The organism is Chryseobacterium sp. GW821-FHT04C04 (assembly GCF_059420365.1).
The window spans coordinates 51,136-166,478 of sequence record NZ_JBWKTO010000005.1; the positions used below are offsets into that span (position 1 = coordinate 51,136).

General features: G+C 36.3%; 104 protein-coding genes (1 of these 104 running past the window's edge). 46 read left to right on the forward strand and 58 right to left on the reverse strand.

Annotated features, from left to right (window positions below):
• Nucleotides 1-368: 368 nt before the first annotated feature.
• From AC07UM_RS17150 to AC07UM_RS17175, 6 genes are all read left to right on the forward strand, one after another.
• Nucleotides 369-1,379: a phosphotransferase gene (locus tag AC07UM_RS17150; protein WP_494681281.1), complete on the forward strand. Its 1,011-nt coding sequence runs from the start codon at nt 369-371 to the stop codon at nt 1,377-1,379.
• Nucleotides 1,380-1,470: 91 nt separating this feature from the next.
• Complete coding sequence (locus tag AC07UM_RS17155) at nt 1,471-1,671, forward strand: hypothetical protein (protein ID WP_494681282.1); 201 nt, start codon at nt 1,471-1,473, stop codon at nt 1,669-1,671.
• Between the two features lie 279 nt (nt 1,672-1,950).
• Nucleotides 1,951-2,421, forward strand: a complete 471-nt coding sequence (locus tag AC07UM_RS17160; protein ID WP_494681283.1) for a hypothetical protein — start codon at nt 1,951-1,953, stop codon at nt 2,419-2,421.
• 80 nt (nt 2,422-2,501) lie between these two features.
• Nucleotides 2,502-2,945 (forward strand): hypothetical protein, encoded by a 444-nt coding sequence (locus AC07UM_RS17165; RefSeq protein WP_494681284.1) that lies wholly within the window; start codon nt 2,502-2,504, stop codon nt 2,943-2,945.
• A 50-nt stretch (nt 2,946-2,995) separates the two neighbouring features.
• Entirely contained in the window at nt 2,996-3,181 is a 186-nt protein-coding gene (locus tag AC07UM_RS17170) for a hypothetical protein (protein ID WP_494681285.1), read from the forward strand.
• 315 nt (nt 3,182-3,496) lie between these two features.
• Entirely contained in the window at nt 3,497-3,643 is a 147-nt protein-coding gene (locus AC07UM_RS17175) for a hypothetical protein (protein ID WP_494681286.1), read from the forward strand.
• Between the two features lie 92 nt (nt 3,644-3,735).
• Here the strand turns inward: AC07UM_RS17175 and AC07UM_RS17180 are convergent, their stop codons facing one another.
• From AC07UM_RS17180 to AC07UM_RS17190, 3 genes are all read right to left on the reverse strand, one after another.
• Entirely contained in the window at nt 3,736-4,284 is a 549-nt protein-coding gene (locus AC07UM_RS17180; protein WP_494681287.1) for a MaoC family dehydratase, read from the reverse strand.
• A 211-nt stretch (nt 4,285-4,495) separates the two neighbouring features.
• The gene (locus AC07UM_RS17185; RefSeq protein WP_114821793.1) at nt 4,496-4,690 is read right to left on the reverse strand and encodes a cold-shock protein; all 195 of its coding nucleotides are present in this window, start codon (nt 4,688-4,690) and stop codon (nt 4,496-4,498) included.
• Between the two features lie 126 nt (nt 4,691-4,816).
• The gene (locus AC07UM_RS17190) at nt 4,817-5,512 is read right to left on the reverse strand and encodes a DEAD/DEAH box helicase (RefSeq protein ID WP_494681288.1); all 696 of its coding nucleotides are present in this window, start codon (nt 5,510-5,512) and stop codon (nt 4,817-4,819) included.
• A 477-nt stretch (nt 5,513-5,989) separates the two neighbouring features.
• Here AC07UM_RS17190 and AC07UM_RS17195 point away from each other — a divergent pair, with 477 nt between their 5' ends.
• The 5 genes from AC07UM_RS17195 to AC07UM_RS17215 all read left to right on the forward strand — a co-directional run bounded on the left by AC07UM_RS17195 (nt 5,990) and on the right by AC07UM_RS17215 (nt 10,409).
• A complete protein-coding gene (locus tag AC07UM_RS17195; RefSeq protein WP_494681289.1) occupies nt 5,990-6,934 on the forward strand; it encodes a beta-1,6-N-acetylglucosaminyltransferase in 945 nt (314 codons plus the stop codon).
• A gap of 227 nt (nt 6,935-7,161) precedes the next feature.
• Nucleotides 7,162-8,247 carry an NADH:flavin oxidoreductase gene (locus tag AC07UM_RS17200; RefSeq protein ID WP_494681290.1) on the forward strand — a complete coding sequence of 362 codons (1,086 nt, stop codon included), beginning with the start codon at nt 7,162-7,164 and terminating at the stop codon, nt 8,245-8,247.
• Between the two features lie 187 nt (nt 8,248-8,434).
• Nucleotides 8,435-8,800, forward strand: a complete 366-nt coding sequence (locus AC07UM_RS17205; protein ID WP_494681291.1) for a DsrE family protein — start codon at nt 8,435-8,437, stop codon at nt 8,798-8,800.
• 244 nt (nt 8,801-9,044) lie between these two features.
• On the forward strand, nt 9,045-9,929 hold the full coding sequence (locus AC07UM_RS17210) for a helix-turn-helix domain-containing protein (protein ID WP_494681292.1): 885 nt from the start codon (nt 9,045-9,047) through the stop codon (nt 9,927-9,929).
• Nucleotides 9,930-9,941: 12 nt separating this feature from the next.
• Nucleotides 9,942-10,409, forward strand: coding sequence for a nucleoside deaminase (locus tag AC07UM_RS17215; protein WP_494681293.1), 468 nt, complete (start codon nt 9,942-9,944; stop codon nt 10,407-10,409).
• Between the two features lie 127 nt (nt 10,410-10,536).
• Here AC07UM_RS17215 and AC07UM_RS17220 read toward each other — a convergent pair whose 3' ends face one another.
• From AC07UM_RS17220 to AC07UM_RS17235, 4 genes are all read right to left on the reverse strand, one after another.
• Entirely contained in the window at nt 10,537-10,704 is a 168-nt protein-coding gene (locus tag AC07UM_RS17220; protein WP_494681294.1) for a hypothetical protein, read from the reverse strand.
• Between the two features lie 249 nt (nt 10,705-10,953).
• On the reverse strand, nt 10,954-11,121 hold the full coding sequence (locus AC07UM_RS17225; protein ID WP_185147223.1) for a bacteriocin-like protein: 168 nt from the start codon (nt 11,119-11,121) through the stop codon (nt 10,954-10,956).
• Nucleotides 11,122-11,841: 720 nt separating this feature from the next.
• Nucleotides 11,842-12,255 (reverse strand): hypothetical protein, encoded by a 414-nt coding sequence (locus tag AC07UM_RS17230; RefSeq protein WP_494681295.1) that lies wholly within the window; start codon nt 12,253-12,255, stop codon nt 11,842-11,844.
• A gap of 2 nt (nt 12,256-12,257) precedes the next feature.
• Nucleotides 12,258-12,644 (reverse strand): DUF6864 domain-containing function, encoded by a 387-nt coding sequence (locus tag AC07UM_RS17235; RefSeq protein ID WP_494681296.1) that lies wholly within the window; start codon nt 12,642-12,644, stop codon nt 12,258-12,260.
• A 1,121-nt stretch (nt 12,645-13,765) separates the two neighbouring features.
• Between AC07UM_RS17235 and AC07UM_RS17240 the strand changes: the two genes are divergently transcribed.
• Nucleotides 13,766-14,677, forward strand: a complete 912-nt coding sequence (locus AC07UM_RS17240; RefSeq protein ID WP_494681297.1) for a sce7725 family protein — start codon at nt 13,766-13,768, stop codon at nt 14,675-14,677.
• 62 nt (nt 14,678-14,739) lie between these two features.
• Here AC07UM_RS17240 and AC07UM_RS17245 read toward each other — a convergent pair whose 3' ends face one another.
• From AC07UM_RS17245 to AC07UM_RS17310, 14 genes are all read right to left on the reverse strand, one after another.
• Nucleotides 14,740-15,624: a sce7726 family protein gene (locus tag AC07UM_RS17245; RefSeq protein ID WP_494681298.1), complete on the reverse strand. Its 885-nt coding sequence runs from the start codon at nt 15,622-15,624 to the stop codon at nt 14,740-14,742.
• A gap of 65 nt (nt 15,625-15,689) precedes the next feature.
• A complete protein-coding gene (locus AC07UM_RS17250) occupies nt 15,690-16,130 on the reverse strand; it encodes a lysozyme (protein ID WP_494681299.1) in 441 nt (146 codons plus the stop codon).
• Nucleotides 16,127-16,693: a hypothetical protein gene (locus AC07UM_RS17255; RefSeq protein WP_494681300.1), complete on the reverse strand. Its 567-nt coding sequence runs from the start codon at nt 16,691-16,693 to the stop codon at nt 16,127-16,129. Before AC07UM_RS17255 ends, AC07UM_RS17250 begins: the two co-directional genes overlap by 4 nt.
• A gap of 42 nt (nt 16,694-16,735) precedes the next feature.
• Nucleotides 16,736-18,052, reverse strand: coding sequence for an ATP-binding protein (locus AC07UM_RS17260; RefSeq protein WP_494681301.1), 1,317 nt, complete (start codon nt 18,050-18,052; stop codon nt 16,736-16,738).
• A gap of 646 nt (nt 18,053-18,698) precedes the next feature.
• Nucleotides 18,699-19,436 carry a hypothetical protein gene (locus AC07UM_RS17265; protein WP_494681302.1) on the reverse strand — a complete coding sequence of 246 codons (738 nt, stop codon included), beginning with the start codon at nt 19,434-19,436 and terminating at the stop codon, nt 18,699-18,701.
• Nucleotides 19,437-20,149: 713 nt separating this feature from the next.
• Nucleotides 20,150-21,007, reverse strand: a complete 858-nt coding sequence (locus AC07UM_RS17270) for a hypothetical protein (RefSeq protein ID WP_494681303.1) — start codon at nt 21,005-21,007, stop codon at nt 20,150-20,152.
• 211 nt (nt 21,008-21,218) lie between these two features.
• On the reverse strand, nt 21,219-22,079 hold the full coding sequence (locus AC07UM_RS17275; RefSeq protein ID WP_494681304.1) for a hypothetical protein: 861 nt from the start codon (nt 22,077-22,079) through the stop codon (nt 21,219-21,221).
• 211 nt (nt 22,080-22,290) lie between these two features.
• On the reverse strand, nt 22,291-23,151 hold the full coding sequence (locus AC07UM_RS17280) for a hypothetical protein (protein WP_494681305.1): 861 nt from the start codon (nt 23,149-23,151) through the stop codon (nt 22,291-22,293).
• A 149-nt stretch (nt 23,152-23,300) separates the two neighbouring features.
• Complete coding sequence (locus AC07UM_RS17285) at nt 23,301-24,179, reverse strand: hypothetical protein (protein ID WP_494681306.1); 879 nt, start codon at nt 24,177-24,179, stop codon at nt 23,301-23,303.
• 418 nt (nt 24,180-24,597) lie between these two features.
• Nucleotides 24,598-25,005, reverse strand: coding sequence for a 5-fold beta-flower protein (locus AC07UM_RS17290; RefSeq protein ID WP_494681307.1), 408 nt, complete (start codon nt 25,003-25,005; stop codon nt 24,598-24,600).
• A gap of 179 nt (nt 25,006-25,184) precedes the next feature.
• Nucleotides 25,185-25,829 carry a hypothetical protein gene (locus AC07UM_RS17295; protein WP_494681308.1) on the reverse strand — a complete coding sequence of 215 codons (645 nt, stop codon included), beginning with the start codon at nt 25,827-25,829 and terminating at the stop codon, nt 25,185-25,187.
• Between the two features lie 6 nt (nt 25,830-25,835).
• On the reverse strand, nt 25,836-29,954 hold the full coding sequence (locus tag AC07UM_RS17300; protein ID WP_494681309.1) for a phage tail protein: 4,119 nt from the start codon (nt 29,952-29,954) through the stop codon (nt 25,836-25,838).
• A 319-nt stretch (nt 29,955-30,273) separates the two neighbouring features.
• Complete coding sequence (locus AC07UM_RS17305) at nt 30,274-30,651, reverse strand: hypothetical protein (protein ID WP_494681310.1); 378 nt, start codon at nt 30,649-30,651, stop codon at nt 30,274-30,276.
• Nucleotides 30,652-30,710: 59 nt separating this feature from the next.
• On the reverse strand, nt 30,711-30,878 hold the full coding sequence (locus AC07UM_RS17310) for a hypothetical protein (RefSeq protein ID WP_494681311.1): 168 nt from the start codon (nt 30,876-30,878) through the stop codon (nt 30,711-30,713).
• Between the two features lie 1,446 nt (nt 30,879-32,324).
• Between AC07UM_RS17310 and AC07UM_RS17315 the strand changes: the two genes are divergently transcribed.
• Complete coding sequence (locus AC07UM_RS17315) at nt 32,325-32,990, forward strand: S24 family peptidase (protein ID WP_494681312.1); 666 nt, start codon at nt 32,325-32,327, stop codon at nt 32,988-32,990.
• A 75-nt stretch (nt 32,991-33,065) separates the two neighbouring features.
• Here AC07UM_RS17315 and AC07UM_RS17320 read toward each other — a convergent pair whose 3' ends face one another.
• From AC07UM_RS17320 to AC07UM_RS17400, 17 genes are all read right to left on the reverse strand, one after another.
• Nucleotides 33,066-33,992 carry a hypothetical protein gene (locus tag AC07UM_RS17320; RefSeq protein ID WP_494681313.1) on the reverse strand — a complete coding sequence of 309 codons (927 nt, stop codon included), beginning with the start codon at nt 33,990-33,992 and terminating at the stop codon, nt 33,066-33,068.
• Nucleotides 33,993-34,142: 150 nt separating this feature from the next.
• Nucleotides 34,143-37,811, reverse strand: coding sequence for a PKD domain-containing protein (locus AC07UM_RS17325; RefSeq protein ID WP_494681314.1), 3,669 nt, complete (start codon nt 37,809-37,811; stop codon nt 34,143-34,145).
• A 78-nt stretch (nt 37,812-37,889) separates the two neighbouring features.
• Nucleotides 37,890-40,805, reverse strand: a complete 2,916-nt coding sequence (locus AC07UM_RS17330; protein WP_494681315.1) for a PKD domain-containing protein — start codon at nt 40,803-40,805, stop codon at nt 37,890-37,892.
• The gene (locus AC07UM_RS17335; RefSeq protein WP_494681316.1) at nt 40,805-43,660 is read right to left on the reverse strand and encodes a baseplate wedge protein; all 2,856 of its coding nucleotides are present in this window, start codon (nt 43,658-43,660) and stop codon (nt 40,805-40,807) included. Before AC07UM_RS17335 ends, AC07UM_RS17330 begins: the two co-directional genes overlap by 1 nt.
• A gap of 24 nt (nt 43,661-43,684) precedes the next feature.
• On the reverse strand, nt 43,685-46,735 hold the full coding sequence (locus AC07UM_RS17340) for a baseplate J/gp47 family protein (protein WP_494681317.1): 3,051 nt from the start codon (nt 46,733-46,735) through the stop codon (nt 43,685-43,687).
• 89 nt (nt 46,736-46,824) lie between these two features.
• Nucleotides 46,825-47,235 (reverse strand): GPW/gp25 family protein, encoded by a 411-nt coding sequence (locus AC07UM_RS17345; protein ID WP_047378134.1) that lies wholly within the window; start codon nt 47,233-47,235, stop codon nt 46,825-46,827.
• 155 nt (nt 47,236-47,390) lie between these two features.
• On the reverse strand, nt 47,391-47,681 hold the full coding sequence (locus AC07UM_RS17350) for a PAAR domain-containing protein (RefSeq protein WP_494681318.1): 291 nt from the start codon (nt 47,679-47,681) through the stop codon (nt 47,391-47,393).
• Between the two features lie 5 nt (nt 47,682-47,686).
• On the reverse strand, nt 47,687-49,432 hold the full coding sequence (gene vgrG / locus AC07UM_RS17355) for a type VI secretion system tip protein VgrG (protein ID WP_494681319.1): 1,746 nt from the start codon (nt 49,430-49,432) through the stop codon (nt 47,687-47,689).
• A 1-nt stretch (nt 49,433) separates the two neighbouring features.
• Nucleotides 49,434-50,153 (reverse strand): CIS tube protein, encoded by a 720-nt coding sequence (locus AC07UM_RS17360; protein WP_494681320.1) that lies wholly within the window; start codon nt 50,151-50,153, stop codon nt 49,434-49,436.
• Nucleotides 50,153-50,314, reverse strand: a complete 162-nt coding sequence (locus AC07UM_RS17365) for a DUF5908 family protein (protein WP_185097854.1) — start codon at nt 50,312-50,314, stop codon at nt 50,153-50,155. The genes AC07UM_RS17360 and AC07UM_RS17365 overlap by 1 nt, the downstream gene beginning before the upstream one ends.
• Nucleotides 50,315-50,515: 201 nt before the next feature.
• A complete protein-coding gene (locus AC07UM_RS17370; protein ID WP_047388278.1) occupies nt 50,516-50,983 on the reverse strand; it encodes a phage tail protein in 468 nt (155 codons plus the stop codon).
• Between the two features lie 2 nt (nt 50,984-50,985).
• Complete coding sequence (locus AC07UM_RS17375; protein ID WP_047378138.1) at nt 50,986-51,417, reverse strand: phage tail protein; 432 nt, start codon at nt 51,415-51,417, stop codon at nt 50,986-50,988.
• A 34-nt stretch (nt 51,418-51,451) separates the two neighbouring features.
• Complete coding sequence (locus tag AC07UM_RS17380) at nt 51,452-52,825, reverse strand: phage tail sheath family protein (protein ID WP_494681321.1); 1,374 nt, start codon at nt 52,823-52,825, stop codon at nt 51,452-51,454.
• 22 nt (nt 52,826-52,847) lie between these two features.
• On the reverse strand, nt 52,848-53,279 hold the full coding sequence (locus AC07UM_RS17385; protein ID WP_047378138.1) for a phage tail protein: 432 nt from the start codon (nt 53,277-53,279) through the stop codon (nt 52,848-52,850).
• A 36-nt stretch (nt 53,280-53,315) separates the two neighbouring features.
• Nucleotides 53,316-55,037, reverse strand: coding sequence for a phage tail sheath family protein (locus AC07UM_RS17390; protein WP_494681322.1), 1,722 nt, complete (start codon nt 55,035-55,037; stop codon nt 53,316-53,318).
• A gap of 86 nt (nt 55,038-55,123) precedes the next feature.
• Nucleotides 55,124-56,842 carry a phage tail sheath family protein gene (locus AC07UM_RS17395; protein WP_494681323.1) on the reverse strand — a complete coding sequence of 573 codons (1,719 nt, stop codon included), beginning with the start codon at nt 56,840-56,842 and terminating at the stop codon, nt 55,124-55,126.
• A 53-nt stretch (nt 56,843-56,895) separates the two neighbouring features.
• On the reverse strand, nt 56,896-57,480 hold the full coding sequence (locus AC07UM_RS17400) for a Pvc16 family protein (RefSeq protein ID WP_494681324.1): 585 nt from the start codon (nt 57,478-57,480) through the stop codon (nt 56,896-56,898).
• A gap of 574 nt (nt 57,481-58,054) precedes the next feature.
• On the opposite strand from AC07UM_RS17400, the gene AC07UM_RS17405 reads away from it, so the two are divergent.
• The 9 genes from AC07UM_RS17405 to AC07UM_RS17445 all read left to right on the forward strand — a co-directional run bounded on the left by AC07UM_RS17405 (nt 58,055) and on the right by AC07UM_RS17445 (nt 67,120).
• A complete protein-coding gene (locus tag AC07UM_RS17405; RefSeq protein WP_494681325.1) occupies nt 58,055-58,375 on the forward strand; it encodes a hypothetical protein in 321 nt (106 codons plus the stop codon).
• A gap of 46 nt (nt 58,376-58,421) precedes the next feature.
• The gene (locus AC07UM_RS17410; RefSeq protein ID WP_494681326.1) at nt 58,422-59,864 is read left to right on the forward strand and encodes a contractile injection system tape measure protein; all 1,443 of its coding nucleotides are present in this window, start codon (nt 58,422-58,424) and stop codon (nt 59,862-59,864) included.
• A 107-nt stretch (nt 59,865-59,971) separates the two neighbouring features.
• The gene (locus tag AC07UM_RS17415) at nt 59,972-61,423 is read left to right on the forward strand and encodes an ATP-binding protein (protein WP_494681327.1); all 1,452 of its coding nucleotides are present in this window, start codon (nt 59,972-59,974) and stop codon (nt 61,421-61,423) included.
• A gap of 36 nt (nt 61,424-61,459) precedes the next feature.
• A complete protein-coding gene (locus AC07UM_RS17420; RefSeq protein WP_494681328.1) occupies nt 61,460-64,459 on the forward strand; it encodes a peptidoglycan-binding domain-containing protein in 3,000 nt (999 codons plus the stop codon).
• 8 nt (nt 64,460-64,467) lie between these two features.
• Nucleotides 64,468-65,037: a hypothetical protein gene (locus AC07UM_RS17425; protein ID WP_494681329.1), complete on the forward strand. Its 570-nt coding sequence runs from the start codon at nt 64,468-64,470 to the stop codon at nt 65,035-65,037.
• Nucleotides 65,038-65,238: 201 nt separating this feature from the next.
• The gene (locus AC07UM_RS17430; RefSeq protein WP_494681330.1) at nt 65,239-65,871 is read left to right on the forward strand and encodes a hypothetical protein; all 633 of its coding nucleotides are present in this window, start codon (nt 65,239-65,241) and stop codon (nt 65,869-65,871) included.
• Nucleotides 65,872-65,935: 64 nt separating this feature from the next.
• The gene (locus tag AC07UM_RS17435) at nt 65,936-66,172 is read left to right on the forward strand and encodes a hypothetical protein (RefSeq protein ID WP_494681331.1); all 237 of its coding nucleotides are present in this window, start codon (nt 65,936-65,938) and stop codon (nt 66,170-66,172) included.
• A gap of 140 nt (nt 66,173-66,312) precedes the next feature.
• Nucleotides 66,313-66,714 (forward strand): hypothetical protein, encoded by a 402-nt coding sequence (locus tag AC07UM_RS17440; protein ID WP_494681332.1) that lies wholly within the window; start codon nt 66,313-66,315, stop codon nt 66,712-66,714.
• Nucleotides 66,715-66,775: 61 nt separating this feature from the next.
• Entirely contained in the window at nt 66,776-67,120 is a 345-nt protein-coding gene (locus AC07UM_RS17445; RefSeq protein WP_494681333.1) for a hypothetical protein, read from the forward strand.
• A 257-nt stretch (nt 67,121-67,377) separates the two neighbouring features.
• Here the strand turns inward: AC07UM_RS17445 and AC07UM_RS17450 are convergent, their stop codons facing one another.
• Complete coding sequence (locus AC07UM_RS17450) at nt 67,378-67,869, reverse strand: S41 family peptidase (RefSeq protein ID WP_494681334.1); 492 nt, start codon at nt 67,867-67,869, stop codon at nt 67,378-67,380.
• A 213-nt stretch (nt 67,870-68,082) separates the two neighbouring features.
• Here AC07UM_RS17450 and AC07UM_RS17455 point away from each other — a divergent pair, with 213 nt between their 5' ends.
• Entirely contained in the window at nt 68,083-68,568 is a 486-nt protein-coding gene (locus AC07UM_RS17455) for a hypothetical protein (RefSeq protein ID WP_494681335.1), read from the forward strand.
• 55 nt (nt 68,569-68,623) lie between these two features.
• On the opposite strand, the gene AC07UM_RS17460 is transcribed toward AC07UM_RS17455, so the two are convergent.
• The 5 genes from AC07UM_RS17460 to AC07UM_RS17480 form a co-directional block, all read right to left on the reverse strand.
• Entirely contained in the window at nt 68,624-69,427 is an 804-nt protein-coding gene (locus AC07UM_RS17460) for an SDR family oxidoreductase (RefSeq protein ID WP_494681336.1), read from the reverse strand.
• Between the two features lie 77 nt (nt 69,428-69,504).
• Nucleotides 69,505-70,062, reverse strand: a complete 558-nt coding sequence (locus AC07UM_RS17465) for a Crp/Fnr family transcriptional regulator (RefSeq protein WP_124533230.1) — start codon at nt 70,060-70,062, stop codon at nt 69,505-69,507.
• A 99-nt stretch (nt 70,063-70,161) separates the two neighbouring features.
• Nucleotides 70,162-70,998 (reverse strand): SDR family NAD(P)-dependent oxidoreductase, encoded by an 837-nt coding sequence (locus tag AC07UM_RS17470; RefSeq protein ID WP_494681337.1) that lies wholly within the window; start codon nt 70,996-70,998, stop codon nt 70,162-70,164.
• A 75-nt stretch (nt 70,999-71,073) separates the two neighbouring features.
• The gene (locus AC07UM_RS17475; protein WP_494681338.1) at nt 71,074-71,979 is read right to left on the reverse strand and encodes a helix-turn-helix domain-containing protein; all 906 of its coding nucleotides are present in this window, start codon (nt 71,977-71,979) and stop codon (nt 71,074-71,076) included.
• Between the two features lie 40 nt (nt 71,980-72,019).
• Complete coding sequence (locus AC07UM_RS17480; RefSeq protein ID WP_494681339.1) at nt 72,020-72,883, reverse strand: LysR family transcriptional regulator; 864 nt, start codon at nt 72,881-72,883, stop codon at nt 72,020-72,022.
• Between the two features lie 94 nt (nt 72,884-72,977).
• On the opposite strand from AC07UM_RS17480, the gene AC07UM_RS17485 reads away from it, so the two are divergent.
• The 7 genes from AC07UM_RS17485 to AC07UM_RS17515 all read left to right on the forward strand — a co-directional run bounded on the left by AC07UM_RS17485 (nt 72,978) and on the right by AC07UM_RS17515 (nt 79,114).
• Nucleotides 72,978-73,949 (forward strand): alpha/beta fold hydrolase, encoded by a 972-nt coding sequence (locus AC07UM_RS17485; protein WP_494681340.1) that lies wholly within the window; start codon nt 72,978-72,980, stop codon nt 73,947-73,949.
• 49 nt (nt 73,950-73,998) lie between these two features.
• Nucleotides 73,999-74,961 (forward strand): zinc-binding dehydrogenase, encoded by a 963-nt coding sequence (locus AC07UM_RS17490; RefSeq protein ID WP_494681341.1) that lies wholly within the window; start codon nt 73,999-74,001, stop codon nt 74,959-74,961.
• Between the two features lie 228 nt (nt 74,962-75,189).
• On the forward strand, nt 75,190-75,690 hold the full coding sequence (locus AC07UM_RS17495; protein ID WP_494681342.1) for a hypothetical protein: 501 nt from the start codon (nt 75,190-75,192) through the stop codon (nt 75,688-75,690).
• On the forward strand, nt 75,687-76,505 hold the full coding sequence (locus AC07UM_RS17500; protein WP_494681343.1) for a helix-turn-helix domain-containing protein: 819 nt from the start codon (nt 75,687-75,689) through the stop codon (nt 76,503-76,505). Before AC07UM_RS17495 ends, AC07UM_RS17500 begins: the two co-directional genes overlap by 4 nt.
• 6 nt (nt 76,506-76,511) lie before the next feature.
• The gene (locus AC07UM_RS17505; RefSeq protein ID WP_494681344.1) at nt 76,512-77,354 is read left to right on the forward strand and encodes an SDR family oxidoreductase; all 843 of its coding nucleotides are present in this window, start codon (nt 76,512-76,514) and stop codon (nt 77,352-77,354) included.
• 4 nt (nt 77,355-77,358) lie between these two features.
• The gene (locus tag AC07UM_RS17510; RefSeq protein ID WP_494681345.1) at nt 77,359-77,805 is read left to right on the forward strand and encodes a nuclear transport factor 2 family protein; all 447 of its coding nucleotides are present in this window, start codon (nt 77,359-77,361) and stop codon (nt 77,803-77,805) included.
• 97 nt (nt 77,806-77,902) lie between these two features.
• Nucleotides 77,903-79,114 carry a winged helix-turn-helix domain-containing protein gene (locus AC07UM_RS17515; RefSeq protein ID WP_494681346.1) on the forward strand — a complete coding sequence of 404 codons (1,212 nt, stop codon included), beginning with the start codon at nt 77,903-77,905 and terminating at the stop codon, nt 79,112-79,114.
• Nucleotides 79,115-79,193: 79 nt separating this feature from the next.
• Here AC07UM_RS17515 and AC07UM_RS17520 read toward each other — a convergent pair whose 3' ends face one another.
• From AC07UM_RS17520 to AC07UM_RS17550, 7 genes are all read right to left on the reverse strand, one after another.
• Complete coding sequence (locus AC07UM_RS17520) at nt 79,194-80,702, reverse strand: amidohydrolase family protein (protein ID WP_494681347.1); 1,509 nt, start codon at nt 80,700-80,702, stop codon at nt 79,194-79,196.
• Between the two features lie 128 nt (nt 80,703-80,830).
• Nucleotides 80,831-81,505 carry a DNA-3-methyladenine glycosylase family protein gene (locus AC07UM_RS17525; RefSeq protein ID WP_494681348.1) on the reverse strand — a complete coding sequence of 225 codons (675 nt, stop codon included), beginning with the start codon at nt 81,503-81,505 and terminating at the stop codon, nt 80,831-80,833.
• Between the two features lie 14 nt (nt 81,506-81,519).
• Entirely contained in the window at nt 81,520-82,032 is a 513-nt protein-coding gene (locus AC07UM_RS17530; protein ID WP_494681349.1) for a methylated-DNA--[protein]-cysteine S-methyltransferase, read from the reverse strand.
• The gene (locus AC07UM_RS17535; RefSeq protein WP_494681350.1) at nt 82,032-83,444 is read right to left on the reverse strand and encodes an MFS transporter; all 1,413 of its coding nucleotides are present in this window, start codon (nt 83,442-83,444) and stop codon (nt 82,032-82,034) included. Before AC07UM_RS17535 ends, AC07UM_RS17530 begins: the two co-directional genes overlap by 1 nt.
• 1 nt (nt 83,445) lies before the next feature.
• On the reverse strand, nt 83,446-84,009 hold the full coding sequence (locus tag AC07UM_RS17540) for a TetR/AcrR family transcriptional regulator (RefSeq protein ID WP_494681351.1): 564 nt from the start codon (nt 84,007-84,009) through the stop codon (nt 83,446-83,448).
• A gap of 169 nt (nt 84,010-84,178) precedes the next feature.
• Nucleotides 84,179-85,099 carry an AraC family transcriptional regulator gene (locus AC07UM_RS17545; protein ID WP_494681352.1) on the reverse strand — a complete coding sequence of 307 codons (921 nt, stop codon included), beginning with the start codon at nt 85,097-85,099 and terminating at the stop codon, nt 84,179-84,181.
• 210 nt (nt 85,100-85,309) lie between these two features.
• Nucleotides 85,310-86,221 carry an SDR family oxidoreductase gene (locus AC07UM_RS17550; protein WP_494681353.1) on the reverse strand — a complete coding sequence of 304 codons (912 nt, stop codon included), beginning with the start codon at nt 86,219-86,221 and terminating at the stop codon, nt 85,310-85,312.
• 193 nt (nt 86,222-86,414) lie between these two features.
• Here AC07UM_RS17550 and AC07UM_RS17555 point away from each other — a divergent pair, with 193 nt between their 5' ends.
• The 7 genes from AC07UM_RS17555 to AC07UM_RS17585 all read left to right on the forward strand — a co-directional run bounded on the left by AC07UM_RS17555 (nt 86,415) and on the right by AC07UM_RS17585 (nt 98,056).
• On the forward strand, nt 86,415-86,873 hold the full coding sequence (locus AC07UM_RS17555) for a hypothetical protein (RefSeq protein WP_494681354.1): 459 nt from the start codon (nt 86,415-86,417) through the stop codon (nt 86,871-86,873).
• Nucleotides 86,874-86,978: 105 nt separating this feature from the next.
• Nucleotides 86,979-88,064, forward strand: a complete 1,086-nt coding sequence (locus AC07UM_RS17560; protein WP_494681355.1) for an efflux RND transporter periplasmic adaptor subunit — start codon at nt 86,979-86,981, stop codon at nt 88,062-88,064.
• 15 nt (nt 88,065-88,079) lie between these two features.
• Nucleotides 88,080-91,241, forward strand: coding sequence for an efflux RND transporter permease subunit (locus tag AC07UM_RS17565; RefSeq protein ID WP_494681356.1), 3,162 nt, complete (start codon nt 88,080-88,082; stop codon nt 91,239-91,241).
• A complete protein-coding gene (locus AC07UM_RS17570; RefSeq protein WP_494681357.1) occupies nt 91,234-92,703 on the forward strand; it encodes a TolC family protein in 1,470 nt (489 codons plus the stop codon). Before AC07UM_RS17565 ends, AC07UM_RS17570 begins: the two co-directional genes overlap by 8 nt.
• Nucleotides 92,704-93,279: 576 nt before the next feature.
• Complete coding sequence (locus AC07UM_RS17575; RefSeq protein ID WP_494681358.1) at nt 93,280-93,432, forward strand: hypothetical protein; 153 nt, start codon at nt 93,280-93,282, stop codon at nt 93,430-93,432.
• A gap of 196 nt (nt 93,433-93,628) precedes the next feature.
• Nucleotides 93,629-96,583: a SusC/RagA family TonB-linked outer membrane protein gene (locus tag AC07UM_RS17580; RefSeq protein ID WP_494681359.1), complete on the forward strand. Its 2,955-nt coding sequence runs from the start codon at nt 93,629-93,631 to the stop codon at nt 96,581-96,583.
• A gap of 9 nt (nt 96,584-96,592) precedes the next feature.
• Nucleotides 96,593-98,056 carry a RagB/SusD family nutrient uptake outer membrane protein gene (locus AC07UM_RS17585; protein WP_494681360.1) on the forward strand — a complete coding sequence of 488 codons (1,464 nt, stop codon included), beginning with the start codon at nt 96,593-96,595 and terminating at the stop codon, nt 98,054-98,056.
• Nucleotides 98,057-98,403: 347 nt separating this feature from the next.
• Here AC07UM_RS17585 and AC07UM_RS17590 read toward each other — a convergent pair whose 3' ends face one another.
• Nucleotides 98,404-98,910, reverse strand: a complete 507-nt coding sequence (locus AC07UM_RS17590) for a hypothetical protein (RefSeq protein WP_494681361.1) — start codon at nt 98,908-98,910, stop codon at nt 98,404-98,406.
• Nucleotides 98,911-99,017: 107 nt separating this feature from the next.
• Here AC07UM_RS17590 and AC07UM_RS17595 point away from each other — a divergent pair, with 107 nt between their 5' ends.
• Nucleotides 99,018-100,055, forward strand: coding sequence for a serine hydrolase domain-containing protein (locus tag AC07UM_RS17595; protein WP_494681362.1), 1,038 nt, complete (start codon nt 99,018-99,020; stop codon nt 100,053-100,055).
• A 210-nt stretch (nt 100,056-100,265) separates the two neighbouring features.
• On the opposite strand, the gene AC07UM_RS17600 is transcribed toward AC07UM_RS17595, so the two are convergent.
• Nucleotides 100,266-101,387, reverse strand: a complete 1,122-nt coding sequence (locus tag AC07UM_RS17600) for an acyltransferase family protein (protein WP_494681363.1) — start codon at nt 101,385-101,387, stop codon at nt 100,266-100,268.
• A 179-nt stretch (nt 101,388-101,566) separates the two neighbouring features.
• Here AC07UM_RS17600 and AC07UM_RS17605 point away from each other — a divergent pair, with 179 nt between their 5' ends.
• The 5 genes from AC07UM_RS17605 (at nt 101,567) to AC07UM_RS17625 (ending at nt 105,554) form a co-directional block, all read left to right on the forward strand.
• A complete protein-coding gene (locus AC07UM_RS17605) occupies nt 101,567-102,634 on the forward strand; it encodes a sensor histidine kinase (protein WP_494681364.1) in 1,068 nt (355 codons plus the stop codon).
• On the forward strand, nt 102,627-103,325 hold the full coding sequence (locus AC07UM_RS17610; RefSeq protein WP_494681365.1) for a LytR/AlgR family response regulator transcription factor: 699 nt from the start codon (nt 102,627-102,629) through the stop codon (nt 103,323-103,325). Before AC07UM_RS17605 ends, AC07UM_RS17610 begins: the two co-directional genes overlap by 8 nt.
• A 106-nt stretch (nt 103,326-103,431) precedes the next feature.
• Nucleotides 103,432-103,914, forward strand: a complete 483-nt coding sequence (locus tag AC07UM_RS17615) for a nuclear transport factor 2 family protein (RefSeq protein ID WP_494681366.1) — start codon at nt 103,432-103,434, stop codon at nt 103,912-103,914.
• 303 nt (nt 103,915-104,217) lie between these two features.
• Nucleotides 104,218-104,778: a hypothetical protein gene (locus AC07UM_RS17620; protein WP_494681367.1), complete on the forward strand. Its 561-nt coding sequence runs from the start codon at nt 104,218-104,220 to the stop codon at nt 104,776-104,778.
• A gap of 80 nt (nt 104,779-104,858) precedes the next feature.
• Nucleotides 104,859-105,554, forward strand: coding sequence for an ABC transporter ATP-binding protein (locus AC07UM_RS17625; protein WP_494681368.1), 696 nt, complete (start codon nt 104,859-104,861; stop codon nt 105,552-105,554).
• A 37-nt stretch (nt 105,555-105,591) separates the two neighbouring features.
• On the opposite strand, the gene AC07UM_RS17630 is transcribed toward AC07UM_RS17625, so the two are convergent.
• Complete coding sequence (locus tag AC07UM_RS17630; RefSeq protein WP_494681369.1) at nt 105,592-107,529, reverse strand: SPFH domain-containing protein; 1,938 nt, start codon at nt 107,527-107,529, stop codon at nt 105,592-105,594.
• A gap of 446 nt (nt 107,530-107,975) precedes the next feature.
• Between AC07UM_RS17630 and AC07UM_RS17635 the strand changes: the two genes are divergently transcribed.
• Entirely contained in the window at nt 107,976-108,413 is a 438-nt protein-coding gene (locus tag AC07UM_RS17635) for a hypothetical protein (RefSeq protein WP_494681370.1), read from the forward strand.
• A 116-nt stretch (nt 108,414-108,529) separates the two neighbouring features.
• On the opposite strand, the gene AC07UM_RS17640 is transcribed toward AC07UM_RS17635, so the two are convergent.
• The 3 genes from AC07UM_RS17640 to AC07UM_RS17650 all read right to left on the reverse strand — a co-directional run bounded on the left by AC07UM_RS17640 (nt 108,530) and on the right by AC07UM_RS17650 (nt 111,502).
• Nucleotides 108,530-109,330: a patatin-like phospholipase family protein gene (locus tag AC07UM_RS17640; RefSeq protein WP_494681371.1), complete on the reverse strand. Its 801-nt coding sequence runs from the start codon at nt 109,328-109,330 to the stop codon at nt 108,530-108,532.
• 291 nt (nt 109,331-109,621) lie between these two features.
• A complete protein-coding gene (lpdA, locus tag AC07UM_RS17645; RefSeq protein ID WP_124533277.1) occupies nt 109,622-111,010 on the reverse strand; it encodes a dihydrolipoyl dehydrogenase in 1,389 nt (462 codons plus the stop codon).
• Nucleotides 111,011-111,238: 228 nt separating this feature from the next.
• A complete protein-coding gene (locus tag AC07UM_RS17650; RefSeq protein WP_494681372.1) occupies nt 111,239-111,502 on the reverse strand; it encodes a hypothetical protein in 264 nt (87 codons plus the stop codon).
• A gap of 133 nt (nt 111,503-111,635) precedes the next feature.
• On the opposite strand from AC07UM_RS17650, the gene AC07UM_RS17655 reads away from it, so the two are divergent.
• A complete protein-coding gene (locus tag AC07UM_RS17655) occupies nt 111,636-112,022 on the forward strand; it encodes a hypothetical protein (protein ID WP_494681373.1) in 387 nt (128 codons plus the stop codon).
• A gap of 121 nt (nt 112,023-112,143) precedes the next feature.
• Nucleotides 112,144-113,025, forward strand: coding sequence for a hypothetical protein (locus AC07UM_RS17660; RefSeq protein WP_494681374.1), 882 nt, complete (start codon nt 112,144-112,146; stop codon nt 113,023-113,025).
• Nucleotides 113,026-113,080: 55 nt separating this feature from the next.
• Here the strand turns inward: AC07UM_RS17660 and AC07UM_RS17665 are convergent, their stop codons facing one another.
• Nucleotides 113,081-115,343, reverse strand: the 3' portion of a protein-coding gene (locus AC07UM_RS17665; protein ID WP_494681375.1) for a beta-glucosidase. Its footprint extends 362 nt past the window's final position; the window shows 2,263 of its 2,625 coding nt (coding positions 363-2,625); its start codon lies off the right edge, out of view; its stop codon occupies nt 113,081-113,083.

The window sequence follows — 115,343 nt, forward strand, 5'->3', positions numbered from 1 at the left end:
GATCCGTGAAAATGATATCGTAACATTTGACGTACAAAACGGAGCAAAAGGCGTTAACGCAATTAACGTAAAACTAGCATAAATTAAGACAGAAGTTTAAAAGCTTCTTTCTCAATATATTAATAATTAGCAGAGAACTATAAATAGTTCTCTGCTATTTTTTTGTGCAATAAAGAAAAGCAATGGTATTTTTCACTGGTAATTATTAAAACATGATAGAGTATCCACACCTGCCCCTCACTACCGCACGATTGTATTGTATGATTTTTAGCATTATCAATAGAATATTTATAGGGATGATAGAAGTAAAACCCAAAAATATTAACGAAATTGCATAGATTTTATCACCAACTACGACCCAAGAACTAATGACAGAGAAATTTCCGACAATAAACAGTACACTTTCACCCGATGGGCTTGGCAAACTTATTCAACGACAATATGAACTGACCGACAATACGAAATGCAGCATATTTCGACTTGCTATGAATCATTTATACATGGTTCATGATGACGAAAACAAATACGTTTTTAGAGTGTACACCCATCATTGGCGGACTCGATTAGAAATTGAAGAAGAATTAAGACTGTTAATTCTTCTAAAAGAAGCAGACCGGCAAGCTGCTTTTCCAATCGCTGATACATCGAACAACTTCATTCAGGAAATTGAAGCTCCGGAAGGTACAAGATTCGGGGTTTTATTTTCGTATGCTAAAGGAATCAAGACTGCAAAATTTTCAGCCCAAACAAGCTTTCTGATTGGGCAAGCATTAGCAAAAGTTCATCAAACCACAGAAAATGTCGAACTGATGAGGATGTCTTACAATGCTCAAAACATGCTGAAGAACCCTGTTGTAAGAACAAAAGAATTCTATAGTAAAAATACCAGCGAAATTGAATTTTTAGAAACCCTTTCTGCTTTTTTAACGATAAAAATGGACAATACTGACCAACAGAAAATGAGATATGGAGCTGTTCATCTTGACGTTTGGTTTGACAATCTGCACATTGACGATGAAAAAGAAATAACATTTTTTGACTTTGATTTTTGTGGCAACGGTTATTTATGCTTTGACATTTCTTATTTCCTGTTTCAGTTATTTGCAACCCATTTGAACGAAGAGGAATATCAGGCAAAAGCAGATCATTTTATCAAAGGTTATGAGACGGTAACTAAAATGAGTGACGAAGAAAAAAAGTTTTTACCCTACGCATGTTTAGCCATTATGACCTATTACATCAGTGTTCAATGCGACAGATTTGAATATTGGACCAATATTTTCCTGAATGAAGATCATTTAAAAAGAATGGTTGGGAACTTAAAACGATGGATTGCTTACAACAAAATTGAGATTAATAACCAACTTTTAACCAACTAAAATGTATAGTAAAAACATTGACAATTTCGTCCAGAAAAATCTTTCAAATTTTTAACTTAATGGAAAAGGTTGGAATGATTTGATTAAGAAAATGCTTTTTGAATTTTGTATTGCTGGTTGGGATATAAATAATGATGTGTATGGAAAAGAAAAATATGGTGGTTTACGTTGTTATATTCTTAGCAAAAGAACCAAAATATATTCAAAATCTGAAGCCCATCAAATTTTCTTTACTCATGAAGAACTTGATACTTATAGAAAATTGAATCATGACGAATTGGATGACGAATAAAAACAACGGCTAACAAGGAGTTCGTAATAGTAGGTAAGCAGTATTTACATTGACTTTTGTAATACAAAACAGCCCTATCACAAAGCTTAAGACCGTACATTATAGATGTCAACCAAGTTTCACCCACTCTTCGAAAGCTCCTGACCTTAGATCATGTTTAAAGGGATTATTTTTGATGGGCTCAAAATCAGGAGACTTTCCATAACAGAGATTTTCAAAAAAAACAGCATCTTTCAAAAGAAACTCCCAAATATTCCGTTTAATTCTTAAATTTGGCTCATGCGAAAGAATCTATACCTCATCATTCTATTATTTTCTCTTACCAGCTGCTATACTTATCAGGTAAAAAAGCAAGCGGATCCAACGGCTGATAATAAGCAAGACTCTAAAAAGAGTACAGCGATTGCTAATACTACTGCTCCGCAAATGAATGGGGCAACAGCAGCACCTCAAAACCTCAACGCAGTACAAGCACCTGCTCCGATCAATGTTCAGGAGAAATTGGCCTCCGGTAAAAATGTTAAAATTGAAGTGGATGGCAAGAGTTATAAAGTAATCGTTGACAGATGGGAAAATGACAGTCTGGTAGTACATCCGGTTCGTAATGCTAAAAAAATCATGAAATTCCATAAGAACCAGATCAATAGCGAGAAAATTGCAGAAAAACGCTTTTCACAACCTATCGCTGATATTCTTACGGTGACGGCTTATACCGCAATTGGGGTTGGAATCTATCTTCTTGTCCGCTAATTTTTTCGACCTTTTCTGGTAATCAGAAAACCTATATCTGAGCATTAGTGGGAATTGTAGAACACCGTAAAGTTTACAATATGAAAATAAAATTGAGCTATCTGTTTATTGTACTCTATACCCTTGTAAGCGGCCAGGGAAAATCAATCATTAATGACTTGGAATTTTCCAACTATTCCGGGCAGCCAAAAAAAGTAACAGAGATCATTACGTTTTCACCCCAGAACAGCAATAAAAGTATTTTCTATTTTGACAAAGAAGGCTTTCTGACAAAAATTGAACGTTATAATACAACCACCATCGAATTTCCTGATAAAAGATTGATCAGTGACCTTCTTATCTATGATTCAAAGGATAGAGCTAAACGCCATTTCAAAAGCATTAATCAAGGAAATAAAAAGGTAGGAACTACGGGCTATTTTGAAAAAATTTCCGATTCTTTGTATAAAAGAGTTTCAAATGCTGCTGATGACAAGATGTCTCTTACCAAGTTATTTTATTTGACAAAAATAACCGCCTTATAAAAACAGAAGAAACAGGGAATTTTTATGAAACTCCGATTAACAATACCATTTTGTACACTTATACCAATGCCATAAAAAGTGAAATGGTTCTTGAAGATACCATTCAGCAAAAAAAGTCTAAGCTTATCTATAAAAATGTAAAGCTTGATGCAGATTCAAACTCTATTTATGAGGAATTGGTAGACGATAAGGGAATTGTACAACAAAAAATAGAAAGAAAATTCGAATATTATTAATTGAAAGTAATTGATAACAATAGTTTTTCAAAATAGCCACTTCCCAGACAACGGGTATAAAAACATAACTGATTGACAGCAGACTCTCCACTCCCGGAAGCTTACTGACTTTGAATATGCAAATGCTATACAATCTCTTCGCCCTATTTGTGAAGGGATTATTTCTAAACTTAACCGGTACATTTTCATTAGAAAATGAAGGAAAACTTATATCCCAGCGCAGTACATTACAACAAGATGTTCCTAAAGATAGGGTTTCCCGTAATGTAAGGAGTAAATATGGTTTTACATTGTATATCTTAAATACAATATATTATGGAAACCATTAAAGCAATTAAACCAGGTCCAAAGCCTGATAAGTCTGACGGAACACCAGACAGAAGAAGAAGAGTAACACCGGAAGCAAAACCGAAGCATCCGGAGCTAAAGCCTCACAAACACAAACCTGGAGATTCAAAATGATCAATCAATGATCTCAGAATGTTCCACATCATTTAAAATCCCGGCAGCGCTGGGATTAGTGTTTCCACAGAAAACCAAAGTATGTCTGAGACTTAAGAGGCGTTAATGAAATGATAAAGGAAAACCACATCGCCTGTATAGGCTGGTTTTATATGATCTTTAATTAATAGTTTAGCCTCAACAACAGCTTTTACAGTTCCCCGAAGGTTGAGCACTGATTTTACAGTGGCCTGCAGTCTTACCTCACTATTTACCGGAACAGCCTCACCAAATTTAAGATTTTCTATTCCGTAGTTGATTTCCATTTTTACATTTCTAACATCTGCAATCTGCTTCCAGAGATAAGGAATCAAAGACAATGTTAAATAACCATGAGCAATGGTGGATTTAAAAGGACCTTCTTTTTCTGCCTTTTCCTTATCAGTATGAATCCACTGATAATCTAAAGTTGCATCTGCGAATCTGTCGATCTGCCCCTGATCTATTTTATGCCAGGCAGAAGCTCCTATTATCTGACCCTCAAGAGCCTTATACTCATTAAAACTATTGATAATAATCATATTATTTTCTGAAGCTTTTGAGAAATTAGAATATATACAATGGTTATCATAATCACTGTACAATTGTATATCAAGTCTCATCTATTTAGATCCCTCAAAAACCTCTCACATAAAGTAAGAGGCCAATGAACATGATGAAAATAAAAACGAATCTCATTGGCATCAATGTTCTTTCAAACCATATATCCAGATACTGAAGAGTATGGATTTTGAATTTGTAAAAAAATATAAAAATATGAGACTTGATATAATAAAGGATGTTATCTTAACATACTTGTAATCGAGATCTAAATTATGCCAACTTTACGTTAACAGCATTTAAACCTTTATCACTTTTTTGTACATCAAAAACTACTTTATCATTCTCACGGATCACTCTTGTGTTTAATCCTGAAGAATGTACAAATATGTCTTTACTTCCATCTGCCGGAGTAATAAACCCGAAGCCTTTTGCTTCATTGAAAAATTTTACGGTGCCTTCTTGCATTGTAATTATTATTAAAAATTGTATATTTTATCTGTACACTTTACAGATTTTATTTATTAAAAATCTCTGACAGGTTGTAAGCCGTATCAGTTTTGAATATTTTTACATTCTAAGCGCTTATCCACATTATACAATGAGATAGCGGTTACTTCTCCCTATACCGTCAACCAGTAAATCCGTTTTGTTTTCTTTTTCTACAAAAAAGGGTGCCTGCTTAACAGGTTGTGTTGTAGAAGAAACGGGGTTTACAATAACCTCTATCGGATTATTGAGGATCGTTTTGGCCATACTTTTTATACTTGCCGGCATTGTTGCAGAGAAAAATAAGGTTTGTCTTTTTGGGGAAATCAGTTTTAAAATTTTTTTTACATCATCTACAAATGCCTTACTAAGCATTCTGTCTGCCTCATCCAAAACAAATATTTCAATTTTAGAAAGATCAATATGTCTATGGTTAATCAAATCCAGCAGTCTTTCAGGTGTTGCCACCAAGATATCCACCCTTTTTCTGAGAGCAGCCAGCTGGCTTCCAATAGAAACACCTTCATAAATGGAAAGTAAGGACAATGGTAAATACTTACTGTAAATTCCAAGGTTTTCTTCTATCTCTATTGCCAATTCTCGTGTCGGGGTAAGGATCAGGGTTCGTATTTCTTTATGTTCCGGAGTATGCCTTTTTAGCAATTGCAAAATAGGCATAGCAAAGGCTGCAGTTTTCCCCCCACCTGGTTCGGCACAGCCTATAATATCCCTTCCGGCTAAAATATGCGGAATTGCGGTATACTGTATTTCAGTAGGCTTAGAATATCCGGCTTCTGTCATTGCGCGGATAATTGGGTTGATTAAATTTAAATTTTTAAAACTCATTATAAATTCCGGTCTTCCGGTAGTTTGTAAGCAAATCTGATTATCAGAATTTGAGTTGGTGTATTGACAAACTAGTAAAGACTATTCCTTTTTTGTTTATCTTTTTTCTTGCTTTAGCTACAATAATGACCTTAATATATCATTGATAACCAGCAATAACATATCGCTTTTATCTACAATAGAACTTTATAATCTCTGATTTCTGCTGTTGAAACTGATTATAAATTGGTAGCTGAAAGAGCAAAACTGAAAGAAAAAATTGTGATTTTAAACTATTACAGAATAGCAAAGGCAGTGACCTGTTTTTATAAATGTTTTACAAAAATACAATAAAAAAAACGCATTTAATCAATTGATTATCAAAAATATATTCGTAGCTTTAGCACATCACCCCAATTATTTGCTAATACGGATGATTTTAAGATCCTACCTATGCAAACATCTTCTCCCATAGCATACCCTTATCCCAAGACTTTAGGCTCACTTACCTCTCCACATGTAAGAATTGCTTATTTTATCATGGTACATCATAAGCCTGAACTATTTAAAGAGATGTTTCAGAAGATTTATACAAGAGATCAGTTTTATCTGATCCATATTGACCGAAAAACCAAATCAAAAATTACAGAAGAAATACAGCTGTATATCATTCAATTTCCTAATGTTTATATTCTGGACAGTCTGAATATCGTTTCCGGGGGATTCAGCATGGTTCAGGCCGAGCTTAATGCCATGGAATTTCTTCTAAATGTAAGCCGGGAATGGGATTATTTCATTAACCTTAGTGGTGAAGACTATCCCCTTAAGTCACAAAATATCATCCGGGAATTTCTTACCATCAATAAAGGCAGAAATTATCTTTTTTATTATGATCAGAAATTTTACAGACCGGATACTCTCCAAAGAATACAAAATCATTTTACCGAATTGGCCCATATAATCTCATCACTCATTTATAAAAGAGCGTTTATGAAAGGAGTGACTCCTTATATCGGAGGAAAATGGTTTATTTTCACAAGAGAAACGTGTTCGTTTTTAACCAATAACCAAATGGTAATGGATTTTGAAGATTACTATTCTCATACTTTTTTACCTGCAGATTCATTTTTTCAGACTGTTCTGATGAATACGGCATTTAATGACATCATCATCAATGATGATAAAAGAGCCGTGCTTGAGAAATCGATCTTCCCCAATCAGCAGAATACATCTAATGATATTAAGTCCCTACAATCCAGTAATCAGCTTTTTATCAGAAAGATACATAAGATTGATGAAGATATCCGAAAATATATTGAAGAAAGTTTTCTTTCTCCCCTACCATATGTAGATGAAATTGAAAGAGAATTGAAGAGAGATAATCTTCAAAACAACTGACTTTGTTAACACTATAATAATAACTTATATATTTTAAAATCTCAGTACTCCTGAGATTTTTTTTGTACGAAAAAGTCCAGCATATGATTTTATTACATGATTAGATGATTACAGTATACTGTAGAAAACATCCATCATATCATTAAAATCATCCATTTTTAACGGGAACTTATAACCGGAACTTTGCAGCAGACAAAATTGATACGTACAACCTAAAATTAAAATAAATGTCTGTTTCCGATTTATTTAAACCCCTTACCTTTCTTCACGGTCCGGCTATGAGAAACCGTTTTATGCTGGCCCCCCTTACGAGCCAGCAAAGTGATCATGACGGTACGGCCTCCCAATACGACCAATATTGGATGGAACAGCTTGCCCAGGGCGGTTATGGGCTGATTCAAACCAGTGCCGCTACGGTAGAAGCCGGAGCTATCGCCTTTGAACGCCAGCTGGGTATTCATAGTGATCAACATCTGCCGGGATTAGCTCAAATGGCTACAGCAATCCGGAAAGGAGGAGCATTATCTGCGGTACAGCTGCACCATGCCGGACACAGAGCAAAACCATCAATAGGAGGAATACCCGCTCCTGCCTCCGATAAAACAGTGCCGGATATCAAAGCCATCACCACCGAAGAAGTGGAACGAATCCGTGATAGTTTTATTACCGCTGCCAGGAGGGCCCAGCTTGCAGGATTTAATGGGATTTCAGTACATGGTGCTTTTGGATGGATTCTTTCAGAGTTTCTGTCTCCTCATCTCAATGACAGGACAGATCAATATGGAGGCAGTATAGAAAACCGCGCCCGTTTTACCCTTGAAGTCATTGAAGGTATCCGGAAAGCCTGTGGTCCCGACTTTCAGATTGGCTGGCGCCTGTCGATTGAACGGTATGGACTGCGCTTGGAAGAATTACGTGAGATTACTGCTGAAATTTTTGATAAAGAATTGATTGACTATCTGGATCTGGCTCTCTGGGATTCGGCTCAGCTTGTCCGGGAAGGAACATTTCAGGGAAAAACAATGCTCAGTGTTTTCACGGAACTTCCGCGTAAAGGAGTACGTTTGGGTGCTGCCGGAAAGATAATGAGTGCGCAGCGTGCAGGGGAACTGCTGGATGAAGGCTGTGATTTTGTCCTGATTGCAAGAGCCGGGATTCTTCAACGGGATTTTCCTCTTCAAGTACAGGCCAATCCATTGTACGACAGCCCTACACTCCCTGTCACAGCCGATTTTCTTCGTGAAGGAGGGTTGAGTGAACGTTTTATTGAAACAATGAGAGGCTGGCAAACCTTCGTGAAACCGGGATCATAATTTCTCTTCCACTTATTCATTAGCGTAAAGCGAACTTTAGCATAAGAGTTCGCTTTATTTTTTTCAATACGTCTTTGCTGATTTCGAAAGAAGTTATGCAAAAAATCTCCATTACAAAGTAAAAATCATCCATTCTTTAACGAGCGTTATTCCCACATCTTTGCAGTGTAAAATAAAATTTTCTACAATGAAAAAAACAGCAATTATTATTCTTTCAGATCCTAAGGCGGGTTCAGAAGAAGCTATGGGAAGAGTGTTTAATGCTTTGGCATCCGCATACGAATTCAAACATGCGGGGGAAGAGGTAAAGATCATTTTTCAGGGAACGGGTATCAGATGGCCTGAACAGCTTGAGAAAGCTGATCATCCTGTACATGGACTTTATAATGAAGTTAAAGATTATGTTCATGGTCTTTCGAAAGGCTGCGTTGCCGTATTTGGAACTGAAGTTTCCGGGTATGAGTTACTCAACGAAAATGAAGTGCCCGGAACTCCCGGCCTGCCAAGTTTCCTTACTCTCAGAAATGAGGGGTATGATATTTTGATTTTCTAACAGTTTTATACTGTCCTTCGAAATTTTCGGAGGGCAGTTTTGATGTAAGATAAGATTCGAGGCTGGAAGAAGAAGGTGGACTTTAACCGTGTCAAGGTTTCAACCTTGACACGGTTTGACATCCGAACTCGTTTATCCAGGCAAAATGAATCAACCTGTTTTCAAGCCCCGATTGGGACATCATCAGCTTCCCGCTTCAAACTTCATTTCTTCATTAAAAAATATTAATTAAATTGCAGGTATCATGTTATCACAATCTGTCTATACACTCATCAATCAACAGAATGGAAATCTGGCTTTCAAGCTATTTGAGTTTGATAACAACAGTTATTTTGATCATATCCAGCGCAATAACTATTTTACGCTTATATTGATTACTTCAGGAGAGGGTGTTGCTACCGTTGATCTTTCCGATTATTCTTTCAAAGAAAATACGTTGTTTGCCTTTTATCCTTACCAGCCCTTTATGCTTCGGTCTGTGAAACCGATTATGGGTATTTCTATACAGTTTCACCATGATTTTTTCTGTATTTACCGGCATCATCAGGAAATTGCTGCCAATGGTATTTTATTCAACAATGTGTATCAGCAGCCATTTATCTGCCTGGACGAATTGAGCAAAAGTGCTGTTTTGAATCTGATCACCGGGATCGCCAATGAATTAAAAGCAGATGCTTTCAGGAAAGATGAAGTACTGGTTTCTTATCTTAAAATTCTGCTGGTCACTGCAACGAGGATAAAACTGGAGCAACAGTCGGTTCAGGATTCGGAAACGGCCAATATAAAGCAGCAGTTTCTTATTCAGAATCTTAAAAATGCGATAGAGAATCATTTCCGTGTAAAACATTCTGCCAGTGATTACGCTGACTTACTGAATCAAACGCCTGCTTCACTCGCAAGGATTACAAAAAATCATTTTAATAAAACCCTTTCTGATCTGATCACTGAACGGATCATTATTGAAGCAAAGAGGGAATTGTATCTTACGGATAAAACGATCAAAGAAATTGCCTATGAGCTTGGATATGAGGATGAGTATTATTTCAGCAGGCTTTTCAAAAACAAAACAGATATTTCACCTCAGATTTACAGAAATACTATCGGGTTCAACAGAGGTTGCGAATCCTAATTAAGAATAATCATGAACAGCTATAATCAATATATGCTTGAGTGCATCGAACTTGCAAAGCAGGCATTGGAAAAAGGAAATCCACCCGTAGGATCTCTACTGGTCTTTGAAGATCAGATTATCGGCAGAGGAATTGAATCCGGGAAATCAAGTGGAGATATTACACAGCATGCAGAAATTCTGGCTGTAAAAGATGCTTTGAACAATGGCTACAGAGCTATTTTAGACCAATCTGTGATGTTTTCTACCCACGAGCCCTGCATCATGTGCTCTTACCTCATCAGGCATCATAAAATTTCTAAAATTGTTTTTGGCGTTTCTGTTCCTTTGGTGGGTGGACAGTCTTCAGAATTTAAAATTCTGGAAACCGAAACTATTCCCAAATGGGGAAATAAGCCTGAAATAGAAACGGGAATATTACAACACGAATGTGAAGCTTTGAATAAGCAATTTGAAGAATATCTTTCCCGACAGAAATAATATGACGAAAATGCTAATGCTTCATAAGTAGTAATTTGGAAGAATTCAAGCCTTCAACAGGCCCAAGCAGTATATAATACCGCTGTCCTATTCCCATAAAAAATCCCTCAAAATGAGGGATTGTATCTTATAAATCCGGGCAAGCCATATGATTTTCATGAGGAAGACAAATTCCTTCATTTCCCCAAGGAAGCGGACAGTGAAAATACCCTGGAGGACAATTGAACGGACCTCCTTTGCCCCCTCCATTAATACTTTTTAATTTCAATTTTGAAACTTTCTTTAAATTTTTCATGGTTTTGATTTTAGTTTAAGTCCAAATATAACAACTATTCCCCAATAAGAGATTTAACATAATAAAACAACTGTATATTTTATCTGAATTGATAATATGCTGCAAAAACACATTTTTATTAAAAAAAAATTAAGTTTTCTAGATGGTATTGAGTGGGAAGACTTCGAACTTACGACAAGCCAAAGCAGTCTGCAACACCAATACTCTAGTCCAAAAAAAATCCCTCAAAGTGAGGGATCTATTTTTATCTTAAACGATTGGAATGCAATAGCAATTACAAGCAGCATCTGATTCTGGTCCACAAATCCCTGTAGCTTCGCAAACCCACATGTATTGAGGTTTACAAATACCATCTCGGCCTCCGCCCCCATTTACTTGTTTTAACTGATCTCTAGAAATTTTTTTGAAATTTTTCATGGTTTTAATTTTAGTTTAAGCCCAAATATAACAACTATTCCCCAATTAGAGATTTAACATAATAAAATAACTGTATATTTTATTTGGATTAATAATTATGTTATAAAAATACTTTTTCATCAAAAAATTAAACTTTCGAGAAGGGGTTTAGTGGGAAGGGTTCAAACTTTCGACAAACCAAAGCAGTCTGAAATACTACTGCCCTATTCCATAAGAAATTTGCTTTTGTCAATTATTTTCACTATCTTGTAACATGAAAAAAATTGAAAATCAAGGGAGTATAACGCATGCCGGTAGAATGAACGAACGTACAAGAGCGCTTGAAGTTCTTGAAAAAGCCAAGCAAACACAAGGTAAAATCACCTTTCTAAGGCAGGGAGCCGGAAGAAACTTTAAGCCAAAAAACGAGGAGTCATAAATTATCTTCAAAGTGTAGTATCTTTACTCCACGGAAAACATAGAAGAGCTAAAAGCGAAAATTCTAAAGAAAGTAAAAGAAGATCATAAAGTAAATGGCGGATCTAACGGGACGGATATAAATGAACTGAATAAAGTAATAAATTTACAAATTCCCGAAAGAAATAAACTATTTGAAAAAATGATAGCTGAGAAAAAGCTTGCCTATCTTGATCCGCTAAATGCCCGTAGAATTACCCTACCAAAATAAATCCCCTGCACTAACAGGGGTTATTTTAATCACGAAGTTTAGGTTTAAGAATTTTATTTTTTAGTTTTTGAAGTCTTATTCCCGAAAATATATCCCAAAGTTAATGTTACAATTGGTGTTATAATACTCCAAATCTTTACTACATTGTCAATGTCGTTATTATTATTATAAACTATATACGTAAGCCAACTTCCAATTATTAATAGTAAAAATATTAAGAACCCTGAGATATTTAGAGCAGTTAATTCTTTGCCCCCAAAAATAAATCCAAGCCAACCCAGATCTTTGTCCTTACAGTCTAATTCATGCTTATGCTTTTTATCAAGCACTTCAAGATCGTGTTGGTTAGTTTGAGTTAATATGATTTGTTCATGACTTTGAACCTGTTTGCTCATTTTAAGTTCGTGTGCAGGATTAACGTAACCATTCTGGTCTTGAATCACATATCCATTGTTATTTTCTGCCATAACTATTTATTTTGCAACCAAGTATAATGAAATACAATTTCTTCAGAATCTGTTAATTCTTGTTTTTCATTTATATCATAACTGTATTTAAAACTAAATTTCAAATAAATATTTTTCCCATCAAAATAAGCTAAATGAAGAGGTTTTTTTGTGCTGGTTGTATTATCGTGCCGTTTAGGAGTGAGAATTTTAACTTCAAATACATTTTCTTCATTTTTTAAAAGCTCATAAAGTGTTTGAGGTTCTTCTCCTAGTCCAATAAAATCAAATATAATCTTGAAATTCCTGGCCCCATCAAATAAACGAAAATATAGTGGATCCTTAAAATTGGTAACTACGGATCCACTTGCAAGGACCTCAAACTTATCAGTTTCTATCTTTATATTCATATTTTAATTTGTATAAAAATACGTTAATTCGATCAAAATCCAAATATTGAAATTATCAAGAGGAAGGAAGTCTAAAAAATAAGTATCCAATAACTTAAAATCTGACACCTTTTTATTTTAGTTGCAGAATTATCTTTCATCATGTATTGAATAAAATTCTACAGCTCTATCACATAGCATTGAAAGAACATTTCACTTCAAAAAGCTGTTTTTTCTTATCATACTGAAATTCAATTATCATTGTATTTTTAGAAGGATAGGTTGCTTCCTTGATGGTGCCTCGTAATTTCACGAAACAAAATTGTTGCAATTTTGAACAACAATAAAACAAATGATCATACAATTTGCAACAATTTAAATTTTATGAGATTTGGTAATAGTTTGAATGATGTATTTTACCTGACCTGAGAAAAAATATAAAAATCCCCGGATCTCTCCGAAGATAAAAACTAATAACCATGAAATTAAACATGAGCTTTATTTTTAAACCTTATGATTTTTCATTGTAAAGAATTCCGACTTCTGTTTTATATACGACAAAGTAACCAACATGGTTTGTCATGCATCATTAAAATTAAAAAAACCTCCAGTATTGGAGGTTGAATACATGAAATCCGAAATATAAATTAATCGAACATTTAAATATATGAAAACAAAACCTTCATAAAAAAGATTGTGGTACTAAAAGCTATAAATTAATTTAGTATTAAATAAAAATATTGCGGGAAAACCTTTTAATACTACTAATATCAAGTTTAATTTTATCACTAATAATAGAAATATGTACTTTTCTTATAATACACATTAGAATTGTCAAAACTATGTTTCTGAATTTGAGATGCTAAAAAATACCTCCCGAGAAACTGGAAGGTAAAGTGAAAAATGAATTATAAGTTTAAATGATGTGGTGTTAAATAAAAATTCTCTTAAAAACTTAGAATATCATTAACAACGCATATGCCAATTACATCACTATTTGATGAGATAGTTACTTTTGTGGTACTTTTTTTCACAAACCCCCTTAAATATACGGCGACATTGTAGTATTAACTCTACGGAAAACCGTAATTACATTATATTACCTTTTTTTATATTAGCCATGTAATATAAAATTTAATAACATGTATTTTCCCATTTTAACAGCAAAGCAAAACGAGGTTTTTGCATTAAGCGAATTACCAGACACTGCATTCAGTAATACAATTCCAATTCTTATCCCGCCAAATAGTAAGAACTTGATAACACAAATTACAAAATTGGTTGATAAAAATATATACTTTATTTTAGCTATAAACCCTCAAAAATCTTCATATCCTAAAATGAATGTAATTCAACATAAATTCATCCAGGGTGTATTAAAAGATTACAAGAATTACTCTATTGCGTTTATTTTAGACGACAAAACATCCGAATATGATATTTCTGATTTCTTCGCCTCAAATCCTAAATTAGAAAAGTCATTGATGCATTTTGGTAAATTTAGCGATAGAGAATTTTTAAGAAAAAACCCAAAATCAAAATACAATATTTATCTAAAAAATAAAGTAGATCAAACATACATAAATGATACAGCTAATGGTGAAATTATTTTAATTGAGGATGGATTTAAAAAACAAGATAGAAATACAGATTATCCTGCAGATTCTAAGTTTTCAGATTTAATATTCAAATATGAAAATGATGGAATATTTGGCTTTGGTGACTTTACAATAGTTGGTAAAGAAGTTTCAGATACAGGAGGGTCTCCTTTCGCTATCGCTTTACATTTGTCACAAATAAAAAATCCGAATTTTGACATTTATCATTTTGTATCGGATGATGCTGAAGACAGAAAGAACCAAGCCGGAAAATTCACTCAGGCACTAAATAAATTAATTAAGCATATAGATGCAAATCCAATGCATGAGGGATCCGGAATAAAAGATTTTAGAGACAGACATACTGATGGACACTATCCAGGCTTAGGAATATGTAAAAGAATGTCAATAAAAAATCATATCGAGCAAGTAAACAATGAATTATCTATTATATAGCATTATTCTTTTATATTTATAAAAATCCCCCACTACACGGTGAGGGATTTTTTATTACAGTTCTAAGTAGATAGAATATGTACTTTTTCAATATTTTTTATAATTGTCTCACACTTTTTTTTGCTATACGAAGATTTTATAGTCATGCATTTAAGACTTGCGGGCAAATTGTCTATTAGATCCAAATGTTCATTCCTTAACACTCTTTTCTTTAAATATGATAGAGTTAATTTGTACGCATCCAGAATATCTATCTTTAAAAATAAATCAAAACAATAATCAAATATTTTAGTATTTGGCATAACTGGAATCAATCCGAAGACATCTTTTATTACACTTATATATTCTTTTTGCCTTAAAGAAAAAAATAGTGCTTTATGTGTTATATTATCAATGTTCGATAAGGCGTTTTTGTATTGGAACAATTTATTTTTTTCGTCTAGAATAAAAATACCTACATTTTCTGGAATTATTTTTTCAACATTTCGAATGTGCTTTTCGCTAATAACAACATTTAAGTATTCAAAAAATGTCATGTAGTCTTGAATTTGCGAACCAAGCCTACCTGTGGTGTCAATCTCCGATTTAATCTCATATACTGTGGAAGCTCCATTAAAGACGGCTAAATCTGCTTTTGAATTTCCTATATTGAATTCGGGTATAGTAGTACAATCATTGATCTTATGATTTTTTAGAATCAGTTCTTTAAATACTATGTTTTTAAAAACATATTCATTCTTATATTTTTTTAGTAAAATTCTATAGAACTCCGAATATGCTTCTGTTAGAGTAAAGCTATCCACATCAGAATAAAAGCTCTTAAATGTTTCAACTACATAATTTATTCGCTCTTCATCATTATTTGCTAATGAATCAAAAATTGGCGCGGAAAATAACCTTGATATATTAATGTAATCAGATTTGGAAAGTTTTGATTTAATTCTCATATTTCTTAATCTCGGAACAAATATACATTTATTTACAAAAAGCAGTATTATGGTTTCCCGTAATGTTATTTCGCAAAGAACAAATCAGCTTCCGCTTTTCTTCTTCGGATCAAACCATTTAAAGTTTTTCCGCCAGCGGTAATATATTTCGTGGTGAACCAATTTCTGATCTCAGACTCTCCTGCTTTTTTATTGACTAAAGAAAACAGACCATCTGATCCTCCGGTATTGTAAGTATGCGATACAAGCGCATCAAATTGATTTTGGGTAAGCCCCACTTTGATTTTATTGTACACTATTTTTTCATACGTGGGTAAAACAGATGAAAACAGTTCTGCTCCTTTTTCTTTGCTGATGGCAGGATCTGTCATGGTTACTTTCTTGCCACCCGGATAATAGGTATTTCCGTATCCTATGGTGGGAATTCTTGCAGAATCAAGGTAAGGTTTGGAACTGAACCCTTCAAATGATAGAATCAGGTTGATTCCTTTTTGTGATGTTTTCATTTCTTAAAATATTTATAGGTAAAAAAGAGGAGTATTAAAGTGATTCCCAAGATGGTAATGAAAATCCAGGCTGCAATTTCAAATCCACTCACGGTTACTTTTTTGGTTTCTTCAGAGACTTTCGAAGCTACTTCTTTGACGGCTTCTTTTGAAATTACTTTCTGAGCTGAATCCTGAATACTATTTGTAAATACTGATTTTTTAATTTCTGATTTTTTACGATCAGACTTTGTATAACGGGTATTGATTGTGTATTCTGCATTTCCCATGATGGAAATACTTTGAACAGTATCACTTCCTATAACATGATAAACAAAGGGATTGGAGGTATCAGATTTTCCTGTAATCAAGAGGTCTCCGGATATTTCGTTTTTCTTTTCCTGTACTAAGGTATCAGCAAATTCATTTTGAATTGATGTTGAGTGGTGTACACTCAGAGAATCCGTTTTTACTTTTTCCGTTTCTTTTCTCTCTTCTTTATAAGTGGTTGTTATTTTCTGCTTACTTCGGCAGCCCAATAAGAGGCTGCTCAATAGGAGTAATAATAGAATATTCGTTTTCATCGGTTTTATTTTTAAAATTGAATGAGTTTACATCACCAGTTCTTATGTAAATATTTTATCTTCTTTCACATATTCTTTTTTGATACTTTCTAATAGCATGTCTAAGCTTACTTTGTAACCCGATTCTTTTGATGCAATTGTTTTTAAACTTACATCCTGTATGATGTTCATAATATTAGAGCCGGTGAGTTCGTATCGTTTGGCAATTTGTTCCAGATTGATGTCTTCAAGCTGTAATTGTTTGGGTAAATTTTGCTGCCAGATACGCAGACGCTCTTCATGCTTTGGATTATTAAATTGTATGCAGCTATGAAAGCGTCGCGTAAAGGCTTTATCCATATTATTTTTAAAGTTGGATGCCAGAATAATAAGCCCTGAAAATGTTTCAATCCGCTGCAGCAGATAAGAAACTTCCTGATTGGCATATTTGTCATGAGCATCTTTTACAGAGGTTCGTTTTCCGAAAATAGCATCTGCCTCATCAAAAAATAAAATCCAGTTTTTATTTTCTGCTTTGTCGAATAATTTCGACAACTGCTTTTCTGTTTCTCCGATATATTTTGAGACCAGCATGGAAACATCCACTCTGAATATAGGTCGTTTGGTATATTTCCCTAAAAGGCTGGCTGCAAGAGTTTTCCCGGTTCCCGGTTCTCCATAAAATAACACCCGGAAACCAGGCTTAAGTTTTTTCTGCATGTCCCAGTCTTCCATAAGAATCCGACTGCTGTTATTCCAGGTTGCAATACTCTGAAGCTCATCTAATGTGTTTTTAGGAAGTATCAAATCTGTCCAGGATCGACCCGTGTGCAGCTGTTCTGCCGGAAAATCATTACTCATTTTCGGCAATACTTCTAATCCAAAAATTATTGTATTAAAAGCTTCGTAGTGGATGCTTATCAGGCTGTTCGTTGGGGCATACTCATAAGCTGAATCTGAAAAAACAATGAGTTCTTCTTTTATCAAAACCGAATCTGGACTCAAATAATCCAGCGCTTTCAATCGTTCTGAAATATTATCTCCACCCAGAATATATTGTACCGCCTGAACTGTAGGATAAAAGAGCCTGCCATTATCATTGGTTGAACAAAAGTCAAACAGCATTGTATTGGGGAACTCCAGATAAATGCGTTTCAGCAATGATGGATCCAATCGTGGTAATAAAGCCATCAGAAGAATAACAACTTCCTGATGGGCAAGCTCTTTCCCTGAAATATAGTCGCCTAATTGAAAGCCTTCATGGTCATTAGGTTTAAACTCAGGTGCTCCTATAGTAAAATCTTCTGAAGAATTATTGATACGCCATGTAATCACCTGTTCTAAATGAGTAAATAATTTTTGTATTTGTTTAGGCTCCATTGTTTTTTAGTCTTTTATATTTTTAAAAGCATCCTTTAATAGGCTGCTGAAAAGAAAACCTCAACCGAAAAGCAGCTCACATTAGAGAGTCTTACCCAAACTGCCACAGCGGTTCTTTGTGGAAAGTTTCTCACTCATTGGAATTCCTACTTTTTAAAGAATTAATCCTACGCCTGAAAGAAAATTTTAGATGGGGTAATCTATCATTCTGCTTCATGGATGAGATTCTTATGATCGCTCATTAGAAAATTCCAATATTTCAGACGCAAAAGGCTTCCCATTATTGAGGATCTTACTCGATTGAGGGGATGTTTGTATGTTGATAAAATAGCGTGTACTCCATCTTTAATTAAAGAGGTTTCCACTCTATTCTGAGATTTGCTTTAATAAACCTCAACCGAAAAGCAGCTCACATTAGAGAGTCTTACCCAAACTGCCGGAGCCGTTCTTGGTGGAAAGTTTCTCACTCATTGGAATTCCTACTTTTTAAAGAATTAATCCTACGTCTGAAAGAAAATTTTAGATGGGGTAATCTATCATTCTGCTTCATGGAGGAGATTCTTATGATTGCTCATTAGAAAATTCCAATATTTCAGACGCAAAAGGCTTCCCATTATTGAGGATCTTACTCGATTGAGGGGATGTATTAATCAATAATATAATTGATCACATCAGTATCGTCTCGTCCTAAAATAATTTTTATATTAACTGGAGCCGATCTGTATTTTTTTCCATTCACATTAATTTCCAAAAGCACTTGAATAAGAGAAAATGGTTTTCTATGATGAACTGAATATCTAAATGAACCAGGTCTGTTGAAGGTGCCTGATGGATAAAATTCTTTTAAACTTGCATTGGGTCTGAAATAGTTAATAGGATTAATATCGATCACCATTTCATTAGACGTTACAGGATATTCGGACTGTCTACCCAAAGATTTTGCATCTAATGGGCGTTCCTTGAAATAGCCAGACTCTTTTAAATGACCACTTTGAAGCCTTTTTTTCTGCTTGTATCGTTTGATGATAATCTGAGGCTGGTATTTATCAATATCTAAGTCGTTTGATAATTTTATATTGAGTAATTTATATTTTATATTACTACTTAAAACATGCTTATATTTATCTATCTTCGGTACTCCTGACCCATCATCTTCAATGTTTATATGTCCTCTTCCTGATTTCTGGATATTTTCAGCTACATAGAAGTGATAGTCTTTTCCTTTCCAGTTTCCTGATGCCTTTACCTCCAGTCCGAAATTAAACTCATTTAAATGAACATAATTATCTATGAATTGGCCAAATTGACTTTGTGTTGGATATTTACCGGTTTCAAAATAGGTTTTCAACTCCTCTCTTTGGGTAAATTTATTGTTTTCTTCCATGATTATTTTAATTTTCTTTAGTGCTTATGTTCTTCGTGTAACTGGCTTTCTGGATTCAATTATCATCTAGTATTTACAGGGCAAAATTCCTCTTTTTTTTGGTCTAATAAAAGTTTTTTGATATCTCTACCCTGTAGTTACAGTAACTCTTATTTTTATAATAATCAGATGATTACATGCTCAATTTCAAAAACTCACGCTTCACTATTTCCAACAAAAATTTTGTTTTCCGCTTGCACGAAATGTGTTATTTATTCTTAAAAAAAATAGATCTGATTAGCCTTTATTCTGCTTCCTGGGTGAATTCCTGATTTTTGCACATCAGAACGTTTCAAGATTTCAGGGATAAAAGGCTTTCTATTATTGAAAATTTGTATTCGATTGAGAGTATATTTTAGTAATGGGTAATGGAGTTGATCACATCTTCCCGTCCTGCGATCCTACATCATTTTATAGCAATAGGACACGGTTTGTTATTTTGTTACCTAATAGCAGTTGCTATTGGTGTTATGATTTACAGGTCAAAATTAATCACTTTTTTATTCTTATCAAAGTTTTTTGCCCCTTCTGTCCTGTAGTTGCAGTACCTCTTATTTTTCTATTAATCAAATAATTCGGTACTTGGTTTTAAAGTTTTCACCCTCTTTATTTTTTCTAATACAGTCCGGTGAATTTTTAAAATGTTGATTCTTCTTCAAATATTTGTATGTTGATTATTTTCCAATGGCAGCATAATTACATTCGATTCTTATATTTCTGATTTCCTTTGCCCGATCGCCCCCAAAAATATCCTGATTATTTTGTCCCGCCTGTAAGTAAGCCGTCATTAAAAGAGCGTTCTTATCTGCATCGTAGACCTTACATTCTATGGATTGGCTGATTTCACGAAGGTCTGCTTTATAACTAAATGCCAGATAATCTGATATGTCGTAATGATCAGTAACAATGTTTTTGGAGGTGTACATATGCCCCCAATAGGTTGCTTGGACCATATATTGAATGGAAGCTTGTGTTTTATTAACAAACTCAATAGCTGTGTTTACAATATTTATTCTTTGTCCAAAATTTTGTTTGAATATTCTCACGTACAGCCTTTTCCCTTCCGCTGTTCCAAATTCAAACCCATCAGGAATCGCAGGCAGATTATTTCCGAACAGTTTAGTTATCACAAAGGTTTCATCTATATTGCAGTTCAAAAAATAATATTCGGTTTCTTCTAATCCTTCTGCCGGAAATTCTTTTGCTTTAATGGTATAGGGTGAGCTGCCAAATAAGTATCGTTTTTCCTCTCCACGGTATTCTCTTATGGTGATCATCTGATCTTCCTCATCCTTTGAACCTACGGCTGCTATAAATTTTTTATCTCCAATATTAATTCCAGAATAGAAAATATTGGCGTTATCTATACTTTGCAAACTATTGGCAATGATTACCGCTTCTTTATTACTCAGGTTATCACCCTTATGTTTTAAAGAATCTATCAAATCTGAAAATTGATTTTGTGTCGGATATTTTCCTGTTTCAAAATAGGTTTTTAGCTTGTCTCTCGTAGTTAAATTATCTTTTTCCATATTATTTTAATATTTTTTTACGGCTTATATTATGATCATATTGTTTTGGGATTCTATTACTATTGAAGATGTAAAGTCCGGACTTTATCTTTTATTTATTTCTGTAACCGCTTTTCGAGCTTTCCGTTCTGTAGTTGTGATAATCCTTATTTTTTCAGAAATAGTGTACAATTTTAAGGTGTTGATTCTTGTCCAAATGTCTTCAGCCTGATTATTTTTCATTTTTAGAATAATTACATTCGATTCTTATATTTCTGATTTGCTTTATTTCGCCCCCGCTAACACTTTGATTGCTTTGCCCCGCCTCGAAATAGGCTGTTGTTAAAAGTTTGTTATGATCTGCATCATAGACTTTACATTCTATGGACTGATTAATTCCCTGAAGGTCTGCTCTGAGATATAGATACAAAGAATCCCATGCATCATAATGATCGGTAACAATATCTTTATCAGTATATTCACTGCTCCAGTAATTTCCTTGTAGGGTGTATTGAACAGGTACCTGAGTTTTATTAATAAACTTAATATTTGTGTTGACAACATTTAATTTCTGCCCTGCATCTACCCCGCTTATATGTACATTTCCCCTTTTCCCCTTCAGCGTTCCAAACACAAACCCTTCAGGAATCTTAGGTAATGTATTACCAAACAACCGGTTAACTGCGTAATCATCTATTTGTATCATCATAGAATAGTATTCAGTCCCCACTAACCCTTCTGTTGGGAGTTCTTTTGCTTTAATGACATATGGTCCATTCCCAAATAAGTAGTATTTTTTATCATTGTAAGGATTATCATCTATTGTAATCACCTGATCTTCTTTATCTGCTGAACTTATAGTGAACAGAAATTTTTTACCTTGAATATTATATGCATAATAAGCTATACTTGCATTATTCATCAATACCCCATTCAAACCATTGGCAATGATTACCGCCTCTTTATTAGTAAGAATATCTCCTTTAAGTTTCAAAGAATCTATCAAATCCGAAAATTGATTTTGTGTCGGATATTTACCTGTTTCAAAATAGGTTTTTAGCTTGTCTCTCGTAGTTAAATTATCTTTTTCCATACTATTTTAATATTTTTTACAGCATATGTTATAGACATATTGCTTTTTGGGTCCAATTATTATTTATGATGTAAAGTCCGGACTTTATCTTTTATTTATTGCTGTAACCGCTTTTCGAGCTTTCCGTTCTGTAGTTGTGATAATCCTTATTTTTTCAGAAATAGTGTACAATTTTAAGGTGTTGATTCTTGTCCAAATGTCTTCAGCCTGATTATTTTTCATTTTTAGAATAATTACATTCGATTCTTATATTTCTGAGTCCTTCCATTAGTTGCTCTCCACCCCAATAATCACTACTTGACCCTGCATGTAATAAAGTTGTTGCTAAAAGGTTATTGTTATCTGCATTATAGACCTCACAGTTTATAGATTTATTACTTGCCTGAAGATCTGCATTATAATAAAAAGATAGATAATCTGATATATCATAATGATCGGTAATAGTGTCTTCAGTCCTAAATCTGTCATTCCAGCTGCCTGTCGTTATTCTATATTGGATAGGTATTTCTGTGTTATTAATAAACTTAACAATTGTGTTTACGACCATTATTTTCTTTCCAAATTTCTGTTTGGAAATTTGTATGGGCATCCTTTTACCATCCAGTATTCCGAGCTCAAAACCATCAGGAATTGTATTCAGATTATTTCCGAAGAGCCTATTAATGGTATAGGTCTGGTTGAATTGATAACCCAGACTATAATATTCGGTTTCTTTCAATTCTCCTCCTGAAAATTCTTTTGCTTTAATGGTGTAAGGTGCACTGCCTAATAAGAATTGCTTTACCACGACATTGTCAGTTTCTTTTATTGTAATCACCTGATCATCCTCATCCTGTGAGCTTATAACAATTGGAAATTTTAAATTTCCGACATAATTTGTATTATAATAAATAAATGCATTATCAATTCTTGCCAAGCTATTGGCAAGAATTGCCATTTCTCTATTGGTCAGTACATCTTCTTTATGTTTCAAGGAATCTATCAAATCTGAAAATTGACCTTGTGTCGGATGTTTACCTGTTTCAAAATAGGTTTTTAATTTGTCTCTGTTGGTTACTTTATTTTCTTCCATAATTCTTTACTGCTTATCTTATCAGCATACACTGCTCTCTGGATTATTATTGATAATTTAAAGTGTGAAATTGTTTTTTTTGATTTTCCGGTTCTGTAATGGCAGCTTTTGAAGTTTTCAAAATATTGATGCTATCAAGCATTTCAGCCTTACTTTTCTAACGTTCCGTAATCACATTCAATTCTTATATTTCTGATTTTATATACCTGATCACCTGCCCAAACACTATTATTATTTTGTCCTGCATCTAACTGGCAAGCCATTAAAAGGCTATCATTATCTGTATTATAGATCTTACATACTATAGACCTGTCACTTTCTGTAAGATCAGCATTATAGTAGATAGCCAATTCATCCCATACATCATAATGATCGGTAACAATGTCTTCACTTCTGTATCTGTCCCTCCAATTAACGGTAGATGTTCTATATTGAATAGGGATCCCTGTTTTATTAATAAACTTAATGCTTGTATTGACAATGTTTATTTCCCGTCCAAAATCCTGTTTGCTTACTTCCAGGTAAAGCCATTGCTCATCCCCGTCCAAAGTTCCAAATTCAAACCCATCAGGAATTGTAGGCAGATTATTTCCAAACATTCTCGATATTGAGTATTTTACTTGTATATCAGAATTCAATACAAAATATTCATATTTCCCAAGTCCTTTTGCTGAAAATTCCTTTGCTATAACAGAATATGGAGCACTACCAAAGAAGTATCTTTTTCCTTCCTGAAATCTATAGCTGCCTGCTTCCCCTAAAATAATTACCTGATCTTCTCTGTCTTGCGAACTTATAACTATCGGAAATTTCTGGTCTTTAATATCACCTGACAAGTTGTACGAAATGAATCCGTTTTTAATGGATGCCAAGTTATTGGCCAGGGTGACCATTTCATCATTGGTCAGGATATCTTGTTTATGCTTTAAGGAATCTATCAAATCCGAAAATTGACCTTGTGTCGGATGTTTACCTGTTTCAAAATAGGTTTTTAGCTTGTCTCTTGTGGTTAATGTATTTTCTTCCATAATTCTTTACTACTTATCTTATTAGCATACACTGCTCCTTGGATTATTTTTGATGATTTAAAGTTTGAAATCGATTTTTTTGTGAAAGTTTTTGAACTCCTCTATTCTGTAGTTGCAGTACCCTTATTTTCCAGAACCGGATGATTGGTTACTTTATTTCTGAGTTCAAAATTCATCTTTTTTTTATTATTATGAAAGTTTTGGAACCTCCGTATTCTGTAGTTGCAGTAACCTTACTTCAGACGATTTAGAAACAGTTAAGGTTTTGTCAGTTTGAATATTTTGGGACTAATAACGGTGTGTAAAAAGAGATCAACCAGGGTATGTTGATCATGGAAAAAGGCTTAGATTATAAAATCCAAGCCTTTTTATTTTAACGTATTCTAGTGAGATCATTTTGTCTTCGCAGAGCTGATGATCAATTTAATTTAAAAAAGAAATAGACTACTGCTGCCCATTCTTTTCTAACGCCTCTGGCATAGCCAATAGTACTATGACTGCTGTTTTCTACGGTTCCATCATCTTTGATGTAGCCAATGGTGGAATGGCTGCTGTTTTCTACTGTACCATTGCTTTTTACGTACCCAACCGTAGAACGGCTGCTGTTTTCTATCGTACCGTCATTTTTGATATAGCCAATAGTGCTGTGGCTTTTGTTTTCAATAGTGCCGTCACCTTTAATGTAGCCCACTGTTGAATGGCTGCTGTTTTCTATGGTTCCGTCACTTTTGATATAGCCAGTGGTACTGTGGCTTCCGGATTCTATGGTTTGGGCGCTTACAGAAAGACCGAATAGCAGGGAACAAAAGAATAGTGTTTTTTTCATAATCAATATTTTAATGAGTTATTAATTTGGGTTATTTGATGTATTCAAAAGTATTGATTATTCTTTTATATTGGATAATTAAAATAAAACTGTCATTTATATTTGCGGAAAAGTGAGTTTTATTAAAAGAAAAAGCGAAACTTCTAATTGAAGTTTCGCTTTTTACTTTTTTGAAAATTTTATTTACTTTTATTAGAAAGACGCAAACTTTCAAATTTGGCAATAAAATTCTCCCAAGTCCAACCCGGAAAAATTTTTGGCATCTCTGTTTTAAAAACTTCCGTTTCTACCGAGCCAATACCTTCGCCATCCATATAGTATAATAAAACAATTTGCCAATGATTAAATACACGAGCCTCAAATGCCATTTGGGTATAACCATTATAATCTAAATCCAAATTATTCAATTCGTAGTTACTTACACTCATATAATAGAGCGACTTGTATATAATATCCGGTTTTATAATAAACCCCACATAGGTTTCTGGTGATGGATAATCAAGTGGACGAAAATATTTAAGTTCTTCCTCATCTCCCTCTCCATATATACCATTATCTTCTGCAAACAAATACTTAGTTTCAGCTAATCTTATATAACCGCCTATATTTCCATTTTTCGCTTTTTTCCAGCTTTTTTGCCAACCGTTATTCCGTTTTCTGTAAAATTCTTCTATACCTTTGTGCACAGCGTCTAATCTTGTAAGCTCTGGCAAATCCATTTCAAGGCGTAAATTACCATCACTATCTACTTCTTCAATTGTTTTAAAGTCTTCTTCCGCTTCCAAAAGCGAATCATACAAAAAATCACCAAAATATTCTAACATTAATTCTTATTTTAAGGTTACATTGTTTGCTTCTTGTAATATTTTCAAATCTCTTTTCAGTTCTCTACTCGCATTTGGTATCTGTTCTAAAATTTGATTATAATTATTCAATTTTCCTGCATCTTGTACTTTTTTTGCTACATCAATTATCAATTGAGCATTTTCTTCCAATAGTACTTTTGTGTTAGCAACTATATCTTTTGCAGACGAATGCAATATACTAACTTTTTCTCTCTTAAATTTATTAATTTGATAATTTTTAATATCAAAATCAACAGGATTTAATACTGATTTATTTACTACAAATTTTTCGTCCTTAACATATTTATCACCCTCTTTTTTAAGATAACTAGATTGTAATGTCAAACCTTTTGGCACATGCTGTTCTGCTTTTCGGATTCTACGAACTTTATCTTTATCTTCATCACTTTCAAAACCTGCTCGCTCTAATTCATTATCATTTACTTCCGGTATAGACTGACCATATTTTACAAATAAAGTATAATCAACTATAGCTCCACTTAGAACGGCAATTTTAATAGGCTCTTCTGCAGTACGTAAATGGTTTTTATTTCCATCTTGTGATAATGGAGTTAAGTTTACCAAAATACCTTCACCATGTATATGTTCATTAAGTAAATGTCCTCTTACATAATAACTTCCGTTACCATTCATTCTATAAGATAAATCTTTATATATATCATTTGTTTCTTTAGGTTCTGACCCGTTAACTCCTTTTCGAGTCAGTATTTTTGCACGCATAGATGTACCCAAAGCACCACCAGTTGTAGATTTTGATGAATGTATGATTTCTGACTCAGGGAGACCTCCTTGCTTGTCTATACCAAACAATATTGCAACAAATTTTGATAAGGCTTTGGTCATACTCGAAATATCAGCTTTTTTCTTTTTCTCTTTTTCTTTCTCACCATTAGTTTCATCAGTTTTTCTTGTATCTATGTCTTTAGCAATTTTTATAGCATTCTTTTTGGCTTTTTCGATTCGCTCATCATTGCTTCCTATTTCTATACCAGCAATAAAATCACTAAATTTCTTTGGAGTACTTGCTACAATTAATTCCGTTCTACCACCTTTACTATCAAAGTATAAAGTGTGCTGATGCTTGTCATCTGCTTCAAAAGAAACCAACACATCATCCCAAGTTTTCGTATCGTCATTTTCAATACGCTTCTGCGTCTCTTTATCTTTCTTCCCAATTCCAATCTTCCCAAGCAAACCTTTAGCCTTATTTTTCACAAAAGTCCAGAACTTCGTAATCGCCTTCACAATACGCTCTCGTATTTTTCGAATCACGCCAACCACTTTATCTGCCAATCCTCCAATACCTAATAATGAAGCTAAAAAGCCAATTAATACAGGGATTGCTCTGCCTAATGCATTTTCTATTGATTTGGCTACTGCGCCTACATTTCCGCTGGCAATTGCTTTTATACTATCTGTAAAGGCTTTTACCAGTTCCATAATTTGTGCTGCCCGCTGGATGAAGAATTTCACCACATCTATAATGGCCATTGCCGCTTTTATAAATGCTCCTACCGGAGTCAATAATCCCATAATCCATTTAATACCCGCCTGAATTACCTGCGTTTGAACGATATCCATTATGGTATCCATTATTGTTTCTTTTAGGTCAGCAAATTGGTCTTTCAAATGCTCCCAAAGTCCGGCAACACCGTCTTTACGAACAATCTGCACCATTTCGAAACCGGTTTCCAGAACTCTCATTACGGGCTCTCCTACAACTTTAGAACCGATCGCTCTAATACCATCCCATGTTAAACCAAGCACCTGCGTGGTAATAGAGAATATTCCTTTTAAAGAAAATACATCTTCCGGCATCTTTAAAGAAATACCTTTCATAGCTCCGGTCAGCCATCCGAAGAAACCTGTTTTAAGGTGTGTCCAGATATTGGCTCCGAAATTGGTAAATCCTTGCGAAACTCCGGCAATAAGATTTTTGAAAAACCCTATCGGATCCATGATAATAGCCTGAATGGCGCTGATAACACCGGATAGTAAATTGGTAAGCGTATTTTTAATTTCAATAATAACAGCAAATACACTGGTTTTAAGTACATCAAGAGCTTGATTAACCCATCCACTGTTTTGTGTTTTTAAATCTGCAATTCTGTTATCAATACTTGTAATATTATCTGCATATTTTTTAGCCAATACATCAATTAATGCATCTTTTTTACTGTTTACACTTTCTTCCAATGCATTGAATTTACTTTGAATTTCTGCAATGGCATCTTTTCCAATTTTTCTTAAACTTGGTGATAAACTGTTGACATAAGTCTGTACATCTTTTTTACCTTTAGCAATTCTGGTTTTGGCTGCATTAAGCTGAGTGGTAACATGGGTTGCAATTTGGTCAATAAATTTATCCATGACTTTAATGTACAAGTCCTTACCACTGTCAAAAAATTTGTTGACCTCTTTAGGTAAGCCTGTAGCTTTGTCCCATAACCACTTACCAGCTGCAACCAAAGCGCCATATTTTGCATAGGCATCTCCATAACGTTTCTTCTTATAAGCCTTCATTTCTTTATCGACATGAGCTTCAAATGCTTTTTTAGCTTCTTTGCTGCCATTATCAAATTTTTCTGCCACCGACTTATCCAGATTATTTAAAATACCGTCGACTTCAGTTTTGGAAGTAAGATAAATACCATTAATATGATCGGCTATTTCTTTTCGTTTTTGGCTGTCTTTGCCTGAGGTTTGTTTTTGTTCACCATGTACATTACCTAGTCCGCCTTTTCTCGCACCATGCATTCCACTAATATGATGCGCCGCTTGTGTCTGTGCATCATTACGGGTTTTAGACAGCTCTTTATTTTCGTTGGTTCTAAACTGTTGAGTGGCTTCAGCACTTTGGGCTTTGGCTTTATTCTTTTGGGCCAAAGCATCCGTAAATGTAGGCTCATTAGATTTTGCCAGCATCGTATCGGTAACTCCATTGGCTTTCATTTCGCTGTCGATACTTGCTGTCTGCTCCTTAATAGGCTGCTCTACGCTTGCAGCATTTCTTTTCACAGGCATCGCATTCGCTACATTGGGTGTTCCCGGAGCAGCACCTACATTTTGTGTCGGCATTTTTGCAACGGCACGAACAGGCTGTGCAGCCGTATTGGGTTGTGCAGCGGTTGCAGAAGCAATATCATTAGAGGCTACATTTTTCTCTTTTTTAACATCACCTACTGCCTTTTGATTGACTTCCTGTATATTGTTGTGTTTCTCAAATTCATCTGCCTGCTCTTCATTTGCAGGAAGCTTGATGCTGTGTATTTTTTCACTTAGCAAAGCTTTGAAATCTTCTTTCTTGAACAGCCCTGGTTTCTGTTCATCCATGGTGTTCACTTGACTTGCTTGTGCCATACTCTGACGTTCGTTGGCAGGTGATGGTGCGGCAGCTTGTGCATCATTTGTCGATTTGCTTGATGGTTCGTGTTGCTTCTGCAGCTTAGCTGTATTATTTATTTTTCCGCTTAATGCGGTAAACGCAGGATTACTGTTAGCATCTGCTGACGTGACAGCCTCGGTGTCCATCACTTCTGCTTTGTCAGAATTTACTTCTTGAGACTGATCTGCACTGGCAACGTTTGCTTTATTTGGCATCCCTTTTTTCTCTGAAGGTTTTACTGCCGGATTTGTTTCTTCAATTTTTTTACTTTGTTGATGAACCATAGCCTGCTCTTCCAACGTTTTTGAAGCGGTTCCGGATTTAATATCATTATAATTCTGTGACTGGCCGGTATTCAAGGTTGATACATATCCTTTTTCCATCTTCCGGGTCTCAGGATGATTGATATCTCCCGTTTCCGCCAAGCTCTCCTGATGCTTTTTATACATTATTTCAGCACCTTGATCGTAAATGGTCTTCGAGCTATGAACTGATGGTATAGCACCGTTCAGGTTCATTTTATTGCTATCCCGGTTTTCAAGCCCGGCATTAGCGACTGATGTTTCAGGGGTTTGTATTTGTGTATTAACAACTTCCACCAATGGCAGGGGTATAACTATAGGTTTTTTAGCCTTTTGGTTTTTATTTTGGTTTTGGTGGGCTTTATTGTCTTTTTCTACAGGTTTTGCTGCTTTCATTGACTTGGTTTTTAATTACATATTATTTTAAAAGGTATATAAAGCACAACTTATATTGTTGTGCTTTATACCTACCTGTTGAAGTGAAAAATCTGACCGGATATGGTAGATCTTTTTTAAAGAATTTGAGTAATTAGAAGTGGTTATTCAACTTGGCGATGAGAAACAGGTACTGCTGAGCCACTTATATTTTTTCTCTTGTTTATTTGAGTTTTCATGGTTTTTCAATTTCAAAATTCATTCTTTTTTGGGAGAATCAAATGCTTTTTAGCCGATAGATTCTGTAGTTGCAGTAAGGAATTTTCCCTGCTCAATTTTTCTACTGAACCATATCATCTTTTTTCTCTTCCTCTTCAGGTTGTCTGTTGGTCTTAATACCATATCTGTTTTCAATAAAAAGATTCACTGCTTTATCAATCCAGTTAGGCAGATTGGTAGTGATCATTTTGAGGAATTTATCATAGCCATATCCCAGTACAAATAATACTCCTGTTGAATACCATTTATCATGCAATTCGGCTCTATTCATCAAATAACTCATCGTAAATCCAACGATTACAACGATTAATAATGTGATAAAATGTTCCCACGGTTGCTTCTTCTCCTTATTCTGTATTGAGACCAGTACTCTTAATAACCCTCCTGAAAATGCTATTGCAGTTCCGATCAGAAGGGCTTTTATACTATCCAAATTCATTCTTTTGCTATATATTATTGATTAAAAATTTTTGTTTTTTACAATTTTCAGATGTATCATTATTCCTGATCCAGCATGTACATATCATCTAAAAATCTTTTGCTTTTTCGGATATTTCCAGTCTCATTCACATAGGCTAATTCGTCAATAAGATCACTAATATCTTTATGGGGCTTTTGCAGCTTTTCCTTATCTTTTTTCTTCTTTTTCTTTTCTTTTTTTTTCATGGTTTCTAAGTTTCTAAGTTGTATTGAATGAACAGTTGTTTTTTTACTCTTTTTAAATTGGTTTCTTTAATACCCTAAGGTCAGACGGTTTCTTTTTTCAGGTCTATGTTTTTACTAAACAATAGAACTTAAAAGCAAAAACCGTTTTTCACCTTAGTATTTTACTATCAACTTAAATTTGAGAAAGAGGTCAGGACAACCTTTTGATTCATTTGATCTAAGGGTAGTTATTGGGGCAGGATAATAACTTTGAATCCTTTTCTATCTATCATTTCAAGATCCAAAGAGTTCGCTCTAAAGGATTTTATTAATGAGATCCAGTGCAAAACGATATGAATACACTGGCTGAACTTTGTTTTCACTAACTTTGAAGAAGTATGTTATATATTGTTCTTTCGGACAGAAACAACATTTCTGTTAACTCAGTTACAATTACTTTCATCTGTTTATCTTGATTACGTCTTACATATTCAATGACAAAATCTTTTCTTTTCTCTACTAATTCTTTGCTACGTTTCATTTTTTTTTATGGTTAAAAGTTTTTTTTATGCTAAAAGTTTTTTTTGAATTAGACGAGTTTCATATTTCTTATATTTTACTGTTCCATTGAGGACATAAGAAACCTTAAAGGCATGGTTCAGGCCTTTAAACAGATGTCTAATTACATTATTTAATTTTGGTTTTTTAGAAAGTTGATACCAGGTATTTTCTAATAGAAAGGATACACCGGCTTCTTTCTTCTAACTTCTACTTCGTTGTAAATCATTCTAAGAACGCTTATTATGAATTGATTTTCTATAAGCGCACAGAGTCAGCATTTACTTCTTGTATTTGTTTATAAAGAGCGCAACATCCTATTTGTCTATATTAAATTATTCTCAAAAATAATTGAGCTTGTTTAACACACTTTATCTCCTCTTTAGGATGTATTAACAATCTTACTGATCACTATAATTAATCGATATTTTATAGGTTAACCAGTAATGTGAGTCTGCATTTTTAGTTTATTTCATATTTTCGAAAAACAAAGAGCCAACAGCAGCTTCATTTTTAAATTAACAAAACAATAAACACATTTTCCTCACTGATAAAACCGAACAAGATAAACGCACAAAAAACTCTTATTACTGTTATAAAAAATGCACTTTTTACACTTGTTTAGATTGAAAAGTTTTTTTTGTTTTAATTAGCGCATGATAAAACAAAATCTGACTACAAAACACATCAAGTATAAAAACCATTGTTTAACTTTTTGTTTACAGGGGTTTATATAATTCAAATAAGGATTTTAAATAGTAAAACAACATTCGATTATAAATATAATTTTGTATATTTGTACGGTTCTATCTGAACAGCGAAACAAATATACGAACATTGTTCGTTTTTCAAAACACAAAAGAGAATATTTTTCATATTTTTTTACAAATAAACTATAAACATATCAAAATGAACTATTTAGAATTCAAAGAAATCAGAAAGAAACTAAACATGAAGCAGGCTGATATTGCAAAATCTATAGGAGTAGGCACCAGAGCTGTTCAATATTGGGAAAAAGGCGAACGAAAAATACCGGAAACAACGGCTTATTTTATAACCAACTTACTATTGGAACAACAAAAGAAACTCAATAATGATGGTGCGTCTCCCGTTGTTTTTTCCGATTTAAAAATCATGAATGTTCCGCTTGCCAATCAATATGCACAAGCTGGCTATTTAAGCAGGTTTGCAGATGAAGAATATATAGAAAGCCTACCTACCATTCCTTTTACTGATGATGTAGAACACCGGGGTGAATACATGTGCTTTGAAGTGAAAGGAGACAGCATGGACAACGGATCGTACGAAAGCTATCTGGAAGGCGACATTATCTTATGCAGAAACATCAGACAGGATTACTGGATGAGTAAGCTGCATTATGATAAGTGGGATTTTGTAATCGTTCACAAAGAGAAAGGAATTCTGGTAAAAAGAATTATCAACCATGATGTTGAGAACGGTATTATCACGCTTCATTCTCTGAACGAATATTATGAAGATTTCGAGATCCATCTAAAAGATGTTGCAAAGCTCTTCAATATTATAAGTACCAGACGTAAGAATAACAGAAGATAACAGCCCGGGTGAATAAAATCCTCAATTTCTTGAGGATTTTATTGGGGTATTTTCAAATAAATATAATTGGATATTTTAACAAGTATATTTTGAAATACCCTTTATTCTACCTACCTCCGGAGAGACATCATAAATTACATTTGGATTATAATCCGGGAACCTTATCCATCCAATCCCATACTCATTAAATCCAACTGGATTATTATCATCGAGTTCCTCTAATTTTCCCGGAACTGCAGGAGTCATCCCATCACTCAAATAAATTAAACTACCAATTTGTGGAGTGAATGTATCCAATCTTATCTTTCTAGTCCACATACCTCCTGTCTTACAGATACTTTCTTGTATATCTATGGGGTTGCCAAACTTATTTGGTACACAACCAACATTAAAAAGATAAGGAGCTAACGGCTCATTCCACACTCCGGATTGAAAATCAACGACATCCGACCAATCTGAAATTCCACTTGGGGATGAACAATACTTTCTTATTCTTATGTATAATCGAGTATTATCATCAATCTTTCCATTTTTCATGTCAATATCTTCAAATTGGGTGTAAGCAGTATCACTAAAGCCCACCTTTGAGTAAATAATATCTGTAAAGCCAGAGTCTCTTGCGATCTGATATTCCAGAGTCGCAAGATTGCTAGTATCATCAACCCAGTAATTCATTACGATCTGTCCATATTTCAAAACTTTTATTTCATAGATCTTCGGAACATAGCAGGAAGAAGAAGAGGAACATCCATCAACCGTCAAAGAAAACTCCCTTCTGGCGACAATTCCATTTGCAACCAGTTTAGCTTCCATTTTGTAGGTACCCAGAGTCTGAATATCATCCTGAATCTCGCTGAGCTTTACTATACCACCCGTTGTAAGATATTGCTTTATATTATGTGTAGGTCCCGAAGGATCCAGATAAGTTACAGTAGCCTCTGTTATTGGCAATGAAGATTCATATCCTATTCTGAATGAAACATCACATTTTGCTGCTGCCATTATATTATGTTTTTATTGTTAATATTTTTTTATTAATATCTAAGGGGTGTTGAAATCATTAAGGATAGAACACCCCTTTATATTAGATACAGTATAAAGGATCTCTATATGAGAAAACCTTACATATTTTTCGTTTTTATAAGATTACTCTCAATACACTGTCACAGTGGTTGTATCGATACTAAATGCACCGCTCAGTGTATGCTTCGCCATAAGCTGGAATAAATAAGGACCAGCACTGATATCTTCAACTACCAAACCTGCCTCATTAGGATTAACAAGCCGCACATTCGGGCCTTTTAATTTGCTCCAGAAGTATTGAATTTCATTTGGTGGAGGTCCCTGAGCCGACCCTTTCAATCCAAATTTCCCTAATGTCAAAGAAAATCTCATACCTTTTTCTCCAGCATTAGCCTCGATATAAGGCTTCGTGACAGGACAGCAATTTACGCTATTAGAGAAGTCTATCTGGTTGATCACAATGTACCAATCTTTTATCGTAATGATTTGGGTACAATCACCGTTCCTCACCTTCACACTAATTGTTGGGATATTTTTAGGACTTAGGTTGGTATACATGTAACTCATCTTGTTTCCTACCAGAGCCTGAGGAGTAAACACCCCTGTACCCAGGAAATCCCAACTATAAGCATAATTTGCAAAATCCGGCCCGGAAACTTCAAGGTTTACTGTTGTTTGGGTAGGATTACCAGCTACATAATCAACAGATTTAGCAACAATGTTAACTGTTGGCGGTGGAATAATCTTAATTGTGCAATTGGTTGGTTTTCCGTTTACAGTAAAAGTAATTTCCTGCCCATATACCGTAGGTTTCACGGCATTTGGATTGAAGTAATAACTACCATTGCTGGAGGATACAACATCCTTAACACTATCAGTATCAGTCCCCACACGAGCTACTATAATTCCATTCGCCGGAGATACGTCAAAACGCAATTGGGCCGAATCTGGACAAGCAACACTTTGTGGCAATTTTAATTGAACCGGAGCATCATACCAAGCTCTTATTAATATCTCTTGCTTACATACACCACCGCTTACTCTCACTCCTATGACAGGGATATTGTTTGGATTCAGATTGGTGTATTTGTAACTTTTCTTACCATTTACAATATATTCCGGGGAGGAATACTGCCCATTACCCTGGAAATCCCATTCGTAACGATAGTGTTCAACGTAGTCTCCGGAAATATCAATGTTTATTGTTACATCTGTTGAACCATTAGCTGGATAATCAACAGTATAATTCCTGCTAACGTTAGGCGGTGGAACCACCTTAATACGGCAGTTAGTTGGCTGGCCATCTACCTTAAAGGTAATGTATTGCCCATACAAATTAGGATTCACACCATTTGGATTGAAGTAAAAATTCCCGTTGCTGAAGCCTATGACGTTATTCTGATTATCAATAGGATTAGTGCCAACATAAGCTACTATAGGACCACCGGCCGGAACTACTTCAGTAAAACGTATAGCATCATCTCCAGAACAAATAATATCAGTTGGTAAACTTAATCGAGCCGGAACTTTGTACCAATCTCTTATAACAATATCCTGAGAACACCCGTTACCACTCACATTCAACTTTATGATTGGAATATTTTTTGGATTAAGATCATATAACGTATAACTCACCTTTCCATCTGTATCCGGGTTGAGGGTAATCAACCCACCATCATCCCAGAAATCCCATTTGTAAATATAGTCTGTAAAACTTGTTCCGGAAATTTTAAAGTTGACGGTTGTTGCATTTGAACCTCCGGTTAGATCATCAACAGAAACAACATCTATTGTGACCTCCGGCTGCGGAACCACTTTAACACTGCAACTGGTTGGTTTTCCATTTACAGTAAAGGTAATTTCTTTCCCTTTCAACGCCGGGCTTATTGCTGCCGGATTAAAGAAGTATTGTCCATTGATTAATTCTACACCGCCGTTTAAAGTTTCATCCACATTCGCTTTTACCACTCCACCCACAGGAAGTACAGTAAAAGGTACAGCGCCGGCTTTAGAACAAATGACATTACTTGGCAGGCTTAATTTAACTTCCATTTTTGGTGTACAACAGATGTAAGGCAGTGAAAAGTCTGCGATAACTTTTGGATCTCTAACGGAATTATAAACGATTAAAAAGGTTCCTCCTTTTTCAACGCCATTTCTATGCTCCAGTCCCGGATTTTTTTCTACATAATCATTGAAATAAGCTCTTGAAAGATCTTTATTGCCCACCAGCTCTTCTAAAGACAGCGCCACAATATCAAACCCCAACTGCTCCTTATCCCGGATCTCCTCTATTTGTTCAAAAGCCTTTTGATAGTCCATTCCCTGATGGCCTTCTATATTGTAAAAAGAACTTTTATCTACACTGAAGTTTACAGGTCCTTCTATATTAGTGTCTAAAGGTAAGAACGCCAGATCATACCTTACATTCTCTGTAGATGACCGGTGATTGGTTTTATCAAAATTCCACGTTTTTAAAAATCCTTCTGTAACGTCATAGTAAAAAGGAATCGCTTTATTGCTTAGAGGATTTAATTTTTGCGATGAGGTGATTTTAATTTGTTTTTTATTACCCGAATACCTGAAATTGGATGCCTGCTGATTAAAACGATTGATTAATTCTTTGAGCCTTTGCGTTGCTTTATCATTATCTAAAACAGGCAGATTATAAAACTGATGTCTTGAAGAATCCAATTGGGTATCTGATATTAATTTTCCAAGCATGATGTGTTTAGGAAAAGAAACAAGATCGAAAAGATTTTTAGTAAACGCTTTAGGAAGTAATTTTATAATTTCAGAATAGGTAGCCATCAAATCTTTTGTCACATCATAGGCATACTGAAATCCAGCATCCAGAGCGAGACATTTTTGTATTTCATCTTTGAATATCTGATGGAGGTAAGTAACTGAAACTCCCATTATTTGAGATATTGCCTGGATCTTTTCAAAAACAGCCTGCCCATAATTATTTTTCTCCAAAGCATCAATGTACAGCTGTTTTAAATTGGAAGCAGAAACATGAGTATCGACTCCTTTTTCTGAAACGAAGCGGCTCAGGATCACCCTTTGTGGTTCTACAGGCCCCAATATACCATCTATAAACAGAGGATGAGGCTGAATACGATCTTTCCTCCCCGGTTTGCTTACACCGGTTATAGGATCAGTTACAAGAAGATCATTTCCAAGAATATGAGTAATTCCCTGTGCTGTCGTCACTAATACCTTGAGGTTCCTAACTTGCAGAACTCCATGGTTATCACAATCAACACCGCTACAAGGTTTCATCTCTTTTTCATAATCCTCTAAATACAGCAACAAATATTTATTTTTTAAATCCGGAAGATCAGTAATGGATTGAAAATCAGACCTTGCTTCCTGAGCTGTTGCCAGCTCCCAAAGCTCAATCTGCTCCTTCCCTTCATAAAATGACGGGTATTCTACTTTGAAATCATCATATACTTTAAAATGGGTAAAGTCTTTATATTCTATGTTGACAGTCTTTAAATCACTTACATACAATTCATCACTGAGCTTATTGGTATTATTCAGAGTCAGCAAATCTCCGTCGGTTGTAAGTGCCACTCCCTGAAAAAGCCGTATGCTGCTTAATAGTCTGTTTGTATAAATAAGTTTAGGTTTGAGACCGCATACAATACCTACTCCCTGCAGCAGCACTCTGGACAAACGGTCCTGGTCTTCGAAAAAATCCAGAAACTCATTGAACTGGTCCGGTCCTATATATTGTCCTTTACTGAATTTGCGGTATTGGGTTGATATATTTCTTAATTTATTATTCATTATTGTTAATTTTTTAATGATGTATTAAGGTCTTTCATAATCTTCTCAGGCAGATAGTCTGCCTGAGAAGTTATTTTTTTATTGATTTTTCTGAGGGCAAATACCTGAAACCCTCCACGCTGTACCATTTAGAGGAGCATAAACCGTAACTTTAGCAAATCTTGGATAAGGAAGATTTTTATTGAAAGTTAGCTGACCTGATCCATTCGATGGATTAGCCGTATGGATATTTGACGGACTAACTCCCGCACTTATTAAGGAAGAATTATAGCTGCTTGATCCAACGAAGCCGGTATCCCACTTCTGACCATTCCATTCAATGACAAATCTGTCTGGTACGCTAATAGCGTCATAATTGATACCCACTGTACCCATATCTGTTCCGAAATCGATGTTGTACTCGTATGCACCGGATTTTCCATTGTAATTGAAGTTATCACTACAAGGTACAAGCTGTAAACCGCTTAATTCTACATCCAGAGGTACTTGTGTACTACAACCCGTATTTTCAGCAATCACATTAAGGCTTACATGATATGTTGTATTTTCATTTGGTGTTATTGAGAATAAGTGAGCAACTACTCCACTTGCATCAGGAACGGCATTGCTTGTATGCCCATCACCAAAGTTCCATTGATAAGCGGATATTTGACCTGAGCCGGTATTGGCTACTTTAAAGTTAACCGTAGCCTGATTATTAACATAATCATAAATAGGGTTATCCATTGTTAAAGTAACACTTGGCTGAGGATGCACCACCATCTGTACATCTACCGGATCACCATTAACCGTAAAGGTAATTGTCTGTCCTAAGTAAGAATTAGTAACCAAACCAGGATTGAAGAAGTTCTGACCTCCGGATTGTGTAACGGCAGCGATTGGAACATTGTTTACAAATGCTTTCACTTCACCATTCAACGGAACGATTGTCATCGCAATCGGAGCATCTTTCTGACACAGTTTGTTTTTCGGTAATGACAGGAATACAGGATCCTTCTTAGAACAGCACAGGTAAGGCAATGAGAAGTCTGCAAGGACCTGGTTGTTGGCTTCCGAATCATAAAGCAAAGCAATCGTTCCGCCCCGCTCTACACCTGCTACGTGCTCCAGTCCTGATTTTCTTTCTAAAAATTCGCTTAAAAGCTCGCTGATCACATCATCTTTTTTAGGATCCTGCTTTACAACAGTAACGCCTTCTGATGATCCTTCTTTTGAAAATTCTGCCTGGTTAAGCAATCTCAACTGATCATCCAGTTTAGAGATGTTCAGTAATGTATTTTGTGAATTCACTGCTCTGTTGCTGACATCGCTGGAAATAGCGGTCAATTGTTTTCTGAGGTCATCTATGGATACTGTCTTTTCTCTACCCAAAACCTCTGTACCCCGTTGGTTTCCGTCTTTTCCATCTTTTCGTAAAACCAATGCAATGGCATCAAAAGCTAATCCGTATTTTGTTTTAAGATCGTTGATGTTTTGCAAGGCTGTTTTATAAGGCATTCCTATATGACCTTCAATTCTATAGAAATCATTGTTATCGATGTTATAATTCAATGGATTCTGGATAAAGTCATCTCCTGCCAGATTGGCTGTGTGATAACTTAAGTTGTAGGTTTCTCTATCTGTTTTTGCTTTTTCAAAATTCCATTGAGCCAATAAAGGCTGATCTACATTATAGTAATAAGGTATTGCTTTGTCGCCCAATTTTACATCCAGTTTGGATGGCGTAATTTTAATACGTCCTACATAAGATTGAAATCCATTTATTTTCTGTACAAAACGATTGGCAAGCATTACCACTCTTTCGTAATTTTCATCATCATTGGTCGTTACCGGTGAGTTATAAAAACCATGACGCAAAGGCGTATATTGTCCTAATTCCATTTTCGCTCCAACGGCCCCCAACATAAGGTGTTTAGGGAATGAAGCGATGTCCGGACAACATTCAACATTCAGATGTAAGATCAAATCTCTTATTTCGCCATAAGTATCAATCAAATCTTTTAGTAAATCATATCGGTATTGATAATCCTGTAGACCTGATCCCGTCATAGACAGTAAAGAATTCAATTTATCAGTAAGTGTCTGGCCTCCCAGATTAACGCTTACTTTAAAGGTATCTGCAATGGAACTGAAACCACGGCTTAATTCTGCAACAGCAGTAATCGCTCCCTGAAATTTTGACCTTAACTGATCTGCTGTTTTAACGTCAGCATCCAAAATAACCCTTCTGGCTGCCAGGTTAGGTAAGCTATCAAAAAGCTTTTCATAAGTATCATGAAGTTTATAAATAGTATCTTTTGCATCACCTCTGGTAATAAGTGCTGAAACAGATGCTGAATCTGCTAAAAGTACTTTAAGATTGGATACCTGCTCTGATCCGGTATGGTCACAATCTGCATCCTGACAGGGATTCTCATCATTGGAATAGCTTTCAAGATACAGAATGACAATTTTATCATTTAATGAGCCTCGGATGTCACTTACCAGTTTAAAGTTTGCAGCATTAGCCCCTGCAGCTACTGCCTGACTATATTCCTGTGTCGTAAACAACTCTAGCAAAGGAACTTGCTGCCCACCAATACGGAAATGCTCATATCCCAGCTCATCATTATAATCTCTGTAATATCTGTAATTCTTAATGGCAAAGCCTATGGTTGCCTCTGATGATGTATTTCCTTTTTGGCGCAGCGTTATCAGGTCTCCGTCTGTGGTCACCCCTGCCCCTTGTGTAATCTCAATAGTATCAAAGGGGATCTCTAAATCGGGCCTTCTGATGCTGTTGGAGGTTCCGTCTGTCAAAGTAGGTCCTACTTCAAGTTCTATATACTTTGCCTGAAAACCGCACACTACTCCCACGCCGCTCAGCCTGGTTCTTGATAATCTGTCCTGATCTTCAAAATAGTCGATAAATTCGTTTAATTGCCCTTCTGTTAACGCCTGATTGTCGTTGAACTTTCTATATTGGGTTGTTACGTTGTCTAATTTAGTATTCATTATTTTTTGATTTTTGATAAGTTGGATTGTCCTAATATGATCTTCCCGTCCAGAATATCACTATCATTGGCATCGCAGTCTAAAAGCCTTCCCGGTCGATAGATATTGTTCAAATGGCTAAGAGCAGTCAGTAAATCTGTAATGCTGTTTCCAAGATTCACAATATTATTTCTTGACTTATCTGAAAGGTATTTTTTAAATGCCACCTCAAATTCTGCCAAATCGTTCTGAGCGGTTTGTTTTTCACTCAGTCGATCTCCTACCCAACAAATTTTCGCTAAAATATGGGCCGGAATTTCCTGTCTGATAACGGTTTCCGCATAACGCCTGAAATCTGGATCCTGGAAACGGTAAGCAAAGCCTGGAAGAACAACACTTACTCTGTAAGAATAAGGGTCAAAAACATCGATCTCGCAACCTTCTTCACAAGAAGACATGAAGGCTTCCGAATATTTTATTGGATCTTTTTTAACGGCGTTTTCTTCAAGGTCATACATTATTCTAAAACTGCCTTCTATAGACATACAGCCTATCCCCCCCATGAGTTTATAATCTTTAGTGGTTGGCTTTAATAATAAATGCTCAACAAGGAAAATACCTTCTTCTGTAAATTCATATTTGAAATACTTCACCGTTGCTTCAATTCCTTCTTTCAAGTCTTTCAATTTTGTCAATCCTGAATAAGGATTTGTTTTCTTGTGAACAGCAATAACATTTTGTTTATCAGTATCATCTATAATTTCAAAATAATAGTTACCTCCTAATGAAACACGGATTTTAATATTTCCAATTAAACAGTAATCCTCTTCACAATTTTTCAGTTTTTCTAATATTTCTTCCGGCTTATTCTCATCCAGTTTCGCTAATGCATTTTCAAGGTCTTCCTGATCGATCTGAATCGTCTGATAAATCGCATCATTCAGGTTTTTGATGGCTATGTGCTCAGTTGTGTAGCTGTTTACAGAGGATAAGATAATATTGTTATTGATATCTTTTATTTTCCAGGTATACGTTTTTTTACCCGCATTGTCTATTGTTTCAATGATGGATACCGGCGACTGAGATAAGTTTCTCTGGGTGTAATCTTTAATTCCCAGCAAACGGGCAATTCTTTTCTGTACCCCGGAAATATTACTGGTATTCCATAGATCTGAATTTCCGATGAGTGTGTAATTATAGCCTAATCCTCTGTCTTTACTTAATGATGAATATTCTTTTAAGAAGTTTTCTTTGTTGCCTAAAACAATTTCATCGGTAGATTTTCCATACAATGATTTCATTAAGAAAGTATAGTCGCTGAATGTTTCAGCAAAACGGGAAATCAAATGGTCTAAAACTTCATTTCGGCGTTCCACACTGTTATCCAGCTCTTTATACAATGAGTCTGTAAGCTGATCATCACTTTCTGTATCATATTCAGAAACCAGTTCATCAAAACCTTTAATATTCTTAAGAGTCTGTGTAAAAAAGGTTCTTTTTAACTTACCATTGATACTTAGTACTTCTTTTACTTTTTCAAGATGTTTGAAATAGCCGGCAAGGATCTGATCAAAAAATAACAAATACCCTTTCATTTGTTTAGCCAGAGCTTCTCTCTCCGGGGATTGATTTCCTATAATTCCTGATTCTCCTACGCCATAAGTATCCGGAAATTCATTCAGGATAGTAGCATAGTTCGCAATATCATATGAAGTTCCTTGCGGTAAAGACAATTCTTTATTCTGTCTTGCATCCTCTCTAAGTACTTCTTCCTCCCTTTTAAGAGTTTCTAAGTAATCCTGAACTTTTTTGTCATTGATATTTAACGGAAGAGCTCCTTTACTATAACTGAATGAACTCAGCTCACACAGTTCCGGTTTTCTGCCTTTTTCAATACATAGCAGCCAATCATTATTTTGCCTGATCATGTTATCACAACCTGCAATGGAAACGTCATGGATTTCTTTAATCCCTTCAATTTTCATGATCTCACTGATGATATCGGAAAGACGAATTTCTCTTCTTAACTGGCTGTTTTTAAGTTCTTCAGTATCAATAAAACCGTTATCCAAAAGAGGTCCCTCAAAGATCTGATCTGTAGTAAGACCCTTATCAAGCATTTGCTTCAGTGAATAGAAATGAACCTCCGGAGACAGATAATTATTGATCGCTCTGATTACTTTAGCGTGCACCAGTTCTTCATCTGCTTTGCTGACAAGCCCTAGACGGGCACATACTGCCACTTTCTGGATTTCGACTTCTTTAATTTCTGCCAGATCTTCACAAAGCCCTCTATTGGCGTGGTAACTGTCTAATATTTTGACATTAACATTAGATTTATCGCATCCGATACCATCCAAATCAATATCCTCAGCATAATCTACATAAAGGTCATACACTCCTTTTACGTCAAAGCTTTTTGTTTTTTCACCGATAGGTTTAAAGTCTAAATCCCCGGTTTTGCAATCAACGTATAATTTTTCATTTTTAGGAACTAACCAACAGTTACGGATTGGTCTTTTAAGACTTCCCGCCATGTTAATATCTATGAACAACTTTCTGTAGTCCAGTTCGTTTAAAGGTCTTGACGGTAAAATTTCTGCAGCGTTTAAAAACTGAGTATGAATGTCTGTTTTTACATCATCAGATGCTAAGATATCTTCCATATTCAGGTTCATTCTCATCCCAAGATCCGTTATGGCATAGCTTAGAACTTCCAAAGTGGTGATCCCAGGATCATGAGAATTATAATCGGTCCAGAGTTTTCCTCCTAACTTTTCTATGTATTCAATCCCTGTTTTGCGTAGAAAATGAAAATCTGTCTGATCTCCGGTTTCTATATTTTTTGATATACTAATATGTTTATTTTCTGACATGATTATGTTTCTTCTTATTTATTATTAAATACATACCTGTTCTGTAATAGTGACATTGTGCTGCTTGGCAGATACCAGAATTGATTTTGGATCCACTTCGATTAAAGATTTCCTTTGCGGGATATTGTTCACCAGTATTTTAATATCATCAATGTAGTCTACATAATACAGCTGTTCCAGATAGTTAACCAGCTGATTAACATTCAACTCTACATTAAAATCAATATTTTCAGAGTCTGTAAAAGCCCAGGGCGATATGTATTTTTTAATATCTTCGTCCAGCTGTTTGATGTAAAATGTTTCGTCATATTGCTCAAAGAACTTGACCTTTGTTTCTACTTTTGCTTCTTTATAATTGGGATTAATTACCTGAGCGGTCACATGCATTGTATTTAATTCATTTACATAATTTTGAATTTTATTCAAAGAGGCTCTGCTTACTCGGGGCTGATAGATGTCAAAAGCATTTTTATTTTTAATATTCGGAACTACCATCAGGGTTACATAGCCCGGAGCCATATAGGACGTTTCGGAAGTATGATTTAAACATTTTACTTTAAAGACTTCCGGGAATTCCTGTAATACCAAATGTTCATAATCCCATTGTGTAATGGCTCTGTGCTTATGCCTTAACCGCTCACTCACCCGTCTGTAAAACTCCGCATCTGTTTCTTTGTATTTACCGTCAAACGAGTTATAAGGCTGGCTGACTGATTTTACCTGAGGAACTCTGGAGATCAGCTTAGCAATGGTTTTTGCTTCCAATCCGTTATTGAGATGAGACAGATCATTGTCCTGATTCTGAAATGTCGCTAAAACAGCCTGAGTATAAATTCCCTGAATTTTACATACTGCATCATAGCTTCTTTGTGATTTGGCTCTGATCCAGACTAATCCGTCGGTAAATCTTGTGTGGCTTTTGTCAATATCTTTAGGTACTTTAAACTTAACAATCCCTGACTCCAGGAACTTTCTCGTCTCGTTCTGCAGCATATAATCCGATAAACTCATCCATGCATTGCCTGAAAGAATATGCCATTCTATAAACTCTTTTTCCAGGAAGGTATCCACTAAAGGATTTTCACTTCCTTCCAGCATTTGGATTAATAGTGAAACGGTTGTCTGAGGCATTGCTTCCAAACCGATGTACAATTCGCCTCCATTTTGGTGCGCAGGTACAATGCTATTGGTTTCGACTTCTTTTTCATATTGTCCGAATGCATCTTCATGATACAGCTGCACTTCTTTATTTTTTGAAGCTTCTCCGGCAGAATTTATTTCTAAATACGAATATGCATTTTCTTTTGCGCTGTAATTCAACTCTATGTCTTCAGCAAAAGGAATATAGGGCTCGTTGGGAATAAGTTTTTTAAAAGTCGGATTACTTGATAATGCCAATGTATAGAGTTTAGGATATACATCCTGTAATGACGACTGATTAAGTGTTACCCTGATCGTCTCACTTGTTCCAGCCTTATTACTTGCATTATTTACAGAAAACTGGATTTTATAAGCATCTTTTTCTTTACTGAACACATCAATATCATTGGCCTTTTCGTACCAGATTTCCTTATCCAGCAATGCAACATCCGCTTTGAAGTAAGCATCAGAACCTACGATTGAAGAATTTTTTAAGCCCTCAAAATCGGTTAAACTGATGTTTTGATTAGGCTGAATAACATATCCGCTGTATAAATCTTTTATAGAATCCGGAGCATTCTTCCAGTTGATCGTAATGTCTGCATTCTGCCATTTTTTGGAAAACATTTCAGGACATCTGATATAAAAATTAGATCCTTTAACAGGCTGTGCGGTGAAAGGATAATAAGGCTTTTCTGAATTTAATGCCCCGTTGTCATTTTCTATCTGAATTGATTTTACTCCTTTTACATCAACTGTTATTTCTATATTTTTTATCAGTTTTTCTGAAAGAGCTTCATACATATCGTAGTATTTTTCTCCTTCGATCATCAACCTTATAACAGGAAAACTGGTTTGAAATGTTTCTGCCAGCACTTCTTTATTGTATTTTACAACGGCCGGGAAATCTTTAGGTAATGTAATAGAAAGCTCTAATCTTCCTTCTTCGTTTTTAAGACATGTTAAAACAGCACCTGACAACCATTCCTTTTCCCCGCTGCAAAGCACTTTGATATTATTTTTAATATCTGTTTTTGTAAGATTCTGTAATTTCTGGGTTGAATTTTTATTAAAATCTATTTTAAGAGTGACGGTACGTTCTCCTTCTTTTAAATCAAATAATGAGGAGGCAAGTGAAAAGCCCAGTTTAGCTTTTGGAAGTTCTTTATAAATAGATTTATTTGAAGCGGTTTCATCGGAATTATAGCCAAACGGCCACCAATAGTTGCTGTCTTCCGGTAATTTATCTCCCAAACCGTCGGCAGAATTGGCCACCGAAGCCATTTTCAGTTCTCTCTTTTCCGCATCATTTAAGAAGCTTTTGATTTCAACTACTTTGGCCTGATTGGCAACAATTTCATCGCCTGTTGTGTAAACTCGTTTTTTTCCGTTAGCGTCTTTACCTCCATCCAACAAAGTACCGGCTGGAATTTTTTCCTGAATCGCTTTTTTGGCGAGTTCAAAGATCACATAAACCTTATCTGATTTGGCATCACTTTTCTCAATTTGAAGAATTTCGTTATAATAGAAATCCAGGTGTCTTTTTGTCAGATTATTGAAGGCTTTTTTTGAGAAATCCAATAATTTTAAAAAGCACACAAATAATGTCAGGTGAGGGGTAAGGCTGCTATCCTGTTCAAACTGGGACATAAGATCTGTAACCTGTTTTTTCATACTTTTATACTCAACGCTTTCTCTACGTGGGATCGCATCGGCATCATCACCCAGGAAGAAGTTTCCCCATTTCCCTTTTGGTGTTGTATTATTACCTTTGTCAAAATAGTTTACATGACTTGCAAAATTGTTTGCGAATAATAGCCAGTCAAACAAATCGAAATCGTGTAACTCAAGATTCCCAGGATCTAATTCTGCTAAAAAGCGCTGCATTTGTGATTTTCCTTCACGATAATGTGAAAATGTATCTGTTTTTTTCATTTGTTTATATTTATCTTTCTATGGTCAGATGCAATACTTATTGTAGTGTTTGGTAGTATTTAAAATGGCTACAGACATCCCGTAATTCATTATATTTCGGTAGCTTCTCCTTTGTAAAAAGGGAAAACCATATTGCTTCTTGTATTAGTATTTCTTACTTCGTAGTCAACCTGTATTAAAACTTCTCCCTGAAGCTCTTCCTGAGTATCAATTTCAATACTTAGAATGTTGATTCTGGGTTCATGGTATAAAATAGCACGCTCAACGATTCCTTTCATTTGGGTAATCAGCGTTAAGTCCAGAGGTTTAAAGAGCATTTCCTGCAGGTCACACCCATAGTTGGGGAACATGACACGTTCACCAGGGCGTGTTGACAATAAAATCTTAAGGCTGTTATTGATGTCTTCCACATCTGTGGTCATGGCCAGTTTTCCTTCAGTTTCATTAAACTCAGGCGGAAAACTCCAGCCTGTTCCTAAAAAATCTGTATTTATTTTCATACGTTAAATTGTTATATTGAATGTTCACATCCTGCATCTGTAGCATAGAGTTTTGGTTATTTTAACCGTTTTTGTTATTGATGTTTTACATTTTTAGTTTTAGTCAGATCCTATTGATAGGGAGCTTATGATTGTATTAAAAGCTGCCTTCCCTATTATCCGCCTATTAAAACAGTAGCTTCACCTGCGGTTATCACTCCTCCATGAGCGGTAGAATCCCCCATTCTTGCGGCAGGTTTCCCACCTATTAAAACACTTGAAGATCCTGATGCAATAGTGTCCGGTGGTCCGGTACATACGGCTTTGTCTCCTTGTCTTGCTGCAGGCATTCCGCCGATAAGCACTGTGGGTTCTCCTGCCGGCATTATAGGACCTCCTACATGGGGAACATTTCCCGCTACCATAGGGCAGGTATGCATATCTGTAATTCTTGCTGCCGGTTTCATGATTATTAATTAATTTTAACTTGAGATCCTTTTACTACGGTTACTGCTCCTGATTTAAGCTCTGAGCCGGAACTGCCTTCTGCTTTGAATTGAGCACTTGCTTTTATATTGATATTGGTTCCTTCCATATTAATGTCTCCTTTTGCTTTGATCTTGATGTCTTTCCCGCTTTCCATACTGATACCGTCTTTATTAAGGGTAAGAGTATTAGAATGTTCATCTTTTATTGTAATGACATCGGCATCTTCGTCTACAATCACTTTTTTACCTTTTGGTGTTTCCAGTGTGTATGAAATTTTGTCGTCATTAAAAATCATTTTCATTTCACTTCGGGTAACAAATCCTTTTTCGTGATTATCGTCAGAAGCTACGATAGGAGCTGGTTTTGCACTGCTGTTCAGCATTCCAAGCACAATGGCATCATTGGGGTCATCATTAATAAATCCGATGATAACCTCATCTCCGATTTCCGGTCTGAAGAATGATCCTCTGTTTTCACCTGCATCAAGGGTCGCAATACGTGCCCAGATTCCTTCTTCCTCGCTATTAATGATAGGAATCTGTACCAGAATTCTGTCTTCTCCGTCCGGATCTGATTCCAGCTGTGATACTACCCCTACATGCAATCCACTTATGGCAGGCATAATTCCTGAACCTGGCCTTTCACTTACATCATAGGTTTCGGAGAACCATGTTGGAGAAACTCCGAATTGAGCATCCACCAGCCAGTTTCCTTCGGCGATTTCATGGCGGACACCGGTTACGTATATTTTCCCGTTGAATCGGTTTCCTACTCCTTGCAGTGTTAATGAAGCTCCTGGTATCACAAATGGGATTCCTTGAAGTTTTACCCTTCCTCTTGTTTTGGCTAATTGCTGGAAAGTGGCTTTGGCATCACCCCATTCCTGCAGCTCACTTTGAGTAAGATTTCCACCATGCTTAAGCTGCAGATCTTCAATTCCGAAGACATCTGCCAAATCACCTGATGAAAGGTTTCCATTGAGCTTAATCGCCGGATCCTGAGCTTCCACTTCCGTCAGTTCCTGATCGGTATAGCTCCATGTTTTGGCTGTAATCTTGCTGAATTGATCTCTGGCGTCAATTTCCCCGTCAAATTCATGTACAGATGATCCGTAAACCACTGTTTCTACGGCTTCAGCGCTAAAATCAGGCTTAGCAATTTTGATGGTTCCATCTTCAACGAAACAAAGTTTACCGTTTGCCTGCGCTCTGGTTAGCATGAAATCCCAATCAGAAGCCTGGTACTGAACCAATTCCTTATGAGAATTTGAAGTAGCTTCCACATCGGCGGTAAGCCCGTTATTACTAATGAGTTCTTCCATGACATCACTGTCTGTACTTTCGTAGAAATATTTGCTTTTTCTTCCTAAGGTCATTTTTACAGCCTTATCTCTGCATTCTACAATCAGGTAAGAAGATCCGCTTCTGATTTTTATGTTGTGCTTTACCACAACTCCTTTAAAAATGGTTTCTTCTTCAGAATGGTATCCAGCGGTAATCTCAATTTCTTTTCCGGGAATTAACAGATCCTCATTACTGAGCTTGAAATCCTGTTCCGGTACACTTCCGTCTAAAATAACAATGCGGGCATATGGAATTCTGTTGAATTCTTTTTCCACGACAATGCTTTTCACACCGTATTTCCCCGGCAGTTCTGTTCCTCCGGACATGACCTTATAGGTGACTAAATCCGGATTTTTTGCTGTTTGTATGTATCCGCTATTATTCATATTATGAAACTTTTTCTAATGGCGGAAAGAATAATTCCTGTCCTGGTTTTAACTGTCTGAAATTGACAATATTATTTACTTTAGCGACCTCCAGATAGTATTTGGAATCTCCGTAAATTCTTTCGGTCATTAATGGTAGTGTATCGCCGGCTTGTACTGTTCTTTTGTGGGTAAGATCCGGTGATTCCAGCTTTTCAATTTTACCGGCAAGTTTCGGACTTGTTGATTCACTGAATGTTGCCTTTCCTATGGCTCTCAGAGGCTGCCCTTCGTTGTCAAATAACTTATATTCTATCGTTAATTCAGAAAGCACACCTTTAAATTCAAAACTTCCCCAATTAAGGATAACATTATAGGGTTTATGGATAGAGCCCACAAGCTCGCCTGTCGCCTTATAAAAATCTTTAATCTGTTTTGTTACAGCTGTTTTTGCAAAAGATTTTCCTTTAATTTTATTGATCAGTTTAAGCCCTGAATTTGCTTCCGTAACCCCTGTCCCGTCAAATAGAAATTCTAATTGCAAATCAGGTGATGCTGATGAGGTATATCCTAAATTAGGTTTAGAATTCCCATCTGCCTGATCTGTATTATATTTCGTTTTATAGGTCATAGAAAAACCTGTCGGATTGATAAAAGCTTTAAAAGCACCATTCTGAATTCTTTTTTCATAATCAGAGTTTTCGTATGTTCCGATTGTTAGTTTTTGAATTGCTCCTCTCATTATCTTTCTTTTTTACGGTTTTCTATCTTTGCTGCCTGCTCTACACTTTCGCTGATGGCGCGCATGAGCTGTGCTTCATCTACCGATGTGGCAGTCGTCGTTGCTGCTGCTTTTTCGTCCACATTTATTTTAATGTGAAGCTCTTTTATTTCTATTGGCATTTCGTTTGTTTTTTAATCGATCATTAATATTCAAAACACTAATAACCAATGATTTAACATATTTATTTTTAAAAATCTAAGCACATGAAGGGTGTGTTCAGTCTCTGTTATAGACCAATCTGTTGTTTTTTATGAAAAAGATTTGGGTAAAAGTTATCTTTAAACTAACACACGTTCAGGTGCTTAGATTTGATTTAGAAATTACAAGCCTAAGCTTGCTAACGATGAGGGTATTGTGAAATATCTATATTTCAGTTCTATGGTTTCAATAGCAAGTTTGCTTTCTTCTGCGTTGAATTCGGATACTTCCCATCTTACGGGATATGCTCCAACTACATTCCAAACCATTAGGGGTGCTGTAGATTGAATCCCGCCTGAAAGGGTAATGATCAGGTCTCTGGGTTCAAACTGGAAGTTTTCCATCGCATTTCTACACCAGCTTATCAATCCGGAACTTACGATTAACCCACGTTTAAGAACTAAATTAGGATATTTGGGTCTCAAAGGAAGCTGGTGTGTAAACCTGTTTTCGCCTCCTTCGGCATATTCTTCAGTTCCAATTTCTGTTGATAAACCAGATATAGATTGAAATCTGGAGTCAATACCCTCTGTTGTTGAAATCCCATTAACAATAAAAGAGAAACTGGTTGGAGGATATAAAACTGCCATGATTAGTTATTTTCAATAGTTAATCCTTCGTGTGCAATTTCTAAGGTTTCAATAGCCACCTCGTTACCTTCAGCTTTCAGATCTGTTGATTGTAATTTAAGCGGGAATGCATTTTTCACTTTCCACGTTACTGCAGGAGCTCCTGTTTCATCTAAAAGGGAGATCGTAATAGATCTGCGCTCTACTGTGCTTAGCTGAATACTCTGAAACCAGTCGAAATATTCGTTATCTGTTTTGAAAGTTCCTCTCTTTAAAGTGATGTTACTGAAACTTTTCATTCCAGGCATTTTAATTTTACTAAAGTCAGGGCTTGCACCATGTCTGTATTCGATTAAAGCTGCTTCAACATTTAAACCGCTTACTTCCTGAAATCCTACTTTTGTTCCGCCCCAATCTACTTCAAAGGCAAACTTTACTAATGGATATGTACTCATAATGTATTTATTTTTAGTTGTTATTTAATTTAGCTTATGCTTCCTGTAATTTGTGTGAAAAACGTAACACGATAAATTCAGCCGGACGTACTGCTGCCATACCGACTTCAATAATCATTCTTCCTTCTAAGATATCCTGAGCTGACATTGTTTTGTGTAAACCAACACTTACATAATAAGCTTCTTCCGGCTTGCTTCCTGCTAATGCACCGTCTCTCCACTGCTGATCAAGGAAATTTTCGATCATTGCCTGTACACGAACCCATGTATTAGCGGTATTCGGTTCAAAAACGAAACGTTCTGTAGCTTTCTTCACAGATTCTTCTACCATATTGAAGAATCTACGTACAGATACATATCTCCATTCGTTACTGTTTCCATCCAATGTTCTTGCCCCCCAAACTAATGTACCTTTTCCTGTAAAAGTTCTGATGGCGTTGATTGATTTTCCTGCTACTGCATCTACGTTGAGACCGTCTTGCGTTTCATTAGAAATTTTTACAACAGGTGCCAGTACATTGCTGATTGCTAAGTTGGCTGGTGCTTTCCATACTCCGGAAGTACTGTCTACTTTAGCATAAATTCCGGCAATTGATGAAGATGGAGCCAATACTACTCTTTTAGATTCAATTTCTTTTTTAGCCTGGTTATACAACGCTGAACTTTTTGATTTCAACCATGCTAAAGTATTTCCATTTTGAGGCATTGTAACATCTACAAGAACTCCTAACTCATTCAATTCTTTATAGCTCTCGATTTTAACATCTTTATCATCAAAGCTATAGCTTAAAACAGTCTCCAATTTTGGATAATAGGCAGCTCCATATTTTAATCCTGTAGCATCTACTCCAGCTCTAAAAGCGGCAGCATCTGCAAAAACATCCATAATAACGAATCTGTCTTTCAAATCTTCTGCCTGATCCAAAGCTTTATTGTATAATTTGTAAGCATCTGCTCCTAAAACTTCAGCATCCGGGAAAACAATAAGTGTTGGTTCGTCTTCTTTTTCTAATGATTTCAATCCGAACCATAAACCGCCTACAAGTGTTTCTGTTCCTAAGACAATAGGTTTTTCATAGTCTGCTACTGAAACAATATAGCATGGTCCGCCACCGTTAGCAAAATACATTTGCATAGCATAATGCATTTTATAAGGACTTAGCTTGGCATTGTCTACTTTTGCAGTTACAACAGTATCTTCAATCGTAACAGAGAACGCTGTTTTTTCATCTTTTGCTGCTCCAAAAATCGTTTCGTATTCCAACATAGAAGAGATTCTTGTCGGTTCATTTCTTGGTCCTTTATCCGTATGTCCGATAAAAGCTGGGATAGCTGTTTCTACTTGTGCTACAGATGGTGGGAATTTCGCAGTTTCTTCTACGTAAACTCCAGGTGTTTTGTAATTCATTTTTTAAATTTTAAAGTTAATGTTAGTTATTTTCAATAGTTAATCCTTCGTGTGCAATTTCTAAGGTTTCAATAGCCACCTCGTTACCTTCAGCTTTCAGATCTGTGGATTGTAACTTAAGTGGGAATGCATTTTTCACTTTCCATGTAACTGCTGGTGCTCCTGTCTCATCTAAAAGAGAAATCGTAATAGATCTGCGTTCTACTGTGCTTAGCTGAATACTTTGGAACCAGTCGAAATATTCGTTATCTGTTTTGAAAGTTCCTCTCTTTAAAGTGATGTTACTGAAACTTTTCATTCCAGGCATTTTAATTTTACTAAAGTCAGGGCTTGCACCATGTCTATATTCGATTAAAGCTGCTTCAACATTTAAACCGCTAACTTCCTGAAATCCTACTTTTGTTCCGCCCCAATCTACTTCAAAGGCAAACTTTACTAATGGATATGTACTCATAATTTATTTTTAATTTTAATTGTTATTTAATTGATTTTATGCTTCCTGTAATTTGTGTGAAAAATTTAACACAATAAATTCAGCCGGACGTACTGCTGCCATACCAATCTCGATGTTCATTCTTCCTTCTAAAATATCCTGAGCCGACATTGTTTTGTGTAAACCAACGCTTACGTAATAAGCTTCTTCCGGTTTACTTCCTGCTAATGCACCGTCTCTCCACTGTTGATCAAGGAAATTCTCAATCATAGCCTGTACACGAGTCCATGTATTGGCCGTATTCGGTTCAAAGACGAAACGTTCCGTTGCTTTCTTCACTGATTCTTCTACCATATTGAAGAATCTACGTACAGGTACATATTTCCATTCGTTACTGTTTCCGTCTAATGTTCTTGCTCCCCAGACCAATGTTCCTTTTCCAGCAAAAGTTCTGATCGCGTTGATTGATTTTCCTGATGCAGCATCTACATTAAGCAGATCCTGCTCTTTGGTAGATATTTTTACAGCAGGCACATCTACTAAACTAAGTCCTACATTAGCAGGCGCTTTCCATACTCCGGAAGTACTGTCTACTTTGGCATAAACTCCGGCAATTGCAGATGATGGTGTCAGCACTACTGATGCAGACTCGATTGCTTGTTTAGCCTGATTATACATTTCAGAATTAGCAATCTTCAATGCGGCTAAAGTTGTAATACCAGATGCACCGGTAACTAAAACATCAGCATCTTTGAAATCATAGCTTAAAACAGTCTTCAATCTTGGATAATAAGCCGCACCATATTTCAGACCTTTAGAAGTTACTTTATCTCTAAAAGCAGCAACGTCTTGAAGAATATCCATAATGACGAACCTGTCTTTTAATAATTCTGCCTGATCTAAAGCTTTACCGTACAAAGCATAGATTTTTCCAATAGCAACAGGATCACCTGCTCTGGAGGTAACAAGACTGCTGGCAGCAAGAGCATCAGTCTCCATCGTAGAAGCTGTAGTAAAATCTGTTTCAAGAGCAGTAACAACAGCCTGAGCAGCAGCCTTAACAGTGGCAACAGTAGCATTAGCAACAGCAGCAGCCACTCTAACCGCAGTTACGACAGCCTGACCGCCCTTAGCACCAGCAACCTGTAAATCGTTAGGATTAGCAACATTAAACTCAGCTGCCTTAGCAACGGCAGCAGTAACAGCAGCATCTACACTAGCCCCTGCAACAGCGTCTGCAACAACGCCTGCAATACTTTTAGCGGCAGAAGCAACATTCTTAGCATATACTGCAGTCGTAACAACAGCAGAAGCAGCAGCGATATCAGCAGCAGAAGGAACTAAACTTTGAAGATCCGGAAAAATGATCAAGGTAGGTTCGTCTTCTTTTTTTAATAATTCAAGACCGGATAAAAAAGCTTCCGCCGGTGTAGGAGCACCTACAGCCTCTTGGCTTTTATAATCTCCTACAGAAACAATATAACAAGGACCACCACCATTGGCAAAATACATCTGCATAGCATAATACATTTTAAAGTCGCTTATCTTGGTTGGTATTGCTGTTGCAACACCGTCTTTGAAAGCTACAGCGAAGATTTCCGGTTTTGCTTTTCCAAAAAGCTGTTCATACTCCAACATCGAAGCAATTCTCGTTGGTTTATTTTTCGGTCCATCCGCTGTATATCCAATAAAAGCAGGGATAGCCGTTTCAACTTGCGCTACGGAAGGGGGAAATTTTCCTTGTTCCTCCACGTAAACTCCAGGGGTTTTGTAATTCATTTTAAAAAATTTTACGTTAATATTAATTATTCCTCGAAGTAAAACTTCGGATATTTATTCGTGATTGATTTATTGATTTTTGTTATTTAGAATTGTTGTAATTGGTGAGAGAATTTGAGTAGAATAAACTCTGCCGGACGTACTAATGCTATTTTAATATCTACATTCATCGTGGTAGTCCCCTCTACACCTTTAACTGTTACTTCATAAGCTTCTTTCGGAGTACTGCCTGCCAATGCACCCTCCATCCACTGCTGATTAAGAAAGTTTTCCAACATTGTTTTTGCCCGTAACCATGTGTGAGGAATGTTAGGCTCATTCATAAACTTGTTGAGGGCATCGTTGATCGCTTGTCTGATCATATTATAATAACGACGTACGTGTACATACTTCCATTCGTTATCTTTTCCTTCATTATTTTTATCTTTCCCTTCAAGAGTTCTGGCTCCCCAGATTAAGGTACCTTTTCCTGTAAAAGTTCTGATCGCATTGATTGACTTCCCGAAAACATCTATATTTAAAGCTGCCTGTTCCTGATCGGAAATTTTTTCTGTCGGAGTAATAACATGACTGATATTGATATTTGCCGGAGCTTTCCACACTCCTCTTGTACTGTCTATTCTGCCATATGCTCCTGCTATTGCTGATGATGGCGGTAAAACAACTTTTAACGACTGCATTTCTTTTTTCACCTGATTGTATAATGCCGAATTGGATGATTCCAGATTTTTAAGTGTAATCCCGTTTGCATCTCCTTTTTCGTCTTTTACCTCGAGAATTGCAGTTTTTAAATCAGTAAACTCTCCTGTAAAATCAGGTGCATTTTCATCTGAATCATCAGGGATCATAAAATCATCTATTGTTCCGTCATAAATGGCTTCTAATACAATCTGTGCCTCAGAAATTGCTACGGTTAATGCATTTTTTTTATCACCTGCATCAGCATTTTCATTCACTTCTTCCGCTATCGCAATAGCCTGACCTAATAAATCGGCAAGGACGTAAGCATCAGCAGTACCGGTTGAGATTTCGGCACTCGCTAAACTTTTTAATTCATCCAAAGCAGCGGTCTCACCCGCATAAAAAAGAGCACTTCCTTGTCCTGCTTTTTGTAAACCGGTATGTACTATAGGTGTTTTAGTCTCATCAAAAGTATAATTCAAAATGGTTTTTAAGTGAGGAAAGTAAGCTGCCGCATGATTAGTTGGGTTTACTTTACTTCTAAAAGAATCAATCGTGTTAAGATTGTTTGATCTGGTAACAGAATTTCCGTAATAGGTGTCCAGTATAACAAATCTGTTTTTCTTCTCATCGTTAGCTTTATCAATGGCCTGATTATAGATATTATAAAACTCAGATTCATTGGTTAATGAAACAGCATCAGGGAAAATAATAAGAATCGGTTCTTTAATATTTTTATGATCTATCTTACCCAGTCCTGTTTCCAATGAGGATAATTGTACTTCTGCTGAGGTATAATCCCCTACAGAGATAATATAACACGGTCCGCCGCCATTGGCAAAATACATTTGCAGCGAGTAGTACATTAAAAACTGTACATGAGGTGTTACAATCGTTGCCCCTTTGCCTTCTACATCCTGTAACTGGATATTTTCTTGTTTTGCTTTTCCAAAATATTGTTCATATTCTAAAAGAGAACTGATTCTGAAGGGCTCATTATACCCCACAGGGAGTAGTTCTGTATACCCAATAAATACCGGCATAGCTGTATCTATGTATGCAACTGAGTATGGAAGTTTTGTAATTTCTTCAACAGAAACACCTGGTGTTGCTGAATTTAACATGTTTAAAAATTTAAAGGGTTATTAGTTTTTAGTTTTAGTTTTTGCTTTTATGATTAATCAATTTTAATACTTTGTATATTAACGTCATTAATTAATTTAACAGGGACTACATCCTTAGCCGAAATTTTTATCACACTGATTTTATATAAAGCAGAAGGCATTACTTTTCCGCCTAACAATCCCCAGACATAACTTAGCTGTTCAAAGGGAATGGAATGTAGTTCAATTCTGAAACTGAAGTTATTTTCCGGTTTAGGATCCACATACTCCAAGACATTTTTCGCCTGAAATACCTCAATCACTTTTGAAATACCTAGTAAAGATTTGCTGTATGTACTTCTGTTGGCAGCAATCATTACATATAAGTTTAAGTAAGCCGGGGTGCTTTCCTTATCGTATCGGATTGGATTATTGTCTACCACAACCTGCTGATACCTGGATCTGTTTTTCAATGTAGATTCTTCCTCAATGTTGAGCAGACTGATTACTACTTTGTTATTAATTCCTTCAGCATTCTCTTCATGTTTTGCGATGTCATCAACAACGGCAATTTCTATTTCGTTAGGAACATTAGGATCCCATAAACCATCTGGAGCATTTAGCTGATTTTTTAAAACTGTTAATACTTTATTAATCATAATTTCTGTTCTTAATTATTATGGTGCAAACATACAATCACCCCCCCTCAAAAGACAAATATTTTGGGGTCTCAATACAGTCTTTGCAGTAAATAGGATTTTAATTCCTATAAAAAAAAATCAAAAAAAACATGGTTAAACAGTTGAAATTAACCTCATTAAAAACAATATTGAAAAATTAAATTTTAGCCAGCAGATTTTCCTTGTCTGATAATGACCCAATTTCAGATCGGCAATTGAGTGTTATTCTGTTTTTAAAAATCATTGTATTTCAGCATCCGATTGTACATTCATTCAATGGTCATTTTTAGTGGGTCTGTATTTTCTGAATTGTAAATAATCGAATACGATGACTGATTACCTGAAGTATCAGTTTTCCCAAAAAAAACATATGTCTTTCCGACCATGAGTATCACGTTTTTTGTACCCGGTAATTTCTAAGAATTTCAATCCTGTATCATCAGGAAATGATTTTGTCTTTTACTGCAAAGACAGAATAGAGGGACCTTATAATTCGCAAAATAGTATCTCTTCTTTCTAATTTTGACCCAATAATTTTAAAAACTTTAATCATATGAATATTAAAAACCTTTTCAGCAAGCGCAATGAAATCATTGGCGGCCATTTTAACGAATTACGTTCAAAATTGGGTGTAGCTGATCAAAATGAAGAGTCTATTTTCTCTTTAAGGGAAGAAATTTGTAACGCATGTCCTTTAAAAAACGGTAACAACTGCAACGCTATGAAATGGCTTAATCCAGATACACTGGAAGTAGTAGATGGTCCAAAAGATGGATTTATCAGAGGCTGTGGATGCAGATTAAGTGCCAAGCAGAGATCAAAATTAAGTCTTTGCCCTGCAGGTTTCTGGGGTGGAGAATTCGACCAAAAGTAAAACCATTTGCCGAATCCCGAGATTTTATAATGTAAACCTATTTAATGTGAAACAAGATCATATCATTCAGAAAGTTTTTCTTGAAATTACTGTCAACAACAAAGAAAAAGCATTGCGTATAAAAGATGACATTAACAGCTTTTTGTCTATTGATGTTTTTCCTGAAATAGAAAAGCATATCAAGGCTTTAGAATATAAGTTGGCCGGTCATACCCTGCAGATTCCTCGTTTAGAATTAAATGTGGATGTAAAAAGCAGTGCATTAAATACAGAGTTAAAAGATCAAATAGCTGAACTCTTTGACGAAGAACTGTCAGAAATTATTAAGCCCATTGAAACTTCCCACCAGGAAACAGAAACTGATAGTAAACCCTATCTGGTAAATGATCAGGAAAAGACGCTCAAAGCGTTTATCTATTTTTTAGAAAAAGGAACTATGCCCTGGTGGAATTCGGAAAGCAACAATATGGCTATTTTGGAATCAAAGGTTTTTGACCGCCTTATTTTGGCTGACAGCTTTCAAAAAAGTATTGTATCTGCCTTGTCAAAAGAAAATGTCCGAAACCGGCTTATCAATCAGCTTTCCAATGAACAAATTGCACAATTATGCCTAGCAATTTTGAAAAATAAGGAATTGAAGATCAACCTGGAAACGGATACAATACATCATCTATCGAAACTGAATCATACGGATAGAATTGCCATCTGGCGTTTGATATTCAATGTAATATCGGAGTATTTGAATACATCCAATACCCATCCCCGGGAGTATCTTTTACGGGAAATTTCAACAATAGAACAGATGGGCTTATCACAAACAAAAAGCAATCATCAGAACAGGAAAACAGTAGTTAAGATATTCCCTTTTATTACAGAAAATGAAATTTCTGAAAACCTCAAAACGAATACAGCAGATCAACCTGAAAATGTAACAATGTCAACAGAAACCATTCAGGAAAAAAATGCAATCATTCAGGAAGATGTAAATCAGAACGAGGAACAATACATTCAAAATGCAGGGCTTATTTTGATCCATCCATTCATCAAAACGCTGTTTGAACACTGTGAGCTTTTTGATCCAAAAACCCAGCAGCTCACTAATCCGGAATTGTGTGCCCATCTCTTGCATTATATCGCCACCGGAAAAATAAATGCTCCTGAATATGACATGATTTTTGAAAAATTCCTGTGCAATATTCCCATGCATCAAACGATTAACAGGCATATTAAACTTTCACGTAAGCATAAAACACAGGCTAAAAATGTAATAGAAAGTGTACAGCACAACTGGGCTCCCATGAAAAAATCATCTGCTGCATTATTACAAAACGAGTTTTTCCAGCGACCAGGGAAATTAGTCATCACCGACTCTGATCACACCCTTACCATAGAGCGAAAGACACAGGATATTCTTCTTGAAAAACTTTCGTGGGGAATTGGTCTCGTAAAACTCCCCTGGCAGAAAAAATTCATATTCGTAAACTGGTAATAACAGGTTACATTTTCTAAATACTCTAAAGCCTTCCAAATCTCTGAAGTTGCTGATTTTACATCAGCAATGCCCCCACTGCAACCCTATTAATTCAAAATAAGATTATGAAATCTCCTATTAACCATGAACACCCATCATTAATCAAAACCAATGTTAATGAAAAAACAGAAATAATCAATCCCTTATTTCAAGCCAATGCTGTAAATCATAACTCTTTAAATGAAGAAATGAAGTGGTTGCAATCGCTTATTGAAAAGCGATGCAAAGAATTGTTTCTGGAAGATGAGACAGAATTGAATATTGGTTATGAAATACCTGAACCTCCGGAATCAGATGGCCAATCTCCTTATTCCATTACGATCAACACCCATCAGCTTACCGTTATGGACAGAATAATTTTAGCGCTGGGCATTGCTTCGTCTCATTATCCGTCCATCCTGAAAACATTTGTACAGATAGAAGAAAGCAGCAATGCATTTGCTATTGAAGCAGGTGGTGAATATGATAAAATAAGCCGCAGCTTTAAGCCAACTTTTCAAACCGCACTTTTTTTACTTGCAGGTAAAGATGTATCACTATGGTCACAGTATGGTGCACAGCTCATCAATGGAAGTGTACTCTTGAAAAATGACATTATTTACAATCGTTCTTCCACAGAGTTTATTCATGGAAAAATTGAATTGGATACCGCTTATCTCAATTATTTTTTATCAGGTCAAAAACCTCAGCTGGATCATGGTTCTTACTTTCCCGGCAGGCTTTACAAGTCTGATCTCACCATGGATGATATTATTTTGGAAGATAATGTGAGAGATCAAATAAAACCTATTGGACATTATATAAAAGCATTGGAAAACGGCTTTTTCAAAACCAATGAGCATAGCTTTAAACCAGGATTCATTGCTTTATTCTACGGTGCACCGGGAACAGGAAAAACAATGCTGGCCGGAATTCTTGCTAATGCCTATGGTATTGATATGTATCATGTAGATCTTTCACAAGTAGTGAGCAAATACATTGGTGAAACTGAGAAAAATCTTGAAGTTTTATTCAACAGGCTGCAGGGTAAAAACTGTATGCTGTTTTTTGATGAAGCTGATGCTTTATTTGGGAAACGTTCTGATGTAAAAGACGCTCATGACCGCTACGCCAACCAGGAAGTTTCATATTTATTGCAGCGAATAGAAAAATTTGACGGATTAACAATCCTGGCTTCCAATTTTGAAAACAATATGGATGATGCTTTTAAGCGCCGTATCGATGTTTCTGTCAATGTAATACGACCGACAGAAACTACAAGAAAAGCCCTTTGGGAGCACTATTTGCCTAAAAATATAACTTTTGAAAGTGAGGAGCTTTTAAAACATTTAACCAAAGAGTATGCTTATACCGGTGCTAATATCCGAAACATTATGAAAAACGTAGCTATGGCGTTGCATGACCGTAATGAAACCAATATTACCTATTCATTAATAAGCACTTATCTAATGATAGAAAACGAAAAGGCTTTTGGAAAAAATCAATCCCGTCTCAGCCCATTCGTACAAAATCCTTAGCACAGCACAATAAACACTCATCTAATAACCAATACTATGAGCAGACTTAAGAAAACATTTGCGCCCAGGGCCGGCAGGGCCGATAAGCAAAAAAACAATAATAAAGAGGATAAAGAAAAGTCTGAGCAAATCACCGATCAGGACAGCAAAATATCTCTCGCCAAAACAGAAGTTACCCAAATAACATATGATCCTTTTAAAAACAGAGCGTTTGTTAAAGTAGAAAAAAACGGATATTTCATTCAATTATTTGACAAAGGGCAGCATGTAGCAGCACTTAATACCGCACTTGAAAAGTTAGGGCATAAAGTATCTGAGAACAAAGCTTATTTTGGTGATAAAACAAGGATTGCACTCATCAATTTCCAACAACAGAATAGGATTACAGGCTCTGGAATTTTTGATAAGGAAACTTTATTGAAAATGAATGAGGTATTAGAAGCAAGTAAAGATAAAGCTAGCAATAATACAGTCTTATCGGCAAAACCAGAAAAGCCTAAAGTCATTGATTCTAAAGACTCAGATTCTATTCCTTATCCTATTGTTGTAGTAAAAAATCAAAAATTTAATGGAAAATTAATTCAAACTGATGAAGACCTTAACCGCTTTGCTGAGTATAAGATGAAGATAACGCGCCCTCTTACGTGGAAGCCAAAATTTACGGATGAATATGTTAAAGGTTTGGTGTCTAAAGGCGGATCTGTTATATATACAATATCTTCGAAAACAAATAATGCAGAAAAGGAAGTGGAAGCACTTTCACCTGCTAAAAAACAATTTATCAGAAATGCAGCAAGTATTACCGATTACATTCAAAACATACGAATACTTGATTTATTAAAAAAATTATCAGAGGAAGAAATAGCAGATTATAAGAGTAAAGTTTCGGCAGAAACAGCTAATATGGATGCAATTGAAGAATCGCTTAAGGCATATATTAAAAACAGGAATACTCGAAACCAGGAAAAAAACAAGAGAGAGAAACTACAAGAACAATTAGCAGTACCTGGATTAGAAATTTTATATAAACAATATACAACCTACATTAAGTTTAAAAGTAGTCACAAAAGTACCCTCTATGAGAAAAATGATCCTAACAAAAACTATTTTGAAAATGCATTAAACAGGCAATTAGAGGAATTACTAAAATCACTTACTGCCCACGGTTTCACTCTTTCATCATTTGAAAAATTGATTACAAATTACGAACTCGCTTTTCGTAAAGAAACGGTTCACATTGCTGAAGATGCTCTGATAAAATACAGACATGTTCTTTTTGAGCAGAAAAAGAAATTGCTTGATGATGTTTTCATAACAAATTTATTAGGGAAAATAAAAGCTTCCAAAGCAAAGGAAAGCTATGAAGACGCCGATAAGGCCAGCGGTGGTATCCATTTTGCCGATAATCCAAGTACAGCAGAAATAGAATTTAAGGTTAAGATGGAGGCCTTTGCAAGAAGTAAAAAAACAGAAGGTAATGCGGCAATTAAGGAATTATCCTCCACAACTCCGTTGGTTGAAGATAATGGGTTTAATAAAGAAGGTTTTGCTAAACTAGAAACTAAACAAGCTCTTCGCAGTTTTCTGGAAAGCTATATCAATGACCAGGAAGGAAATATAAATAAAATCATTACCAGTCTAAACGCCGACCAAGGTATTTCAATCTATGGTTACGGAAGTTTGCTTCAAAAATCCAAAGAAATACAAGGAATAGCCCAAGGCAGTATTTTTGATTTAATAATAGCAGATAAAGAAAGCAGTGAAAGTACCAGACATATTATCAATGGCTTGTTAATAGGAGCTTTGGCCGTTGCATTAGGATTGCTTTCCTTTGGTACGGGAACAGTAGCCGTGTTATTGGCTGCAGGAAATTTTGCCCTAGGCGCTTATATAACTTATGAAGAAATAGAGGCTTACCGAACACAACTTGCCGCCTATAAAGTAGATATTTCCCAAGATGAACCAAGTGCAGTTTGGATTGTGATTTCTGTTGTTGGTTCCATCTTAGATGCTGCTGCTGTGGCTAAAATATCAGCTAAGCTAGTAGATGCGGGCAGAACATTTGAGCTCACAAAGGATATTGGTAAAACTGAAAAGGAGCTTATCGAAGCAGGATTAAATCGTGCAACTCGGGAAAAAGTGATAAAAGCTTTGGAAAAAGATTTAGCTAGAATTGAAGGTCTTGATAAAAAATTACAACAGAATGCCGTAAAACAAACAGAGCTCAAAGCTGAAATAAAAGAATCATTAGATGGAACTAAAAAGAGTCTGTTTACAATAAATATTGGGATAAATCCTGAAAGTCTTCCGAAACTAATAAAGCTTGCCCGCCAATATATACAAAAGGGTACCCTAACCTTTGAAAAATTTTTGTTACAAATACAAAAAATAAAAATGATCAAAGAAATAGAAAGTTTATCGCCTGAAGAATTATCTTTGCTTAAGAAAGCTTTTGAAGATGCAATAGAAATACAAAAAATAAAAGATGCTTTCAAAATAGAATTTTTAGATAAAATAGGGAAAAGACTTCCTGGAAATTGGGATGAGTTTTCGCCATACACTAACATAGAATTTGCAGAAAAACTTAAAAAATTCAGAGGAGATTATGATTTAACTTTCGATCGTAATTTTAGAGGCGGAGAAGGACAATTATTTGAGATACATCCAATAGATGACAAGGTTTTAAAAAGATGGTATGAGCTTAGACTAAAAGATATGCCGGAATCTATCCGACTTTTAGAAGAGGCTAAAAACATGGTAAGTTCCAACCCTGTATTAAAACAATATCTTGAAGTTGTAGAAGTAACAGAAAAAGGAACAGACTGGATTGTTAGAGGATTTAATAGAAGATCCGTACAATTAGGTGAGGCTATTTCTGACCCTATTGCTTCAAAAGTAAGAGAATTAGCTATAGAAGCTCTTACTAATCAGCGTGGAACTATACAAGAAAGTATCCTCAAAAAATTAATCAAAAATTCTGACAATTTACATTGGTCACCAAATAGTGGAAAAATATTAATAATCGATATGCAATAAATAAAATTATGATGAAATCATTTGAAGAAATAAAAAAAACTGAACCCCTAACCAGATTTTTAGGAAGCAAATTTGGAACGATGTATTTTAATGATAATGTTTCTAATGGGAATGATGTTATTATACGTCATTTGGATGGTGAACTTACTCCTGAGCTCCTCCCAATATATGTTCAATTATATGAGGCTGTATTAGAGTATATTGATGTTCATGATAAAATAAAAGAACATGTCTTTATGCCTCAATTACTAGAAGTAGGAGAAGATTATATTATCCGTCCTTTTTATGTTTATCTTGTACCTACCCGTAAATATTTTTCACCTGATGAACCATTGGAACCATTAAAAGAATACTATGAAATGATCAGGGCTTTCTCAGAAGAAATGATAGATCAATTTTGGGAAGAGGATATTACTGATCCCAATAAGCAAAGTATTATAAAAAGAATTCTAAGAAAAAGTCTGATGCAACCAACAGGCAAAACTTTTTTTGAAGGGCGATACATAAACAAATATATTATCGTAGAACCTGCCATATCGATAGAAGATCTAGAAAAATGGAAAACGAGTGATGAATAATAACTTTCTAAGAGATGATAAATAATCCGTCCAAAAGGAAGATAGAAAACATCGATTAGATCAAATAAAACTAAGCTCTCACTCACAGCCACACAATTTGTATTGTGTGGTTTTTATTTTCAATCACTTTCTCAAAAAAAATATCTTTATAAACCACAATCGATGAGCAGTCAGAACTAATAAAACCATTCACTAGATAATATGATTTTCGCCATATACGATTTTATACCCTTTAAAGATGAATTACCCAAATTTAATCTAAAAGAATTATTAAATATAGAAGATTTAAATAGCTCTATTTTTAACGAAGTGTTTAATATTCTCAAACCACATCAGCAAGAACAATACATTACTTTCAAAAAATCTGAAGAGGCTAAAAAGTACAGAGGAGATAGAAATATCAGGCTACCTTATGTAGATTTTAACAATTTACCTGAAACTCTTGATGACCTATTATTAGAAAAAATAATAGCCTATCAAAAAGAAGGAGAAGTTCGCAATGCTATATTTGATTTGATTTCAGAAGACCATAAAGGTCAAATTGCACGATTTGAATACAAAATACGAGAAGAAGAAGAGGCCAAAAGGCAAGCTTTAATGTCTGACGAGGAAAAAAGAAAAGAAAAAGAATGGTGGGATAAGTATGAAGCAGATTCAACCCCTCGTTTTATGGGTAATATGGGTGAGCCTGCCAATGCAGATGAATATGTATTAAGATACGGAAGAAACCCCTTTACTGGAGAGCCTGAAACCGTTGAAAGTTTTTACAAAAAGTATACGATTACCGAAACAGGAGAAATTGTTCCGAAAGAAAAAATGAATAGTACTTTATAAATAAGTTCTAACGAGGCTATCTTTACAATGAGATAGCCTCATTTTATAATGTAAAAAAATTAAAATGGATAAGAAGAAACTATTAGAAAAGAAAGATTGGGAATATTATGTTTTTGAAAAAGACAAAAATATTGAATTATCTGTTCCTATTCCCAATCCCAGCCCAGGATTTGATATCATTTATGTCTTGAATGAATCTGAAAAAGAAATGTATTTACACACAGGTATTAAAGCCCTTGAAGACAGGATAGAAGATATGAAAATTAACTTTTCAAATTATAAAATGAATTCATGGAGATAATGATATCATATCAACTTAAATAAAACATGATCTCACATATAATATAAAACCACAACACAAGAAGTTGTGGTTTTTATCTTTAATTGTTTTTCTTAAATAGATATAAAAGTATCTTTAAGTAACTTAGATTAAAAATGAATATGACTAAAATTAAAATAAATGCAGAAATAGAAAAGGATGGAGAATCATTCTTGTTTTATGTAAATATATTCAATGTATCCGAAGAGATATTAAAGCTCAACCTGTCTAATAACACGGGTGGGCTTGTAAGAGAAACAGTCCATTTATATGATAAAAATAAGGATAGATTACATAAAGGAGTCAGTTATATGATCCCTGTAGATGATGTTACCCATCTAACATCAATTGAGACAGGAGAATCTGTTCAGCTTATTTTAAAAGCGAAACTTGAAGAAATAGAGAATGACCTGTTTCTCGATTTTAAAGGAGCCAATTTTAATGTCAAACAAGATGAAACTTATTATTTTCAAATAGAATATCTTGGTGCAGCATCAGAGATGCTCCCTTTTAATATTGATTAAAAAACTCCATTTTGAAAAATCATTCAACAAAAAAGATTATACAACGATAAAGTAATTCAGCATGATCAGAAAAAACGAACTAACCAGACAAAAACTATTTGATGGTGATGAACAAGAATGTCTAAAAGAAATTTTTGAAATTGAAAATCAGAAAATCAAATTGATTGATTTTTACAACAGTCCTTTAAGAGATTTAAAAAAAGAAATAGATGATGAAAGTTTTGATACCATCGTCAGAGAAAATAAATTCAACTTAAGAAACAGTTTCATTGAAAAATATGTATCTGAAGAGGGATTAGAAATTCATTATCTGAAAAATAATGATGTGATCTATCTATTTTCATATGGAGAATTTCAACCCGGAAGGTATATGTTCTTTTTAGAAGGAATCTATCATATTGCTTAATAAAAACCCGGTTGGGCAGAAATAAAAACAATACATCGCGGCAAGAAAACGGCTGTATTAAAGTCTGTTCAATTGGAATAAAAATTTTGTAGGAAAAGGAGACTAGCAAAGTAGCCCCCCACCACTAATAATATAAAACCACAACTTTTTACGTTGTGGTTTTTATATTATTGGTGAACTATGAAATACACTCTATCTATAATTAATTTATATTCCAACATCTTAATTCTCAAATCACCAATATCATTACTATTGACTTACTGCTGTAATCTATGAATAAGACTTTTTATTTCTGAAGAACTCAACTCTGTTTTCGTATCTGTTGCTAAACTATTTTTCAGAATTCTAATCTGGGCAGCCTTTAAAGCATCTTTAGCTTTTACCACCTGATCAGGGATTACCCCAACATGTTCCCAGTTCTTATGACTGACCAGGGAGGTTACTTTTCCTGTAGGAACAAGCAATAAATATTGATTTTGGATGATAAAATGATCTACCGGATTAGCGGCTCCGGGTGTCTTCTCCCCTATTACTTCAGCCACTTTATGCTGTTGTAAAAAGTAAGCAAGGGCTTCCGCTGCAGAAAAAGTACTTTTACTGGTGAGGATACAGATTTTTTTATAAAGATATTTCGCCCCCAAAACATCTGGTTGTGTACTGTTGACTACCGTCTTATCTTCATGCCTGAAATAAGTCGTATAAAGATCTGTTTTTTCATCAAAAAAATAGCTGCAGAATAGCAGAAGCATCCGGAAAAATAAGTACGAATCTTTAACAAAAAAGTACGAGTAATTACAAATTACTATATTACAACATCTTAAAACAACAAACAGGCATATTATCTGTATGTGTTTTTAAGCCATTATTAAAAAAAATATTTGAAATTCTCTACTACTCTACCACGAAGAATACCGCAGATATTAGCTTTTTTAAGTATTTTTACATGATAATATAAATAACTTATGAAAAGAATCATATTGGCAGGAATGGTAACTCTGGGAGGGCTGATAACTGCACAGGCACAATGCAAACCTGTATCTGCAATAACAGAAAATTTTGATACATGGAAGGATATGAACAAATGCTGGACAGCTCAGGGCGGAAAAGCAATGCTGTATGCCAGTGACAAAAAGATCATTTTCTATTCTATGACCAATCCTGGAGAGAATATGTATCTGGTAACTCCGGAAATAAAAGCAGGAACCTATACCCTTAGCCTTGATATTTCAGACAACGGAGGAGAAACTACTCTGGAAATTTTCTCAGTAGGCAGCGCGTCTGATGCAAAATCATACACTTCAATCGCTAAAGCATCCAAAATAACGGGTGAAAAGAAAACCTATACCATTTCTATAAAAAAAGATACCCATCTGGGTCTGAAAGTTGTACTGAACGGCGTACACCAGGCGGTGTATGTAGATAATTTTTCTTTGACTCCTAAGAAATAAATCGTTTACAATAAAAGTCGCCAGCTTTTCAGCTGGCGACTTTTTGATATCATGATCAGCCAAAAAACCGCTGATTCATCTCGTTGATTACCGTTTCTATTCCTTCTTTCTTCAGCCACTCATATTCTGCTTTGGCAAGATCACCCGCCATATAATGCTGCTGTTGTCTATTGTCTGTTGCTGCTGTATAAACAACCTCGGCAATGGTTTCAGGAGTATCCCGTTTTGCCGTTGAGTCTCCCCTCATGGCCGTTATATATTGAGTAAAAACCGTTTCATAATCCTGATGAGAAACCATTTGTGCATTGCTTCCGAAATTGGTCTGCATATAAGCAGGAACAACGGTTTTAATCCTGATCCCCCACCCTTTTAATTCATAGCTCATTCCTTCGGACCATTTTTCCAATGCAGATTTTGTGGCGGCATACACAGAAACAAACGGGTAAGGAATATTGGCTGTGGATGAGGTTACTGTAATAACAGTTCCTTTTTTTCTGGTTCTGAAATACGGAAGAAATGCTTTGGTAACAAGCATTGTTCCTAAAAAATTGGTATTAATGAGCTGTGCCAGCTCCTCGTCAGTGGTTCCTTCAAAAGGACCCATCAGCCCATAGGCAGCATTGTTCAGCAATACATCTACCGGACTTATTTCTTCTGCTTTTGAAACTAATCCTGCCACCTGTTCCGGATCACTGATATCCAGCTTCAGAAGGTGAATGTTGGGAAATGCGATAAGCTCAGTTTCCTTTTCGGGGTTTCGCATCGTTGCAATCACCGTCCAGCCTTTTTCAGCAAATAGTTTTGCCGTTGCTTTTCCTAATCCTGAAGAGGCTCCGGTAATGAAAATTGTTGGGTTCATTTTTTAATTTTTAAAAGTGATGCCACAAAGTTGCACCGATAAAAAAAGAACCTGTTTACCATTTGGTAAAAAGCAATCTAACGGATATTTTTTCTTATTCTGCTTAATGACTGCTGGGTAATTCCCAGATAAGAAGCAATGTATGACAAGGGAATACGATTAACAAGAGTCGGATATTTTTCCATAAACTCCAGATAGCGGGTGGTGGCATCCTGAGAAATCAGCGGGCTTACCCTTTCCAGCTTTTGGGCCAGTGCTTTATTCGTCACTTTTTGAATAATGTTTTCCCAATCTATGATTGTATCTGAAATTTCTTTCCAGTCCTGATTAGAAAAAACGAGCATTTTGCAATGGGTTGCTGCCTGTATATATTCTGTGGAAGGCACATTTTTCAGATTGAAGAGCAGATGTTTTTCTTCAATAAAGATCTTGGTAATTTCTTCCCCTTTATTGTTATAATAGCAAATACGAATGATTCCGTCAAGAATAAAACCTACCTGCCTAAGGACTTTTCCTGCCTCTGCAAAATACTCATCTTTGTTCAGCTCAATTTCTTTTGCTTTGCTTGTGATGAGGTCAATTTGCTGCTGGTTCAGATGACCAAACTGCAGGATGTATTCTATAAACTCTTTCATTATAACAAAGTTAGCAATACTTATCGGGGAATATTTACCATTTGGTAAAAACTGCTTTTGAACGGGAATGAAAAAATGCAATAAAGTCCTATTGAATATCTATTCTTTAAAATCTGTGGATGAAGAAAGCGCTTTCCACTGCTGTATCTGTTCAGATAATTCCGCAATTTTGTTTTCCGCTCTCTGGGCAGCATCCGTTCCTAAGAACAATAATACCGGCGGATTTGAAACCTCTGCAAGTTTCATAAAAACATCAGCTGCTTTCTCCGGGTTTCCCAATTGCTTCCCATCTATTTCATTCATTTTCTGATGTGCCGTTCGCAGGAATTGATAATCATCGATCTGATTTTCGCCGAAAGCAATAGAATCCGGCTTAGCAAAACTGGTACGGAACCATCCCGGCAAAACGGCTGTCACATTGATTCCCAATGGTTTAAGATCATTAACCAAGGCTTCTGACAATCCCGTTACAGCAAATTTTGCAGCAGCATACATGCTCCATCCCAATCCCGGTGCAAAACCTGCAATGGATGAAATATTAATAATATGCCCGGAACGCTGATTTCTTAAATAGGGCAATGCCTGCCGGATCACTTTTAACACTGCAAAAAAATTGATCTGAAAATTTTCTTCAATCTCTTCAGCACTGAGTTCCTCTATGGCCCCGCCAAGTCCATAGCCTGCATTATTCACCACCACATCCAAATGCCCAAACTGCTTTATCGTTTTCTCAATGGATTCTGCAATAGACTGTTCATCTTTTAAATCCACTTCCAAAGGAAGAAAATTGTCCGGATCAGCATCCAATCCTTCAAAGGCTGTAATTGTTCTCGAGGTGGCTGCTACTTTATGCCCTTTTTTCAACAGCTTTTTTACTAATGAAAACCCAATCCCTTTCGATGCTCCAGTGATATACCAGATTTTTGTATGACTCATATATTCTATTTTTATGCAAAATTATCTTAAGCATCAAAACTTATTTTGTGATATACAAACCAATAATTGCCAAATTCAAACCTGTCTTACCCTGTTTGGACTGCTGCCCGTCTGTTTCTTAAAAAAGTTATTAAACTGAGCCTGGTCTTCAAAGCCAAGCACATGGCTGATTTCTGAAATATTCCACTCCGTATATTTTAAAAGAACTTTGGCCTCGGAGGTAAGCCGTTCAAAGATATGCTCTGAAGTGGTTTTTCCTGTCTGTTTTTTTATAGCCCGGTTGAGGGAATTGACATGGATAGACATTCGATCAGCAAAAGCTTTTGGAGAACGCAATTCAAAACGTTGTGCAGTAGATTCAATGGGAAACTGACGTTCCAGCAGTTCCATAAATACAATGGTAATTCTTGAAGCGGCATTGCTATGGTCAGAAATACTATTGACGGGTTGTAATTTCATCCCATAATAGATTAATTCACTGACATAATTTTTGATAAGGTCGTATTTATAAACAAAGTCTGAATCAAGCTCCTTGATTATCTTTTCAAATATTGTTTTTATTTCTGAAGCTTCTTCCCCTTTTAAACTGAAAACAGGATATGTACCTGCTGTAAATAAAGGGAATTCAAATAGATTTAAACGAAAATTTCCCTTAAAAAATTCATCTTTGAAAACACAGAAACAGCCATTGGTATCTTCTTCTAAAGATTCATACGTATAAGGCACATGAGGAGTAAAGAAAAGCAATGTACTCCCTGTTATCGGAATGCTCCGGTCTCCGTAATGAAATACATTGTTACCCTGAAACAGCATAATCTTATAAAAATCTCTCCGGATAAAGGTGGGTGACGAAGTTCCGGTATTTATTCGGTCTTCAATTCTAAAGACATTAAAGTGTCCGTCATTTTTAGGATAGTCTCCCGATACGGCGCCATATTTATGTCTGTAAAACTCATCAAGGGTTTGGGTCGTTTTTGCCATAGTCTTTATTTTTCCTGTTATAATGGGTACTTACTTCTTTTTATATCTCCAAATGCATATCAATAAAACACTGCAAAGCTCTCGACTGCGGACCGTCTTTTCTAAAAACAAGAATCGTATTCATTGTTCCCAGCTGCTTGTTCAGTCCATATGTCTTAATTTCTCTTCCTGCGTAATATTTCGAAACCACTTCTTCCGGCAGTATGCTGACTCCCAACCCTGCTTCTACGAAATTGATCACCCCCTCAATAGAATTCAGAACCGTACTTTTGTAGTTGAGAATGCCTTTATGGCTTAACCAGGATTCTAATCTTTCTCTGAAAATACATCCTTCATCAAATACCACAATCTTTAAGGGCTCTTTTTCAATAAGGGTCTGGAGGCCGGGACCTTTCGAAGATGCCAGAATAACAAGCTTTTCTTCTTTAATACAAATTTTTTCCAATCCCTTCGCATTCACAGGAGCCGCAACAAAAGCCGCATCAAGGGCGTAATCCAGCACATCAGATAGGATGGAATCTCTTGAGTCTGATTTAAATTCCAGCTCAATATCGGGATATTTTTCATCAAATGTATTGAGAATTTCAGGCACCTTTAATGCCATCGTGGTCTCGATACAGCCTATTTTCAGATTTCCCCGGATATTTTCCCCGCTTCGGATATTATGCTTCGCTTCCTCCACCAAATGCTGAATCTGTCTGGAGTATTGCATCAGGATCATCCCTTCGGAAGTAAGTTCTACCTTTCTGGAGGTACGTGAAAAAAGTTTTGTATCAAATTCTTCTTCAAGGCTTTTTATCCTTGCTGTAACATTAGACTGAACCGTAAATGTCATAGAGGCAGCTTTTGTAAAACTTCCACTTTCTGCTACGGCTTCAAATATTTTCAAATCATTTATATTCATTTTAATTAATCATTAAAAGTGATTTAATTGATTATAATTAATCGTTTTCAGTAATCAAATATCCGTATTAATTTTGACCTATCAAAAAGAATACATGAAAATAATATTCAGACAATTCATTACAGCCTTGTCATTGGGTTTATTGACAACCCATGTAACAATGGCACAATCTCATCAAAAATTAAATAATTACATTATGGAAAACCACCCCATCCACTATCGCAACATCAAGGTCAATGATTTAAACCTGTTTTACAGAGAAGCAGGTCCTGCTGATGCTCCTACCATTCTCCTTCTGCACGGCTATCCTACCTCCTCTCATATGTTCAGAAACCTGATTCCCATACTGAGCAAAAAATACCATGTCATAGCACCTGATCTCCCTGGATTTGGATATTCTGATGCTCCGGATCACACCCAGTTCTCTTACACGTTTGATCATCTGGCGGAAACAGTACAGACATTTGTTGATAAACTTGAGATGAAACGTTTTGCGGTCTATATCTTTGATTATGGAGCTCCCGTAGGTTTGCGCCTGGCCATGAATAACCCGGAAAAGATCACAGGCATCGTTTCCCAAAACGGAAATGCCTATGAAGAAGGATTAAGCAATGAATGGAACCCCATACAGAAATACTGGAAGGAACCATCACAGGCAAACCGCCTTGCGTTAAAAGATTTCGTTTCTAAAGAAGCCACTACATTTCAATACTATCACGGTGTTTCCGATCCTTCTTTAATTGCACCGGAAGCTTATACTCTTGATCAAAAATTCCTTGACAGACCGGGGAATATAGAGATACAACTAGACTTAGTGAAAGATTACAGAACCAATGTAGCCCTATATCCTAAGTTCCATGAATATTTCAGAAAGCATCAGCCGAAATTATTATTGGTATGGGGAAATAAAGATCCTTATTTTCTGCCTGCAGGAGCAGAAGCTTATAAAAAGGATATACCGGATGCGAAACTAAAGTTTTATAATACCGGACACTTTGCTCTGGAAACACATGCTGTAGAGATTGGTGCTGAAATCGTAGAATTTATGGGAACATTACCGCAATAACTCATAGAATCTAGTCCATCAATTACTAAAAAATACATGAACATCACATATGAAAACAATTGTCATAAAAAACTATGGAGGTCCGGAAGTTCTGCAGGTGACCGATATACCCATTCCTACTATAACAGATCCTTCACAAGTATTGGTGAAAGTAAGAGCAACATCAGTAAATCCACTTGATTACCAGGTAAGACGGGGAGATTATGCATCCTTTTTTGAACTGCCTATTATAACCGGGCATGATATTGCCGGTGATATTATCGCAGTGGGTGAAGCTGTTAAAAAATGGCAGCCAGGTGATAAAGTCTATTATTCACCTCGTTTTGGCAGCTCCGGGAGTTATGCAGAGTATCACCTTACAGAAGAATCTTCATTGTCCAGAATGCCTGATAATATAAGCTACGAGGAAGCTGCTGCTGCTCCGCTTATTGGAGGAACGGTATGGGAAATGCTTGCGGTACGTGCTCAATTGAAAAAAGGAGATACCATTCTCATCCTTGGCGGTGCAGGCGGTGTGGGAACACTTGCCATACAGACCGCCAAATCATTAGGCGCTTTTGTATATACAACTGGACAGAGTATTTTACATGAAAAACTTCAGAACCTGGGAGCTGATGTAGTTATTGACCATCATCAAAAAAACTGGATTGAAGAAATACAAGTACATACGAAAGGAAAAGGAGTGGATGTCATTATTGATACTGTAGGAGGAAACACCCTCTCAGACAGTCCGCTTGCTTTGGCTGACTATGGAACCGTTGTAACATTGGTTGATATCGCCCAGCCACAAAACCTTATTCATGCCTGGGAAAAAAATGCGACTTACCATTTCGTTTTTACCCGACAAAGCAGGGATGAGCTCTATCATATTACCCAATTAATTGAAACCGGAAAAGTAAAACCGGTTATCGATAGCATATATCCGATTGAAGAGATAAAAAATGCCCATCAAAGAATAGAAGATGCAAAACGGGACAGACCTTTATTTGGAAAAATTGTGTTGACATTGTAAGAATGTGTTTGAAGGATGTTCACATCAATCTCGGGCAAATATCTTCGATATTTGCCCGAGATTTTATTATCTAAAAAAGGTCTTCTATCACAAAAACATTGTGATACTTATTCAATTCTGATGAGTTATTCCTTTAAAGACTGAGCTTTTCAGAAACTTACATTTGAGCTTTTTAGAAACTTATATTTCATTTTGTTTTCAGAAATTTGATTGATAAATTTTAACAAAATGGATATACTAAAATTAAGCATAGAATGGGCAAAAGCTGAGGTATTTTCAGCAAAGATCATTTGGATATTCAGCTGTATTGTACTATTAAGTGCAGGAGGATTTGCCTTCTGGGGCAAAACAGCAATGGCAAAAGCATTTGTTATTCCATTGATTATTTCAGGAGTATTTCTGCTGGCTACAGGGATTGGTTTATATGCTGCCAATAAGCCTCGTATTTCTCAATTTGAAAAGGATTATAAAAGCAATACTGAATATTTTGTAAAGAAAGAAATAGAACGCACCACAAAATCTGATGGAGACTTCAGATTGATTTTCAAAATACTGCCTGCAATAGCTATTGTGGCGGCTCTTTTCCTTATGATATTTTCCTCTCCCAACTGGCGGGCTATAAGTATTACAGTGATCTCACTAGTCACTTTTTTAATGATTGTGGACAGCAATACTTCTGCCCGTAATGCAGCGTATCGTGAACAACTTTTAACTTCAGGAGCCTTATGAAAGTAACCGCATCACCATTCGCCAATTCTTTTGTGTATTCATGTGTTTCGAAAGAACAGTGGGGCCATGAGCAATTTATTCCTGAACATGTTCTCGCATTTCAGATATCGGGAGAAACCCATATTTATAATCAGCAGGGAACTTTTGTTTTAAAGAAAAACAGACTTCTGCTGGCCCGCCGGAATCAATTTGCCAAAACACAGAAACTTCCGGCTTCAGATCCGGAATACAAGGCTGTTTCTATTATTCTGAAAACAGAAGACCTGAGAAAATTCGCAGCCTTGAATACTATGACCTTTGATAAAGGGCATGGGGGAAAGAGTAATATCGTACTGAAGCCCGATCTATTTCTGAAAAGTTATTTCCAATCTTTGATACCCTATCTGGAAGAACCGGGGAACAGCAATGAAAGGATGATATTCTCTAAAGTTTCAGAAGCTATAGAATTACTGCTGAATATCTATCCTGAGTGCAAAAAATTTCTTTTTGATTTTAGTGAACCTCACAAAATAGACCTTAAAAATTTCATGTTAAATCATTATCATTATAATGCTCCGATAGAAAATTTTGCCAGGCTTACAGGGAGAAGCCTCGCAGCATTCAAACGGGATTTTACAAAAACATTCCAGGTTTCACCGGCAAAATGGTTAAAAGAAAAACGTCTGGAAGAAGCGTATCAACTGATCCACCAGGAAAACAAAAAGCCTTCCGAGATTTATCTGGAGTTAGGATTTGAAAACCTATCCCACTTTTATACTTCTTTCAAAAATAAATACGGCTTGACGCCCACAGAAAGTTTAATCACTAAAAAATAAAGAAAAATGAACAAAACCATTCTCATTACCGGAGCTTCTTCAGGATTAGGAAAAGCAACGGCTAAACTATTTTCATCAAAAGGCTGGAACGTTATTGCGACCATGCGAAGCCCGGAAAAAGAAACCGAACTGATCAATAATCCTAATATTCTCGTTACCCAATTGGAAGTAACTGAGCCAGAAACCATCCAAAATGCCATCAGCAAGGGGATTGAAAAGTTTGGAAGAATAGATGCCCTGCTCAATAATGCGGGCTATGGAACAAGCGGAATCTTTGAATCTCTGACAGATAAAGCCATCCGTGATCAGTTCGATGTCAATGTATTTGGAGTGATGAATGTAACCCGTGCTATTTTGCCCCATTTCAGAGCACAACAAAGTGGTGTGATCGCCAATATTACTTCAGGAGTAGGGAAAATTCCTTTTCCTTTGGTATCCGTTTATGTAGCTTCAAAATATGCGGTAGAAGGCTTTGTGGAGTCGTTAGCATATGAGCTGGACTCACAGAATATTAAAGTTAAAATTATTGAACCTGGCTATATTGCAACCAATTTCCAGCAACGTGCTTTTTCAGATTCAGGAAATAATGCGGTCCCTGAAGATTACACTTCTTTTTTAGATGAAACCAATGCTTTGTTCAGCAGTCTGGGAACTGAAAATACAGCTTCGGCCCAGGAAGTTGCCCAAACTGTATTCAACTCTATCACTGACGGAACTCACCAGCTGCGCTATATTGCCGGTCCAGACATCGTTTCTATGATTGAAGCCCGAAATAATAAGTCTGATCAGAAATACGTAGAATTTCTACGCGGAATGTTTGCTCCCAACGGATTTAAAAACAAAATATAATAAAATGAACACCGAACAGAAAATACAAGAAGCAGAAGACCGGCTTGCGATCCGCACATTGGTAGACAACTATGCTTTCTGTGCTGATACAAGAGATGCACAGGGGCAAATGGCATTGTTTACAGAAGATACCCATTTCGAAGTCTACTATAATCCAAAATCCGGAGTTCCTTCGCAGGTAATCAGAGGAAGGGCAGATCTGTTTCCTATCTTTGACAATCTGAACACCTATCATTCCACCATGCATTTTAACGGACAAAATTCTGTTGTACTGAATGGAGATCATGCAACAGGTACTGCTTATTGTATGGCTCATCATTTAACAATAGTAGAGGGAAAACAAAAGTTGATGGTTGCTGCCATCCGTTATCATGACCAATTTGTAAAACAGAACGGACAATGGCTTTTCTCTGAACGTAAATTACTGGTTGACTGGATCGAAAACAGATAGAAATACTGAACTCCATCATTGAAAAAACACCTATTTCCCTAAGCTTTCATTATATTTGAAAGAAACATCAGAAACCTGTTGTCTTCGAATTTAAAATATGGAAAAGAAGTTGGCATTAGAACACTTAAAACGTGCAACATTAAACAGCCAGGGGCTGGCGCAAAACTCATCGTTCGGAACTGGAAAGAATGCTGTTCTTCAAGCTTTGGAGCATCTTGGATATATACAGATTGACACTTTGTCTATGGTGGAACGTGCCCATCATCATACTTTATGGACGAGAATTCCTGATTTTCAGGCAGATTTCCTGGAACAGCTGGTAGAAGAGCGTAAAGTATTTGAATATTGGTTTCATGCCGCTTCCTATCTTCCTATACGGGATTTCCGCTATGCTTTGCCCCAAATGCTTACCATCAAACGAGGTGAATCCCGCTACTACAATGCCGATCCTAAAATGATGGAATATGTCATAGATACCATCCGTAATGAAGGTCATAAAAGAGCAAGAGATTTTGAAAACGAAAGCCATAAGACAGGAAGCTGGTGGAATTGGAAACCTGCTAAACTAGCTCTTGAAAGACTTTTTATGCAAGGTGATCTGATGATCAGCGGACGCTCCGGCATGCAGAAAACATATGATCTTACCGAAAGAGTTTTACCTTCTTTCATTGACACCACAGAACCTTCTCAGCTTGAGTTTGCGGAATATCTAGTAAAAACCAATCTCCGTGCCTATGGATTTACGACTTTAAAACAAATCACCCATCTTAGGACTGGAAATGATTTAAAACAAAATGTCAATAAGGTATTACAAACGATGCTTGATGAAGGATTACTATCTCCAATCAAAATAGAAGGATTGCCTTCTGTCTTTGTTCAGAACGAGGTTTTTGAAAAGACATTTGATGCGGTGGATTCCAATATACAGCTCCTGTCTCCGTTTGATAATTCCATTATCCATCGTGACCGGATCAAACAGATTTTTGATTTTGATTTCAGGTTGGAATGCTATGTTCCAAAGGAAAAAAGACAATACGGCTACTTCTGTCTGCCAATCCTGTTTGGCGATCAGTTTATCGGAAGAGTTGACTGCAAAGCTCACAGAAAGGAAAAAAAGTTGGAGCTTATCCATTTGCATATTGAAAACAATACGATAGACATTGAATGGTGGCTTAAACCTTTTATAGAAACTGTAAATCGTTTTGCCATCTTCAATGGTTGCGAGTCTTTACTCCTTACAAAAGTGAGCCCGGCAAAGTTGAACCCAGCTGTAAAAAAGGGATTATCCAAATTCGGATTAAAAAAGTAATTCCTTTTATCTCAAATCAATATTTCTATTAAAAGACAAATCGCATTATGAGTTCCATAATGCGATTTTATTTTTTTGATTAGTCTAATTTCTGATTCGTTTTCTGGACAAAATCATTCCATTGCTGATTCAGGTAGGCCACTGCCTTCTTTTTCTCATTGTCGTTCAAAGAAGAATAATTAATTGAATTAAAAACCAGTTTTTTCAATGCTTTTACATCCAGTTCCCAATACACCATAGCTGCCCAGAAATCATAGCTAAGACCATTATATCCGTACACAGAAGGATCATCGCTATTGATAGAACACTGTACGCCATTGCTTAGTAAAACTCTTGCAGGGTGATTCCTCAGATCGCTCACATATCCCAAAATCTGATTGCTGAGCGGGCTTACCTCAACCAGTTTATTCTGTTTTCTGATCTGTTCCATTGTTTTTGGGAAATAAATCAGATTCAGGCCATGGCCAATTCTTTTATTGTCCAGATGAGCGATGTCCAGAACATTTTCATTAAAGATAGAATTACTTTCTCCGGCGTGAAGGAAAAGAGGCATTTCCATCCCATACTTTTTATTAAGCTCTTTCAATTGGGTCCAGCTTTTCTCAAAAAAACTAATACTGTGTCCCGCAGCCTCATCTGCCACAAGGTCAAAACCTGTGATCATATCGGGAAAATCTTTCTTCAACTCGAAAGCCATTTCCAGCTGTTTATCAATATTATCAGTATCTAAAAATTTAAAGCTGGAATAGATCAGCTTCAAGCTAAACTGCGGGTCTGACTTATGTACTTCTTTAAGAATATCCTGCAGATCTGTAATGGATGTTTTTAAAGGATATTTTCCATTCTTAAAATCATAAAGCTCGTCAAAGATAAACCGGATCTCTACATGCTGAACTTTATCTTTTATCAGGTCCTGAAAGCCTTTCAAATAATATTCTTTAAAGAAAGGACGATAAGGTAATAAGAGGCTGATTCGTTTAAAACGTTTTTCGAATTCAATCCAATAATCCGTGTAAGAGCATAGGTTATCCCTTTTCAGGGTAAGAAGCTCCTGCAGCTGTTTTTCAAAACCAGGATCTGAGCTCAGTTTTTTATCCAGACTGACAAATCCGTTCGGAACTTTTCCTTTTTCAAAAAAAGCAAGTTGTCCAGTAATGAATTGGTCATTGTCTTTCTGATCGTACACATAGCATTCCTGGTATTTTCTGGCAGCTGAAATAACCCATTTCACATCTGTTATCCCTCCACTGTGGGTATGCAGCAAACCTCCTTTCGGCATAGTCTGAAATATTTCAAACAGCTTACTGCGCTCTATCATTGGTTTTATTTCAGTAAAAGAACTGTTATATAACGATATCTTTTTCGCTTCTGTTTCGCTTATAAACTGCTTACGAATCTGGACTATTTTTTTATCCAAGGCTATTTCGGCATCAGACAATTGTATGTCAGCATCAAATGCTAAGGCTTCATTTCCCTGCTTTTCCTTCAGCAAGCTTTGTTGATAGACAGTTTTTTCAACTGTTTTATTTTGGCCCCAAAATAGAGGTGCTCCCAGAAGTGCTATATAAGTAAGGTATTTTTTCATCATAGATCATAATATTAAATTGGAGGGGGTGTCCGTTAAAAGTAGCTTGTTACAGCAAAAATTGTGCAGAATAAAGCTGTTTCAAAAATAATATTAATTTTCTGTTAAAAACCTTCAATAGCTCTTTAAAACTAAACTTTCGCTTTTTTACGGGAATCTGACAGATAGTAATGCCATAGTATCATTGATGCAACTGATCTTAAAGGTGCCCATTGTTTTGTTATTTCAAGGATTTCCTCTTTGCTCATCTTGGGAGAAAGGTTTTTCAGGCGTTTTAAAGCATTTACAGCTGCCAGGTCACCAATAGGAAAAATATCTGTTCTTTGAAGCGTGAACATTAAGTACACATCAATAGTCCAATTACCGATGCCTTTCAGTTGAATTAATGTTTTGCGGACCTCATCATTGGACATTTTCGGCATTTTCTCAAGATTAATTTCTCCATTAATCATTGCTTGTGCCAGCCCTCTGATATAAATCGTTTTCTGGCGGCTTACATAACAGGCTCTCATTTCTTCATCGCTGAGCGTAAGAATCTGCTCCGGAGTGATGCTCTTTATTTTTTCCCTTAACTGCCGTAAAGCTGCCAAAGCCGATGCTAAAGAAACCTGCTGTTCCAGAATAATATGCACAAGCGTCTCAAAAGTATTTTCCCGTGTCCACATCGGCGGATATCCGTGAGTATCTACAATTAATTTTAAATCAGTATCCCGGTCAGCTAAATAATTGCACAATTCATGGAAGTTCTCTGAATGGAAAACCTCTGCCCTAATTGCTGAGATTTCAGAATCTGTTTTTTTATTCATCGGTCCTGTTTTAATTAAAATAAAGAAGGCATTGTATATCCTCTTTCCAGATCCAGAAGTATCGATTTATTTTTTAATCCTCCTGCAAAACCGGTCAGTTTCCCCGATACTCCAATGATTCTGTGACAGGGAACAATGATGGATACTGGATTTTTGTTTAAAGCTCCCCCTACAGCACGGACGGCTTTCACATCGCCCAGGATTTTTGCGAGTTCTCCATATGTTTTTGTCATACCGTATGGAACTTTTAATAAAGCGGTCCAAACTTTAACCTGAAAATCGGTTCCTTTAAAATCAAGAGGTACGGTAAAAATGGTTCTTTTAGTTTCAAAATATTCTTTAAGTTCTTTCTCTGCCTGCAAAATAATTGGATGCTCTTCTCTTTTCACAGGAGCAGAAAGCTTTGTTCTTGTGTAGTCCTCACATTCCCAGATGATCGCGACAAGACCTTTATCAGAAGCAATCACTTTGATCAGTCCTACAGGGGACAAAACATCTTTATAAACCAATGGATCAGGATCTTTCATTATGTCTTTATAATTTTTTTACTGCGTTCATTTACAGATTCTGAGCCTGGTAATACTTGCAGCATTACTCCTACCATAACCAGACAAATCAATATACAAATAATTCCGAAGTGGTAAGCAGTCTGCCAGCTTTCTTTTGAAAAATAGAAAAATACGCCACCAATAACACTTACTCCTAATGCAGAAGCGGTCTGCTGAAAAGTGGAATAAATTCCTGCTGCACCTCCCGCATATTGAGACGGAACATTTTTAAGTGCAATATTCAATAATGAAGGAAGTACAAGACCATTTCCAAATCCCCATGCTGCCATCAATCCTATCACCAATCCGTTACTAATTCCAGGTTTCCAAAGGGTCATCTGAAGATAAAATGCAATAAACAGAATAAGGACGCCTACCTGCAATACCCTCTTTCCATATTTTATAATCAGACGGGAAGCCATTACAGAAGAAACGACAAATAAAATCCCCGGAGCGATAAAATATAAGCCGGAATCAAGGGCTGAAATGCCAAGTCCATTCTGGAGATACACCGCACTCAATAATAGATAGGCGGTATGCAGCATAAAGTGAAATAAAACAGCCGTTAATCCGATATTAAAATCTTTTATTTTAAATAATCTGACGTCAATCAAAGGGTTTCCGTTTCTGCTTAGCTTCATTCTTTGATTATAAATGAAAATAACAAACAGCATAAAAGACAGCCCCAACAGTCCGAAACTCCACAACGGCCATCCTGCCTCCCGCCCCTGAATCAAAGGATAGATAAGGGAAAACAGAGCCAATGTGAGAATGAGTATTCCGGTATAATCAAATTTTGTACTTTCATGTCTGGGGGTTTCAGTAACATATTTATGCGTGGCCCAAAGTGTAATGATTCCTATCGGAAGATTGATAAAGAAAACCAGTCTCCAGCCTTCTATCACCCAATGCGTATCTGATAAATACCCCCCCAGTACCTGCCCTATTGCAGCAGCTGTCCCCAAAGTAATTCCATATAATCCAAATGCTTTTGCCCGTTCTTTGGTATCTATAAAAAGCACCTGAATGAATGCTATCGTCTGTGGAACCATAAATGAAGCGCTTAATCCCTGAAAAAATCTTGTAACGTTCAATTGGAATGCTGATTGTGACAGCCCACATAAACAGGATGCTACGGTAAAGGCAAACATTCCCCAAAAGAAAACTTTTTTCCTTCCGAAGTGGTCTCCAGCCCTTCCTCCTGTAATCAGAAAAGCAGCATATCCGAGGAGATATCCGGCAATCACGAACTGCATTTCGCCATCGGTGGCATGAATTCCTTTTTTAATCGTAGGTATTGCTATATTGATAATAAATACATCGATAACGGAAAGTAAAGGAGCTGCCAGAACAATGATCAGTTCCAGCCATTTATTGTTTGTGTGTTTCATTTTAAATCAGTTTTTGAATAATTTTTTTTGCAGATTGTATTTCATCCGGCTTTTTAAAAACAGAAGCGGTGACAATGGAGCCTTCCAGCATGACATATATTGTTTCTGTCAATTCTTCATCTGTAAGAATCTTTTTGTGACCGGAATTCATGACAAGAGTCCTGATAAAATCTTTGCTGTGAACTTTTGTTGCCTGAATTTCTGCTAAAACCCTGGGATCACTTGTTCCCGCTTCATCATTGGCCTTGATAAACGGACAGCCCCCATACTGCCTGATCTCCTGTCGTTTGGTATGGTGATCAAAAATAGCCAGTAATTTTTCCTTCGGATCGCTCACTTCGCTGACGCTTGCTTCAAGCCTGCTAAACCAAAGCTGATGCATACGCTGGATATAGGCGACCAATAGATCCGCCTTTGTTTCAAAATGTTTATACAAAGACGCTTTTGCTATATCAGATTCACTGATGATCTGATTAATACCTGTATTACTATACCCTTGCTCGTAGAATAGTTTTTCTGCGGTATCTAAAATTTTGTCAATGACAACCTGTCCTCTCTGTTTCATGAAGCAAAGGTATGCAATAAATAGACAACTTTGTCTATTTATTATTTTAGCTTTTCTCTATTTGCTTCATTGATTTTGTCTAGCTTGATCTTAAAAAACCACGGCATCATTTATTTTTTAAAATGATGCTGTGGTTCTGTATTTATCAGAAAAGTGTATTATTTCCTATTTACCGAAACGAGGTTCTAAACTCCAGTGGAGAAAGAAGTGTCTTATTTTTAAACAGTTTTGTAAACGACTGTGGGTGCTCAAAACCTAATTCATAAGCGATTTCACTTACAGATAAATCTGTGGTAGAGAGTTTTTCTTTAGCCTTTTCAATCAATTTTTCATGGATCAATTGCTGAGTACTCTGGCCCGTAAGCGTTGTTAATAAGCGGCTAAGATAATTGGGAGATATCCCAAGTTCACTGGCAACAAACTGAACCGTAGGCAATTCTTTTGAAACCAGATCATTATCACTAAAATAACGATCTAATAAAGACTCTAAGCGGTTAAGAATACTATGATGGGTAATTTTTCTGGTAATAAACTGGCGTTCATAAAACCTTTCGGAATAATTGAGTAATGTTTCAATATGTGAAATGATAATATTCTGACTGAATTTATCAATCACCGAATGATACTCCTGCTCAATATTTTCTATAATTCCATTGATGGTAAGTTCTTCTTTTTTGGAGAGAAACAAAGCCTCATTCACTGAATAATCAAAAAAATCATATTGTTTGATAGTTTTAGCGAGCAATGTTCCCCACAGAAAATCAGGATGAATCAGGAGCATCCAGCCAGATTGCCTTTCCTGAGAACCCGCTTCCGCTTCAATTCTGAAAACCTGATTGGGTGAAATGAAAAACAGGGTTCCTTCATCAAAATCATACTCCTGCTGACCGTATTTCAACTTACCATTGATTCCTATTTTTAAAGAAATCTGGTAAAAATCCAACATCCAGTTGACCGCTCCAATATCTGAAGGCCGCTTTACATCTTTATAGTCGATCACGCTGATCAGCGGATGCTCAGGAGGCGGCAGCCCTCTTGAACGGTGAAATTCTGTGATGGATTTTATTCTTTTTGTAACCCGTCGTTCCATATCTATAAAATTACAAATTGTTTTTCAACGAACTTTATTATTTCCCTTATAAGCTCTATTAAAAGAAAAATCAAAGATTTTTAAAACTTATGTGAACTTACTCTACACACAAATATTCTCTTAAGCTTACTTAAGTGTGTTTATATCTTTTGTGACTTTTATGGTTTGATTTCCCCACAGATCGCACAGATTTTCACAAATGTTAGTGCTTTATTCTCCAGCATTATGATAAGCAGCAGCAAATTCCTTTGCAAACCCGGCCAGTTTTACTTTTCCCAAAACAGGCTGATGCTGATAATAGTCTTCATAGAGAATTCCGCTTCCCTGAGCGGCCTGCGTTTCTACAAAACCTCTTGCTACCTGTTCATTGAACCCGATATCAAGCCAGTTTTTTAATAATTCTTCATCTGAAATCACCTTCCACTCTAAATCCGGTTTATCGATAGATTCTCCCAGCGCTTTTGTAATTTCATCAGGAGAAACCTCATCACTGGCTACATAGCGCACTTCCCTTTCCGTAAATGGTTTCTCCATTTCTTCAGCGACAGCATCTGCAATATCCAGTGGAGAAACCCAGGGCTCTTTTTGATTTCCACCCCAATTGGAAATAATCGCTCCTTTATTTTTTATCGTATTAATGAACGAAAACATATTGAAATAAATACCGACAGGACGAATGAATTTAATCACAACATCATCAGCTAATTGTTTCAAAATCTGTTCTACATGATAATGAAATACAATAATACCTGTTCCTTTATTTGTATGGGCTCCAATACTGCTGAGGTGGATAATCTTCTTCACTCCCGAACGTTCCACGGCAGTTTTGTAATTTTGTCCAATTCTACTGATGGCTCCAATAAAATCAATGTTTTTATCAAACATATCACCTGCTGCTTCCATTGTTTCCATTAAATAGACAATATCCGCTCCTGTAAATGTTTCTGCGAGAAAATCTACATCAAACATACTTCCTATAGCGGCTTTTGCACCCAACGCTCTGATAGAACCTGCCCGTTCTTCATTACTGCTAATCACTGTTACCGAATGTCCTTTTTGTATAAGTTCTTTGGTAAGTGGTTTTCCGATGTTCCCGATGGAACCTGTTAAAACAATATTCATTTCTTTAATTTTTTGTTAGAGCAAAATTCTGAAATACCTCTAAAGATGACTTCGCCGAATCTATCTTCTTCTTAGCCAAAAAAGGAAACTTGATGAATAGATGTGTTTTTTCGGTAAACAGAACGCTTTTTAACACTTTTTTAATCTATAACGGTTGCACCTATTTTGAACTTTACCTACCTTTGCCTCTGGGATGCGGAAAAGATTTTATCAATATTTGTACAGCTTGTTATTTGCATTGCTTACCGTTTTAGGTTGGTACTATGGGCAAATCCAGCAGTATGTTTCAACAGATATTTCTTCCGAACTTCATTTTACCACTGATCTTCTTGTTCATCAGAATAAAAGCTTCAAAGCATCTTTTGCGTTTCTTAAAAACCACGAGGCTAATGATGCTTACAATGTCAGCCATCCCCGCTACAACAAAATCAGAGCTAATCTTTCTGAAAACGACAACGAAAATGACGACAATGTAGAAACATCCGGTTCTACTGAGCTTCTCGCTCTTTTCAAAGATGGTTTCTGGCATCTGATCTCAGGTTTTGTTACTACATTTCACGACAGACAAATCGCTGTTTCACTTGCTCAATCCGAACATTTAAAGCCTTTAGATGATGATCTGTACATCCAGTACAGGGTCATCAGACTGTGATTTTATAGTAATTTTTTCGAAAACCTTATATGCTTTCAAATCCTAATTTGAGAGCAGGTAACTCTATTTTTTCAATTATAAATTATTATAAAAACAAAATTTATCATGGTCAAGAAAAGTCTCATGTATATCAACTTGTGCCTTATTTTCTTGTTTGTAGGCTGTCAATCTGAAAAAAAGGAAAAAGCAGAAGCAGCGTCATTCAACGTTACAAGCCCGCTTATAAAAGATACTTTAGTTAACAAAGATTATGTTGCGCAGATTCGTTCTATTAATCATATTGAGCTTCGTGCCCAGGAAAAAGGATACATCCAGTCTATTTATGTAGATGAAGGGCAATTCGTACAAAAAGGGCAGCTGATGTTCAAAATCATGCCTAATTTATATGAATCGGATGTAAACCGCGCCAAAGCAGAGTCTAAATATGCACAGATTGAATATCAGAATACCAAAAACCTTTCCGACAAAGACATCGTTGCTCCTCAGGAAATGGCAATGGCCAAAGCAAAATATGAAAAAGCCCAGGCTGAGCTTGCTTCAATGAATACCCATTTGAGATTCACCGAAATCCGTGCTCCTTTTACCGGAATTGTAGGAAAATTACATGTAAGAAAGGGAAGCCTTGTAGATGAAGGTGAACTTGTAACGGAACTTTCCGACAACAGCAAAATGTGGGTATATTTCAATGTACCGGAAGCAGAATATCTTAATCAGATGGATGCTAAAAAGGATAATAATCCAATGCATGTACGCCTGAGAATGGCCAATGGCAAAGAGTTCACTCAAGACGGTGTGGTACAGACCATAGAGTCTGATTTTGACAATGAAACAGGGAATATTGCCTACAGAGCTACATTCCCCAACCCAAAAGGGCTGTTAAGATACGGAGAAACCGGGAACATCGTTATTACTTCACCTTATGCCAATGCCATGATGATTCCTCAGAAAGCCACTTTTGAAGAACTGGAAAAGAAATATGTCTATGTGATTGGCAAAGACAACAAAGTGCATGCAAGAGAAATAAAAGTCGCTGCTGAACTGCCACACATGTATGTAGTTTCTTCCGGACTTGGAAAGGATGACAGAATCTTGCTGGAAGGGCTTAGAATGGTTCAGGAAAACCAAAAGATTGGTTCAAAATACCAAAAACCTGAAAAAGTAATGTCGAATCTGGATCTGTACGCCGAGTAACCCAAAAACAGCATTATGTTTAAAAAAGTAATACACCGACCGGTTTTCGCTATCGTAATATCGGTTGTCATTCTGTTTATGGGAGGTATCGCCATGAAACAGCTTCCTACAGAGCAGTTTCCCAAAATTGCCCCTACTACAGTAGCAGTTTCCATTGCCTATCCGGGTGCAAGTGCAGATGTATTGGTAAAATCATCTCTGATTACGATCGAAAATGCTATCAACGGAGTTCAGGGAATGCGTTACATCACTACCGATGCCACCAGTGCCGGAGAAGCTACGGTAAACGTTGTCTTTGATCCCGGAACCGATCCCAATGAAGCGGTAGTTCTGGTAAAAACCAGAGTGGATCAGGTAATGCCTTTACTGCCGGAGCTTGTACAAAAAGAAGGAGTGGTGGTAAACCCGATTCAGCCAAGTATGTTGATGTACGTGAATCTCTACAGTACAAATAAAAGTATGGATGAAAAATTCCTGTACAACTACTCTATGGTGAATATCATCCCGGAAATTAACCGTATCCACGGGATTGCAAAGTCTCAGATTCTGGGTAGCCGAAGATATGCCATGCGTATCTGGCTGAATCCTGATCGTATGCGTGCGTATTCTATTTCTGTAGATGAGGTCATGAAGGCTATTGGTGAGCAAAGTATCATTGGTCGTCCGGGAAGAATCGGACAGAGTTCCGGTATTGCAGCACAATCCCTGGAATATGTATTGACTTATAAAGGACAATACAACAAACCGGAAGAGTATGAAAATATCATTGTCCGTTCCAATGCAGAAGGAGAAAATGTGAAACTGAAGGATATTGCCAAAGTAGAATTAGGAAGTGAATTCTTTGATATTTATTCTAATCTTGACGGGCATCCTTCCGCTTCTATCGTTTTAAAACAAAACTACGGAAGTAATGCCAATGATGTGATCCGAGATGTGAAAGCGAAACTTGCAGAAATGAAAGGAAACTTCCCGCCAGGTGTTGATTATAAAATCAGTTATGATGTGTCGCAATTCCTGGATGCCTCTATTGAACAGGTAATGCATACTTTAAGGGACGCATTTATCCTCGTTGCCATTGTGGTTTTCATTTTCCTTGGTGACTGGCGTTCTACGTTGATTCCTATTATTGCCGTACCGGTTTCTTTGATTGGAACTTTCTTTGTCATCCAGTTCTTCGGATTAACCATTAACCTTGTTACCCTTTTCGCACTGGTATTGGCAATCGGTATTGTGGTGGATAACGCGATTGTAGTGATAGAAGCCGTTCACGCTAAAATGGAAGACAGTAATATTTCGCCTTATAAAGCTGTAAAAGAAGTGATGGGTGAAATTGCAGGAGCTATTATTGCCATTACAGCCGTAATGGTGGCTGTGTTTATTCCTATTTCCTTTATGACGGGTCCTGTGGGAACTTTCTACCGTCAGTTTTCTATTACCATGGCAAGTTCTATTGTGATTTCAGCAGTAGTAGCGCTTACACTGACTCCGGTTTTGGCAGCAATGTTATTGAAGAACCATCATGGAAAGCCTAAAAAAGTAAATATTTTCACCAAAGCGTTAGATTCTTTTAACGGAGCATTTGATAAAGTAACAGGAAAATACGCTTCATTCCTTAGAAAAATCGTAAGCCGAAAGATAGTCACATGGGGAATCCTGATTGCTTTCTGTGCCGGAATTGTTATGATTAATAAAGTACTTCCGGGCGGATTTATTCCAAATGAAGACCAGGGAACCATCTATGCCATTATCCAAACTCCTCCGGGCTCTACTCTGGAACAAACCAATAAGGTTTCCAGAACATTACAGAAAATCTGTATGGGAGTAGACGGTGTGGAATCTGTATCATCACTGGCAGGATATGAGATCATGACGGAAGGCCGTGGTTCGAATGCGGGAACCTGTCTGATTAATCTTAAAAGCTGGAACGACCGTGAGCATTCTGTAAAGGAAATCATGGAAGAATTGGAAGAAAAATCTAAAGATCTCGGAGCTACCATTGAGTTCTTTGAACCACCGGCTGTACCAGGATTCGGATCTTCGGGAGGTTTCTCTATGAGACTTCTAGATCTGAACAGAACGACTGATTATCAGGAATTTGATAAAGCCAATAAAGATTTCATTGCCCAGCTTAAAAAGCGTAAGGAACTTTCAGGAGTGTTCACCTTCTTTGCTGCCAATTATCCGCAGTATGAACTCGTTTTTGATAATAATTCAGCGATGCAGAAAGGAGTTTCTATCGGAAAAGCGATGGATAACCTCAACATTCTGATCGGTAGTACCTATGAACAGGGCTTTATCCGTTTCGGACAGTTCTTTAAAGTATATGTACAATCGTCTCCGGAATTCAGAAGGCTTCCTACGGATATTATGAATCTGTATGTAAAAAATGACCGTGATGAAATGGTTCCTTATTCAGCATTTATGACAATGAAAAAGACACAGGGACCTAACGAAATCACCCGTTACAACATGTACAATTCTGCGGCAATCCGTGGACTTCCGGCTTCCGGCTATACAACAGCGGATGCCATTCAGGCCATCAATGAAACGGCAGCTAAAACACTTCCTCACGGATACAAAGTAGCTTGGGAAGGATTGTCTTACGATGAGGCACAACGTGGTAATGAAGCGATCTACGTATTCCTTGTTGTTTTGGTATTTGTATATCTGGTCCTGGCAGCTCAGTATGAAAGTTTCCTTATTCCGTTTGCAGTACTTTGCTCTTTACCGGTGGGAGTTTTCGGGTCTTTCTTATTATTAAAAGCGATGGGACTGGAAAATGATATCTATGCACAGGTAGGATTGATTATGATTATCGGATTATTGGGTAAAAATGCAGTACTTATTGTAGAATTTGCCGTGAAAAGACGTCAGGCCGGAGATTCTATTCTTGAAGCAGCTGTAGAAGGATCTAAAGCCCGTTTCAGACCCATCCTGATGACTTCTTTCGCCTTTATTGCAGGATTGGTTCCGCTTGTTTTTGCAAGAGGTGCAGGAGCCATCGGAAATCACACCATCGGAGCCTCCTCACTGGGTGGAATGCTGATAGGTACTCTTTTCGGAGTGATTGTAATTCCGGGGCTCTACTACATATTTGCCAAGTGGTCTGACGGCAAAAAAATGATTAAAGACGAAGATGAATCTCCATTAAGCGAAGACATGATCCATTATGAATAAAAGAAAAATATATCAATATGCAGGTCTGGCAGTCGTCTTATTAAGTCTTACTGCCTGTAAACCTATCGAAATAGAACAGCGTGCTGAACATAAAACCGTCCCTGAAAAATACGGTTCAGCAGAAAATGACACCCTCAATACGGGAAAAATGAAGTGGAATGAATATTTCAGTGATCCGCATCTTCAGGAACTGATTACTCAGGCTCTTCAGAATAATCAGGAACTGAATATTGTCCTTCAGGAAATTGAAATATCTAAAAATGAAATCAAAGCCAGAAAAGGTGAATATCTTCCGTCTGTAGGTTTAAAAGCAGGTGCAGGTGTAGACAAAGTAAGCCGTTACACCAATATCGGAGCTATGGAAGCCAATACAGAAATAGAACCCGGCAGAGAAATGCCTGAGCCTTTGTTTGACTTTGGAATTGGTGCCCAGGCACAGTGGGAAACGGATATCTGGGGTAAACTTCATAATGCTACAAGAGCACAGGTACAGCGGTATCTTGCCGGCATTGAAGGAAAGAATTTTATGACCACTCATCTTATTTCAGAGATTGCAGATTCTTATTATGAGTTGCTGGCACTGGATAACGAACTGGTCATTTTGAATCAGAATATCAAAATTCAGAATGATGCACTGGAGATTATCAAAGATTTAAAAAAGAATGCCAGATCCAATGAACTGGCTGTTCAGAGATTTGAAGCCCAGGTTCTGAAAACCCAGGGGATGCAGTATGACATTCAGCAAAAGATTGTTGAAACTGAAAATACAGTCAATTATCTGGTGGGCAGGTTTCCGCAATCTGTAGAAAGGAGTCAGAATTCTTTTGATTCTGTTGTTCCACAAGCCGTGTACGGAGGGATACCTTCTGAGCTTTTGGAAAACCGTCCGGATATTAAACAGGCTGAGTATGAACTGGCAGCAGCCAAACTTGATATCAAAGTGGCTAAAGCAAGATTCTACCCTTCTCTTGATCTTTCTGCAGGAGTCGGTTTACAGGCTTTTAATCCGTTGTATATCATCAAGCCTCAGTCGTTTCTGTTTTCTGTTGCCGGAGAGCTTACGGCTCCACTGATCAACAGAAGAGCAATTAAGGCGGCTTATTATAATGCCAACGCAAAGCAAATCCAGGCGGTATATCATTATGAGCAAACTGTTTTGGGAGCTTATATAGAAGTAGCCAACCAGTTGTCTAAAATTCATAATCTGGAGAGCAGCGTGAATATCAAAACAAAGGAAGTGAATGCTTTAACAATGTCTGTTGATATTTCTAACGATCTGTTCAAATATGCCCGTGCCGATTATATGGAAGTCTTGCTGACTCAGCGGGATGCGCTGGAATCCAAGTTTGAACTGGTAGAGAAGAAAGTCAATCAACTTAAAGCAAGTGTTGCAGTATACAGAGCACTTGGTGGTGGCTGGGATCAGAATTCTCTGGCTGTTCCGGACATTCGTAAACAATAAATTCTTTTCAATCTTGTTTTTATAGGAGTCTGCTGAAAAGCAGGCTTCTTTTTTTAGATTATGGCTAAGGTTACTCTTGTTTAACATTGTAATTTTTCCCACAGATTTCAGAGATCAACACAGATATTTAAGCTCATTTTCTCCATTCATAATCCAGCCCTTCCCCTAGCCCTGATAGCAGCGGTTACCCCGGAACAGGCAATGAGACCCTTTGGCTATGCAGAGGGTGGCAGGCAGGCGTGAGGAGTATGAGCGGATAGCAGGATAAAGCTCTTAATCCCCACTCTCATCATTTTTCATGCTATAAAATAAATTAAAAGTCTACAAAATCAATGGACTTATTGTGTTAATTTTAATTCACCATGAAAAAGGTTCTTTTTTATAATTTTTTAACATTTTCAAATACAATCACAACTAATTGTTTTTCAAGAAAATACATTAATAAAATCATTTTCCATTTGATTAACCTACTAATTTAGTAGACTAATATGATTTATCTCATACCCCTCTTTTATCATGATTTACCAATTATTAAATAATTTTGACCCAGTTAAAAAAAACATAAACTTTATTCTCATGAATAAAAACACCTTTAATTCTTACTATTGCACCCTTCTGGCGGCAGCTCCTGCAAAACATAAATGTTCCGCAGTGCCTTCCCATTCACAGCACAACTCTATTTCTCAAGACATGTGCTTTGATATGATGTGCAAAATGATGATGTCATAGCTTTCTAAAAGATACATTCATTACTGTAGGAATTAAAGCCAAAGAATTCAAGGCTTCTTTAATCCGGGTACATCTCCTGTAAATTTTAATATTTTATTTCTTACACCTCCCTGAAAAAGGAGGCAGGAAATCTCATTATTTCTTACAGAGATCAACAGTAATACACAGTTCAATTTTAACCCTAGATTAATATATAATGAAAAAGAAACAATGCAAACTTGGTGTATTGGCCTTACTCCTATTTGCGGAATATGGTTTTGCACAAAGTAAAGACAGCCTTTCCAAGGAAACCTCCATCAAAGAAGTCGTGGTGGTAGCTTTTGGAAAGCAGAAAAAAGAAGAAATCACAGGATCTGTACAGTCATTGAAGGCCAAAGACCTCTCTAATCTTCAGAACGGAAATATCCTTCAGGGAATTGGAGGAAAAGTAGCAGGAGTACAGGTAATCTCCTCCGGACAACCGGGCTCCCAGCCCACTATCAGAATGAGAGGAATAGGTTCCATCAACGCGTCCAGTGACCCGCTAATTGTACTGGATGGTATTCCGTACAGCGGAAACCTCAACAGTATTGCATCATCGGATATTGAAAGTATTTCATTTCTTGAAGATGCTTCATCAAATGCTTTATATGGTTCCAGAGGGGCTAACGGAGTTATTATCGTCAATACAAAAAGAGGTAAAAACAAAGGACTGAGTATTGAGGCAGATGTAAGAACCGGGGTCAATTTTAGATCTATTGAAGACTATTCCGTCTATACTTCTCCACAGGATTATTACACCGCTTATTATAACAGAGCCAGAATTGGTGAGATTGCAAGACTGAAACAACCGGGAGCTGTTCCTTCCGGACCAAGTCCCCATGATGTAGGACTTGCTGCACTGAACAAACTGGGATATGATGCTTATAATATACCGTTCAATCAACTGATTTCAAAAGATGGATTTTTCAATCCTGATGCCAAGTTATTATACCAGGACAACTGGAAAAAACTGCTTTTCAGACCGGCTTTGAGAAGAGAAGCTACCGTAGGTATCAATGCCAACAGTGATCAGGTAAAATCATATACTTCCCTTAATTATCTGGATGATAAAGGCTACTTAATTTCTTCAGGTTTTGAACGATTCGGGATCAGATCAAATGTAGACTATAATATTACTTCAAAATTGAAGCTGACAAGTGCTTTATCTTATACGTACAGCAAACAGGATTTTGGGGAAACGGGAGGCTTTTCCAATCCTTTCCAGTTTGCCAGAAATATTGCTCCTTTCTATCCTGTCTTTCTTAGAGATGATAACTATCAGAGGCTTTATGACAATAATGGAAATGCCTTATACGACTATGGAGACGGTCAGGGATCCAACGGAGCGACAAGATCTTATGCCGTTTTTGAAAACCCTGTTGGGAACCTCCAAAAAGATAAGTCTCAGATCGTAAGTAATATCACCAACCTTAACCTTGGTTTAAATTACGAAATCATCAAAGGATTGGATTTCACTTATAACTTTGGTGCTTATCTCGAAAATACCAGAAACCTGCAGTTCGGGAATACCGAAGGAGGAACTTCATCTTCTGTAGGCGGTACTATTTCGCAAGGTTCTAATTTTAAATATACGTTGAACCACCAGCAATTGCTTACTTATCAGAAAAAGTTGGGAAATCACAGCTTTAATATTCTGGTTGGACATGAACTGAATAAGATAAAAGATGATGGGTTTTCAGGATCAAAACAGCAGCTTTTATTACCCAATTCCCAATCTTTTGACAATGCTGTAAAGATTACCGATTTATCAGGAAGCGGATATGAATATGCTGTAGAAGGATATTTCACGAGATTACTGTATAATTATGACGGGAAATATTTCTTTAATGCCAATATCCGTAGAGACGGTTCTTCAGTTTTTTCTCCGGAAAGCAGATGGGGAAATTTCTATGGGCTGGGACTGGCATGGAATATAGCAAAAGAAGATTTCCTTAAGGACAACACTGTCATTAATTCTTTAAAATTAAAAGCTTCTTACGGACAGCAGGGAAATGACAACATTCTTCTGAGTGGTTCCACCAGAGATTATTATGCTTATCAGGATATCTACGGGATTAATAATTTCGGGGATGACAAACCAGTTCTATCTCTTAAAAAGCAGGGAAATAAAGACTTAAAATGGGAAACTTCCAAAAACCTGAATGCCGGTTTTGAAATCTCATTTTTAAAAAACAGAATAAACCTGAATGCAGATTATTTTGAAAGGAAAGTATCCGATATGATCTATACCCTTCCTCTTCCTCCATCCAATGCAGGTTCTTATGTGAAATACGGAAACATTGGGGATATGACGAACAGAGGTGTTCAGGCTAATATAAGTGTAGATATTCTTCGTGGTGACGAGTTCCAGTGGAGTATTTATGCCAATGCCACACATTATAAGAATAAGATCACCCGATTGCCAGCCGAGCAAAGAAATACAGGTTTGGTTTCCGGATTGTTTATTCTGACAGAAGGAGGAGACCGCTATACTTATTTCCTTAAAGAATTTGCCGGGGTAAATCCTGATAATGGTGATGCTTTATGGTACCGTACCTCTATAAATCCTGTCACTCAGAAAGAGGAAAGAACAGTGACCAACAATTATAAAGAAGCTACTGACTATAACACCGGAAAATCAGCCATTCCGAAGGTATATGGTGGATTCGGAACCGATTTTAGCTATCAGAGATTCAATCTGGCTGTGAATTTTGCATATCAGTTTGGCGGATATGGTTATGATGATGTGTACAGAAGTTTATTCCATTCCGACAGCTATGGTTCTAACTATTCTACAGATCTGGATAAAACATGGACTCCGGAAAATCCAACTGCCGCTTTACCAAGGGTAGATCTTAATGCAACGAATCAAAACGGAAACTCTACGCTTTATCTTATCAAATCAGATTATATCAGTCTTCAGGATATAACCCTTTCCTATCAGCTTCCTGATGGCTTTGCACAACAAGCTGGTTTATCAGGACTTAAAATTTATGTGACAGGAAACAATCTGTATCTGTGGTCTAAAAGAAAAGGATATGATCCAAGAACCTCATTGACAGGAGTTTCGGATTCATATCGATATTCTCTGTTGTCCAGTGTTTCCTTAGGCTTTAAACTTAACTTTTAAAAGAATGCAATGAAAAAAATAAAATACTTTATAGCAGCGGCAGGCATAGGCTTTATTACTGCCAGCTGTGCCAATGATCTCAATACTTTACCGGAAGGTGATATTTCCGGTGAACAGCTGAATAATGACTCTTCCACTCCGGAAAAAATTCTAGGCGGAGTATATCTTGACCTTCGCAGTAATGGGGCCGGTGGTACTACCGTTCACTCAGATTTCGGAATTATGGGGATCAAAGCAGGTGCCGATTTGATGTCCAATGATGTCATCCAGTCTACCAACCAGCATTTGGGAATGTTTTATAATTATGAAGCTACCAATGCCAGCAATATTGCTTCTGAGATTGTATGGACCACTTTTTATGCAAGAATATTTGTGATCAACAAGCTTCTTGATGGTCTGGATAAGAATGCCAATGCAAAAAACAGAGCGATTGCAGGGCAGCTGCTCGCTTTGAGAGCTTACTCCTACTTTTATCTGGTTCGTTTCTATGCCAATGACTATAATGGCCATCAGTCTGAACCGGGACTTCCACTGGCTCTTACAGCAGCCAATCCGAGCCAGGGTTTACCAAGATCAACGGTTTCTGAAGTGTATGTACAAATCAAGAAAGATATTGAAGAGTCTATCGGTCTTTTAGATACGTATGCGCGCCCATCCAGAGCCCAGATAGACCAAAGAACCGCCAAAGCCATTGCAGCTGAGGTATTTTTGCAAACCGGAGATTACACCAAAGCAATTAAATACGCTGAAGAAAGTAAGCAGGGAGTCGCCCTTATGACAGAGGACGATTATACCTCTACCGGATTTTCCAACATCAATAATCCTGAGGTTATATGGGGTTTTCATAATACAATTTCCACGATGAGTATTGGAAATTATTATGCTTCGTTCTTCTCCATGTTTGATAATACCAACGAAGGATATGCCGGTGCTGCACAGATCCGTAAGCTGATTGACAAACGTCTTTATGAAGCGATCCCGGCGACAGATTACCGTAAAAAAGTATTTAACGGCAGTCAGAATGCGGCTTATACTTTTAACGGAAAAACAAAAAATTATCCACCGTATGTAAGCTGGAAGTTTAAAGATCCTACCCTTTTTGAAGGAGATTATATTTATATCAGAGCTTCCTCATTGTATTATATACAAGCAGAAGCCCTTGCCAGACAAGGAAGAGAAACGGAAGCAAGACAGGTATTATTCGACATTACATCGAAAAGGGATAAAGCCTACACGCTATCTACAAAATCAGGCAATGAGCTTATCAATGAAATTGTCCTACAAAAAAGGATAGAACTTTGGGGTGAAGGCTATGCATGGTTTGATATGAAAAGATTAAATACCCCTTTGGAAAGAGTATACACAGGAACGAATCACACTTTTGGAAGGTTTAACCTGACACCAGATAAATTCAGATTCCAGATTCCTAATAAAGAGATTAATAATAACCCACAAATCAAGCAGAATGAGTAGATAAACCAAAAACAATTTTACATTCAAATATATTCAGTGACGAGGCGCCATTTACTTGTAAATGGTGCCTTTTTATTGATAATTACTGAGTTGTAAGTTTCTTAAACGCAAAGTTTTATTATTTAAATAATTATTAAAGAAGGCAAAGTAAGCAACAAAGTCGCTGATGAAGCTGCATGATAGTGCGTATGCTTAAACAGAATCAATGTAATTGATTCCGCCTTTGCTTTCTAAAAAATTATGAAAGTAGTAATTCAACTTTGCGTTAAAATAATTTTCTCCTCTATTTTTTTAAATCTGCTTAATTTGCAAGATCTGCGAGAGATAAAAATGATAAATTATGTTGTTTATTTTATAATAATATCAGACTTATAATTATCTTTCAATAGCGCTCCATTTTTATACAGCCGTTGGTTGATTACCTTACCTTTTTCATTAAAATAAAGCCATAGTGCATTTTTTCTTCCTAAAGAATCAAGCCGCCCCATTTCTTTCGGCATTTTGTTATTGTGAAGAATCTGTACTGGAAATAGTCCTTTCAGATCTTTCAACGAATCCATTTTTTCAGGAATCAGTTCAGATTCATTACCGATTTTGAATATATATTGATTTCCTTTGCCGCTTTTCAAAATCAATTCATCCCCTGACACCTCGTATTTTCCGTCTGAAAAAGGAGCTGTTGTTATCTGGTCATAACTTACATGTTCTGTTTTTAAAAATTCAAAAGTTCCATTTTTGATATAAAGAGAATATTTTCCGTTCCCGGATTCCAGCTCAACATATTTCGGGTATTCTTTATCTTTTTTACAGGAAATAATGGAGACAAGAACTATAGAAAGGTTAATAATTTTCATGGAAACTAATTTATTAAAATTATTAGAATAAAAGAAAAAAGGAAATACATATATTTGGAATCCTTTCCATTCACAAATCCCAGTTTTCAAGCCGTAAAAAATAAACAATGACCAAAATAAAATTACTTTTCACAGGTGTATTTTCTACCTTGCTATCTATTACTGCAGCAGCTCAGAAAAAAGATATTTATAAACACAGAATAGACAGCATCATAACGGCTTCCAGTCCTATTGCATTCAACGGCGTTGTTTTGGTTGCCCAGAAAGGAAAAATACAATATCTGAAATCAAATGGCTACAGAGATTTTGACAAGAAGGTTTCTTTGAAAACGGATGACCAGTTTGAAATCATGTCAAATTCAAAGCAGATCACAGCAGTTTTGATTGTACAGGCTGCTGAACAGGGAAAACTCAACCTTCATATCCCTATAAAAAAATACCTGCCCTCACTTACACAGACCTGGGCAGATACAGTTACAATACATCACCTTCTGAACCACACCCACGGTATCACAGATATCAATAAACCTACCGCTTTCAAAACCGGTTCCCAATTCAAATATGGTAATCTTTCTTATAGGCTATTGGGTGAAATTCTTAAAAACACGACTGGAAAAACCTTCACAGAACTTGCCAACTCCCTTTTCAAAAAGCTGAAAATGGATAAAACATTTGTTTACAATACCAAGAATAAGCAGGCTCTTGTTCCCGGCTATATAAGCATAAACAATCAGTTTGAAAAAGTGAAAGAATCATTTCTGAATGATGATTTAGCTCCTGCTGCAGGTATCATTTCCACGGTGCAGGATCTCGCAAAGTGGGACCAGGCATTATTCAAAGGAAAACTTCTCTCTCCGGAGTTTCAAAAACAGATGCTGACCCCTTCTACAACCTCTCAACACAATGTCTTCGGAAAAGAAAGTATGGGATTCGGGTATAATGTGAGATTTATCAAAGAAGCGGGCTTAGATTATTTTGCCGTAACAGGTCTTGGTGACGGATTCACCTGCCTTAATGCCTACTTTCCTGCTACGGATACCACTTTGATTATCCTCGAAAACCAAATGCCTGAAAAAAGTGAATACTGGAGCTTTAAAGAAGCATCAATCAAGAATGTAGTCCTGAAAGCAATTACCTCTAAGTAAATCAAGAAAGTATCCTATAAAATATCTGTCATAGACCTTAAAACATACTGCCATCAATTTTATCCCAGATAAAATCCTGGCGTCTTACAACATACCTTTTATACTATTTTGCGCCTTTGCGTTTTCCAATTAAACCCCTTATTTTTTTTGGAAAACGCAAAGACTTTTTTAATCTTATATTTTTTAAGGCGCAAAAAAAATCAAAGATTTTTAGCAAGAATAATACTTTTTCAAAACTTTTGTTTTAATCATAGAGAAGGGTTTTTCTACTACAAATCTGTAGAATAAACCACCCAGAATACAAGCGAAAAGACACAGAAGAAGGCTTATATTATCTGATGTTTCAAGTTTAAAATAATCAAGGGATTCCTGTATCATATGAATAATCCCTTTATGTGAAAGGTAAACAGCATAGGATAAAGCTGCCAGCTGAGTGGTAATAGATGACCTCGACCTGTATAGGAAAGATGATTTTGAAATTGCAGCCATAAGGATTATTCCATAACTTACCGCCACCATTATAAACCCCAGTACAGAAGCTGTTTTGGAAGCCTGTTCATTACATACCCAAAATGAGATTCCCAACAGCATGACTCCAAGAAAGAAAAGTTTATTTCCATTCGCTTCAACCATTTTTTTAAATACTGATGAATACTGCATAAGATAGCCGATCAAAACTCCTATTCCCAGTCCGTCCAGCCTTGTATGTGTGGGATAATATATTTTCATGTACCACAATTTCCAGAAATCTGAGGAGCCGGGATCTGTTTCTGTGATCAATTCATTCCATGCCATCAATCTGGCCATTAAAGAAAATCCGATAACAGCTATAATCATCAATCCCAGATATTTAAATAATCTGGTTGGCAATACTATTACAAGCAGTAAAGGAAGGATAAGATAAAACTGTTCTTCAATACACAATGACCATGCATGGGAAAATGTTCCCCGGTTGATGACATCCAGCCCGTAATTTTGCGTGAAAGTCAAAAACTTCCATAAAGGAGATAAAGACTCCCGTTCTCTGAAAAAAGGAATCGTAAAATAGATAAATAGGGTAAAAAAATAAGGCGGAATAATCCTGAAAAACCGTTTTATATAGAATGCTTTCAAACTGATTCCGCCCTTGCTTTCCATCTCTTTAAACAACTGCCCCGAAATCAGAAAACCACTTAAAACAAAGAAGAGATCCACTCCCGTCCAGCCAAATCTTCCAATACTGTCTATCCAGTCAGGATGTTTAAATGCGCGGTAATGGTACATCAATACAAGTATAATAGCAGCAGCTCTCAGATGATCCAATCCGTAAAGTCTTTCAGAATGTTCTGTCATTATTTTTTTTGCAAATGTTGACAAATTCAGGTATATTTTCTGATGAAGATTTTAGACAACGCGATATTTAATGTCAATAGCGAAATTTGCCATTTGTATCATCAATCATGCTGTCTGTCATTAATTTCAAGCATTTAACATTGCTTTTCCATAATGTCACTTAAGATTTTATATTTTTGATGATGATGAAAATCCCGTCAGAAAACCAACTCAGGTCAAATGTTTATTTCCAGCTATTCTTCTGGACTGCTTTGTTTTTATTTGGAACCGCAAAAATGTATGGGGAATATGATGGCGGAATTTTTAAAGAAGTGTTGATCTACAACTTCTGCCACTGGATTTTTCAGATTATAGGAGCCAATTTCATCTATTTTATCCTGGTCCGGTATTTTTTTGACAGAAAAAAATATATTGAATTTTCGCTGTATCTTATTCTCAGTCTTTACCTTATCTCTGTCATCAACAGGCTTTTTCTTGTTTATATTGCGGAACCACTCTTTACCAATGAAGTTAAAGACAGCGTATTCGATATTTTTACTGATATCCCCTATCTCTTGATTCATTATACATTCACGATTATCAGTGGGGCATTTATCTTTATTTCTATCATGTTTTTCATACGGTATAAGGATGAAAAGGAACGAACAATTAAACTGCAAAAGGAAAAGACGGAACTGGAATTACAATCTCTCAAATCTCAGCTCAATCCTCATTTTCTCTTTAACACTTTGAATAATATTTATTCCCTGTCAATGAGCCATTCTGACAAGACTTCACAATCTATCAGCCAGCTTTCAGATATTCTGGATTATATTTTGTACAAAGGGCAGAAAAAATGGGTGCCTGTTTCCGATGAGCTGGCAATCATTGATCATTATATTGCGCTGGAAAGTCTTCGCTACCATGATGAAAGATTAAAAATACATAAACATACTGTTCTCAACTCTCCGAATACTATTCCACCACTGTTGTATCTTACTTTGGTAGAAAATGCTTTTAAACATGGAGCAGGGAAAAGTTCAGGAACTACAGCAATAAAGATTGAATTGGAAACCAATACCCAATATTCTGTTTTTACAATTGAAAACACATTCCCAGACCATCAGCCGGAACATAAAAGAGGAATCGGACTGCAAAACATAAAAAGACAGCTGGAATATCATTATCAAGGAAATTTTACTTTCCAAATCTCACAGGAAAACAATATTTTTAAAGTTGAAATAACCACTCCTCCACATTATGATTAATTGTATCATTGTAGATGACGAACCTCTGGCAGCGTCCTTACTTGAAAACCATATTTCAAAAATTGACGATTTAAAACTGATAGGAATAGCTGAACATGCAATGCAGGCATATAAAATATTGCAAAATCAGACAATAGATCTTATGTTTCTGGATATTCAGATGCCTCATCTGAATGGAATAGATTTTTTGAAATCACTGCCCCAAAAGCCCAAGACCATCTTCACCACAGCCTATCGGGACTTTGCCATTGAAGGGTTTGAACTGGAAGCAGTAGATTATCTTTTGAAACCTATAACTTTTGAACGTTTTTTCAAAGCGGTAGAACGTATCCTGAGAAACTCAGCTGAACATAAAGAAGACTTTATCATTATCAAAACAACGGGAATGCAACGGAAAATATCACTTTCGGAAATTCTTTATTTTGAAAGCCAGGGAAATGATATCAAAGTCGTGCTGGCCAATCAGGAAAGCTTTATTTCAAAGACTAAGATAACAGATCTTGAAACGACCTTATCCGGCAAGGATTTTATAAGAATCCATCGGTCTTTTATCATTAATGCTCAATTCGTTACTGCATTCAGCAATCATGAGGTTCTTCTTGGCAGTTATCAAATTCCTGTGGGGAGAAGTTACAAAAATGAATTTGATACTTTTATAGCTGTTATTTCTAAGCGTTCTATCAATAACTAAAATAACATTTTTCACAATCTGCTAAAATTTAATTGGTTACATTTGGATAAACTAAAAGCAAATACAACAAATTGCTGAAAAGTTTCGAATTATAAAACCATGAAATATGAAAAACAGATTCTTCATTCCTTTATTTTCAACCTTATTATGCTGTTTGGTATGGACTAGCACTTTCTCACAATCAAAATCTTATACACCAGTCTCCCAGGAGCTCTACAATACCATCATGAAAAAGGACAGCATTCTTTTTAGCGCTGCCAACTCAGGAAATATTGAAAGCCTGAAAACATTTTTCACTGAAAATCTTGAGTTCTTCCATGATGTTGGCGGCCTTGCAAACTATAAAGAAACTATTGATAATTTTACCAGAGTAGCTAAAAACTATGCATACACCCGAAGAGTTTTAGTCCCCGGATCTGTGGAAGTATATCCTATTAAAGATTATGGAGCCATACAAACCGGGATTCATCAATTTTGCCGTCTGGAAAATGGTTCGCTGATCAATTGTGGAACATTCAAATTTGTTCATATATGGAAACAAACCCCTGATGGATGGAAAATATCAAGAGTGATCAGCTATGGACATTAAAATATTATATTTTATTTTTACTTTAAAAATTACTCACTATATATCAGTAGATTATGACAAATAATCACTTCATTCCATAATTTTAACATTTGTTAAAGCGGCAATGTCTATACACTATAAACAACTGTAAATAAACACATTAAATCAAAACCCATATACAATGATTTACATAACATTATTCTAGCAACCTGTATGGATATTAAAAAAAATGGTTATTTTTGCTCCAATTGAATAAAATTGCTTTTACGCTTTTTTATTAGTAAATTTATGTGCACCAAGTTGTAAAATATTAAAAATCATTTCATGAGAAAAATAATTCTACTTATTACATGTATGTTCGGTATTTCGGTTTTCTCACAGATTAAAGTGTTGAAAAATGAAAGTTTGGTGGAAATTGGTAAAGATAATTCCGTTGGTCTCTATAAAAAGGAAGATAAATTTACAGTCAACTACCAGGATCTGAATACCAGCAACCTGAATACAATCCGATCTTTTTCATTCCAGAATATCAATGGGGATGTCACGGGGTTATTTAAACTTATTATAGATGGTTTTATCTCTACTCCGGATGAAAATATTGTATTGGAGCTTCCCAATGATATCATCGAGCTTCATTATGAAAAGAATTATGGACAGCAGACCGTACAGTTTATCCAGGTCATCAACAAAAACCGAAAATATATAGGTAAATCACAGTTTTTGAACCAAAAACAAGTGGAGAAAATTTTTGGAAGAACCAATGGAAAATATGCAATGTATGAAAAGCCTTCAGCTGTAAGCCCAACTGCAAATAAAGGAGCTTCTAATACTGCTTCTACTGCTACTCCCACAACAGGGGGAGCCAAGAAAAAATCAAGAAAATAAGTATATTTTATAAATATTGCGAAACTCATTCCATCGGATGAGTTTTTTTATTTTATTTTTGCAGAAAGACATTATAACTTATGCCGCTTCAGATAATCAATTTAACCAAAAAATTTGGGGAGCAGACTGCCCTTGACAATATCAATATTTCTATTGATCAAAATGAAATCATTGGACTTCTTGGCCCCAACGGTGCCGGAAAATCTACCTTGATGAAATCTATTGTCGGAGCACTGAAAATTGACCAGGGAGAGATTATTTTCAACGGTTTGAATATCTCTGACCACGAGATTGAAAGCAAAAAGAAAATAGGCTTCCTTCCTGAAAACAACCCGCTTTATCTGGAAATGTATGTGAAAGAATACCTTCAGTTCGTTGCTAATATTCACAAAATCTCTGCATCCAGAGTGGATGAGGTAATAGAGCTGGTAGGAATTACCCCCGAAAAGTCTAAAAAAATCGGGCAATTATCTAAAGGGTACAAACAGCGTGTAGGACTTGCACAGGCGATTATTCATCAGCCCGATTTACTGATTCTGGATGAACCTACGAACGGTCTTGATCCTAATCAGATCATTGAAATCCGTAATGTAGTAAAAGAAATTGGCCAGCAAAAAACAGTTTTACTATCCACTCACATCATGCAGGAAGTAGAAGCTCTTTGTTCAAGAGTGATTCTTATTCATAAAGGGAATATTCTTCAGGACTGCCCTATTGATGAGTTTAAAGGTAAGTTTGAAAGTCTGGAAGATGCTTTTGCTAGTTATACCGCATAAAAATAAAAAATGCTCCAAATTTTTTGGAGCATTTTTGTTAAGAATTATTATCCGGTTTTTCTTCAATTCCAGAAACCGTTTCTCCATTTTTCTTCTGCACCTGTTCCAGGAGCTGAAGTCCCAAAAGTCCACTGATTCCTCCATTTGCAGAATCTCCGCTTCCCCCGATAAGAACGTCGGGCATTATTTTCACATTTTGCGAAGCTATATTTTCCATGATTTTCAATTGGGTAAAATTATTACCGCCCATTGCTTCCACCGATAATTTATAAGACTCCGCATTGGATTTACCGATGGCAAGAATTTTTTCCGCTTCCGCATTACCGGTCAATGAGATTTGTTCAGCACTTGCTTTTGCCAGCAATTCTATTTTTTCGGCTTCGGCTTTTGCGAGAAGTCTCGTTTTCTCTGCTTCACCTGTTGCTAAAAGCTGCAATCTGTCTCCTTCTGCATTCGCCTGTAGTCTCACAGAATTGGCATCTCCCGTTGCTTTTTTCACCGAAGCATCTGCAATTCTTTCCGCGATTAAAACGCCCTGATCTGCCTTTACAATTTCCTTCTGCATATCAGCAACAGCCGTTTCTTTTTCCAGCGCCTGACGCGTTTCCTGAGCCAGCATTTCAGTTTCGTAAGTAATTTTCTGTTCCTCTGCCAATTTTCTGTCCGTTAAAGTTTTCATTAAACTTTCCGGAGGAACAATCGCTCCAATTAAAGTATCAACTGCATTTACATTATATTGTTCCAAAACACTGCTGATATGGTCTTTTGCCGATTGCTGTCTTTCTTTTCGGGTTCCCAAAAATGCAATCACATCACTATCCTGCGCTGAATTTCTGAAATAATTTCCAATCGTTGGCTCTAAAACCTGACTGACAAGATTGATCATATTTCCAAAACGGGCAATCACTTTTGGAGCTTCATAGGTTGGAATATGAATGATTTGCGAAACATCAAGATTGAAAGGAAAACCGTCTTTACTTCGTACTGTAATGGTGGAAAGGTTTTTATCGAGCTGGTGAGATTCTATTCTTTCAAAAGCCCAGTTCAATACTAAATTGGTGGTAGGAACAAGTTCAACCTTCATAATATAAGGGTTAATCGGATATTTTCCGGGACCAATAGGTTCGGCCCAAACGCCTTTACGCCCTTTCTCAACAATATTTCCATGCTTAAAATCAACTCCGCTCAAATCCTTTCCTTCTTCTCCCACATAGCTGATAATTACCCCAACATGACCAATCGGAATTTCCGTCATTTTCACCATTTCAACTTTTGTAAACCACGGATTTAAGAAGTAAGAACCCGCCAGGATCACCTGCTCCTGAAGACCTTTGTAACCACCATTAGTTAAAAAAGTATCAACATCCTGAAATTTATTATGGTCATTGATAATTTTTCCTGCAATCTGACCTTCTTCTAAAGGACTTCCTTCCATTGTCGTGATAACTCCCACTGCATTATCAGGAATCTGAGTCATATCCGTTAATTCTATTTCAAACAACAACGTATTGATTCTGTAAGATCCCGGTGCAATAATCGCAGTTTGGCGACCTTTTCGCCCCCCGTTTCTTAAAAAAGCTTCAGCGTCCTGAAAAGAATCACAGTCAACTTTTCTAGCTAAAATCCTGCCTGTTTCTAGTTCTGCACCATCTTTTGCCAATAATAATCCTATTTTACCGGTCGGGATCACTATAAAAGGTTGAAAATCGATAGAATACTGCCATATCCATTTTCTGAAATAAACTCCAGGAGCTAATGTCTGAGCCTGAAAACCCGCTTCCCCATTGGTCGCGATAATTCTTCCTTCCGGAAGTTCCTGCTTACCCACCAGTACGAATTTTTTGGTAACCAAACCAATTCTGTCCTGAGGCACAATGATTAATCCAAAAAAAATTCTCAAAATAAATTTGTAAAAAAGTACGCACAAAAGTGCAATGACAGCCGGAATCATCCAGCCATGAAAAGCTAATTCCATAGTTTGTTTGTTTTGTTTTTGATTAAATTTGAAAACAAGGATTGCGCTCTGGTTTTTCGGAATATGAAAAAACAGAGTACGAATTATATGATAATTCTTTCGAAAAAAATTAAGAAGCTATAGGAGGAGATGTATTAAAAATCGTGAAGATGATTTCTGATACTTTTAATAGAAAAAACTTAAAGTTAATTAGTTTCATTTTGATAATAAAGGAACGAGATCCTTTGATGGTACAAATGTACATAAGAAAAGTATTCACTTGTTTCAGAATCTGGCAATATTTCACAGATAAAATGATAATCAATTGAAAATCAACTCTGTTATTTTCTAAAAACAATCATTTATGACCTTAAAGGTCTCTTTACCAGCCATATAATTCTTCTTTGCAATTGAAAAATGGCGCCATATTTGATAGAGTCTAAAATGTTAACCAATAACCATTTAATATGATAAAGCATATTTTATTAGGAACGTTCTGCTTAGCTCAGTTTTCTTTCGTTGCTGCCAAAGAAGTTCCGAATCCGAAAACAGATCATTTTATAACCTCTTCTGCTTTTCAGCAGGTACCTAAGACAGTTATTATTAAAACCAAAAAGTTTAAGATCAGAATCGACAAGCAGCCAAACGGCAAATATCTTTACCAATCATGGAATGCCAATGCAAAGATTACGGCAAAACCAAGCATGATCATCAGCGATGGTGAACTGATTCCTGATGGTTCGGGAGGGAATTATTATATCGCTTTCAACAATGAGGGCCATAGCTACCAGATCTGGAGAAATTACCTTACGGATTCTGCGAAAAAAGCACCTTATACATTGGTGGTAAATGATGCTAATGATCGTGAAATCGTGCGTCAGGATGGATATATCGTTAAAAATTAGATTGTAAATGCTGGAAGCTGGAAGAGGGAGGCCGGAAGTTGATAGCCTCGTTATTAGATCCTAAGAGCTTCCCAACTCTCTTATAAAATAAAAATCCTGCACTGGTGCGGGATTTTTTATGTTCCGGATTGTCTTAATTCTGTAAATAGGCTGCTTTCTTCGTAGCTTTCTTTAGCTGCCTTGTAACCAATATTAAAAATCTCTTCCAGTCTGTCCTTTCTCCGTTCAAAAGTTCCATAGGCAGATAGTTTCTGGGAAGAAATGAACCAGTCACAGTACTCAAATTTTATTTTTTCAATTCTGTAGGAAAGTAGGTCATAAGAACGGGAAACAATTGCTTTGATTGAGTTCAGATCCTTGATCTTAGCTTCATTAGGAGGTGATACAAATACACCGATCAGCTTATCACAATCATCCCTGATGATGTCTGCAGGAAAATTGTTCAGCACTCCCCCATCACAGTACATTTCCTCACCAATAATGTAGGGAGTGGTTATTCCGGGAATGGAGCATGAAGCAATGATGGCATCAACGATCTCAAAATCTTTGTCAAAAATCTTCTGGGTTCCGGCAACGAGTTCTGTTGCCACAATTCTCACTTCTATATCCAGATCTCCTAGTTTCATTTCATGAAAAATAGGTTTCAGATAGTTCCTGAATATAACTGAAGAAACGAGTCCCGGCTGATTGAATGTAAAGTGTTTCCAGTTGAAAAAATAGATGGAGTTAAAAAATTCCAGAATTTCTTCCGGCGTTTTTCCGATGGCATGAAGACAGCCTACAATAGATCCTGCACTACAGCACGAAAGGATATCAACCTCAATATGTTTTTCCTGTAAGAATTTTAATACTCCTGCATGAGCGATTCCTTTGGTACCGCCGCCTGATAAAACAAGTCCTACTCTCTCCGAATTCATTGAATAAATGTAAGGAAACAGCCCGAGATAATAAGATTAATTTTTATAAATATGCTAATTTTAAAATTATTTTAATAAAATCTATAATATTCCGTCAAAAAATTCACTACTAAAATCAGAATAGGATTAATTTGTAGTGCTCTTATGATGATCAATGAATATGTTTTAATACCAAACCTCAAAGGTTTCAAAAACCTATGAGGTTTAGTTTACTATATTTCAGATTAGTATAATGAAAAAAAGCCTAGATTTCTCCAGGCTTTTATTATATAGATTTCTGTATTTTTCAGATTAAATGTGAATTACTTCACCGTAAGCAGCAGCAGCAGCTTCCATAATGGCTTCAGAAACTGTTGGATGCGGGTGAATAGACTTGATGATCTCGTGACCTGTAGTTTCCAATTTTCTAGCTACCACAGCTTCAGCAACCATATCTGTTACTCCTTCACCGATCATGTGGCATCCTAACCACTCCCCGTATTTAGCATCGAAAATCACTTTGATAAATCCGTCTGTATTTCCGTTTGCAGTTGCTTTACCACTTGCAGAAAGAGGGAATTTACCTACTTTGATTTCGTAACCTTTTTCTTTAGCCTGCTTTTCAGTAAGACCTACAGAAGCTACTTCAGGGTGGCAGTAAGTACATCCAGGGATATTACCATAGTCGATTTTTTCAACGTGCATTCCTTTGATTTTCTCAACGCAAGTAATACCTTCTGCGGAAGCAACGTGAGCCAATGCCTGAGTTGGGATGATATCTCCGATTGCATAGTAACCAGGTACTGAAGTTTCGTACCATTCGTTTACCAATACTCTTCCTTTGTCTGTCTGGATTCCCACTTCTTCTAATCCGATGTTCTCGATATTAGCAGCAATACCTACAGCAGATAATAAGATATCAGCTTCAAGAGTGATGTTTCCATTAGCTGTTTTTACGTTAGCTTTTACTCCTTCACCACTTGTATCAACGCTTTCTACAGAAGCATTTGTCATGATTTCGATCCCTGTTTTCTTCAGAGATTTCTCTAAATGCTTAGAGATTTCTTCATCTTCTACAGGAACGATGTTTGGCATAAATTCAACAACAGTTACTTTAGTTCCCATTGTATTATAGAAATCAGCAAATTCTACCCCGATAGCTCCAGAACCTACAACGATCATAGATTTTGGCTGCTCAGGAAGAGATAATGCCTGTCTGTATCCGATTACTTTTTTACCATCTTGCGGCAAGTTTGGTAATTCTCTTGAACGAGCTCCTGTAGCAATGATAATGTTGTTTCCTGAATATTCAGTTACTTTACCTTCTTTATCTGTAACAGAAACTTTTTTTCCTTTCTGTACTTTTGCAGTACCAAGAATTACGTCAATCTTATTCTTTTTCATTAAGAATTCGATTCCTTTGCTCATTTTGCTGGCAACACCACGGCTTCTCTGAATCACATTCGGGAATTCAAAGCTTGCCTCCACTTTATTCAAACCATAATCTTCAGCATGGTTGATATAATGAAAAACCTGAGCAGATTTCAATAAAGCTTTAGTTGGAATACATCCCCAGTTAAGGCAGATTCCTCCTAAGTTTTCCTTCTCGATAATTGCGGTTTTGAAACCCAATTGTGCTGCTCTGATCGCAGTAACATATCCACCAGGACCACTTCCAATGACAATAATATCGTAATTCATTACTTTAAAAATTTTTATGCGAATTTAAGGAAAAATATTGGATGTTTCATGTTTCTGAAAACTGATCTTAAATTGCACCAACAAAACTATTTTTATTTAATTTTACACAAAGAAAGAGAACACAAAATGTGCTCTCTTTCAATAAATTTTCTTTTACATTGAAAAATTCTCAAAGTTCAACCTATAAAAAACGGATCTTTTAATTTTAATAACTGCAAAAATTCTGTATTATTTTGCCTGTCTAAGCAATCGCTTTTCAGTTGCATATCTTTGATTCAAGGCTTTCATCTGATCTCTCTTCATCTGTTTGGTGGCAAGCGGATGATTAAGGATCAGTTTTTTCTCCATATTATATTTTTTGGTAAGCTCTTGCATTTTAATATTAACCAGCTCGGTTTTTGACGGGTGTGGTGGAGCTGGCGGATGTTTTTGAGCAAAAACATTCATAGATAAACCTAATACTAATAGTGTTGAAATTAATACCTTTTTCATAATGTTCATATTTTTTTGAATGATTTCAATCAATTCTATATTATTAATTAAATTCATTCAGGTTCATGGCAAATCTTGCATATATCATACCAACATTTATTCATACATTTATTTGTCATTTAAATAAGCACTTATGAAAACGTCTGTGAAAAAAAATAATCTGCCCAAAGACAGCATCTGGATGAAAGAACCTGAAGACCATGATTTTCCTGCAGCGCAGGATTATCTGGAACTCCTTTTCAAACCGGATGAAGCCAAAAAGATGGTTGATACATTAAAGAAAGCTCCTACCATCACAAAAAAATCGAAAGATATTTTAAGAGCGAGTAAGCTTGCCCTGCTTCCGGAAACCAATATTCATGTAAAAGAAAACTTGAAAAAAGTAGAAAAAAACAAGAAACTTTCACCCATACTACTGGTTAGAGGTCAAAATGAACTGATCATTGCGGACGGTTATCATAGACTATGTTGCAGTTATTATCTTACTGAGGATCTGGAAGTCCCCTGCAGATTGATTTAATTTTTTAATCATTTTTACCCCATAAAGAAATATTTAATATTAAAAACATATAATTTATTCTTTATGAAGTGAATTTTGCATCATATTTTTGTTATTTTTGCTTGAAACCAATTTTATAAATATGAAAAAATACATCTCAATCCTTTTATTTGGAGTTTTGCCATTGTCTGCACAAGTAGGCATTAATACTTTAACTCCTAACAGTACCCTCGCCGTCAATGGTTCACTAAGGGCTGGGTATACCCAGGTGACTGCCACAACGTATAGCATTCTGTCAACGGATCATTATATCACTTATAACGGAACAGCTGATGCCACATTTACTCTTCCTGTTGTAGGGGCCGGAACAACCAGTTTTACAGGGAGAATTTACAAGATTAAAAACATCTCTCCGAATGCGATTACACTACAGGCATCCAGTGGTAATACCTTAAGAATTGACAACACACCTGTTGCCTCTTTTATAATTCCTACAGGAGCCTATGCTGAAGTGGTAAACAACAGTAATACTACAGGAGGAACATGGGATTTGTCCTTTACAGTTCTTCCTAAACCAAGTAACGTGGAAATTTATGGTACGCAGGTTTTTATTCCTCCACATGCATTAGGAACGGCCTCTGTTGCCGACTGGACCAATCATACTAATGCAGGTTATGATTCAGGAGCTGCCAACGACAGATGGTGGATTGTGAGTAAATCTTCGGTAGACAATGCTCATACTGCCGCCTATACCAATGCAAGTAGAATGACGCTTGTTTATGAATATCAGGGTACCCCTTTTAATGTTTCCAATATGTATCCTATTCTTACGGCAGGAAACAATTCAAGTTTCCCGGATGTATTTACAGCTTCGTTTGTAAGCCTTGCCAACAATGGTACTGCCGGAAGAACCAGACTTACAGTTTCAGTGGCCCGCATTGATTTTATGGGAAATAATGGAGCTAATAACAGTAACTGGACAGGAACATTCTTATTGAACGTTCTACTGGCCAGAAAATACTAATATCTTTAAAAAGTATATACTTAAAAAGAGCAGATTTTTCTGCTCTTTTTAATTTCTATAAAACTTCAATATTTTGCTTTAAAGGAAGGTTCTTCGATGAATTCCCTACCATAATTCTATACATTCCTTTTTCTACAGTCCAGTCCATTTTTTCATTTAAAAACTGTAGTTGTTTTATGGGGATTTCAATAGTGACAGATTTTGATTCTCCGGGCTGCAATTCTATTTTCTGAAATCCTTTCAGTTCAATAACGGGTCTTGAAACGGTAGCCAATAAGTCTTTTACATACAGCTGAACAACTTCACTCCCGGCTCTTGAGCCTGTATTTTTCACATTGACTTTAGCAATAATGGTATCATTTTCTGAATATTTGGCTTTGTCCAGCTTCAAACCTGAAATTTCAAAGGTTGTGTAACTTAATCCGAACCCAAACGGATACAGTGGTTCACCACTCAGATCGTAGTAATCATTTCCTCTTCCTGTTGGATGGTGATTATAGGTTAATGGTAATTGACCTTCCTCCATGGGAAAAGTAATGGGTAATTTTCCGGAAGGATTTTCAACGCCGAAAAGAGTCTTTGCAATTGCACTCCCCCCTTCTTCTCCCGGATACCAAACCTCTAATATTGCTCCTACTTTATCTTTCCAGGTTGTTGTTTTTATAGCTGAACCGCCAACTAAAACCACTGTCGTCGGCTTATTTAATTTTGAAACTTCATGAATAAAAAATTCCTGATTTCCCGGCAGACTCAATGAGGCACGATCCTGAAATTCACCTTCATGAATTCCGGCCGTGACAACGATATAATCTGCATTTTGAGCAAGATCTAAGGCTTCTTTACAATCTTTCTGGTAATCATGCAGACCATAATTCCAGATCAGTTCAAGGTTGGCTTCACCACGGTTTTCATGAAATTCAATAGAAATGTCATATTTCTTTCCTTTTACAAAATCTACATGTACTGTTTTTGTGGAGTAGCTTAGCTTTTCCCATTGGTCAATCACTAATTTTCCGTCCAGGTATAACCTAAAACCATCATTTCCTCGCAATCCCAATTGATAATTCCCCGAATCCGGAGCTTCCAGTTTCCCGGTCCAGCGGATACTGTAATGGTCCGGCTGGAGTTTTTCAGGATCAGGAGAATACAAAGTCCACTTGAAATTGAACTGCTCATCCTGTTTTTCGAAAGCGGGGTTTCCTTTTAAATCGGTATTGGAAAAATAGATTCCTTTTAATCCTTTTTTGTTTTCTGAGGATAAATATTCATTAGAAATAGTAGTAAAATCTTTTATATTCCAATCAATTCCTTTTGAATACATGATTTCTATGCCTTTATTTTTAGTATAGCTTTTAATCCCATCGAGAATATTTATCTTTTGGTTTCCCGGCCCGGAATAACCGCCTAATCTTGCATCCAAAGCATCTGTTCCCACTACCAGGATCTTTTTTACATTTCCATCAACAGGAAGGGTCCTGTTATTGTTCTGAAGCAAAACAAAAGACTCTGCAGCCGTTTTTTCTGCTAAAGGTTTATGGTTAAGCTTTTTTAATTCTTCAATCTGCTGAACTGAAACATATGGATTTTCAAATAATCCAAGCTCAAACTTGGCTCTCAATACTCTCGAAACAGCGTCATCAATTCTTTCTTTTGAGATTCTTCCATCCAAAAACGGAGGTATGAATAGTTTATAATGGGTATATTCTGTCTGAAAAATCACATCAAGTCCTGCATTGATAGCCTGTGCAGAAGCATCATCATAATCTTTTGCTGTAAAATGCAGTACATTTGCTCCTCCTACTGCACTCGCATCACTGATGACAAAGCCTTTAAAATTCCAGTCTTTTTTTAATTTTTCTGTCAGTAACCAATGGTTGGCAGTTGAAGGCCTTCCATCCAACAGGTTATAAGAGGTCATCACGGAACGGCTTTTTCCTTGTGTAAAGGCATTGTGAAAAGGGATCAAGTGGGTTTCTTCCAAATATCTTTTGCTCCAATAGATCGGGTATGAATCTCTTCCTCCTTCTCCTACATTGGCTAAAAAGTGCTTGGGAGTGGTAATGATTCCCTGATTTTCAAATGAGCTGACAAAGCTGACACCCATTACGGAAGTCAGAAAGGGATCTTCACCATACGTTTCCTCTGTCCTTCCCCATCTCACATCACTGGCAAGGTTTACTACCGGTGTAAGAATTTGACGAATCCCCCTTAGTTTTGATTCTTTTGCAATCGCTGTTGAAACTTTGTTCATCAATTCAGGGTTGAAAGTGGCTGCGAGACCTATTGCCTGTGGAAAAGCAGTTGCTCCTTCCCGAACC

What these genes read in the sequence shown, in the direction of transcription:
- AC07UM_RS17185 (WP_114821793.1), bottom strand. Translation starts at nt 4,690, where the DNA reads ATGCAAGAAGGCACCGTAAAATTTTTCAATGAAGCAAAAGGCTTCGGG.
- AC07UM_RS17465 (WP_124533230.1), bottom strand. Translation starts at nt 70,062, where the DNA reads ATGAAAGAGTTTATAGAATACATCCTGCAGTTTGGTCATCTGAACCAG.
- AC07UM_RS17200 (WP_494681290.1), top strand. Translation starts at nt 7,162, where the DNA reads ATGTCTGTTTCCGATTTATTTAAACCCCTTACCTTTCTTCACGGTCCG.
- AC07UM_RS17180 (WP_494681287.1), bottom strand. Translation starts at nt 4,284, where the DNA reads ATGAGACTTGATATACAATTGTACAGTGATTATGATAACCATTGTATA.
- AC07UM_RS17580 (WP_494681359.1), top strand. Translation starts at nt 93,629, where the DNA reads ATGAAAAAGAAACAATGCAAACTTGGTGTATTGGCCTTACTCCTATTT.
- AC07UM_RS17470 (WP_494681337.1), bottom strand. Translation starts at nt 70,998, where the DNA reads ATGAGTCATACAAAAATCTGGTATATCACTGGAGCATCGAAAGGGATT.
- AC07UM_RS17250 (WP_494681299.1), bottom strand. Translation starts at nt 16,130, where the DNA reads ATGAAAACATCACAAAAAGGAATCAACCTGATTCTATCATTTGAAGGG.
- AC07UM_RS17365 (WP_185097854.1), bottom strand. Translation starts at nt 50,314, where the DNA reads ATGCCAATAGAAATAAAAGAGCTTCACATTAAAATAAATGTGGACGAA.
- AC07UM_RS17525 (WP_494681348.1), bottom strand. Translation starts at nt 81,505, where the DNA reads ATGAATAAAAAAACAGATTCTGAAATCTCAGCAATTAGGGCAGAGGTT.
- AC07UM_RS17575 (WP_494681358.1), top strand. Translation starts at nt 93,280, where the DNA reads ATGAATAAAAACACCTTTAATTCTTACTATTGCACCCTTCTGGCGGCA.
- AC07UM_RS17560 (WP_494681355.1), top strand. Translation starts at nt 86,979, where the DNA reads ATGGTCAAGAAAAGTCTCATGTATATCAACTTGTGCCTTATTTTCTTG.
- AC07UM_RS17510 (WP_494681345.1), top strand. Translation starts at nt 77,359, where the DNA reads ATGAACACCGAACAGAAAATACAAGAAGCAGAAGACCGGCTTGCGATC.
- AC07UM_RS17300 (WP_494681309.1), bottom strand. Translation starts at nt 29,954, where the DNA reads ATGAAAGCAGCAAAACCTGTAGAAAAAGACAATAAAGCCCACCAAAAC.
- AC07UM_RS17215 (WP_494681293.1), top strand. Translation starts at nt 9,942, where the DNA reads ATGAACAGCTATAATCAATATATGCTTGAGTGCATCGAACTTGCAAAG.
- AC07UM_RS17395 (WP_494681323.1), bottom strand. Translation starts at nt 56,842, where the DNA reads ATGTTAAATTCAGCAACACCAGGTGTTTCTGTTGAAGAAATTACAAAA.
- AC07UM_RS17615 (WP_494681366.1), top strand. Translation starts at nt 103,432, where the DNA reads ATGAAAAACAGATTCTTCATTCCTTTATTTTCAACCTTATTATGCTGT.
- AC07UM_RS17600 (WP_494681363.1), bottom strand. Translation starts at nt 101,387, where the DNA reads ATGACAGAACATTCTGAAAGACTTTACGGATTGGATCATCTGAGAGCT.
- AC07UM_RS17440 (WP_494681332.1), top strand. Translation starts at nt 66,313, where the DNA reads ATGACTAAAATTAAAATAAATGCAGAAATAGAAAAGGATGGAGAATCA.
- AC07UM_RS17320 (WP_494681313.1), bottom strand. Translation starts at nt 33,992, where the DNA reads ATGGCAGCAGCAAAATGTGATGTTTCATTCAGAATAGGATATGAATCT.
- AC07UM_RS17280 (WP_494681305.1), bottom strand. Translation starts at nt 23,151, where the DNA reads ATGGAAGAAAATAAAGTAACCAACAGAGACAAATTAAAAACCTATTTT.
- AC07UM_RS17290 (WP_494681307.1), bottom strand. Translation starts at nt 25,005, where the DNA reads ATGAAAAAAACACTATTCTTTTGTTCCCTGCTATTCGGTCTTTCTGTA.
- AC07UM_RS17490 (WP_494681341.1), top strand. Translation starts at nt 73,999, where the DNA reads ATGAAAACAATTGTCATAAAAAACTATGGAGGTCCGGAAGTTCTGCAG.
- AC07UM_RS17520 (WP_494681347.1), bottom strand. Translation starts at nt 80,702, where the DNA reads ATGATGAAAAAATACCTTACTTATATAGCACTTCTGGGAGCACCTCTA.
- AC07UM_RS17545 (WP_494681352.1), bottom strand. Translation starts at nt 85,099, where the DNA reads ATGGAACGACGGGTTACAAAAAGAATAAAATCCATCACAGAATTTCAC.
- lpdA (WP_124533277.1), bottom strand. Translation starts at nt 111,010, where the DNA reads ATGAATTACGATATTATTGTCATTGGAAGTGGTCCTGGTGGATATGTT.
- AC07UM_RS17210 (WP_494681292.1), top strand. Translation starts at nt 9,045, where the DNA reads ATGTTATCACAATCTGTCTATACACTCATCAATCAACAGAATGGAAAT.
- AC07UM_RS17390 (WP_494681322.1), bottom strand. Translation starts at nt 55,037, where the DNA reads ATGAATTACAAAACCCCTGGAGTTTACGTGGAGGAACAAGGAAAATTT.
- AC07UM_RS17360 (WP_494681320.1), bottom strand. Translation starts at nt 50,153, where the DNA reads ATGAGAGGAGCAATTCAAAAACTAACAATCGGAACATACGAAAACTCT.
- AC07UM_RS17325 (WP_494681314.1), bottom strand. Translation starts at nt 37,811, where the DNA reads ATGAATAATAAATTAAGAAATATATCAACCCAATACCGCAAATTCAGT.
- AC07UM_RS17625 (WP_494681368.1), top strand. Translation starts at nt 104,859, where the DNA reads ATGCCGCTTCAGATAATCAATTTAACCAAAAAATTTGGGGAGCAGACT.
- AC07UM_RS17400 (WP_494681324.1), bottom strand. Translation starts at nt 57,480, where the DNA reads ATGATTAATAAAGTATTAACAGTTTTAAAAAATCAGCTAAATGCTCCA.
- AC07UM_RS17350 (WP_494681318.1), bottom strand. Translation starts at nt 47,681, where the DNA reads ATGAAACCGGCAGCAAGAATTACAGATATGCATACCTGCCCTATGGTA.
- AC07UM_RS17310 (WP_494681311.1), bottom strand. Translation starts at nt 30,878, where the DNA reads ATGAAAAAAAAAGAAAAGAAAAAGAAGAAAAAAGATAAGGAAAAGCTG.
- AC07UM_RS17335 (WP_494681316.1), bottom strand. Translation starts at nt 43,660, where the DNA reads ATGTCAGAAAATAAACATATTAGTATATCAAAAAATATAGAAACCGGA.
- AC07UM_RS17275 (WP_494681304.1), bottom strand. Translation starts at nt 22,079, where the DNA reads ATGGAAAAAGATAATTTAACTACGAGAGACAAGCTAAAAACCTATTTT.
- AC07UM_RS17515 (WP_494681346.1), top strand. Translation starts at nt 77,903, where the DNA reads ATGGAAAAGAAGTTGGCATTAGAACACTTAAAACGTGCAACATTAAAC.
- AC07UM_RS17535 (WP_494681350.1), bottom strand. Translation starts at nt 83,444, where the DNA reads ATGAAACACACAAACAATAAATGGCTGGAACTGATCATTGTTCTGGCA.
- AC07UM_RS17345 (WP_047378134.1), bottom strand. Translation starts at nt 47,235, where the DNA reads ATGAAAATAAATACAGATTTTTTAGGAACAGGCTGGAGTTTTCCGCCT.
- AC07UM_RS17655 (WP_494681373.1), top strand. Translation starts at nt 111,636, where the DNA reads ATGAAAACGTCTGTGAAAAAAAATAATCTGCCCAAAGACAGCATCTGG.
- AC07UM_RS17585 (WP_494681360.1), top strand. Translation starts at nt 96,593, where the DNA reads ATGAAAAAAATAAAATACTTTATAGCAGCGGCAGGCATAGGCTTTATT.
- AC07UM_RS17340 (WP_494681317.1), bottom strand. Translation starts at nt 46,735, where the DNA reads ATGAAAAAAACAGATACATTTTCACATTATCGTGAAGGAAAATCACAA.
- AC07UM_RS17260 (WP_494681301.1), bottom strand. Translation starts at nt 18,052, where the DNA reads ATGGAGCCTAAACAAATACAAAAATTATTTACTCATTTAGAACAGGTG.
- AC07UM_RS17430 (WP_494681330.1), top strand. Translation starts at nt 65,239, where the DNA reads ATGATTTTCGCCATATACGATTTTATACCCTTTAAAGATGAATTACCC.
- AC07UM_RS17475 (WP_494681338.1), bottom strand. Translation starts at nt 71,979, where the DNA reads ATGGCAAAAACGACCCAAACCCTTGATGAGTTTTACAGACATAAATAT.
- AC07UM_RS17305 (WP_494681310.1), bottom strand. Translation starts at nt 30,651, where the DNA reads ATGAATTTGGATAGTATAAAAGCCCTTCTGATCGGAACTGCAATAGCA.
- AC07UM_RS17420 (WP_494681328.1), top strand. Translation starts at nt 61,460, where the DNA reads ATGAGCAGACTTAAGAAAACATTTGCGCCCAGGGCCGGCAGGGCCGAT.
- AC07UM_RS17375 (WP_047378138.1), bottom strand. Translation starts at nt 51,417, where the DNA reads ATGAGTACATATCCATTAGTAAAGTTTGCCTTTGAAGTAGATTGGGGC.
- AC07UM_RS17500 (WP_494681343.1), top strand. Translation starts at nt 75,687, where the DNA reads ATGAAAGTAACCGCATCACCATTCGCCAATTCTTTTGTGTATTCATGT.
- AC07UM_RS17605 (WP_494681364.1), top strand. Translation starts at nt 101,567, where the DNA reads ATGATGATGAAAATCCCGTCAGAAAACCAACTCAGGTCAAATGTTTAT.
- AC07UM_RS17445 (WP_494681333.1), top strand. Translation starts at nt 66,776, where the DNA reads ATGATCAGAAAAAACGAACTAACCAGACAAAAACTATTTGATGGTGAT.
- AC07UM_RS17650 (WP_494681372.1), bottom strand. Translation starts at nt 111,502, where the DNA reads ATGAAAAAGGTATTAATTTCAACACTATTAGTATTAGGTTTATCTATG.
- AC07UM_RS17540 (WP_494681351.1), bottom strand. Translation starts at nt 84,009, where the DNA reads ATGAAACAGAGAGGACAGGTTGTCATTGACAAAATTTTAGATACCGCA.
- AC07UM_RS17555 (WP_494681354.1), top strand. Translation starts at nt 86,415, where the DNA reads ATGCGGAAAAGATTTTATCAATATTTGTACAGCTTGTTATTTGCATTG.
- vgrG (WP_494681319.1), bottom strand. Translation starts at nt 49,432, where the DNA reads ATGAATAATAGCGGATACATACAAACAGCAAAAAATCCGGATTTAGTC.
- AC07UM_RS17220 (WP_494681294.1), bottom strand. Translation starts at nt 10,704, where the DNA reads ATGAAAAATTTAAAGAAAGTTTCAAAATTGAAATTAAAAAGTATTAAT.
- AC07UM_RS17385 (WP_047378138.1), bottom strand. Translation starts at nt 53,279, where the DNA reads ATGAGTACATATCCATTAGTAAAGTTTGCCTTTGAAGTAGATTGGGGC.
- AC07UM_RS17630 (WP_494681369.1), bottom strand. Translation starts at nt 107,529, where the DNA reads ATGGAATTAGCTTTTCATGGCTGGATGATTCCGGCTGTCATTGCACTT.
- AC07UM_RS17295 (WP_494681308.1), bottom strand. Translation starts at nt 25,829, where the DNA reads ATGTTAGAATATTTTGGTGATTTTTTGTATGATTCGCTTTTGGAAGCG.
- AC07UM_RS17240 (WP_494681297.1), top strand. Translation starts at nt 13,766, where the DNA reads ATGTATTTTCCCATTTTAACAGCAAAGCAAAACGAGGTTTTTGCATTA.
- AC07UM_RS17460 (WP_494681336.1), bottom strand. Translation starts at nt 69,427, where the DNA reads ATGAACCCAACAATTTTCATTACCGGAGCCTCTTCAGGATTAGGAAAA.
- AC07UM_RS17285 (WP_494681306.1), bottom strand. Translation starts at nt 24,179, where the DNA reads ATGGAAGAAAATACATTAACCACAAGAGACAAGCTAAAAACCTATTTT.
- AC07UM_RS17190 (WP_494681288.1), bottom strand. Translation starts at nt 5,512, where the DNA reads ATGACAGAAGCCGGATATTCTAAGCCTACTGAAATACAGTATACCGCA.
- AC07UM_RS17405 (WP_494681325.1), top strand. Translation starts at nt 58,055, where the DNA reads ATGAATATTAAAAACCTTTTCAGCAAGCGCAATGAAATCATTGGCGGC.
- AC07UM_RS17245 (WP_494681298.1), bottom strand. Translation starts at nt 15,624, where the DNA reads ATGAGAATTAAATCAAAACTTTCCAAATCTGATTACATTAATATATCA.
- AC07UM_RS17495 (WP_494681342.1), top strand. Translation starts at nt 75,190, where the DNA reads ATGGATATACTAAAATTAAGCATAGAATGGGCAAAAGCTGAGGTATTT.
- AC07UM_RS17380 (WP_494681321.1), bottom strand. Translation starts at nt 52,825, where the DNA reads ATGAATTACAAAACACCTGGAGTTTACGTAGAAGAAACTGCGAAATTC.
- AC07UM_RS17435 (WP_494681331.1), top strand. Translation starts at nt 65,936, where the DNA reads ATGGATAAGAAGAAACTATTAGAAAAGAAAGATTGGGAATATTATGTT.
- AC07UM_RS17635 (WP_494681370.1), top strand. Translation starts at nt 107,976, where the DNA reads ATGATAAAGCATATTTTATTAGGAACGTTCTGCTTAGCTCAGTTTTCT.
- AC07UM_RS17370 (WP_047388278.1), bottom strand. Translation starts at nt 50,983, where the DNA reads ATGGCAGTTTTATATCCTCCAACCAGTTTCTCTTTTATTGTTAATGGG.
- AC07UM_RS17550 (WP_494681353.1), bottom strand. Translation starts at nt 86,221, where the DNA reads ATGAATATTGTTTTAACAGGTTCCATCGGGAACATCGGAAAACCACTT.
- AC07UM_RS17160 (WP_494681283.1), top strand. Translation starts at nt 1,951, where the DNA reads ATGCGAAAGAATCTATACCTCATCATTCTATTATTTTCTCTTACCAGC.
- AC07UM_RS17660 (WP_494681374.1), top strand. Translation starts at nt 112,144, where the DNA reads ATGAAAAAATACATCTCAATCCTTTTATTTGGAGTTTTGCCATTGTCT.
- AC07UM_RS17235 (WP_494681296.1), bottom strand. Translation starts at nt 12,644, where the DNA reads ATGAATATAAAGATAGAAACTGATAAGTTTGAGGTCCTTGCAAGTGGA.
- AC07UM_RS17610 (WP_494681365.1), top strand. Translation starts at nt 102,627, where the DNA reads ATGATTAATTGTATCATTGTAGATGACGAACCTCTGGCAGCGTCCTTA.
- AC07UM_RS17230 (WP_494681295.1), bottom strand. Translation starts at nt 12,255, where the DNA reads ATGGCAGAAAATAACAATGGATATGTGATTCAAGACCAGAATGGTTAC.
- AC07UM_RS17595 (WP_494681362.1), top strand. Translation starts at nt 99,018, where the DNA reads ATGACCAAAATAAAATTACTTTTCACAGGTGTATTTTCTACCTTGCTA.
- AC07UM_RS17480 (WP_494681339.1), bottom strand. Translation starts at nt 72,883, where the DNA reads ATGAATATAAATGATTTGAAAATATTTGAAGCCGTAGCAGAAAGTGGA.
- AC07UM_RS17175 (WP_494681286.1), top strand. Translation starts at nt 3,497, where the DNA reads ATGGAAACCATTAAAGCAATTAAACCAGGTCCAAAGCCTGATAAGTCT.
- AC07UM_RS17255 (WP_494681300.1), bottom strand. Translation starts at nt 16,693, where the DNA reads ATGAAAACGAATATTCTATTATTACTCCTATTGAGCAGCCTCTTATTG.
- AC07UM_RS17330 (WP_494681315.1), bottom strand. Translation starts at nt 40,805, where the DNA reads ATGAATACTAAATTAGACAACGTAACAACCCAATATAGAAAGTTCAAC.
- AC07UM_RS17155 (WP_494681282.1), top strand. Translation starts at nt 1,471, where the DNA reads ATGCTTTTTGAATTTTGTATTGCTGGTTGGGATATAAATAATGATGTG.
- AC07UM_RS17530 (WP_494681349.1), bottom strand. Translation starts at nt 82,032, where the DNA reads ATGAAAGATCCTGATCCATTGGTTTATAAAGATGTTTTGTCCCCTGTA.
- AC07UM_RS17640 (WP_494681371.1), bottom strand. Translation starts at nt 109,330, where the DNA reads ATGAATTCGGAGAGAGTAGGACTTGTTTTATCAGGCGGCGGTACCAAA.
- AC07UM_RS17315 (WP_494681312.1), top strand. Translation starts at nt 32,325, where the DNA reads ATGAACTATTTAGAATTCAAAGAAATCAGAAAGAAACTAAACATGAAG.
- AC07UM_RS17565 (WP_494681356.1), top strand. Translation starts at nt 88,080, where the DNA reads ATGTTTAAAAAAGTAATACACCGACCGGTTTTCGCTATCGTAATATCG.
- AC07UM_RS17620 (WP_494681367.1), top strand. Translation starts at nt 104,218, where the DNA reads ATGAGAAAAATAATTCTACTTATTACATGTATGTTCGGTATTTCGGTT.
- AC07UM_RS17195 (WP_494681289.1), top strand. Translation starts at nt 5,990, where the DNA reads ATGCAAACATCTTCTCCCATAGCATACCCTTATCCCAAGACTTTAGGC.
- AC07UM_RS17150 (WP_494681281.1), top strand. Translation starts at nt 369, where the DNA reads ATGACAGAGAAATTTCCGACAATAAACAGTACACTTTCACCCGATGGG.
- AC07UM_RS17265 (WP_494681302.1), bottom strand. Translation starts at nt 19,436, where the DNA reads ATGGAAGAAAACAATAAATTTACCCAAAGAGAGGAGTTGAAAACCTAT.
- AC07UM_RS17165 (WP_494681284.1), top strand. Translation starts at nt 2,502, where the DNA reads ATGAAAATAAAATTGAGCTATCTGTTTATTGTACTCTATACCCTTGTA.
- AC07UM_RS17270 (WP_494681303.1), bottom strand. Translation starts at nt 21,007, where the DNA reads ATGGAAAAAGATAATTTAACTACGAGAGACAAGCTAAAAACCTATTTT.
- AC07UM_RS17505 (WP_494681344.1), top strand. Translation starts at nt 76,512, where the DNA reads ATGAACAAAACCATTCTCATTACCGGAGCTTCTTCAGGATTAGGAAAA.
- AC07UM_RS17225 (WP_185147223.1), bottom strand. Translation starts at nt 11,121, where the DNA reads ATGAAAAATTTCAAAAAAATTTCTAGAGATCAGTTAAAACAAGTAAAT.
- AC07UM_RS17455 (WP_494681335.1), top strand. Translation starts at nt 68,083, where the DNA reads ATGAAAAGAATCATATTGGCAGGAATGGTAACTCTGGGAGGGCTGATA.
- AC07UM_RS17425 (WP_494681329.1), top strand. Translation starts at nt 64,468, where the DNA reads ATGATGAAATCATTTGAAGAAATAAAAAAAACTGAACCCCTAACCAGA.
- AC07UM_RS17415 (WP_494681327.1), top strand. Translation starts at nt 59,972, where the DNA reads ATGAAATCTCCTATTAACCATGAACACCCATCATTAATCAAAACCAAT.
- AC07UM_RS17590 (WP_494681361.1), bottom strand. Translation starts at nt 98,910, where the DNA reads ATGAAAATTATTAACCTTTCTATAGTTCTTGTCTCCATTATTTCCTGT.
- AC07UM_RS17450 (WP_494681334.1), bottom strand. Translation starts at nt 67,869, where the DNA reads ATGCTTCTGCTATTCTGCAGCTATTTTTTTGATGAAAAAACAGATCTT.
- AC07UM_RS17570 (WP_494681357.1), top strand. Translation starts at nt 91,234, where the DNA reads ATGAATAAAAGAAAAATATATCAATATGCAGGTCTGGCAGTCGTCTTA.
- AC07UM_RS17205 (WP_494681291.1), top strand. Translation starts at nt 8,435, where the DNA reads ATGAAAAAAACAGCAATTATTATTCTTTCAGATCCTAAGGCGGGTTCA.
- AC07UM_RS17485 (WP_494681340.1), top strand. Translation starts at nt 72,978, where the DNA reads ATGAAAATAATATTCAGACAATTCATTACAGCCTTGTCATTGGGTTTA.